Below are 115343 nucleotides of genomic sequence, written 5' to 3'. Positions count from 1 at the left end.
CCGAGAGGGGGGCATCAAGTCGCTGGCATCCGGCCCGCGTTCAGCGCGGCTCGGCTGAGACGGCGTCCGCATCGATTCAGGCGATGCGGTCGGCTTCACTGAATTCTTTCTGACATTCCGGGTGCTGGGGAGCACCCATATCTGCGCGGCAGAGTCCGCACGCTCGACGACGCCATTTTCGGCTTGCCCGGAAACGGCATTCCGTCCTGCGGCGACGGGCTTATTCAGGCTGCCCGCAGACTCCGTTCTTCTATGCCTAGGGGGGCTTTCATGAAGGCGTTGTCCATTGTCATACCCGCACTCAACGAGGCGGCCAATCTGCCTGCGGTGATGGAGACCGTCCCGGTCGCCGAACTCGCCGCAGCCGGCTGGAGCACCGAGGTCGTCGTGGTCGACAACGCGTCGACCGACGGCACCGGCGACGTCGCACGCGAGCTGGGCGCCCGGGTGGTGCATCAGCCGGCGCGGGGCTATGGGAACGCGTACCACGCGGGGTTCCACGCGGCGGACGGCGACGTCATCGCCACCGGAGACGCGGACCGCACGTACCCGTTCGACGCACTGCCGGAGCTGCTGGCGACACTGGAGGAGCACGACGTCGAGTTCATGACCACCAACCGGCTGGGCCGGGAGAACGCCGCGGCGATGAAGCGCTCGCACTCCCTCGCCAACCGCGCCCTCAGCGGGGTGAGCCGCATGCTGTTCCGCAACGGGCTGCGCGATTCGCAGTCGGGCATGTGGGTCTTCCGGCGTCACGTGTGGCAGGGCATCGACGTGCGGTCCACCGGTATGGCCTTCTCGCAGGAGATAAAGAACGCCGCCACGCTGGCCGGTTACCGCACCCTGGAGGTGCCGATCGAATACCGGAAGCGGGGCGGCGAGGTGAAGCTCAACGCACTGCCGGACGGCATGGCCAACCTGCGCCAGTTGTTCCACCACCGCTTCCGCAGATCCCTTGCCGTGCCGACCGTCTCCGTGCCCCCGCAGCCCTCCGGCGTAGAGGAATTCGGGACCATCGCATGAGCCGACTGCTCGACGCGCCCGTCCGGCGGTCGGCGGTGCCCCTCGCGGGGCACCGCCGCCGTCGGCGGACGCGTGCCGTGCGAGGGCGCCGGAACCGCGCCGTCGCCGCCATAGCTGCCCTGCTCGTGCTGGTGACGGTCGCGTGCACCGTGCCGTGGGTGCGACATGAGCTGCGCGCCTCGTTCACCCGCCTGCCCAGCACCTACACGGAGCTGTACTTCGACGGCACCCCGGAGGTCGTGCACGGCACGGCCGTGGTGCAGGTCACCGTGGTCGCCCACGGAGCCGCCCCGCGGACGTACCAGCTGCGCGTCTGGCTGGCCACGGCGTCCGGCCGTACCGAGCTCTCCCGCACAGTCGGCCTCACCTCGCGCGCCGAGGTGCCGCTGCGGACGACGGTCCGGCTGCCGTACCCCCGCGCGGGGCACGGCGCGGCGGCGCGCACGGTGGTGCACGTCGCCCTCCTGGGGCAGCCTCAGACGCTTCACTACACCCTGGACGACACACCGGAGGGCACCTCGTGACGCAGCGCCAGATGACGGTCACCACGAGCTGGGACGACGGACACCGGCTCGACCCGCGCCTGGCGGACCTGCTGGCCCGGTACGGAGTACCGGGAACGTTCTACATCGCACCCCGCAATATCGAATTCGCTCCCGCCGACCGGCTCCCCGCCGCGGGCATACGGGAGTTGGCCGCGCGCGACGGCGTCGAGATCGGCGGGCACACCCTCAGCCATCTGAGGCTGCCGCTGATCGAGGAGGCAGCGGCTCGCGAGGAGATCAGCGCAGGGAAGGCCGAGTTGGAGGACATACTCGGGGGCACCGTCGTCAGCTTCTGCTACCCGCGCGGCGAGTACCGTCCGGTGCACGTACGGCACGTCGCCGATGCCGGGTTCCACCTCGCCCGCACCGTGCGGCGCAGTTCCCTGGCCACGGGTCCGCTGCTGGAGATGACCACGACGGTCAATGCCTACGCCCACCGGGTCGACGTCCCGCTCGCCCTGCGTCTCGCGGGCGGCAGACCAGGCCGCGCGGCCCAGTTGTACCTGCACTGGGACGAGTTGGCGATCCACTGGTTCGAACTGTGCCTGGAGCGAGGCGGTGTCTACCATCTGTGGGGGCACAGCTGGGAGGTCGAGGCGCGAGGCGACTGGGCCCGTCTCGAGCGGGTGCTGGACCACATCAGCGGCCGGTCGGACGTTCGCTATGTCACCAACGGAGCGCTGACCGGGGCAGGTGTCGCATGAGCACGGTGCTACAGATCACCCCCTACTACCCGCCTCACCTGGGTGGACTTGAACGGGTCGTGGAGAGCCTCGCCGCGGGCCTCGCCGAGCGGCACGACGTGCGCGTGGTCACTACCACCATCGGCTCCGAAGGCGCCCCGCGCCTGAGCCGGGAGGCTGGGGTCGGCGTGGTGCGCCACCGGTCGCTCGAGGTCGCCCACACGCCGATCGCTCCCGGCATGGCCCGGACTCTGCTGCGCAGCCCGCGCCGTTCGGTGCTGCACCTGCACTCCGCGCACGCACTGCTGCCGGAGATGGTCGCGCTGCTGGCCCGGCTGCGCGGACAGCGGTTCGTGCTCCACTTCCACCTGGACGTCGACGCCTCCGGCCGGCTGGGCTGGTTGCTGCCCGCCTACAAGCGGCACGTCTTCGGGCGGGTGCTGCGCGCCGCCGCCGCCGTGCTGGTGCTCACCTCGGCCCAGGCCGACTTCGTCACGGCCACCTACCGGGTGCCCGCCGAGCGCATATTCGTCGTTCCCAACGGGGTCGGCGCCCAGTACTTCATGCCCGTACGCGAGCCCGCCGAAGGCACCCTCGATCTGCTCTACGTCGGCCGGCTCAGCTCCCAGAAGCGCGTCGACCGGCTGCTGGAGTCCATGGCCCTGGTGACGCGGCCGGTGCGGCTGCGCATCGTGGGCGACGGCGAGGACCGTGACGAACTCATGGCCCATGCGGACCGGTTGGGTCTGAAGAACGTCCGCTTCGACGGACCGGCCCTGGGCGCCGACCTGGTGCGTGCCTATGCCGATGCCGAGGCATTCGTGCTGCCCTCCGACAAGGAGGGGATGCCGCTCGTCGCCCTGGAGGCCATGGCCGCCGCCCTGCCGGTGATCGCCACACGCGTTCCCGGCAACATCGAACTCCTCGACGGCGTCGGCCTGCTGGCAGAGCCCCACCCGGCCCGGCTCGCCGAGGCCATCGACGCGATCGCCGCCGACCTCGGGCTCCGGGCGGACCTCGGGCGGCGCAGCGCAGAGGCCGCCCGACGCCACCGGTGGGACGCGGTCGTCCGCCAGGTCGAGGACATCTACACCGAGGTGCTGTCGTGAACATCCGCTCCTGGTCCGTCACGACCGCCTTGGTGGCGGCCCTGATGGAATGCGTGCCGGGCACCCCTGCCGGGTTGCTGGTCCCTGCGGGGCTGTGGCTGCTGCTGGGAGCACCCACCCTGCTGTTCACCGCACTCACCGAGCGGGCGCTGTCGACCCTGGACGGACGCGTGCTCGTCGGCCTGGGTCTGAGCGTCGTCGGAGCCCTTGCGCTCCTGCTGGCGCTCAACACGCTGCTGCCCGTTCTCGGCGAGGACCGGCCCTTGGAACGGGTGCCGCTGGCCCTGGCGGCGGCGCTGTACGTGGTGACGCTCGCAGGGGTGTCGGCATGGCGCGCCTCCGTCGGATGGCGCTCACTGCTGCCCGGGGCGCCCCTGCGCGCCGACCGCCCGCCGGTCTCCCGACCGGTGGGGCTGGCCCCTGTCGGCGGCCTGGGCGCGCTCGTCCTGGCGCTGTGCGTTGCCGGCCCTGTCCGCCTCAACAACGGCCTGGGTGGCGGCGTCGCCGTCACCGCGCTGGTCGTGGTCACCGCGCTGCTGGCGCTGCTCATCGCGCGGCGAGGCCGGTACACGGTCGGCGTTCTGGAGCTGGGCCTGTGGTGCGCGGCCGCCGGAATCCTGCTGCTGACCAGTCTGCGCGGCTGGTACATCACCGGGCACGACATCCAGCGCGAGTACGAGGTCTTCCGGCTGGCTGCCGACGCCGGGCGCTGGAACATCGGCACCTTCCGCGACCCGTACAACGCCTGCCTGAGCATCACCTTGCTGCCGGCCGCGCTCACCAGGCTGACCGGTATAGAGGGCACCTACGTCTTCAAGGTGCTGCTGCCGCTGCTGTTCGCGCTGACACCCGTACTGGTGTACCGGTCCGTGCGGAACACGGCGCCGCAGATCGTCGCGCTGCTGTCCGCGGTGTACCTGATGATGTTCCCGACCTTCTTCACGGACATGACCTTCCTGGGCCGGCAGGAAGTCGCGTTCTTCCTCATGGGGTGCGCGACGGGCGTGGTCACCGACACCGCCCGGCCGTTCGCGCGACGTCGTGCCCTCTTCACGGTGCTGGTGGTCGGCATCGTGCTGTCGCACTACTCCACCACCTACGTCCTCGTCGCCGTCCTGGCCCTGGCGCTCGCCGCCGATCTGGCCTGGCGGCTCCTCGCCCGACTGCGCCGTCGCCGGCCGGCCGGGCGCGGATTCCTGACGTGGTGGATGGTGGCCGCCACCGCCGCGGCGGCGTTGGTGTGGTCAGGGCCGGTCACGCATACGACCGGGCAGCTGCACAGCACCCTCTCGCTGACCGCACGGGAGCTGACCGGACAGCGGACCGACACCGCGTCCTCGGACGTGTCCTACAGCCTGTTCAGTGGCGCGTCGGTCAGTGCCGAGCAGCGGCTCGTCGACTACCGGGCCGACGTCGTGCGGCAGACCGAGAGCGGTCGGGAGCAGGGCGTCTACCTGCCCCTGAAGACCATCGACCGGTATGCCGTCCCCGTCGTCTCCGAGCAGGCGAGGCTTCCCCTGACCGCTGTCGGACGTGCCCTGCGGGCCGCCGGCGTCGACGTGGCGGCGGCCAACGGTCTGCTGCGCGCCTGTGCCGCCGCCCTGCTCCAGGTACTGCTGCTGGTCGGTCTCGCCCTGGTCCTGTGGCCCCGGCGCACCGGACGCCTGCGTCCCCGGCCCGGCTTCCGGCCGAGCCGTGACCAGGTCACGCTGTCCCTGGGCATGCTCGGCGTCATCGCCCTGCTGACAGCGCTGCCCCAGCTCTCCGTCGACTATGGGGTGCTGCGCGCCTTCCAGCAGGGGCTGTTCTTCTTCGCGCCCTTCGTCGCCGGCGCCTCGCTGTGGCTGTTCCGCTGGGCGCGTCGATGGGCGGTTCCGGCTGCCTGTGTGCTGGCTCTCGGCCTGCTGCTGGACCTGACCGGGGTCGTACCCAAGGTGCTGGGCGGCTACCCGGCGCAACTGCACCTGGCCGACTCCGGGCAGTACTACGACATCTACTACGTCCACCCCGAGGAGCGCACCGCCATCCGCTGGGTGCAGTCCCGCGCCACCGAGACACAGCGGGCCGACGTCCAGTCCGAGGTGCAGACCGACCGCTACACCTTCAGCCGTCTCCAGTCGCTGATCCGGGGCCGCGCGCAGAACGACATCTTCCCGGTGCTGGTGGGCTCGCGCACGTATGTCTTCCTCGGCACGACCACGGTGACCAAGGACCAGGCCACCACGTTCTACCGCGGGGACCTGGTGACATACCGCTACCCGATCGGGCTGCTGGACGTCACCAAGAACAAGCTGTACAGCAACGGGGGAGCGGAGATCTACCGATGAAGCGCGTGCTGCTCGTCAGCCACTACTATCCGCCGCACATCGGCGGCATCGAGAACGTCGTCCGCAACGAGGCCGGTCACCTGCGCCGGGCCGGCGTCGAGGTGACGGTGCTGACCAGCGGTGCCAGGACCGTCACCGAGGACGACGACGGAGTGCGGGTGGTGCGCATCGCCGCCTGGAACCTCCTGGAGACGCGGGCCGGCGTGCCGTTCCCTCTGCTGTCGCCGCGAGTGTGGCCGACCGCCGTGCGCTGGGCCGGCTGGGCCGACGTCGTCCACGTGCACGACTGCCTGTACGTGACATCGTGGGCGGCGGGCCTGGCGGCGGGGCTGACCCGCACTCCTCATGTGCTCACCCAGCATGTCGCGGTGGTCGAACACCCTTCCCGCGTCGTGCGCGCCGTCCAGCGCGGCGTGTACCGGCTGGCCGGACGGGGCCTGCTGCGGCGGGCGCGGCGTGTGCTGGTCGTCAACGACCGAGTCGCCGAATTCGTCACCGACCACGGCGCACGCCCCTCGACCGTTCGTCTCCTCGCCAACGGAGTCGACACCGACACGTTCCGGCCGCCCGCCTCGGACCAGGAACGCCGGGCCGCCCGACTGCGCTTCGGCCTGCCCCAGGACCGTGTCCTGGTGCTGTTCGTCGGCCGGCTGGTGCCCAAGAAGGGCTACGACCTGTTGTTGGCCGCCGCCGACCCCGCCTACGACCTGGTATTCGCCGGCGACGGCAGCGTCTCCACCAGCGACCGGCCCGGCGTACACCACCTCGGCGCCCTGCCGCCGGAACAGCTGGCCGAGCTGTATCGCGCGGCGGATGTCTTCGCTCTGCCGTCTGCCGCCGAGGGATTCCCCCTCACCGTCCAGGAGGCGATGGCCTCCGGCCTGCCCGTCGTCACCACCGACGACCCCGGATACGCTCCTTACGGCCTGGACCGCACCCGGGTCCGGCTGCTGCCCCGGGAGGTGCCCGCGCTGCGTTCCGCCCTGTCGGAGCTGACCGGGGACGAGGAGCTGCGGGCTGCCATGGGCCGCTACTCCCGTACCTGTGCCACGGAGGGCTTCGCCTGGCCGGAGCACACCGTCAAGCTCCGCGCCCACTACCTGGGCGCCGACGGATCGCCGACCCGCGAGGCAGCGGCGTGAGGCGGGTGATCCGGGCGACGCTGGAGACCGCGCTCGTCCACGGGCTGCTGGGCTGGCTGTACGTCGCCGCCATCGCCGCCGTACGGCCGTCCGATCTGACCGTGCCCATCAGCTCCCTGGTGCCGGTGCGGCGCGACACGTTCGGCGCCGTCTGCTTCGCGCTGTCCGCGCTGTCGGCGACGCTGCTGCACACGACCACCGGACGCTGGTGGCTGCGGACCGGCCCCCAGCGGGGCCTTCGGGCGGCACTCCTGCGCACCGGCACGGTCTACGGCCTGCTCATGTGGGCGTACCTGTGCGTCAACTCCCTCACCCACCGCGAGACTCTCGCTCGCCCGTTCACCCACTTCGCCGACGTGCCCCGGGAGGGGCAGACCGCGTCGTGGACGTTTGCCGTGACGGCGGTGACCCTGCTGCTCGCCCGGGCGCAGGCCCGGCTTGATCGCCCGGCAGGAGAGCCCGTATGAGTCTGACCGCCCGCCCTGCCCCGCCCCAGCCGGTCGTGGCCCGCCTCGCCCGCGCCCGGGCCATGGTGCGCGACCCGCTGATCGCCAACTCCCTCTTCCTCATGGCCACGACCGCGCTGGGCGCGGGTGCCGGATTCGTCTTCTGGATCCTGGTCGCCCGTCTCTACCCGGCCGCCGACGTGGGCCGCGCCTCGTCGCTGCTGTCGAGCCTGTCCCTGTTGTCGTACTTCAGCCTGTTCGGGCTCAGCTCGACCCTGGTCCGGCACCTGCCGACCAGCGACCGGCGTGCGGAAGAGGTCAGCACCGCGCTCAGCACCGTCGTCGTATGCTCCTGCGTCATCTCCGGCGGTTTCGTGCTGCTGGTGCCGTGGGTGGCGCCCGAACTCGGCTTCCTGCACGCCTCGTTCTGGTATGCGGCAGGCTTCGTCGCGCTCGCCGCCGGCGCGGCCGTCAACCTGCTCACCGACTCCGTCTTCGTCGCCTTTCGCGCGTCCCGCGTCAACCTGGCCGTCAACGGCGTGCTGATGAGTCTGGTCAAGCTCGCCCTGCCGGTGCTGTTCGTCTCCGCGGGCCCCTTCGGGATCTTCGCGGCCAGCTCCGTGGCATCCACGGTCGCCGCCGCGGCCAGTGTTCTCGCCATCCGCCGCGGCCTGCGCCTGAAGGTCCGGCCGAGGTTCTCCTGGCGCACCTTCCGCGCCACCCTCGGCTACTCGCTCGGCAACTACCTGTCCGGCAGCCTCAACCTGATCCCGCAGATCGTGCTGCCGATCGTCGTCCTCCAGACCCTCGGGCCGGTCCCCGCCGCCACCTACTTCGTCGCCTTCCAGATCGCCAACCTGGTCAACTCGGCCTCCTACGCCATCGGCGAGGCTCTGTTCGCCGAGGGCTCCCAGCACGGCGTCGCCCTGGGCCCGATCGCCGTCCGCTCGGGCAAGGCCATCGCCCTGGCCACCGTCCCCGCCGTGGCACTGGTGGCCGTCCTGGCCCGGCCCGTCCTGCACGTCTTCGGATCCGCGTACGAGGCCCACGGCACCACCACGCTTACGGTCTTCACGCTCGGCTCCCTCGCCGTCGCCTTCAACACCTGGGTCAGCTTCCTGCTGAAACTGACCCGGCAACTCGTCGCCATGGTCGTGTCCAACGTGGTCCTCGTCGCCGTCGTCCTCGCGGTCGCCCTGACCCGGCTGCACGAGGGCCTGCCGTGGGCCGGAGTCGCCTGGGGCGTCGGCAACCTCGCCTCCGGAGCCGCGGCGGGCGTCGCTCTGCTGACCCGCATGCGCGCACCGCACACCGGACGGCACCGGCGCACCGGGAAGGAACGGAGCACCGCATGAAGATCCTTCAGATCGTCAACATCGGCCACGAGGCGGGGGGCGCCGAGAAGAGCGTCCGCCTCATCGCCGACGGCCTCGGCGCGCGCGGCCACCGCGTCCACGTCGTCGCCACCGACCTGCTCGCCGAGGGCCGTGAGGTGTTCGCGGACCACCTCGTGCCGGCCATTACCGGCACCGCGCCACGTCGTTTCGCCCGCAAGCTGTTCTACCCGCGCGCCCACCGCCAGGTGAGCGCTGTCGTACGCGACTTCGCGCCCGACTGTGTCCATCTGCACACCATCGGCGAGTTCGGCCCCGCCGTCCTGGACGCCACCGCCCGCACCCGGCGCGTGCTCACCGTGCACGGCCCGGAGGACTGGACCCGCGACCTGCTGCGGTGGAACCTGCCCAGCGCCCCCGACGGCCGGCTCTCGCCCGCCGACACCGCCCGCTACGCCTACCTGCGGTACGTGCAGCGTCCGGCGTACCTGCCACGACTGCGCCGCCTGGACCGGGTCCTGGCCCCCAGCGCGTACTTCGCCGCAGCCGTTCGCCCCGACGTCGGCCCCCGCGTCCCTGTGCACGTGCTGCCCAACGGGGTCCCCGGCACGGTCGTCGCACAGCCGCTGCGCGAGCTTGACCATGTGCTGTATGTGGGGCGGCTGGAGCGCGTCAAGGGCGTCGACGTGCTGCTGGAGGCGTTCGCGCGGCTCGGCCGCGGTCGGCTGACCGTCGTCGGCGACGGCCCTGAGCGAGCGCGATTGGAGGCACTCGCCGGTCCCCGCGTCACCTTCACGGGCTGGCAGGCGGCCGACGCCGTGGCCCGGCATCTGGTGGGGGCGTCCGTTGTGGCGGTGCCGTCGGTGTGGCCGGAGAACTTCCCCACCGTCGCCCTGGAGGCCCTGCGCACCGGACGCCCCCTGGTCGCCTCTCGGGTCGGCGGCCTTCCCGAACTGGTCGGGGACGACAACGGGGCATTGTTCCCCGCCGGGGACGTGGCCGCGCTCGCGGCCGTACTGGACCGCCTGCTCGGCGACCGCGAGACGCTCGCCCGCATGGGCGCGGCGTCGGCGGCACGGGCGCATCGCTATACCGTCGAGGTGTTCCTCGACGGGCTGGAACGGCATTACGAAGAGGTGGTCGGGGAATGAAGGTCGTCATAGTGGACGCTTTCGACCGGGGGAATCGTGGCGACGCGGCTCTGCTCAGCGTGGCCGTCCAGCAGGTGCAGGAGGCTTTTCCCGGTGCCCATGTGCTCGTGGCGGCGTTCGAGGACCCGGCCGCATGGCCGGAGTTCGAGGGCGTGCGCAACATCGGCTCGGTGCGCCGCTACGTCGGTGAGGAGACCGCGGGACGTGCGGCGAGGGTCGCACGCAAGGTAGCGGTCCTGGGCCTGGGTGCGGTCGCCGCGCTACCGGGTGGCGGGCGGCTGGCCTCCGGTCTTGCCGTGCTGCTGCCACAGGAGTTGCGAAACGAGATCCGGGCGGTCATGAGCGCCGATCTCGTGCTGTCCGTGGGCGGAGGTCACCTCAACGCCCGCCCCGACCTCCCCTCCGACCTCAACATCGCCTTCCTCCTGCTGCCGCTGTGGCTTGCCCAGCGCGCGGGGGTCCCCACGGTGCTCGGGCCGCAGTCGTTCGGGCCGTTCCCGCGCCGACGGCAGCGGTGGATGGTCCGGCGGGTGGTGGGCCGGGCCGTGGCGGCCGTGGCCCGAGAGGACATCAGCGTGGCCCGGCTGGCCGAGGCCGGGGTCACCGAGCCGACCGTCCGGCGCGGCGTGGACAGTGCCTTCGCCTTCCACAGTCGGTCCCGGCGGCCTTGGCGGGCCGAGCTGGGCGTGCCCGGGGATGCGCGGCTCGTCCTGGTCACGGCGCGCCGACACCTGCCGGGTCGTCAGCAAGAGGCGTACGAGGCGGCCATGGCGGGCGCCGTGCGGCGGGTTCTCGACGACGGCGGTCACGTCGTACTCGTCCCGCAGGTCACCTGCGCCTTCCAGGCCGACGACGACAGGCCGGTCAACGCTCGTATCGCCGCACACGTGAGCCCGCACCCGGCCCTGCACGTCCTGGACGACGCCGGAATCGACCACCACGACGTGCACGCCCTGTACGGCACCGCCGACTTCATCCTTGGCACCCGCTTCCACTCCGTCATCTTCGGATTGACGTCGGGCGTGCCGTGCGCCGCTGTCGAGTACGACCACAAGACGCGCGGCATCATGGCGGACCTCGGACTGGAGGAGTGGGTGGTGCGCATGTCCGACGCACAGGGCGCGGTCGTCGCCGACCTGCTCGACCGGCTCCTGCTGTCCGGCGACGACTACAGCAAGCGACTGCGGGCTGTCCTGCCCGCCTACACCGCGCAGGCCGGGGACTTCGTCGGCGTGCTGCGCACGGCGGTGGCCCGGTGACCACGCACGTGCCCACCACACCGACGGTGCTGCTGGCGACGCCGTACCTGCCGCCGTCCCTCGGCGGGGTGGAGCAGTACGTCTGGCACCTCGCCCGCGAACTGGGCGCCCATCACGGGTACCGGGTCGTCATCGCGACGACGACGGGCGGGCCGATGGGCGGTCGGCCGGGCCGATCCGAGGACGGGCCCGGCGGCTGCGTCGTGTACCGGCTGGAGGCCCCCGTGCTTCTGTCGCGCACGCCCGTCGGCGCGGGCTGGCGGCGGCAGCTGCGGCGGATCATCGAACGGGAGGGTGTGGACCTGGTCAACGGGCACGCACCGGTGCCGCTGTTCGCGGACGCCGCGGCCCGGGCCGCCGGGGACACCGGCCGGCCGTTCGTTCTGACCTACCACACCGGGCGCATGCGCAAGGGCAGGCCCACGACCGACGCCGTGCTGGTCGCGTACGAACGGACGGTGCTGGCCGGGACCGTGCGACGGGCCCGCGAGGTCATCTGCTCGTCCGACTACGTGGTGGCCGACCTCGCCCGCCTCTTCGCGGGCCGCGCGACAACGATCCAGCCCGGCGCGGATCTGGACCTGTTCACGCCAGGTCCAGTACCGGCCGAGCCCCGGGTGCTCTTCGTCGGCTCACTGGAGCAGCACACCGCCTACAAGGGCCTCTCCGAACTTCTCGCCGCCGTCGCCGAGTTGAAGAAGCGGGGGAGTCCCGTACGGCTGGAGGTCGTCGGCGACGGCACGGCGGCGGGCAGCTACCGGCGCACCGCCGACCGGCTCGGACTCGGCGGCACGGTCACCTTCAGCGGGCGGTTGCACGGGGCGGACCTGGCCGCGGCCTATCGGCGTGCCCGGGTCCTGGCCCTGCCCACGTCCTACGACAGTTTCCCCAGCGTCCTGGTGGAAGCGATGGCCGCCCGGCGCCCCGTCGTCACCACCCGCGTCGGCGGCATCCCGAGCCTCGTCCGGCATGAGGACAACGGTCTGCTCGTCGCGCCGGGGGACCGCACCGGACTGCGCTCCGCACTGACTCGGGTGCTCACCGATGACGCCCTCGCCGACCGGCTCGCCGCGGCGGGGCTGGCCCACGTCCGCAGCACGCTGGGCTGGGGGCGGCAGGCGACCCGCACCGCCGATGTTTTCGCCCGAGTGCTCGAGGGCCGCAGGCCCCGCACGGTCGCGGTCGTCGCCCCCTACTACCCGCCCGAGATCGGCGGCGTGCAGAACTACGCCGAGCGGGTCGCCACCGCGATCGCCGGGGACCCTGCGCTGCGGTCCGTGGTGATCACCACCAACCCCGCAGACCGGCGCACCGGCGTCACCGTGGAGGACGGCGTGCCTGTCGTCCGGCTCGGCACCTGGGCCCGCCTGTCCAACACCCCGCTCAGCCCCCTGTGGCCGTTCCAACTACGTGGCTGGCTGCGGCGGATGCAGGTCGACGTGATCAACACCCACGCGCCGGTTCCCGGCCTCCCCGACCTGGCGGTCGCTCTGCGCGGTCAAAGGCCCGCCGTGGTCACCTATCACGCCGGCTCGATGCTGAAGGGCGAGGCCGCAGCCGATCGGGTCATCCGCTGCTACGAACGTCATGTGCTGCCGCGAGTGTTCGCCCGGGCTCGGGCGCTGGTCGCCGTCTCCCCGGTCTCCTTGGCCGCCCGCCACCCCGGCGCCTTGCAGATCACCCCCGGCGTGGACACCGACCGTTTCACCCCCGGCCCCCTGCCGCCGTCCCGGCGCCCCCGCACAGTGGTGTACCTGGGCCGCATGGACCGCACCTCCTCCTGGAAGGGCGTCGACGTCCTCCTCGACGCCGCCGCACAACTCCCCGACGACGTCACCCTCACCCTGGTGGGCAGCGGTGACGCCGTCCCCGACCACCGCGCTCACGCGGAACGGCTCGGTATCGCCGACCGCGTGCACACCCCCGGCCAGTTCACAGGGGACGACCTGGTGGGGGCCCTGCAACAGGCCGCCGTCGTCGTCCTTCCGTCCAGGAGCGAGGCCGAGTCCTTCGGCATGGTCCTGATCGAGGCCATGGCCTGCGGCACTCCGGTGGTCGGCTCGGATGTCGGCGGCATCCCCCATGTGATCGACCCCGGCACCAACGGTCTTCTCGTCCCGCCGGGCGACCCAGCCGCCCTCGCCGACGCCCTGGTGTCCCTCCTGGGCGACGGCCACCTGGCAGACCGCCTCGGTGCGACAGGCCGTCAGACTGCCGTCCAACGGTACGCGTGGCCGGCGCTGACGGCCCGCTATGTGCGGCTGTTCAGAGAAGTGAACACGGGGGAGCGTGAGCTGTCCCGAGTTCGGTGAGCACGCTCGGTGCGGAGTGCCTCCGGGCTCTAGAAGAAGCCGAGTTTCTTCGGGCTGTAGGAACACAGAAGATTCTTGGTCTGCTGGTAGTGCTCCAGCATCATCTTGTGCGTCTCACGCCCGATCCCCGACTGCTTGTACCCGCCGAACGCCGCGTGCGCCGGATAGGCGTGGTAGCAGTTGGTCCACACGCGGCCCGCCTGGATGGCGCGGCCCGCGCGGTAGGCCGTGTTGATGTCCCGGGTCCACACCCCCGCTCCGAGGCCGTACAGCGTGTCGTTGGCGATCTTGATGGCGTCGTCGAAGTCGTCGAAGGAGGTCACCGAGACGACCGGGCCGAAGATCTCCTCCTGGAAGATCCGCATACGGTTGTCGCCCTCGAAGATCGTCGGCTGGACGTAGTAGCCACCCTTCAGCTCCCCGTCGAGTTCCACGCGCTCGCCGCCGGTGAGCACCTTCGCACCCTCCTGCCGGCCGATGTCCAGGTAGGAGAGGATCTTCTCCAGCTGGTCGTTGGAGGCCTGTGCGCCGATCATCGTGTCGGTGTCGAGCGGGTGCCCCGGCCTGATCCGCCGCGTTCGCGCCACGGCCGCCTCCAGGAACTCCGCGTACTGGCCCCGCTGCACCAGCGCCCGGGACGGGCAGGTGCACACCTCGCCCTGGTTGAGCGCGAACATCGTGAAGCCCTCGAGCGCCTTGTCGCGGAAGTCGTCGTCGTGCGCCCACACGTCGTCGAAGAAGATGTTCGGCGACTTGCCGCCGAGTTCCAGGGTGACCGGCTTGATGTTCTCCGAGGCGTACTGCATGATCAGCCGCCCGGTGGTGGTCTCCCCGGTGAACGCGATCTTCGCCACCCGCGGACTCGACGCCAGCGGCTTGCCCGCCTCGACACCGAAGCCGTTGACGATGTTCAGCACGCCCGGCGGCAGCAGGTCGGCGACCAGACTCAGCCAGTAGTGGATGGAGGCCGGTGTCTGCTCGGCGGGCTTCAGGACCACCGCGTTGCCCGCCGCGAGCGCCGGCGCCAGCTTCCACGCCGCCATCAGGATCGGGAAGTTCCAGGGGATGATCTGCGCGACGACCCCCAGCGGTTCGTGGAAGTGGTACGCCACCGTGTCGTCGTCGATCTCGCTCAGCGACCCCTCCTGAGCGCGGACCGCCCCGGCGAAGTACCGGAAGTGGTCGATCGCCAGCGGGATGTCCGCCGCCAGGGTCTCCCGCACCGGCTTGCCGTTCTCCCAGCTCTCGGCGACCGCGAGGGCTTCGAGGTTGGCCTCCATACGGTCGGCGATCTTCAGCAGGATGTCACTGCGCTCCGTCACCGACGTACGGGCCCACCCCGGCGCGGCCTCGTGCGCCGCGTCCAGCGCCCGCTCGACGTCCTCGGCGCTGCCCCGCGCGATCTCGGTGAACGGCTGCCCGTTGACCGGCGACGGATTCTCGAAGTACCGCCCGCGCACCGGCGGCACATACGCACCGCCGATGAAGTGGTCGTAGCGCGCCTGGTAGGAGACGATCGCGCCCTCGGTGCCCGGCGCCGCGTAACGAGTCATGCTGGTCTGCCTCCCGGTCCAGCGCTGCCCGCCGTTGGGCAGCTCCCGGCGCGAGGCTAGGCGGACGGACGTTGCAGGTACGTTGCACCGCAGGTCCGCGCCGGTGCCCGGCCGGCCGGTGCGGTCAGTTCGCTCTCCAGCGCGGCGAGCCGGGCCCGCACCGGCGCGGTGGGCCGCACCGCGGCCAGCGCCCGCCACACCTCCAGATCCTCCTCTCCCCATGGCGCGTGCGCCCAGTCCGCCAGCAGGTCCGGGTCGCGCCGCGCGATCAGCGCCGTCCGCAGCCCGTCGGCGAGCCGGTCCCGCAGCCGTACGATCGCCGGAGCCTGCGAACCGGGCAGCAACGGGCCGGTGTACGCCTCCGCCGCCGCGGTGAGCGCACCCGCCTCCAGCCGTCGCTCCACCACGCTCGCGTCGGACTCCACCGCGACCGTCAGCCGGTACGGCCGTGAGGCGAGCAGCCCCGGCCCCAGCAGGCGGCGCAGCCGGGCCAGTTCGGCGCGCAGCGTCACCGGGGTCACCGACTCGTCCGCATAGAGCGCACACAGCAGCTCGTCACCGCTCAGGCCCTCCGGATGCCGGGACAGCAGGACCAGGATCTCGCTGTGCCGGCGGCTGAGTCTGATCCGCCCTCCCTCCAGGGTGAGTTCGGCCTCGTCCCGGCCCAGCACGCTGAGCAGCGGGACGTCGGCGGCGCGTCGCGGCGGAGCGAGCAGGGCCAGCTGTGTCTCGGCGGCCCGCGCCACCGCCCGCACGAAGCCCAGGCTGTGCGGATGCGCCAGCCCGTCCCCGCCGGTGATGTCGACCGCGCCCAGCACCCGGCCGGTGCGCGGATCGTGCACCGGCGCCGCCGCGCACGTCCACGGCTGCACCTGCCGGATGAAGTGCTCCGCCGCGAACACCTGCACCGGCCGGTCCACCGCCACGGCCGTCCCCGGCGCGTTGGTGCCCACCGCGGTCTCCGACCAGCGCGCACCGGGCACGAAGTTCATCCCGTCCGCCCGGCGCCGGGTCACCGGATGGCCCTCGACCCACAGCAGCCTGCCGTGTGCGTCGCACACCGCCAGCAGATGCTCGCCGTCGGCGGCGAACGTGCCCAGCAGCTCCCGGAACAGCGGCATCACCCGGGCCAGCGGGTGCTCCGCCCGGTAGGCGCCGAGTTCGCCCTCAGCAAGCTCCACACAGGCACTGCCGTCCGGTCCGACACCGGCCCGTGCGCTGCGCCGCCACGACTCCGCCACCACCGAGCGCACCGGCCGCGGCACCCGGCCCACTCTGGTGAACGTCTCGTGCGCCCGGCGCAGTTCCCGGACCCGTGCGGCGGGGTCGGCTCCGGCTTCCAGGGCCACCCACGGATCGGTCAACTCGGCCTCCCCGACGCTGAAACGGCTGCCTCCATGGTCACGCACGGTGTTCGCGCGGACAACCAGCGCGACACCGGTTCACCAACCCTCCTTGTATCGCCTCCCTCCTGTGGGGCGTGACAGTCGGCGGATGCTCCTAGGTGAGGTTGACCAGTCGGATGTAGCGGACCCAGTCCCAGTTCGGCCCGGGATCGGTGTGGTCGGTGCCCGGCACCTGGTAGTGGCCGATGATGTGCTCCCTGTCCGTGGGAATGCCGTACTTGGCGCAGACGGCCGCCGTGAGCCTGGCCGACTGCTCGTAGAGCGCGTCGGTGAAGTAGGCGGGCTGGTCCACCCAGCCCTCGTGTTCGATGCCGATGCTGCGGGTGTTGTAGTCCCAGTTGCCCGCGTGCCAGGCGATGTCCGTCTCGTGCACACACTGGGCGACATGGCCGTCGGCCGAGCGGACCAGGTAGTGCGCGGAGACCTTCTTCGCCGGGTTCGCGAAGATGGCCAGCGTGTTCGCGTACGTCTCCTGTGTCACATGGATGATCACGCGGTCGATGAGGTAGCTGTCCGGGCGGTCGGACGAGGTGTAGTTGGAACTGCTCGCCCCGGCCCACTGGGCCGGCGGATAGTCGACCGGCTCGGACGCACCGGCACGCGCTTCGGGCAGCAGCGCGTACGGCACGGCGGCCAGCGCCGCCCCCTTCAGCAGCCACCGTCTGCTCATGCGCGGCTTCACCGGGTCCATGTCCATCGTCGGGCCCCTTTCGGGAGTGTGGGGGTGATGCGGGGTGGGGGAGTGGGGCAGGTTCGGGGGGAGGGGTGGGGGAGCGAGGACGGGTACGGCGGGGACGTCAGCGGTGCCGGCCCGGTGCGTTCCGGCGCGCTCGCGCGGGCACACCGGGGTACGTGTCCGGCGCGGTCGGCCGCTCCTCGCGGAGCGTGGCCAGGCACGGGTCGTTCCCGTCGCACGCGCTGGCCAACGGTGACGGGCCCGCCGGGGTTGCGCATCGGTACGCGTCCGGCTCACTGATCCCGTGCTGGTGCACCGGCCACCGCACGGGGTCCGGCAGCGGTATTCGCCATGCGCCCGTGCGACTCTCGGATCGCCATGCGCCCGTGCGGTTCTGGGCTCGGAACAGGGCCCTGGTCGTCTCCCCGTACATGTGTCCCCCGATGCCTGTGAGGCCGCTGCCGTCCGGCGCGTGCGCGTTCCCTGATCCGAGAGGCGGCCGACGGATCTGACGGCCCGGCAGTTCCGCCTCGTGCCATCACGGTACGGCGCGGGCGGAGCGGGCAGAAGGGTCCGCCGCGGTTCCGTGGACAGGCCCCTCCTTGTGGACAACTCGGCCACCCGTTCGGGTGAGTTCAGCGGTCCACGCCGGGAGCAGGGGGCACCGTCCAGCGGCCTGTCAGGCCCGCCCCGCCGCCCGCCAAGGCCTCGGCCGGCCGGGCTGCCCCGCCTCCCTCCGGGGCCGCCGCGTCGGCACGGTCACACCGGCACACCCTCGCTCAGGTACACCACGCCCCCGCTCAGCGCGGCCGCATACAGGGCCAGCAACGTGGACCGCCGTGTCACAAGTGGCAGTTCCGCCAGCTCGGACGGTGTGAACAGGCCGTGCCGGTCGTGTTCCGCGCTCAGCCGGATGCGGGTGCCCTCGGCCAGCGTGCCGCCGTGGAAGAAGGAGTCGAGGACCGGACCGGTGCCGAGCACGTCCACCCGGTGGTCGATCCCGAGCAGCTGCGGCACCGGCCTCAGCTCGACACCGGTCTCCTCGCGCATCTCGCGGCGCGCCGCGGTCCAGGGATCCTCACCGTGGTCCAGCATGCCGCCGGGCAGCCACCACCGGCCCGCGCTCGGATGGCTCGGACCGTAGCGCAGCAGCAGGACGCGAGACTGCCCGTCCAGCATCAGCACGCACGAGGCGAGCAGAGCCTGTGGCTGGGTCTTGACCCATTCCGCCCGCGGCACCCAGTCCGTCATCAGGCCCCCTCTCCGACGAGCCCCAGCGTGCCAGGCGTCAGGACCGTTCCGCCACCGTCGCCGGATCGTCCAGCACGGCCCGGACGACCGAGTGCGCCGCGCCGAGCAGCGGCCCCTGCGGACCCAGCCGGGACACCGACACCGGGCAGGCAGGGCCCGCCGTACGGCCCGTCAGTTCCGCCTCCAGCGACGGCAGCAGCCAGGGCGAGAGTCCGGCCAGGGCGCCGCCCAGCACCACGGTCTCGGGATCCAGCAGGTTCACCGCCCCGGTCAGGGCGATGCCGAGCGCCGTACCGGCATCCCGCAGCGCCGCCCGTACCCCCTCGTCGCCCTGCTCCGCCCGTTCGGCGAGCAGGCCCACCAGGTCCTCCCGCGGCTCGAGTCCCGCCGCGCGCAGCACCGCTTCCTCGCCCGCGTACTGCTCCAGACAGCCCCGGCCGCCGCACGGGCACGGGGGACCGTCCGGCCGGACGGGCACATGGCCCAGCTCGCCTGCGAAACCCCGGGTGCCACGCAGCAGTCCGCCGTCCACGACGACCGCGGCGCCGATGCCGATCTCGGCCGACACGTGCAGGAAGTCGCCCGGGGTGGCCTCCCCGAGCCACAGCTCGGCCAGCGCACCGAAGTTGGCCTCGTTGTCCACGGTCAACGGCAGGCCTGCGGGCAGCAGAGCGCCGACGTCCGTGTCGAGCCAGTCCAGGTTGGGGGCGCGTACGACCGTCCGCCCGTCCCGCGCCACCAGGCCGGGCACGGCCACCGCGAGACCGGCGGGCCAGAGTTCCGCCTCCTCCGCCTCGGCGACGACCCGGCGGATCAGCCCGGTCAGCTCCTCGATCACCGGCCCGGGCGCCCGCCCCCGGTTGGCACCGTGCCGTATCGCTTGCGCGCGGACCGTGCCCCGCAGGTCAACCGCGCACACCGCGAGGTGATCGACGCCGATCTCGGCGCCGATCCCGGCGGGCCCGCGGCCGCTCACCGCGAGCGCCGACCCCGGCCGGCCCACCCGCCCGGGCCGCTCCGGGCCCAGTTCCTCCAGCAGTCCCCAGCGGATCAGTTCGTCCACCAGGGTCGACACCGCCGCCCGCGTCAGCCCGATGTGCGAGGCGACCGCGGCCCGCGACAGCGGCCCCTCGGCGCTCACGGCGTGCATCACCCGGGCCAGATTGCGCCGGCGCATGCCCTGCTGGGTGTCCGGCAGGGCACGGCCGGCACCCGGGCGGGCCTCGTGCAGCGGTGCGGTCATGCCTCCGTCAATCCTTGTCCTGTGCCGCCGGACTCTGCGCGGGCGGCTGGGTGTGTGTCCCCCGCTCCAGCAGCGGGGCCGCGTCGGAGAGTACCCCGCTGATCCTGGCCAGCGTCTCCCGGTCCGGTTCCACGGCCTCCAGCACCGGGCCCGCGGCCGTGTTCCAGCGGCGGGCCACCGCCGCGGGGTCCTCGCCGGTCAGCAGCCCGGCCGCCTGCGCCGCGGCGCCCAGGGCGACCAGTTCCTGGGCCTGGGGCACCTGGACGGGCCGTCCCGACAGGCGCCGTACCGTCTGCTGCCAGGCGGTGCCCCGGGCGCCGCCGCCGATCAGCAGCAGCGGGGTACTGCGGTCCGCGTCCTCGTCGAGGACCAGGTCGAGCGCGCCGAGCAGCGCGTGCACCGCGCCGTCGTACGCGGCTTGCAGCAACTGGCCCGGGGTCGTGTCGTGACGCAGTCCGTGCAGCAGGCCGGAGGCACTCGGCAGGTTCGGAGTGCGCTCGCCGTCCAGATACGGCAGCAGGGTCACCGTGCCCCCGGGCTCGACGGCCTCGCGGTCCAGGCCGAGCAGCGTGGCGACCCGGTCCACGGCCAGCGTGCAGTTCAGGGTGCAGGCCAGCGGCAGCCAGTCGCCGCGCGCGTCCGCGAACCCCGCCACCGTGCCGGTCGGGTCGGCCGGGCGGTGCCGGGAGACCGCGTACACCGTGCCGGACGTGCCGAGGCTCAGCACCGGGGCGCCGGGCCGCAGGCCGAGCCCCAGGGCCGCCGCCGCGTTGTCGCCGGTGCCCGGGGCCACCAGCGTGCCCTTGGAGAACGGCAGGTCATGGCTGTCGCGCACGGTACCGGCCACCTCGCCCGGCCCCAGCACCCGGGGCAGCAGTGCCGGGTCGAGACCGATATGAGCGAGGATCTCCTCGTCGTAGCCCTCCGTCCCCGACGCCCACCAGCCGGTCCCCGAGGCATCGCCGCGGTCGGTGGTGCCCTGCCCGGTCAGGCGCTCGGTGAGGTAGTCGTGGGGCAGCCGCACCGCTCTCGTCGCCCGCACGGCCTCCGGCTCGTGCTCGGCCAGCCAGGCCCACTTCGTGGCCGTGAACGACGCCCCGGGCACGCTCCCGGTGCGCTCCGCCCAGGCCTTGGGCCCGCCCAGCTCCTCCACCAGCCGGCGCGCCTGGGGCGCCGAGCGGACGTCGTTCCACAGCAGCGCCGGACGCACCGGCTCGCCCCGCTCGTCCAGGGTCACCAGGCCGTGCTGCTGGCCGCCGATCGACACCGCGGCCGCCTCGTGCGCCGCGTCGCCGCACTGACGCAGCGCCGCGCACAGGGCGTCCCACCACTGGCGAGGATCACTCTCCCGGCCCACTCCTGAGGACACGGTGTGCGGCGCCTGGCCGCTCGCCACCACCTGCCCGGTGGCCGCGTCGACGACGAGCGCCTTCGTGGACTGCGTGGATGTGTCCACGCCGACGACGAGCGGACCCTCGGCTGCTGACATCGGGCTCTCCCTCTTCCGCGGCTCAGCGGGATGCGTACTGGCTGTTCTCTTCCCACAGGTGCGTCCGCATACTAATTTGTAAACGGCCATGACGAAATAGTCGTACGCAGCAAGGAGCCGCGGCATGAACTACCAGCCCACCCCCGAGGACAGGTTCACCTTCGGCCTGTGGACCGTCGGCTGGCAGGGAAGGGACCCGTTCGGCGACGCCACCCGCCGTGCCCTCGACCCGGTCGAGACGGTGCAGCGCCTGGCCGAGCTGGGCGCCTACGGAGTGACCTTCCACGACGACGACCTGATCCCCTTCGGCTCCTCGGACACCGAACGCGAGTCGCACATCAAGCGCTTCCGCCAGGCGCTGGACGCCACCGGCCTGACCGTGCCGATGGCCACCACCAACCTCTTCACGCACCCCGTCTTCAAGGACGGCGCGTTCACCGCCAACGACCGTGACGTGCGCCGTTACGCGCTGCGCAAGACGATCCGCAACATCGACCTGGCGGTCGAGCTGGGCGCGAAGACGTATGTCGCCTGGGGCGGCCGGGAGGGCGCCGAGTCCGGCGCCGCCAAGGACGTGCGCACCGCTCTGGACCGCATGAAGGAGGCCTTCGACCTGCTCGGCGAGTACATCACCGCCCAGGGCTACGACCTGCGCTTCGCCATCGAGCCCAAGCCGAACGAGCCGCGCGGCGACATCCTGCTGCCCACGGTCGGCCACGCGCTGGCCTTCATCGAGCGCCTGGAGCGCCCCGAGCTGTACGGCGTGAACCCTGAGGTCGGACACGAGCAGATGGCCGGTCTGAACTTCCCGCACGGCATCGCCCAGGCCCTGTGGGCGGGCAAGCTCTTCCACATCGACCTCAACGGCCAGTCCGGCATCAAGTACGACCAGGACCTGCGCTTCGGCGCCGGCGACCTGCGCGCCGCCTTCTGGCTGGTCGACCTGCTGGAGAGCGCCGGCTACACCGGCCCCCGGCACTTCGACTTCAAGCCGCCGCGCACCGAGGACCTCGACGGCGTGTGGGCCTCGGCGGCCGGCTGCATGCGCAACTACCTCGTCCTGAAGGAGCGTGCCGCCGCCTTCCGCGCCGACCCGGAGGTGCAGGAGGCGCTGCGCGCCGCGCGTCTGGACCAGCTCGCCCAGCCGACCGCGGCCGACGGCCTCCAGGCGCTGCTCGCCGACCGCACGGCCTTCGAGGACTTCGACGTGGAGAGCGCGGCCGCGCGCGGCATGGCCTTCGAACGGCTCGACCAGCTGGCCATGGACCACCTGCTGGCGGCCCGCGGCTGAGCACTCACGCGCGTAGGCCGTCGCCCACGCGCGCGGGCAGACGCGAAGAGCCGGGGAGGCGGCACGGGCACGTGCCCCTCCCCTGACCGCCGGGAGGCCCGCGTCACAGCCCCTCGGGCAGCCGCACGTACACCGCGGTCGTCCTGACGCCGCTGTCGACCAGCCGGCCCTGGGCGTCGAACGCGCCTGCCCCGTCGGTCATCCCGAAGTCGTTGTCGTTGACGAGGACGAGCGTGTCGTGCCGCACGCGCGCGATGCCCTCGATCTTCCCCGGTACCCCGTCGACCTTGCCGAGGTCGACCACCAGCCGCTTGGCGAGCACCGGCACGCCCGCGGCCGCCGGATCGTCCAGCTGCTCCAGCGACGGAGCCGTCGTGTCGTCGTCCCAGCGGCCGCCGAGGATGTCCGCCGCGCGTCCCAGCCGCACCAGCTGGAGCCGGGCCGCCTTGTCCGTGCGCTCCTCGACGAGCAGCCGGTCACCGCCCACGGCGACCACCGACGAGATCTTCAGTTCGGAGGTGTCGTCCTCGCTCGGGTCCACCACGTCCACCGGGTCGAACCGGTAGGCGTACTCGGCGGTGACAGCCTCTTCCCGTGGCGAGAAGCGCAGCAGGCGGGTGGTGCGCGAGGCGTCCCCGGCGTCCGTGTCCGGCAGCGACAGCGGGCTCTGCAACGCCATCACCAGATCACCGTCGGGAAGCTGCGCCAGCCCCTCGAAGCCCCGGTTGGTCTTGCGGTGCAGCAGCACCGACGGAAGCGCCTCCACCACCGGGTAGCCGGCGCCGGTCAGACCGAGCCCCTTGGGCACGTAGCGGGTCAGCACCTGCCCGCGCGCGGAGACATGCACCAGCGACGGGCCGTACTCGTCCACGAGCCAGAACGTCCCGTCCTCGGCGCGCACGATCCCCTCGGTGTCCAGACCGTTCGGGTCGTAGGACAGCGCGGTGCTCGCGTCGTAGGTGTACGGCGTCTCGTCGCGGCCTGCCTGGTTCGGCAGCCCGGTGACGGCCCGTCCGGCGGACGTGGTCAGCGGGATCGCGTCGATGACCTGGATCGCGTCGCCCGAGACGCGGATCTTCACGATGGCCGGGTCGAAGCCGGGCACCGGAAACGTCCGGCGCTTCTTGCCGTTCACCTTGATCTGGCCGTTGGGGCCGCGGTCGGTCACCGTCCAGAACTCGCCCGTGCGCCCCGCCGGATAGATGTCGCTGCCGAGGCTCCCCAGCTCGATCCCGTGGTCGTCGCTCACACTGCCGGGCAGCAGCGCATGCTGAACGCACCGAGCGGGATCTCACCGAGCGTCGCCGTGCGGACGACACGCGCGTCCTCGCCGGGCGCAGCCGTCGCCGTGCCCGCGGCCACGAGGACGGCGGCCAGGGCCAGGGGCAGACCCGTGGCGACGGAACGGTGGACACGGGCACGGCCGGCGGCATACGGGGACATCGGGCCTCCTGGGAACGACTTCGTCGACGGCGGCCACCCTTGGGTCACCGACGGAACGCCGCACGACCGCGCGGTGAACGGCCGGAGTCCACCGTTCGTCGCTTTGACGGAGTGTCAGTCCGCGCCTTCCGCGGCGCATCGCGCCGCGGCCAGTGCCGTGGCCGGATCGCGGTCCGCGCCGTCCGCTGGGACCCAGTGGCCGTCCTCGTCGCGGTACGGCCACCAGCGGCCGTCCCGTCCGAGCCGCAGCTGGACCGTGCCGTCCGGGAGGGTCCACCGGTTGCCGCTGTGCCGGAACACCGGCCGCTCGTCCTCCCCCCAGGCCGACTCCAGCGCCGCCCGCGCGCGTGCCAGCGCCGCGCCCGCCACCTGCCACTCCTCGTCGAGCACGGCCAGGGCCGCCGGACCTCCGACGCACCAGGCCCGGACCGCCGCGGCCAGTTCCGCGCCGCCCCGCCCCGACCCCTCGGCGAGCCGCCGGGCCACCGCGCCGGGCACCGGTCCACAGGCCAGCCGTACCGCGTCCTGCGCCGTCGTGAGCCCCTCCGCGGGTGCATCCCCGGACCGGAACCGCGCCAGCATCCGGTACGCCTCCACGGCGGTACGGCCCGCCAGATGCTCCAGCGCGGCGCTATCGACCCCGGGTGCCGGTGCCGTCCCGGTGTCCAGGGACGGCGGTGTGCCGGGTTCGTCGGGGAGTCCGGGCAGAGCGGGCAGCGGGGGCAGGGCGTCCGCCGCCGCCCAGACATGCGCCGCTTCCAGGCCCGCGCCCACGTCCGCGGGCCCGGCGCCGGCGGGCTCCGCCCGGGGCGTGGTGCTCCGCACGTGCAGCTCGGACAGGAAGGCCCCCCTCTGCCGCCCGCGCAGCAGCAGGAGCAGAAACGGATCCTCGTCCAGCAGCCTCGCCACCTGGTGACACAGCGCGGCGGTGTGCCCGCAGTGGTCCCATGCGCCGCAGTCGCACTCGGGGTCCAGCTCGCCCAGGCCCGGCAGCAGATCGACCCCGCGCGAGGCCGCGTCCTCGACCAGGTGCGGCGGCAACTCCCGGTCCAGCAAGGCGGCCAGATGCCCGGCCTGTTCCACGGCCAGGTCCAGCAGCCGGCCCCACGCCCCGTCGGACAGCTCCGGCACCAGGACGTCGGCCCGATGGGCCGCCCCGCCCGGATCGCGTACGACAGCCGTGACCCGGCCCGGCCGTACGGTCACCGCGCCCACTGCACCCGCGCGCGCGAGCCGGCGCCCCGCCTTGACCGCCGTGGCGTCCAAAGCGGCGTCCTCCAGCGCCCGCAGCCAGGCCCGCCCCCACCAGCTCCGGGCGAACCCACGGCCCCGCACCGGCGGCAGCGCCGCCAACGTGCGCCCCGCGTCACGGTCCCGCTCGTCGTCGTAACGGCTCATCGCGCCTCCCCGCGCAGTTCCACCAGTGCGGCCAGGTCCGCGTCCGTCAGCTCCGTCAGTGCGGCCTCGCCGGAGCCGAGCACCGCGTCGGCCAGCTCCCGCTTGCGGCCCAGCAGTTCCGCGATGCGGTCCTCCAGAGTCCCCTCGGCGATCAGCCGGTGCACCTGCACCGGCCGGTCCTGCCCGATCCGGTACGCGCGGTCGGTGGCCTGCGCCTCGACGGCCGGATTCCACCACCGGTCGTAGTGCACGACATGCTCCGCGCGGGTGAGGTTCAGACCGGTGCCGGCCGCCTTCAGCGACAGCAGGAACACCGGTGCCTCGCCGTCCTGGAAACGCCGGACCAGCTCCTCTCGGGCCGCCACCGGAGTGCCCCCGTGCAGCAGCAGCGACGGCACCCCGCGCGCCGCCAGATGCCGTTCGAGCAGACGCGCCATGCGGACGTACTGCGTGAACACCAGCACACCCGAGCCCTCGGCGAGGACGGTGTCGAGGAGTTCGTCCAGCAGCTCCAGCTTCCCCGAGCGCCCGGCAAGCCGTGGCCCGTCCTCCTTGAGGAACTGCGCGGGGTGATTGCAGATCTGCTTCAGACCGGTCAGCAGCTGCACGATCAGACCCCGGCGCGCCATGCCGTCGGCGGCCGCGATCCGTTCCATCGTCTCGCGGACCAACGCCTCGTACAGCCCTGCCTGTTCCGGGGTGAGCGCGACGGGACGGTCGGTCTCCGTCTTCGGCGGCAGCTCGGGTGCGATGCCGGGGTCCGACTTGCGGCGCCGCAGCAGGAACGGCCGCACAAGCCGCGCCAGCCGCTCGGCGGCGGCAGGGTCCCGGCCGGTCTCGACCGGCTGCGCGTACCGCGCGCGGAAGGTGCCGAGGCGGCCGAGCAGGCCCGGTGTCGTCCAGTCGAGGATCGCCCAGAGTTCGGTGAGGTTGTTCTCCACCGGAGTGCCGGTGAGCGCCACGCGTGCGCGTGCGTCGATGGACCGCAGCGCCCGCGCGGTCGCCGAGTACGGGTTCTTCACATGCTGGGCCTCGTCGGCCACGACCAGCCCCCACGGCACAGCGGCCAGCCCGGCGGCGTCCAGGCGCATCGTGCCGTAGGTGGTCAGCACGAACTCCCCGCGCGCGACGGCACCGAGATCACGCCCGGCGCCATGGAACCTGCGCACCGGCACACCGGGAGCGAACCGCTCGATCTCGCGCTGCCAGTTGCCGAGCAACGACGCCGGACAGACCACCAGCGTCGGACCGGTGGTCGAGGCCTCCCGCTGCCGGTGCAGATGCAGCGCGATCAGCGTGACGGTCTTGCCGAGGCCCATGTCGTCGGCCAGGCAGCAGCCCAGGCCGAGAGACGTGGTGCGGGCCAGCCAGTCGAGGCCGCGCAGCTGGTAGTCCCGCAGGGTGGCGGCCAGACCGGGCGGCGGTCCGGTGGCAGGCGCGGGCTCACCCCCGGCGAGTCTTTCCCGGAGCCGGGCGAGCCATCCCGTGGGCCGTACGTCGACCAGCCGGCCGTCGACCTGTGCCGAGCCCGTCAGCGCGGCGGCCAGGGCCTCCACGGGAGCGAGGGTCCGCTCCTTGCGGCTTCGGGCGCGCTGCGCCTCGCGCGGGTCGACCAGAACCCAACCGTCATGCAGCCGGACCAGCGGGCGCTTGGCCTCCGCGAGCCGGTCCAGCTCCTCGCCGGACAGCTCCCGCCCGCCCAGCGCGAACCGCCAGCGGAACGCGACCGCGCCGGCTCCTGGGAGGAACGAGGCCGGGCCCGCCGGTGCACTACTCGTCTCCGTTCCGTCGTCCGGCGGGCCGACCGTCGCGTGCGCGGTGAGACCGCGCTCGGCCTCCTTCGGCCAGTGCACCTCGACTCCGGCCGCGGCCAGCGCTCGGCCGCCCTCGCCCAGGAGTTCGGTGATCTCTTCGTCGGCGAGGTCCACGGCGTCGGGCACGGCGGCCGAGAGCAGGGGCCTCAGCGGCGGCCATACACGGGCCGCGCGGCGCAGCGCCAGCAACGCGTCCGCACGCGCGCGGGGGCCGAACGCACCCCGCACGTCCGCCGCCCCGGTCCACAGGCCCGCGGCATCCATGACGTCCGCCGCGCCGCTCGGCCCATGCACCTGGAGCACGGCACGGAAGCGGACGGCAGCCTCTTCCAGCGGCGCCTCGCCGAGTCCGGGCATCTCCACCCGCAGCGACAGCTGCACGCCCGCGTCATGGGCGGCGGCGATGTCGTCGGCCCACGCCCGCAGTGCGGGCAGCCGCTGCGGCTCGGCCACGGCGTACGGAGGGCCGCCGGTCACCAGGGGCGCGGCGGGGGAGCGGGGCAGGGTGTCGGCGACCGCGTCCAGGAAGGCGCGCAGCAGCCGCTCCGGTGCGGGCAGCAGGGGTGGCCCCGACGGCGCGAGCGGCACGGCGTGCGCCTCCGGAGGCATGGCGGCGGCGCATTCACGGATCAGCTCCGTGTCCCGCGCGGACAGCGGCCCGATCCGCCAGGCGTCGTGCTCGCCCGGTGAGAGCCCCGGCAGCAGCAGCCCACGGGCCAGGAAGTGCAGGGCCAGGGCGTATGCCGACCCCCAGAAGGCACCGGCCCGGTGCACTTCAGGGAGTCCACGCACGCGCGTGAGCAGCGGCAGAGCCGCGCCCGTCGACAGCACGAGAACCGGGCGCCGGACCCGCTCGACGCCGCCGTCCGCCGCAGGCGTGACGACGTCCAGATCATCGGGGCAGCCGTCGGCGGCGCTGGGCGGAGGCGCGCCATCAGGACGCCAGAAGGCGAACCGGCCGGCCCGAGCGGGATCGGACGGCAGGAACACGACGCCGCAGCGGGCCAGTTCGGACAGTTGGGAGGGTGGTGCGCATTGTTTGCCCTGCACGCTCTGTCGCACTCCTCAAATTTGACTACTGGGGTTGGGGTCGCCGAGGGTACAGCACGCGGAGGGTGAACGGGACATGCTGACGCCGTCGCGGCGGGCGACCCTTAGGGGGCGGTCTCCGGGATGTCTCCGGGCCGGGGCCGGAACAGCGGGAAGCGGGCGGCCGTTCTCAGTGCAGAAGCGGCAGCGGCCGTGAAGGAGGCGACGCTCATGTCCAAGAAGCTGATGATCGCCGTGGGAGGTGTGGCGATCGGGCTGATCCTGTTGGCCTGGCTGCCCTGGTGGGTGGTGTTCCTCGTCGTGGTCGGAGTTCCGGTCGCCGCCTATCTGGCGCTGGACCCCTCCCAGCGGCGCAGGCTCCGCCGTGTCACCCGCAAGGAACTCGGCCGCTGAGCGGCCGGCGGCCCGAGCGTGCGGTGGGCCGGACGGCGAGCCCGGCTCACAGGGGCCGTACGGCCAGCTTGTCGAGCGCCTCCAGCAGGCCCGGCAGTTCGGGACCCCGGCCCACCGGCAACACCTCACCGGGTTCCTCGTCCAGCAGCACGAACGCGATGTCGTCGGTGCGCGCCACCATCGACCAGCCGGGGCCGTCGGCGCGCAGCGTACGGGCGTCCCCGGTGGCGAAGGAGGAACGCACCCGGCCGAGCGGCGGCGGCGTGTCGAGATAGGCGCGCGCCTCCGCGAGCACTCGCCTGACGCCCTGATGGCCGCCCTGCGGCACGCTCGCTCCGCCCTCCGCGCGGGGCTCGGCAGACGCCCCCTGCGGCTCGCCGGCAGGGAGGAACTTGTCGTCGCTGATCTGCTCCCGCCACATCGCCCACTGAAGAGCGATCTCATCGGCGCCGAGGCGCCGCTGCGCAGGGCCCCACGAGCTGGTGTCCGGCGGACTCAGCGGCGCCTGGTCGCCCGCCTCCACCGCAGGGTCGTGCGGCGCGGGTACGCCCGGGGCGGCGACGGCCACCGCCAGCGGCCAGCCCGGCAGTGCGGTGACGACCGCGCGCTCGTCCGGGGACAGCTCGTACTCCATGCCGCAGTCCCAGGACGCGATCGCCACCGCGACCAGCGAGACGTCGTCGATGACGACCGTCCACCGCGCGCCGTCGCCGTCCTGGCCCAGCACCAGGCCGTATCCGTCGGCCCGGGGTGGCAGGCCCAGAGCCGCACAGGCCTCCGGGTAGTCGTCGCCCAGCACGCTCGGGAACTGCGCCGGCGTCAGCAGTACCGCTGTGAGTACATACAGCGCGTCGTCTGCGGCGGCGACGGCCTTCTCGTCCGTCCCGGCCATCTCTGCCTCCCCAGTGGTTCTTCCATCGGCGCGCACCCTAATGCGGGCGGAAGGCGGTTGTCACGACTCCGCACACCACCCGGACCTGCCGGTTTCCACCTGGACAGGGCGAAACGGCCACGGTCTCCACAGGACTTCCCCAGACCGCCACTCGCCCCGGAGAGGTCACGGCTCCGGCCCCTGGAGACGTCATTCTCGGCCGCTCCTCTGCCGCTCGGCGACGTATGCGGCACCCGTCCCGTCCCCGGCCTGCACGGCTGGCCCACCTGGACTCCTCAGCGGCCGGCATCCTCGAGTGACGCGATCGTGTCGCGCAGCCAGCCGAGTTCGGCCCGGCTGGTGGCCCGCGCGATGGTGAGAACGCCGCGCCGGAACGGGTCGTCCAGCTCCTCGGCGCGCAGCGGCCGGTCGCCGTCGTAGAAGAAGCTCGCCGGCTCCTCCAGGAAGGCCAGCCGGCGGCGCAGCACGGCGGCCTGGGCCGCGTGGTCCTCCAGATGCCGCAGGAACGCGAGCAGCGTGAACCAGTGGTTCTCGTCGGTGATCTCACGCTGCGCGGGCTCGGCGAGCCGCCGCCGCAGCTCACGTCCGCCCTCCTCGGTCAGCCGCAGCACATGGCGGGGCGCGGCCACGGCGCCGGGCTCGGTCGCCCGCGCCAGCAGACCGGCCTTCTCCAGCCGTTTGATCGCCGGGTACAGGGTGCTCTCGGCGACGGGCCGCACATGGCCGGTGAGCGCCGCGATATGCCGGCGCAGGACGTATCCGTGCAGCGGGGCGTCGTACAGGAATCCGAGGATGGCGAGTTCCAGCATGACGACATTCTGCGGCATGACGGTGTACATCGCCTCCCCGATACCATCTTGACGCAATACATCGGTACCGATGTATTGTCGCGGGACAGCACAGTCGGCAGGGAGGGGTGCCATGCGGCAGGCCGTATTCGACAGCGAGGGAAGCTGCGTCCGCTGGACGGAGGCGCCCGGTGCGGAACCCGCCCGGGTGTACCTCCACGGGCTCGGATCGATGTCCTCCGTCTATCATGCGCACATCGCGGCCCGTCCCGAACTGGCTGGCCGGCGCAGCCTCTTCGTCGACCTGCCCGGGCACGGAGTGAGCGACCGGCCCCAGCACTTCGGGTACACGCTGGCGGAGCACGCCGACGCGGTCGCGGCGGCCCTGGACACCGCCCGGGTCGCCGGCGCCGAGCTGATCGCGCACAGCATGGGCGGCGCCGTCGCCATCGTGCTCGCGCACCGGCGCCCCGACCTGGTGTCCCGGCTGGTGCTCACGGAGGCCAACCTGGACCCCTTCCCGCCGCCGACCGCCGGCAGCAGCGGAATCGCCGCCTATACGGAGGACGAGTTCGCCGAGCGGGAGTACGCGCGCGTGCTGGACCGCGTCGGGCCGCTGTGGGCGGCCACCATGCGGCTCGCCGATCCGCGCGCCCTGCACCGCAGCGCCGTCGGCCTGCGCCAGGGCTCCGATCCGGTGATGCGGACGATCCTGGAGGGGCTGCCCGTGGACCGCGTCTACATGCAGGGCGAGCACAGCGGCGACCTCGCGGGCAGGGCGGACCTGGAGGCCGCCGGGGTGCGGGTGGTGACCGTGCCGGGCGCCGGGCACAACGTCATGTTCGACAACCCCGACGCCTTCGCGGCGGTCGTCGGCGGGGCCGGCTGACCCCGGGTCAGCCCTCGCGGACGGCGACCGCGAGGAAGCGGGTGTCCTCGTCGGCGTACGAGGTCATACGCCAGCCCGAACGAGCCAGGAGCGGCCGGAGGTTGGGTTCTGCCCGAAGGTCGTCGGGGGTGACCCGGCGGCCGTGGCGCGCCGCCAGCGCGGCCCGGCCGACGGGGTGGAACAGCGCGAGCGTGCCGCCAGGCCGCACCACCCTCGCCAGTTCCCGCAGGTTGTCCTCCGGCTGCGACAGATGCGCGATCAGCCCCGCCGCGAACACGGCGTCCAGGCACCCGGAGGGCAGCGGCAGCGCGGCGACGTCGGCGAGCAGCAGCCGGCCGTCCCGGTCCCGCCCCGACCGTACGGCGGCCTCGAGCATCGCCGGCGTCAGATCGGCGCCGAGCACCACCCCGGAAGGCCCCACGGCGGCGCGCAGCGGAGGCAGTGCGCGCCCTGTGCCACAGCCCGCGTCCAATACCCGGTCACCCCGGCGCAGCCCGAGATCCGCGACGGCGGCCGCGTAGGCGGGGCCGTCGTCGGGGAACCTGCTGTCCCAGTCGGCCGCCCGCGCGGTGAAGAACTCCCGGACATGTGTGTGGTCGTCGCTCATGCTCCGCATGATCCCTCACCAACACGAGGGATGCCCCTGCGCGCATGTTCGAGCTGGACGCGATCGTTCCAGCGCATCTCAGTGTCATATTCCAACACCTTTCGAAATGCGCCCCCTTTGTGCCCCCGTGCACCCCTAGCGTCCCTGGGCCATGGGACACCTGGACCACGCCGCCTTCGGCTGGCTGACCCCCGTGCTGTCATACCTGATGGCCTGCACCGGCGCCGCTCTCGGACTGCGCTGCACCGTCCGCGCGCTCGCCACCACCGGCCGCGCGCGCCGCAACTGGCAGGTCACCGCCGCCTCCGCGATCGGTACGGGCATCTGGACCATGCACTTCGTGGCCATGCTCGGCTTCCGCGTCAGCGGCACCGACATCCGTTACGACGTGCCGCTGACCATGCTCAGCCTCCTCGTCGCCATGGTCGTCGTCTGCGCCGGCGTCTTCGCCGTCGGCCGCAGTCGCGACCGCACCCGGTCACTCCTCCTCGGCGGTCTCACCACGGGGCTGGGCGTCGCCAGCATGCACTACCTCGGCATGGCCGCGGTCCGGCTGCACGGCGACGTCAGCTACGACCCCGTGCTCGTCGGGCTGTCGGTGCTGATCGCCGTCGTGGCGGCGACCGCGGCCCTGTGGGCGGGACTCAACATCAAGTCCCCCCGCGCGGTCACCGTCGCCTCCCTCGTCATGGGAGCGGCCGTCAGCAGCATGCACTACACGGGGATGTTCGCGGTGAGCGTGCGGGTGCACCCCTCCGGCACCGCACTGCCCGGGGCAACGGCGATGCAGTTCATCTTCCCCCTCGCCGTCGGCCTCGGTTCCTACCTGTTCATCACCTCGGCCTTCGTCGCCCTCTCGCCGAGCGCCGACGAGCGCGAGGCCTCCGCCTCCGCCCAACGGCCCGTCGAGTCCCTCGCCCCCTGAGGCAGTCCCGCGCGCTCCGCCCACACCCCGAGCGAGGAGGCCATGCGCCCACCCCGTACCACCCCGAACGACGGCACCCCGGAGCCGTCCCCGCACCCGCCCCGCGGCCGCCGCGCGCACGCCGGCCCGCCCGCCGACGGCTCCCTGGGCAGGGGACCGCGCCCGGCACGCGCCCGCGGAGTGCGCCGCCCCCTGCGGCCACGGACCGTGCGCGCCAAGGTGGTCAGCCTCCTGATGGTGCCCGTCGTCTCCCTGCTCGCCCTGTGGGCGTACGCCACCGTCAGCACCGCCCAGGACGTCGCCCGGCTCCGCGAATCCCAGCGTGTCGACGCCGAACTGCGCACCCCGGTGGCCACCGCCGTCAGCGCCCTCCAGGCCGAACGCACCGCCGCCGTGCGCTACGCCACCGCCTCTCCCGGCACCGACGGCAGCGACCTCGAAGGGCTGGCCGCCCGCACCGACCGGGCCGTGGCCGCGCTGCGGCTCGGTGACGGCAGCACCGTCGCCGACAGCCAGGAACTGCCCTCCGACGTCTCCGACCGCCTCTCCGCCTTCGTCCAGGGCGCCGAGCGTCTCCGTACGCTGCGCAGGGCCGTACTCGACCACCGGACCGGCTGGAACACGACGTACGAGCAGTACACGAACAGCATCGCGGCGGCCCTCGCCGTGGACGGCACCCTCACCGCCGTCCAGCGCTCCGACACCGGCTCCGACGCGCGTGTCCTGCTCGAGTTCTCCCGCGCCGCCGAGGCGCTCGCCCAGGAGGACGCCCTGCTCGGCACCGCGCGGACCGCGGGCGCGCTCCGGGGCGAGCGGCTCCGGCTGTTCAGCGCCGCCGTCGCCGCGCGCCGCACCCTCACCGACACCGCCGTCCCCGACCTCCCCACCGCCCAGCGCGCCGCTTGGCGCACCCTCGCCGGCAGCCGTTCCTACGCCGACCTCGGCCGCGCCGAGGACAAGATCGTCAACGGTGGTGCGGCCGCCGAGCCCGACGCGGCCGGCCAGGGACTCTGGAGCGCCGCCCACGCGCGCGTGCAGGACGGTATGCGGACCCTCGCGCGGGACACCGGGCGTGTCGTCGCCGGACGCGCCGACCCGTTCGCCCGCGGGCTGCTGAGCCCGGCGGGCGCCGCCGTCCTCCTCGGCCTGGCCGCCGTCGCCGCCTCGCTCGTCATCTCCGTGCGGATCGGCCGGGCACTCGTGGTCGAACTCGTCAGCCTGCGCAACGACGCCCTGGAGATCGCCCGCCGCAAACTGCCTCAGGCCATCCGGAAACTGCGCGCGGGAGAGGAGATCGACATCCACGCGGAGGCACCCGCCGGACCACCCGCCGAGGACGAGACCGGCCAGGTCGCGGAAGCCCTGACCACCGTGCACCGCGCCGCGCTGCACGCCGCCGTGGAGCGCGCCGAACTCGCCAGCGGCATCTCCGGAGTCTTCGTCAACCTGGCCCGCCGCAGCCAGGTGCTCGTGCACCGCCAGCTCAGCCTGCTGGACCGCATGGAACGGCGCTCCGACGACCCCGACGAGCTGAGCGACCTGTTCCGTCTGGACCATCTCACCACCCGGATGCGGCGGCACGCCGAGAGCCTGATCATCCTCTCCGGGGCGGCGCCCGGCCGGGCCTGGCGGCTGCCCGTCCCGTTGACGAACGTCGTACGCGCCGCCGTATCGGAAATCGAGGACTACGCGCGCGTGGAGGTACGGCAGTTCCCCGAGGCGCACATCGTCGGAGCGGCGGTCGCCGACCTCACCCATCTGCTCGCCGAACTCGTGGAGAACGCGGCCCAGTTCTCGCCGCCCCACACGCGCGTACGCGTCACCGGGGAACCCGTCGGCAACGGCTACGCCCTCGAGATCGAGGACCGCGGACTCGGCATGGGCGGCGACACCCTCGGCGAAGCCAACCGGCGCATCGAACAGTCCGATGCCCTCGACCTGTTCGACAGCGACCGGCTCGGGCTCTTCGTGGTCAGCCGGCTCGCCTCCCGGCACAGCATCAAGGTGCACCTGCGGACGTCGCCCTACGGCGGCACCACCGCCGTCGTCCTGCTGCCGACCGCCCTGCTGCACACCGGCCCGGCCGACCGCCCGCCCCGCCAGGACGAACAGGCCGTCACCGAGCGGGATCGCGGGTACGCGCGCGTGTCCGGCGCGGCCCCGCCACCGGAACCCGTCACCGCGGGCTCCGGCCGGCCCGCCCTGGCCGTCACCACCCCGGAGCCGCGCAACAGCGCCCACCCACCCCGCCCGCACCGCGCCGCCGCCCCCGAGCCGGATGCGTACGGCACCGCCCCCGGCCCAGGTTCGTACGAGCCCCCGCCTCCCGGAGTGACCCCCCTGAAGCTGCACCGCCCGCCGGACGAGTCCGAGCCCTCCGACGACCTCCCGCGCCGGGTGCGCCAGGCCAGCCTCGCCCCCCAGCTGCGCCAGCAGCACGCGGCAGAGGCGGACCCGTCCTCCACCCGCCACGGCGACGACCGGCGCACCCCCGAACTGGTACGGGACCGCATGGCGGCCTACCGCGCCGGCTGGGTGCGCGGCGGGGGCCGGCAGCCGGGCCGCGGTGCCGCCCCGGAACCCGAAACGCGCAGTGACAGCAGCGAAGGAGACCCGGCATGATCCAGGACCCGAACCCGAGGACAGGCCGGCGGTCCGGCGAACTGGACTGGCTGCTGGACGACCTGGTGATGCGCGTGCGCGAGGTGCGGCACGCCGTGGTGCTGTCCAACGACGGACTGGCCGTCGGCGCCTCCAGCGGACTCGCGCGCGAGGACGCCGAGCACCTCGCCGCCGTGGCGTCCGGCTTCAACAGCCTCGCCAAGGGCGCGGGACGGCACTTCGGAGCCGGCGGGGTACGCCAGACGATGGTCGAGATGGACGACGCCTTCCTCTTCGTGGCAGCCGCCGGAGACGGCTCCTGCCTCGCCCTCCTCACCGCCGTCACCGCCGACATCGGCCTCGTCGCCTACGAGATGGCGCGACTGGTCAAACGCGTCGGCGAACACCTCTACACCCCGCCGCGGGTCACCGCGCAGCCGCCCGCCGCCGGATGAGCCGGAGAGGCGGCACCGATGACCCAGACCCCGACCGGTGGTCCCCGCGAGCCGGGCAGCCAGTGGTACGACGGCGAGGCCGGGCCCCTGGTCCGCCCCTACGCCATGACGGGCGGACGCACCAAACCGGGCCCCACCGGCGTGCGGTTCGACCTGATCGCGCTGGTCACCCTCCACCCCGCCGCCCCGGCGGCCGACGACGACACCGCGCTCGGACCGGAACACCGCGCGCTGCTCGGGCTGTGCCGCACCGAGACCCAGTCCGTCGCCGAACTCGCCGCCGACGCGGACCTGCCCGTGGGGGTGGTGCGGGTGCTCCTCGGGGACCTGCTGGAACTGGGCCGGGTGACCATCAGCCGTCCCGTGCCGCCCGCGCAATTGCCCGACGAGCGGATCCTGCGCGAGGTCATCGCGGGACTGCGGGCGCTGTAGATGAACGTACGTCGGCCCCGGTCGGCCCTTCCGAGAGAAGTGAACATGGTCTCCGAGCATTCCGGCACCGTCGACGACACCTCCGCCCTGGCGCTGAAGATACTGGTCGCGGGCGGATTCGGCGTCGGCAAGACGACCCTCGTCGGGGCCGTCAGCGAGATCCGGCCGCTGCGCACCGAGGAACTGCTCAGCGAAGCCGGCCAACTCGTGGACGACACCGACGGCGTGGACCGGAAGGTCACCACCACCGTCGCGATGGACTTCGGGCGCATCACCATCCGCTCCGGCCTGTCCCTGTACCTCTTCGGCACCCCGGGCCAGGACCGCTTCTGGTTCCTGTGGGACGAGTTGTCCCAGGGCGCGCTCGGCGCCGTGGTCCTCGCGGACACCCGGCGCCTGGAGGACTGCTTCCCCGCCGTCGACTACTTCGAGCACCGGCGCATCCCGTTCGTGGTGGCCGTCAACTGCTTCGCCGGGGCCCGGACCCACGACGCCCACGACGTCGCCCGAGCCCTCGACCTCGACCCCGGCACCCCGGTGGTGCTGTGCGACGCCCGTGACCGGAACTCCGGCAAGGAAGTGCTGATCCGCCTCGTCGAGTACGCCGGACGCAGGCACACCGCCCGGCTGCTGGACTCCGTCGGCTAGCGCAAGGGCATTTCCGTATGAGGCAAGGAACGTCCCGCACCGGGCGATCCATCCGGGCACAGGCGAGATTGCGCCCTTTCGCCACGGCGTCGCCGGTCTCGAAGACCGGTTCGGCCCGGCGAGCGCGGGGGAACGGAACCGTACGAAGGGTCTCTCATCGGCGCGAACGGCCGGCCGCGGCCTCGCCCGGGCTGCCTCGGAGGCGGGCGTCGCTCAGTGTGCGTCGGTCATCTTCCGGGTCAGCCGCTTGTCCTCCTTGCCCCTGCCCCGGTCGGTGGGGAAGGCTGGCCGGGAGGCTCCTCCAGCCAGGCGGAGACAGCACACGGGGAGTAGGACATGGCGCACAACCAGGGACTCGGCTGGCTCCTGGACGATCTGACCGAGCGGGTGGAGCATGTGCGGCACGCACTGGTCCTGTCCAACGACGGACTGGTCACCGGAGCGAGCACGGGTCTGCGCCGCGAGGACGCCGAGCATCTGGCCGCCGTGGCATCGGGGCTGCACAGCCTGGCCAAGGGTTCGGGACGCCACTTCGGCGCGGGCCGGGTGCGCCAGACCATGATCGAGTACGACGACGCCGTGCTGTTCGTCACCGCTGCCGGCACCGGCAGCTCGCTGTGCGTGCTCAGCGCGGCCGAGGCCGACATCGGGCAGATCGCCTACGAGATGACTCTCCTCGTCAACCGCGTCGGCGAACACCTCGCCGTCGACGCAAGGCAACCCGAGCGCACGCCTAACCAGGAGCCCTGACCTGCGGTTTTTCAGACCATCGGGGAGTTATCCACAGGCCCGCCACGGGCTGCTCCGAAACGGCTACGGTGTGTGCACGGCGAACGCACCGGGCGTGAGCCACCCGACTCCCCGGGGGAGTACGACCATGTCGGCGACCACCTTCACCGCGCACCCCACCAACAGCTGCACGCCGAGCCGAGCCGCGAGGGAGCTGGGCCTCAAGCGCAGCGAGTTCGACCTCGCCGTGCACCTCGGCCGGATCAGGACCGTGCCCGACGAAGGCGGAGGGGGACCCGGGCGGGTGGAGCGCGCGGAACTGGACCGCCTCCGTGCCCAGGACGGCTTCCCCGAAGCCCTGCGCGAGAGCGTGCGCGTCGTCGGGACCACCGAGGGGGCCGCGCTCATGGGTATCCCGGCCGGCCGGTTCACCCGGCTCGCCCGCCTGGGCCTGTTCGTGCCCGTGCGCTTCTATCTGAACCGCTACCGCGCCGTGGTCTGGCTCTATCTGGCGGCGGACCTGCGCACCTTCGCGGCGGCCCCGGAGAACGCACACCTGCTCAAGGGGCGCACGCCCGACGTGTTGCGCAGCCGGCTGGCGGACGGAGTGGATCTGCGCGCCCGCAACTGGCGCGGGCGTCACTTCGGCTTCCTGCTGCGTCAGGCCGAGGACCCGTGGGCCCGGGCCGGAGCCGTGGCCGCGTTCCTCGCTGCCGTCGAGGTCGCCGACGTGGTCAGGGACCCGTACGAACGGGCCCGGCTGAACCGCTACCGGCTTGTGGTGCCGGGAGCGGGCCAGCCCGGATCGCCCTCCGCCCACCTGGCCGAGACCATCATGACCGCACAGGACGCGGACGAGATCGAGTGGCTGCGCAGCGAACTGGCCCGGGCCGTCGAGGAGGCCCGCAGCCTCTCGCCGGCCCGGCGTCCGGCCGCGCGCCGGCCGGTGCCCAGGATGCGCACGGAGGCCCGCCCGGCCCTGCCGGCTCGGCAGCCCGCACCGGCCAGGTCGTGCCCGCCCCGGAACCATGCGCCCCGAGCGGGTACACACCGACCGGCACGCGGGCTGCGCTGCTGGCTCCGCCGCAGAAACCCACGGCCCGCACAGGTCTGAACAAAGCGGCCGACGCCCCGGCCCCACGTCCCCCGGCCCACCCGCACGCGCGGCTCCGGCCCCGCTACAGGGACCGGAACAGACCCTCCTGGACGACCGACACCAGCAGTCGCCCGTGCAGGTCGTAGATGCGGCCGCGGGCCAGACCGCGCCCGCCGGTGGCGATCGGGGACTCCTGGTCGTACAGGAACCACTCGTCCGCGCGGAACGGCCGATGGAACCACATGGCGTGGTCCAGCGAGGCCATGTCGAAGTTCCGCGGACCCCACAGCGGTTCGATCGGAATGCGGACCGCGTCCAGAAGAGTCATGTCACTGGCGTACGTGAGCGCGCACGTGTGGACCAGCGGATCGTCGCCGAGCGGTCCGACCGCGCGCATCCACACGGCGCTGCGTGGATCGGCGCCCTGGATCTCCTCGGGGTTCCAGCGCAGCCGGTCGACATACCGGATGTCGAAGGGCTGGCGGCGCGCCATCCGCTCCAGCTGCTCGGGCAGCGCGCCCAGATGCTTCCGGATCTCCTCGGTCACCGTCGGCAGCGACTCCGGGTCCGGCACCTCGCGGGCCGGCGGCAGCTGGTGCTCGAACGGTCCTTCCTCAGGCTCGTGAAAGGAGGCGGTCAGATTGAAGATCGTGCGGCCCTGCTGCACGGCCGTGACCCGCCGGGTGGTGAACGACCGCCCGTCGCGGACCCGCTCCACCTGGTACACGATGGGCACACCCGGCCGGCCCGGACGCAGGAAATACGCGTGCAGCGAGTGCACGGGGCGGTCGCCGTCCGTGGTGCGGCCGGCGGCGACCAGCGCCTGGCCCGCCACCTGGCCGCCGAAGACCCGCTGCAAGGACTCCTGCGGGCTGCGGCCACGGAAGATGTTGACCTCGATCTGCTCCAGGTCGAGCAGGTCGACCAGTCTCTCGGCCGGGTTCGTCATCGGTGGGTGTCTCCTGTGGTCAGAGCTGTCCGACAGCGGTGACGCGGACGACCGCACGTCCCTCGGCGTCCGAGGCCGTGAGGTCGATCTCCGCGCTGATGCCCCAGTCGTGGTCGCCGTTGGGGTCGTCGAAGATCTGGCGGACGCGCCACAGGGCGTTCTCCGGCTCCTCCTTGATGACCAGCAGCTTGGGACCACGGGCGTCGGGGCCGGTGCCGAGGTCGTCGTACTCCTCCCAATACGCGTCCATCGCCTCGCCCCACGCCTCGGCGTCCCAGCCGGACTCGGCGTCCAGCTGGCCGAGTTCCTCGACCTGGTCGAGCGCGGCCAGCTCCACACGGCGGAACATGGCGTTGCGCACCAGGACGCGGAAGGCACGGGCGTTGGCGGTGACCGGCTTGACCTCGTCGGCCTTCTCCTGCGCCTCCTCGGCCGTCATCTCCTCCGGGTTCGCGAGCTGCTCCCACTCGTCCAGCAGGCTGGAGTCGACCTGGCGGACCATCTCGCCCAGCCACTCGATCAGATCCTGGAGGTCCTCGGACTTCAGGTCGTCCGGGATGGTGTGGTCCAGGGTCTTGTAGGCGCTGGCGAGGTAGCGCAGCACGATGCCCTCGGTGCGGGCCAGCTCGTAGAAGGAGACCAACTCCGTGAAGGACAGCGCCCGTTCGTACATGTCCCGGATGACCGACTTCGGCGACAGCGGGTGGTCGCCGACCCACGGGTGGCTCTTGCGGTAGGTGTTGTACGCGTGGAAGAGCAGCTCCTCCAGCGGCTTCGGGTAGGTGATGTCCTGGAGGCGCTCCATGCGCTCCTCGTACTCGACCCCGTCCGCCTTCATCGCCGCCACGGCCTCACCGCGCGCCTTGTTCTGCTGCGCGACGAGGATCTGCCGGGGGTCGTCCAGGGTCGACTCGACCACGGACACCATGTCGAGGGCGTAGGACGGCGAGTCGGGGTCGAGGAGTTCGAACGTGGCGAGCGCGAACGTGGACAGCGGCTGGTTGAGCGCGAAGTCCTGCTGAAGGTCGACCGTGAGCCGGACGATCCGGCCCTCGGCGTCCGGCTTGTCGAGCTTCTCCACGATGCCGCCGTCGAGCAGCGAGCGGTAGATCGCGATCGCGCGGCGGATGTGCCGCAGCTGCTGCTTGCGCGGCTCGTGGTTGTCCTCCAGCAGGCGGCGCATCGCCTCGAAGGCGTTGCCCGGCCGGGCGATCACCGAGAGCAGCATCGTGTGCGTCACCCGGAACCGCGAGGTCAGCGGCTCCGGATCGGACTCGATCAGCTTCTGGAAGGTGTTCTCCGTCCAGCCGACGAAGCCCTCCGGTGCCTTCTTGCGCACCACCTTGCGCCGCTTCTTCGGGTCGTCTCCCGCCTTCGCCAGCGCCTTCTCGTTCTCGATGACGTGCTCCGGCGCCTGCGCCACCACCAGCCCGGCGGTGTCGAAACCGGCCCGGCCGGCCCGGCCCGCGATCTGGTGGAACTCACGGGCCCGCAGCGTGCGCACCCGGTTGCCGTCGTACTTGGTGAGAGCGGTGAAGAGCACGGTGCGGATGGGCACGTTGACGCCCACGCCGAGGGTGTCGGTGCCGCAGATGACCTTCAGCAGGCCGGCCTGGGCGAGCTTCTCCACCAGACGCCGGTACTTCGGCAGCATGCCGGCGTGGTGCACGCCGATGCCGTGCCGGACGTAACGGGAGAGGTTGCGGCCGAACTTGGTGGTGAAGCGGAAGTTGCCGATCAGCTCGGCGATCTGTTCCTTCTCCTCCCGCGAGCACATGTTGATGCTCATCAGCGCCTGCGCCCGCTCCACGGCCTGCGCCTGGGTGAAGTGGACGATGTAGACGGGTGCCTGCTTGGTCTCCAGCAGGTCGGTGAGCGTCTCGGTGAGCGGGGTGTACTGGTACTCGTAGGAGAGGGGCACCGGGCGGGTTGCCGAGCGGACGACTGCGGTGGGGCGGCCGGTGCGGCGGGTGAGGTCCTTCTCGAAGAAGGACACGTCACCCAGGGTCGCCGACATCAGGATGAACTGCGCCTGCGGCAGCTCCAGCAGCGGGATCTGCCAGGCCCAGCCACGGTCGCCCTCGGCGTAGAAGTGGAACTCGTCCATCACGACCTGGCCGACGTCGGCGTCCTTGCCGTCGCGCAGCGCGATCGACGCCAGCACCTCGGCCGTGCAGCAGATCACGGGCGCGTCGGCGTTCACGGAGGCGTCGCCGGTGAGCATGCCCACGTTCTCGGTGCCGAAGATCTTGCACAGCTCGAAGAACTTCTCCGACACCAGCGCCTTGATCGGCGCCGTGTAGAAGGTGACCTCGTCCCGGGCCAGCGCCGCGAAGTGCGCACCCGCGGCGATCATGCTCTTGCCGGAGCCGGTCGGGGTGGAGACGATCACGTTCGCCCCGGAGACCACCTCGATCAGCGCCTCCTCCTGGTGGGGGTAGAGGGTGAGGCCGCGCTCCTGGGCCCACGACTCGAAGGCTTCGTACAGGGCGTCGGGGTCGGCGGTCGGCGGCAGCTGATCGATGAGGGTCACGACCCCATCTTGCCTGTCCTTGTCCCCGAGAGGGGAATCGGCTGCGGGACCGACGATCATGGCCGCTACGCTGTGTCGCCGACGCAGCGTCAACGCACCAGGTCAACTGGTCAGCGGCACACGAGGAATGGGGCGGGAAGCGGCCATGATGGGACCAGCACACTCACTGTCGGGGGCCGCGGCCTGGCTCGGCGTCGGAGCGGCCGCCGCTGCGGCCGGGCACCCGATGCCCTGGCCGGTGCTGCTCGCCGGTGCCCTGATCTGCGCCGGCGCCGCGCTCGCCCCGGACCTCGACCACAAGGCGGCGACCATCTCGCGGGCCTTCGGACCGATCTCCCGCTGGCTCTGCGAGATCGTGGACAAGCTGTCGTACGCCACCTACAAGACGACCAGGAAGCAGGGCGACCCGCGCCGCTCCGGTGGCCATCGCACCCTGACACACACCTGGGTGTGGGCGGTGCTGATCGGCGCGGGCTGCTCCGCGGCGGCGGTCACCGGCGGCCGCTGGGGTGTGCTGGCGATCCTCTTCGTGCACATGGTGCTGGCGATCGAGGGCCTGCTGTGGCGGGCGGCGCGCGGCTCCAGCAGCGATGTCCTGGTCTGGCTGCTGGCGGCGACCACCTCGTGGATCCTCGCCGGGGTGCTGGACAAGCCGGGCAACGGCTCGCACTGGCTGTTCACCGAGCCCGGGCAGCAGTACCTCTGGCTCGGCCTGCCGATCGTGCTGGGCGCGCTGGTGCACGACATCGGGGACGCGCTGACCGTGTCCGGCTGCCCGATCCTGTGGCCGATCCCCGTGGGCCGCAAGCGCTGGTACCCGGTGGGGCCGCCGAAGGCGATGCGGTTCCGGGCGGGCAGCTGGGTCGAGCTGAGGGTGCTGATGCCCGTGTTCATGCTGCTCGGCGGAGTGGGCTGCGCGGCGGCTCTCAACGTGATCTGATCCGTGGTTCCGGCCGCGCCTCCCGGCCGGCCCGCGTCGGCGTCGCCGTACGGGCGCGCAAGATGGGCGATGCCGGCGATGCGGCCCTCGGTGCCGGCCGTCCACGGCGGTGGTCAGCCGGGCAGGGAGTCCTCGTCGACGATGTGCATCGCGGCCTCCTCCGCGGAGGCGGCGGCGCCGTCGATGCCGACGTCGGTCGCGAGGAGGGCGGGCTCGTCGTCCTCGTGCGCCCCCTCGTCGGGGGCCACCAGCCGGCCGGAACGCCGGTGGCCGACCTCGTTGTCGAGGGGTTCCCCGTCGGTGTCGTGGTCACCGATGCCGTCGCCGTCGGGCGCGGCGAGGTCGGGCAGCTCCTCGGCCAGGCGTTGGTCGAGGGTCTCGCCCGCCTGGCGTTCGGCCGCCGTCACTCCGTCGTGTTCCACGGCCCATGGCCGCTCGGGCGGGGACCAGCCGCGGTCGAGCGGATCGTCGACGCCGTCGAAGTCCAGTGTGTCCTCGACGTCGAGCACCCCCGAGTCCTCCCGGATCTCCGAGGGATCGGGCTGGTAGACGTCGTCCCCCCAGCCGCCGGCGCTGTCCACGGGTACCTCCAGATGGTGAGGACGGCCGCGTACCGCCGAGACGGGGCGCGGGCCGTCGGCACAGGTGCCGCACGACGGGGACCAGCTGGTTCCCGGGTGTGCCACGAACCGGTGCCGTTCTCCAGACTTCCACCCCTGCTCGGGACCGCGCAACGTCACGAGCCCCGCCCGGGGCCCGAGCAGCCGCACTCCGGGTCCGCGGTCCCTGACGGGCCCCCGCACGGCCCGCACCCGCACCGCCGCCACGGACGCAGCGCGCCCCCGGGCCGGCCGCCCCGGCACCGTCGGCACCCGCATCGCTCCCGCCGGTCTCCCGACGTCCCCGGCTGCTCGGCGTCGGCGCCCGCGCGAGCAGCGGGCGCCGACGGAAGCGTTCGAAGGGCCTCAGCCGTGCCAGGAGCGCCACAACGCGGCGTACGCGCCGTCCGCCGCGACCAGCTCGGTGTGGCTGCCCAGCTCGCTGATCCGGCCATTCTCCACCACGGCGATCATGTCGGCGTCGTGCGCGGTGTGCAGCCGATGCGCGATGGCGACCACCGTGCGGCCGTCGAGGACACGCGACAGCGAGCGTTCCAGGTGGCGGGCCGCGCGCGGGTCGAGCAGGGAGGTCGCCTCGTCCAGGACCAGCGTGTGCGGGTCGGCCAGCACCAGCCGGGCCAGCGCGATCTGCTGGGCCTGCGCCGGTGTCAGTGCGAGCCCGCCGGAGCCGACTTCGGTGTCCAGGCCGTCGTCCAGCGCCTGTGCCCAGCCGTCGGCGTCGACCGCGCCCAGGGCCGCCCACAGCTCGGCGTCCGTGGCGCTGGTGCGGGCCAGCAGGAGGTTGTCGCGCAGGGAGCCGACGAAGACGTGGTGCTCCTGGTTGACGAGGGCGACATGCGCGCGGACGCGTTCCGCGGGCATCCGGGACAGCTCCGCCCCGCCCAGGGTGATCCGGCCGTCCCGCGGCGCGTAGATACCGGCGAGCAGCCTGCCCAGGGTCGACTTGCCGGCGCCGGAGGGGCCGACCAGGGCCAGCCGGGTGCCCGGCGCCACCTCCAGGGACACCTGGCGCAGCACGTCGACGCCCTCCCGGTAGCCGAAGTGCACCCGGTCGGCGTGCACGTCCCGCCCGTCGGGGGCCAGCGTGTCCTCCCCGGCGTCCGGTTCGATCTCCCGCACCCCGACCAGCCGGGCCAGCGACACCTGGGCCACCTGCACCTCGTCGTACCAGCGCAGGATCAGGTTCACCGGGTCGACCAGCATCTGCGCGACGAGCGCGCCGGTGGTCAGCTGGCCCACGCCGATCCAGCCGTGCAGGACGAACACCCCGCCGACCATCAGGACCGAGCCGAGCACGATGGCATGCACCGCGCTGATGACCGGGAAGAGCACCGACCGCAGCCAGAGCGTGTAGCGCTCCCAGGCCGTCCACTCCTTGATCCGCTGCTCCGACAGGGCGATGCGGCGGTCCCCGAGCCGGTGGGACTCGACGGTGCGGCCCGCGTCGACGGTCTCGGCGAGCGCGGCGGCGACGGCGGCGTAGCCGGCGGCCTCGGAGCGGTAGCCGGAGGGGGCGCGCTTGAAGTACCAGCGGCACCCGGCCACCAGTACCGGCACGGCCAGCAGCACGGCGGCCGCCAGCGGCGGTGCCGTGACGACGAGCCCGCCGAGCAGCAGCAGGGCCCACACGAAGCCGATCGCCAGCTGGGGCACCGCCTCCCGCATGGCGTTCGCCAGCCGGTCGATGTCGGTGGTGATGCGGGACAGCAGGTCGCCGGTGCCCGCCCGCTCCAGCACCCCCGGCGGCAGCCCGACCGAGCGGACCAGGAAGTCCTCCCGCAGATCGGCCAGCATCCGCTCGCCGAGCATCGCGCCCCGCAGCCGGACCTGCCGGACGAACACCGCCTGCACGGCCAGCGCGAGCAGGAACAGTCCGATGCTCCATCCGAGACGAAGATCCCGCGCGTGGCCGGACACACGCTCGACCAGCCCGCCCAGCAGGTACGGGCCGACCATGGATGCGACCACGGCCACCGTGTTGACGGCGATGAGCAGCAGGAAGGCCCGGCGGTGCCGGCGGAACAGTTCGACGACGTAGGTCCGTACGGTCGCGGCCGTGCCGACGGGCAGGGTGGTGGCGGTCGTCGGGGCCGCCGGGTCGTAGGCCGGCGGCGCAACGCCGATCATGCGCTCTCCTCGATCTCTTCCAGTTCCTGGAGGGCGTCCAGCAGAGCGCCCTCCTCTTCGGCGGCGGCCAGCTCCTCCTCGGTCTCCCGGGTCACCACGGCCCGGTACCGCGGCTCGCCGGCGACCAGGTCCCGGTGCGGGCCGGTCGCGACCACCTCGCCCTGGTGGACGAGGGCGACCCGGTCCGCGCGGTCGAGCAGCAGCGGAGAGGAGGTGAACACCACCGTCGTCCGTCCCGAGCGCAGCCGGCGCAGACCGTCCGCGATACGGGCCTCGGTGTGCGAGTCGACCGCGGAGGTCGGCTCGTCCAGCACGAGCACCTCGGGGTCGGTGAACAGCGACCGGGCCAGCGCCAGCCGCTGCCGCTGGCCACCGGAGAGCGAGCGCCCGCGTTCGGTGATCCGCGCGTCCATCGGGTCGTCGGCGCCCAGCGATCCCTGGACGAGCGCGTCGAGGACGTCCGCGCACTGGGCCGCCGCCAGCGCGTCCGCGGCCTGCACGGCACCGGATGCGGGCACGTCGAGGAGTTCGCGCAGGGTGCCGGAGAGCAGCACCGGGTCCTTGTCCTGCACGAGGACCGCGGTCCGGGCGCTGTCCAGCGGCAGCTCGTCCAGCGGTACGCCGCCGAGGAGCACCGAGCGGGCCGGGTCGGCGGGGTGGCCGCCCAGCCGGTCCGCGAGCCGGCCCGCCGCGTCCGGGTCGCCGCACACCACGGCGGTGAGCAGGCCCGCGGGCGCGAGCAGACCGGTCTCGGGGTCGTACAGATCGCCGCTCGGTTGCTCGGCCGCGCGGACTCCGTCCGTGGCCGTGGGCCGTTGCAGGGACAGCACACGCGCGGCCCGCTTGGCCGAGGGCCGGGAGAAGGAGTACGCCATGGCGATCTCCTCGAAATGCCGCAGCGGATAGTTGAGGATCATGACCGCGCTGTACACGGTCACGAGTTCACCGACCGCGATCCGTCCCTGGCGGGCGAGATGGATGCCGTGCCAGACGACCGCGATCAGCAGCAGCCCGGGCAGCAGCACCTGGATGGCCGAGATGAGCGACCACATACGGGCGCTGTGCACCGCCGCGTGCCGCACCTCCTGCGAGGCGCGGCGGTAGCGGTCGAGGAACAGCTCCTCGCCGCCGATGCCGCGCAGCACGCGCAGTCCGGCGACCGTGTCCGAGGCCAGCTCGGTGGCGCGGCCTGCCTTCTCGCGCTGGACATCGGCGCGGCGGGTCGCCCGCGGCAGCAGCGGCAGCACTGCGACCGCCACGACGGGCAGGCCGACGGCGACCACCACGCCCAGCGCGGGCTGGTACACGAGCAGGCCGACGCAGACCACGACGACCGTCACCGCGGCCGCGGTGAACCGGGAGACGGCCTCCACGAACCAGCCGATCTTCTCGACGTCACCGGTGGAGACGGCCACCACCTCACCGGCGGCGACCCGCCGGGTCAGTGCGGAGCCCAGCTGGGCGGCCTTGCGTGCGAGGAGCTGCTGGACGCGGGCGGCGGCGGTGATCCAGTTCGTGACGGCGGTCCGGTGCAGGAAGGTGTCGCCGAGGGCGATGCCCGTCCCGCACAGCGCCAGCAGACCACCCGTCAGGGCGAGCCGGGTACCGGAGCGGTCCACGACCGCCTGTACGGCGAGACCGACACAGAAAGGGAGGGCGGAGACGGAGACGAAGTGGAGCAGGCCCCAGGCGAGCGACTTCAGCTGCCCGCCCAGCTGGTTGCGCCAGAGCCACCACAGGAATCGAGGACCCGAGCGCGCGTCGGGAACGCCCGGATCGGAGTACGGAAGGTCTTGAATCTGCATGAGGTCTGACGTCCCAGTGGCTCGTGTCAGCGGAGGGGGAGAGGAAAGGGGGCGAGGGCGAGTGCAAGGCGAGGGCGGCACCAAACCGTGCAAGGTTCGCTTCGGGGCGCTGCGGATTTCAACCGGTTTTCGCGGCCGCTCCGCGCAGTTCGCCGACATCCGGCCACGGGCCCGCGGGGCCCCGTTCCGGCCGTCCTGCACCCCGTCACCCGAATGTCCAGAAGATCACACAAGCAACGGGTATGTGATGCACGATGATTGGGTGCAGAGCGACAGCGTGCGGCGAATGACGGTCGCGGTGGCGACCCTTGGAACACTCTTGGCATCCGTGTCCGCGTGCGACACGGACAACCCGGGGCCGCCCCGGACCGGCGGAGCGCCGGGTCCGAGCGGCGGGCTCCCGAAGAGCCCGACCGTGTCGGAGCCCCCGGCGACGGATCCGGCCCGTATCCCGGGGGTGGGCGACCGCCTCTTCCGGGAGATTCCCGCGGACTCCCGCCAGGTGGTGGCCGTCTACGGGGAGGGTGCGGACTCGGCCGACTCCACGGTCGTGCTGTACACCCGGCGGGGCACGGAGTGGCGGCCGGTGGGCAGCTGGCCCGCGCACAACGGCCGCAACGGCTGGACGACGGACCATCATATGGGTGACGAGCGCAGCCCCGTCGGTGTGTTCACGCTCTCCGATGCGGGCGGGGTGCTCTCCGACCCGGGCACGAAGCTGCCGTACGACCAGGACGAGGACGCCTACTCCCCGCCGTTCGAGGGCGAGGCGCATCAGCATGACTTCGACTACGTCATCGCCATCGACTACAACCGCGCCCGGGGTACCGCCCCCGACGACCCCACCCGCCCGGAGGGGGACGACAAGGGCGGCAGCATCTGGCTGCACGTGGACCATGACAGCGGCACCTCGGCGTGCATCAGCGTGTCCGCGGAGGCCATGCGGTTCCTGCTGCGCAGGCTCGATCCGGCCGGACATCCGGTGATGGTGATGGGGGACAGGGACGACCTGCGCGCCTGACCGGCCCGGCTTCCGTCCGCCACCGCCCGTGCGCGGCCGAACCGTGGCGGGTGGCATTGCGGACGGGGCGGCGGCCCCGTTAGAACACCGGGCATGAAGAGACGGATAGTCATGTCCATGCTCACGGGGGCGATCCTCCTGCTGAGCGCGTTCCTCGGCGCGGGGGCGGGAACCGCCCAAGCCGCCGACGTGCCCGCCGAGTTCGGCACCGACTGGCACGACCCGGTGACGGCGGCACCACCCGTCGAGCGCCCCCACGCCACGTCGTGCCAGGTCACGCTCGCCGACGCCCAGTTCCGTGATTTCACCCCCTACCGGAGTGCCTACACCCCGCCGCAGGGCTGCGGCGACCAGTGGAGCAAGGTCGTCCTGCGCCTGGACGGCAAGGTGAAGGGGCGACAGTACGACCGGCTCGGCTATCTGCACGTCGGCGGGGTCGAGATCCTGCGCACCTCCACCCCGGAGCCCTCGCCCGACGGCATCGAGTGGCATGTCGAGAAGGACGTCACCCGTTACAGCGACACCTTCCGCAGCCCGCAGGACGTCGAGATGCTGATCGGCAACGTCGTGAACGACACCTACACCGGTGTCATCGACGTGCATGTCACCCTGACCTTCTACGCGGGCCGTCCCGCCGAGCGGACCCCCGACCGCGTCCTGACCCTCGCCGGCGCTCCCGGCGGCACCACCCTCACCACCCCGCGCAACAGCGAGCGGATCGTCGCCGAGGTGTACGCCACCGGATCGGGCGGCGGCTGTGAGGAGTTCTGGTATCTGACCGTGGCCGACCCGGCGTCGTACTCCTGCAAGGCCGACCACGGGCCCTACCGCGAGGTGCAGATCACGGTCGACGGCCGGCTCGCCGGGATCGCCGCGCCGTACCCCCACGTCTGGACCGGCGGCTGGTCCAATCCCTTCCTCTGGTACGTCGTCCCGGCCCCGCACGCCTTCGACGTCCGGCCGATCCAGTACGACCTGACGCCGTTCGCCGCGCTGCTCGACGACGGCCGGCCGCACCGCGTCGAGGTCTCCGTGGCCGGTGTCCCGGCGGGGCAGTCCGGCTGGAGCACCCCGGTGAACGTGCTGGTCTGGCAGGACGCCCACCGCGACCGGCTCACCGGCGCCGTCACCGAGGACACGGCGACCGATCTCGCCAACTCCTCCGTCTACACGCCGGGTACGGAGAACCGCGTGGACACCCGGGCGGGGCACCGGCTCACCGTCTCCGGCTACCTCGACACCTCGCACGGACGCGTGACCACCACCGTCACCCGGACGCTCGGCAACACCTCCGCGCACCGCTGGACCGACGGCGAGAACACGGACGGGCTCGACGCGACCTGGACCGACGACGAGACGGTCACCGTCGCGGGGCACGGTCCCGCGCGGACGACGCACACGCAGCGGACGTACGCCATGAACGGCGCCACGACCCTCGGCACCGACAACCGGCTGCGCACCGTGCTGACCCTCGGCGACCGCGCCTCGGTCACCCAGGAGCGCGACGGGCACCGCACGGCGTGGTCCCGGCTCGACGACACCTACCGCGGCGACGCCGCGTACACGCTCGACGTCCCACGCGACCAGCGGCACGCGGTCGGCACATCGACCGAGCGCTATCGGCTGTACGGCTCCGACGGCTGCTACGACCGGTCGCTGACGTCGGTCCAGGGGGTGCTGACGGAGGATCGCAACCGCTGCTGAGGCGACAGGGGTGCGCGGCGGCTGGGGCCGGAGCAGGCCACAGCCGCCCCCCCGGCCGCACGCCCCGGCTGTCAGCAGCGCTTGGCCGTCTCCCCGTCGATCAGCGTGTCCAGCAGCACGCCCAGCACCTCGCGCTCCTTCTCGGTCAGCGGGGCGAGTATCTCCTCGGCCGCCGAGTGGCGGGCGCCGCGCAGCTCGCGCAGGGTCGCGCGGCCCTCGTCCGTCAGCTCGATCCGGGTCACGCGCCGGTTGGCCGGGTCAGCCACCCGGCGCACCTTGCCGCTCGCCTCCAGCCCGTCGACCAGCGTCGTCACCGCACGGGGCACCACTTCCAGGCGCTCGGCGAGATCGGCCATGCGCGGGGGTGAGCCGTAGTGCGCGAGGGTGCGCAGCAGCCGGGACTGGGCCGGGGTGACACCCAGCGCGCGCTGCTCCAGATGGCGCTTCTGGATGCGATGCACCCGGCGGGTGAGCCGCAGCAACTGCTCCGCGAGCAGGCCCTCGGGATCGGGGGAGGTCATGCGGGAACAATATCAGGATGCCGTTCATTGTGAGTATAGGTAACAATGAGCTACGATCCGTTCCGTCATCGTCGGCCGATCCCTGACCGGCGCCTGCCGACCTCCGTAGGAGCCCATGCATCCCGACCGTGAACCCTCCTGGACCCCGCCTGCCGACGCCAGGGAACAGCCGCGGCAGGTGCGCCGCATCCTGAAGCTCTTCCGTCCCTACCGTGGACGGCTCGCGATCGTCGGCCTGCTGGTCGGCGCCTCCTCGCTGGTCTCGGTGGCCACACCGTTCCTGCTGCGGGAGACCCTCGACGTCGCGATCCCGCAAGGCCGCACCGGTCTGCTGAGCCTGCTCGCGCTGGGCATGATCCTCAGCGCGGTCCTGTCCAGCGTCTTCGGTGTGCTCCAGACGCTGATCTCGACCACCGTCGGCCAGCGCGTCATGCACGACCTGCGCACCGCCGTCTACGGCCGGTTGCAGCGCATGTCGCTCGCCTTCTTCACCCGCACCCGCACCGGTGAGGTGCAGTCCCGCATCGCCAACGACATCGGCGGCATGCAGGCGACGGTCACCTCCACCGCCACCTCCCTGGTCTCCAACGTCACCAGCGTCGTCGCCACGATCGTCGCGATGGTGGCCCTCGACTGGCGGCTGACCGTCGTCTCGCTGCTTCTGCTGCCGGCGTTCGTCTGGATCAGCCGGCGGGTCGGCAACGAACGCAAGAAGATCACCACCCAGCGGCAGAAGCAGATGGCCGCGATGGCCGCCACCGTCACCGAGTCGCTGTCGGTCAGCGGCATCCTCCTCGGCCGCACCATGGGCCGCTCCGACTCGCTGACCACGTCCTTCGCCGAGGAGTCCGAGCGCCTGGTCGACCTCGAGGTGAGAGCGAACATGGCCGGCCGCTGGCGCATGGCCGTGATCACGATCGTCATGGCCGCGATGCCCGCCGTCATCTACTGGACCGCGGGCCTCGCCCTCCAGCTCGGCGGCCCGAAGGTCTCCCTCGGCACCATCGTCGCCTTCGTCTCGCTCCAGCAGGGCCTGTTCCGCCCGGCCGTGAGCCTCCTCGCGACCGGCGTCCAGATCCAGACCTCGCTCGCGCTCTTCCAGCGCATCTTCGAGTATCTGGACCTGCCGATCGACATCACCGAGCGCGAGCGGCCCGTCCGCCTCGACCGGATCAAGGGCGAAATCCGCTTCGAGGACGTGGAGTTCCGCTACGACAGCGACGACAGGACGCGCCCGGTCCTGGCCGGCATCGACGTCACCGTCCCGGCCGGCGACAGTCTCGCCGTCGTCGGACCGACCGGCGCCGGCAAGTCCACCCTCGGCTATCTGGTGCCGCGGCTCTACGACGTCACCGGCGGCCGGGTCACCCTGGACGGCGTCGACGTCCGCGACCTCGACTTCGACACCCTCGCGCGCGCGGTCGGCGTGGTCTCCCAGGAGACGTACCTCTTCCACGCCTCGGTCGCCGAGAACCTGCGCTTCGCCAAGCCGGACGCCACCGACGAGGAGCTGTACGCGGCGGCGAAGGCGGCCCAGATACACGACCACATAGCCGCACTGCCGGACGGCTACGACACGGTCGTCGGCGAACGCGGCCACCGCTTCTCCGGGGGCGAGAAGCAGCGCCTCGCCATAGCCCGCACCATCCTGCGCGACCCGCCGGTCCTCATCCTCGACGAGGCGACCAGCGCGCTCGACACCCGGACCGAGGCCGCCGTGCAGGAGGCCATCGACGCCCTGTCGGCGAACCGGACGACGATCACCATCGCCCACCGTCTGTCCACCGTCCGCGGCGCCGACCAGATCGTGGTCCTGGACTCCGGGCGGGTCGCCGAACGCGGCACCCACGAGGAACTGCTGGAGCGCGACGGGCGGTACGCGGCCCTGGTGCGCCGGGACGCCCAGCTGGAGCCGACGAGCTGACGCGGGGGCGGCGATCCGCCGGCCAAGCAGACGCTACCGCCGACAAACTGAATATATGCCGGGTTTGTAGTGATATGCGTATTACCGTGCCTGCATGCAGCTGAACTCTCCGCCACGGAACACGATCCGACTGACCCGCCGGGGCAGGCTCGTCCTCGTCGTGGCCGGCGCCGTCGTGGCCGGCACCGCCGTGGCGGTGCCGCTGCTGACCCTGGGGGGCGCGCGCGAGGAGCCCAAGCCCACCATGCTGGTCATCCCGGAGGGCTGGCGCGCGGGCCAGGTGTACGAGGCCGTCGACCGCGCCCTGGAGCTGCCCCCCGGCAGCACCCGCAAGGCCGTCGGCAGGGCCGGCCTGAAGCTGCCGAACGACGCCGGGGGCAACCCCGAGGGCTATCTCTTCCCGGCGACCTATCCCATCCGGAAGGGGGCGACCCCCGAGTCCGTGCTGCGGTTCATGGTCGACACCGCCAACCGGAAGTTCAACGGCCCGACGCTGACGGCCGGTTCGCAGCGCCACACCATGAGTCTCTACCAGGCCGTCACCATCGCCAGCATCGTCCAGGCCGAGGCCGCGACCAAGGCCGACATGGGCAAGGTCGCCCGGGTGGTCTTCAACCGGCTGGAGCGTGGAATGCCGCTCCAGATGGACTCCACCGTCAACTACGCGCTGAACCGCAGCACCGTCCGCACCAGCCAGGACGACACCCGGATCGAGAGCCCGTACAACTCCTACCAGCGCATGGGCCTGCCGCCGACGCCGATCGACAATCCCGGCGAGGAGGCGATGCGCGCCGCGGTCAACCCGACGCCGGGCGACTGGCTGTACTTCGTCACCGTCAAACCCGGGGACACCCGCTTCACCGCCGACTACCCGGCGCACATGCGCAACGTGGCCGAGTTCAACGCCCTCCACCAGGGGACGGGCCAGACGCAGTCACCGAGCGGCGGTCCGCAGCGGTCCCCGGTCGCCGCACAGGACGCGGGCCGCTGAACCGGCGGGACGTCACGCGGCGACGGCCTCCTCCCCGGCCAGCAGCCGCCGGATGTCCCGTACGGCCGCCCTCCCGGCCCTGTTCGCGCCGATGGTGCTGGCCGAGGGGCCGTACCCGACCAGATGGATCCGTGGATCGGCCGTCACCCGGGTCCCCGTCATCCGGATCCCGCCGCCCGGCCCGCGCAGCCGCAACGGCGTGAGATGGTCGAGCGCGGCCCGGAACCCGGTCGCCCAGAGGATCACATCGGCGTCCACCCGCCGGCCGTCGTCCCAGGCCACCCCGTCCGGGGTGATCCGGTCGAACATCGGCTGCCGGTCCAGCACCCCGTCCGCGAGCCCCTGCCGGACGGCGTCGTTCAGTGGCAGCCCGGTGACCGAGACGACGCTGCGCGGTGGCAGCCCCTGGCGCACCCGTTCCTCCACCAGCGCGACCGCGGCGCGGCCCGCCTCCTGGTCGAAGGGCCCGGCACGGAACACCGGAGGCCGCCGGGTCACCCAGGTCGTGGCGGCGGCGAACGGGGCCAGCTCCAGCAGGTGCTGGGTGCCCGAGGCACCACCGCCCACCACCACGACCCGCAGCCCCGCGAACTCCTCGGGCCCCGCGTACTGCGCGGTGTGCAACTGCCGTCCGCGGAAGGTCTCCTGCCCCGGATAGCGCGGCCAGAACGGACGGTCCCAGGTGCCGGTCGCGTTGATCAGCGCCCGCGTCGACCACACGCCGTCCGAGGTCTCCACACGCAGCCGTCCCGCGTCGCCCTCGCGCACCGCCCGCACATCGACGGGGCGCCGTACCCGCAGATCGAAGACGCGCTCGTACCGGTCGAAGTACTCCCCGATCACCTCCGCCGACGGCCGCGCCGGATCGGCGTCCGTCAGCTCCATGCCGGGCAGCGCGTGCATGCCGTGCACCTTGCCGTACGTCAGCGAGGGCCACCGGAACTGCCAGGCGCCGCCCGGCCGGGGAGAGTGGTCGAGCACCACGATGTCGCGGCCGGGCTCGAAACCGGTGCGCCGCAGATGATAGGCGGCCGCCAGCCCCGCCTGACCGGCGCCGATGACCACAACCTCGACCTCGCGTGATTCGTTCACGCTTCTACTAACCGGGTGCCGGCCCCGGATCTTCCCGCTGCCGCGCCGCTCCGCTGCCTGACCATCCGGGACCCGGTCGCACCCGCCCCCTGCCCCTCGGTGTCGCAGGTCACGAAGGCTCCACTGTTATCGTCGGACCCAACGGCCCGCGTCTGTCGGCCGATGGGATGTCTCAAGGGGGGATCAGTGACGACCGCAGAGCAGCGGTCCGCCGTTTCCGGCGTCATACGTCCGACCGGCGCCGCGGCCCGGGCCGGTGCCGCCCGGTGAGCCGCCGAGCACGCAAGGCCGCCCCCACCACCACGGGACCGGCCCGCTGTACCGTCACCGTCTGCCGCGGCTGCTGCTGCGGCACCGCGAAGATCCCCGGCATCGACCACGCCGCTCAGCTGGCCGGGCTGCGCCACGCGCTCGACGGCCTCGCGCAGGTGCGGGTGACCGACTGCCTGGACGCCTGTGAGCAGGCGAACGTCATCGTCGTCCAGCCCTCCGCCGCCGGCCGGGTGGCCGGCGGGCGCCCGGTATGGCTGGGCCTGGTCAACGACCCCGACGCCGCCGACGACATCGCCACCTGGATCGCAGCCGGCGGCCCCGGTCTCGCCGAGCCGCCCGGTGTGCTCGACCTGTACGCGTTCACCCCCTCCCGCCGCATCCGCCGAGGCGTCGACGGCTGACGTCACAGGTCGAAGGGCTTGCGTGACCGGTGCTCAGCGAAAAGCCGTTGGCGGGGTCACGGTGGCCGCTGCTACGCTCCGGGAGGCCGTGCAAGAGAGCGAGGAGGTGGTACCCGTGAACGTATCGACATGGGTGCTCCCCTCCGGGGTCACGGTCGGGCGATAGGTCGTCCGGGAGCGCCGTTCCATGGCACTCCCGAAAGGCACGACCATGCACTTCACTTCTGCACGGCGTCTCGACGACGCTGTCCTCGAACGCGAATTCACCCTCGGCGAGATCCCCGGCATCCTGTGGACGCCCGCATCCGCATCCGCACCGATGCCGCTGATCCTGCTCAGCCCCCCTCCTCTCGGGCTGCGCACGGCGTACCCCCGGCTGGCGGCCCGGGCCCGGCACTCCGCGGCGGACGGCTTCGCCACGGCCACCATCGAGCTCCCCGGAAGCGGCGACCGGCCCCGTCTGCCCGGCGCCGAGCAGGCTCGCGCCGATCTGCGCCGGGCTGTTGAGGCCGGTGAGCCGGTCAGCGACGAGATCATCGACGCCCTCATCCTCCCGCTGGTCGACAAGGCGGTCCCGGAATGGCAGGCCGCCCTGGACGCCCTGCTGGCGCTGCCCGAAATCGGGGGTCCGGTCGGGTACTCGGGGGGAGTGATCTCCATCGGAGCCCGGTTGGCGGTGGTCGAGCCGCGCATCTCGGCCGCTGTTCTGTTCGCCGGGAGTCTCGTCCCTCGCGCCATGTTCGAGGAGGCCCGCCAGGTCACCATTCCGCTGCACGTCCTGTTGCAGTGGGACGACGAGGGCAACGACCGGCAGGCGGCCCTGGACCTGTTCGACTCCTTCGGCTCCAAGGAGAAGACGCTGCACGCAAATATGGGCGGCCACACCGGCGTCCCGCAGTTCGCGGCGGATGCCGCGGCCCAGTTCTTCACCCGACACCTGAAGTGAGGGCCGGCCGTCCGGCCACCGGCGGACGGTAGCCGTGCCGGCCCATGGGTCGACGCCGAGCCGGGCCTCGCCGCCGGAGAGGGTGCGTCAGGCGCCCGTCCGGTGGCCGAGCCCGGCCTCGGCCAACACCCGCTCTGCGACGGAGCGTTCGGGCTTGTACCTTCTTCCAGGGCGCTGGCCGGGGCACCGGAAAGGCCACCCCGCATCTCGCTCCGTGGACCGCCGGTATCAGAACCGGCCGTGCCGGGGAGTGTGAATCCCGGTCCATGGGCCAGGATGACCTCATGCCAGATGCCTTCACCACCCGGACGCTGAACGTCTCCACCGGTACGCGGGAGCGCGTCGTCGACCTCACCCAGGACTGCGAGGACTTCCTGCGGGAGGCGGCGGCCGGCCGCGACGGCCTGCTGAACATCTTCGTCCCGCACGCCACCGCCGGGATCGCGGTCATCGAGACCGGTGCCGGCAGCGACGACGACCTCCTCGCCGCCCTGCACAGCCTGCTGCCCGCCGACGACCGCTGGCAGCACCGGCACGGCAGCCCCGGGCACGGCCGCGACCATGTCCTGCCGGCCATCGTCCCGCCGCACGCGACCCTTCCTGTCATCGCCGGCCGGCTGGAACTCGGCACCTGGCAGTCCGTCTGCCTGGTGGACACCAACAAGGACAACCCGGACCGCACGGTGCGGCTGAGCTTCCTCGGCTGACCGAGCCGATCGTGGTGGGCGGAGGGACCGGCCGCGCCTCACAGCCGATAGGCGAAGCGGAGCGCGCCGCCCTCCTCGCGGTAGAGCCCGCGGCCGCGCTCGCTGAACGGGTTCGGCAGCATGCGCACCTGTCGGTGTTCCGCGTCCAGCACCGAGGTGACCACCAGGATCCGCCAGCGGTCACTGCCGGCGTACTTCTGCGCCGCCCGTACCTCGGTTTCGCCGAGCTCGATCTGCCCGCCCGGCCCCTGGGTGGCCTTGACCTCGTACAGCCGCGGACTCCTGCCGGAGCCGACCGTGAAGTCGTAGCCGAGGCTGTCGTCGCCAGGGCCGGGGAAGACGTGAGCCCGGTTGCCGGAGACCCAGCTCGTCTCGTCGGTCGCCCGGTCCTGTTCGCGAAGCCATTGGTATGCGTACCACTCGCCGACGAAGCCGATCGCCGAGCGCTGGGCCGACGACAGTCCGCGTTCTGCTACGACGCGCACGCCTGGCCGTTCAGCCGAGGGGCCGGCCGTCCTCCGGGGCGGGAGCGGCTTCAGTGCGGCCCAGCGCCATCGGGGGCTGCCGTGGAGAGGCGGGCCGGATTCCAGAGTGCGGCGCAACTCCGCGGCCAGTTCGGAGAAGTCGCCGGACTCGATGTCGAAGTCCCGTTCGCCGAGGGAGACGATCCGCTTGCGCTTGGCCCGTTCGGTGCGGGCCCGCTCCGCGGCGTTCCGTGCTCGGTCCAGCTCGGCCGGGGTGAGCCCGTGCACCCGGGGCTCCGAGGAGGCGTCCATGCCCGCCGGCCACTGTCCCAGGGCCGCGAGCCAGCCGACGACATCGTCCGCCGAGAGTTCACGGAAGTCGAGCGCGCCCGCCTCGTCCAGCAGGGCGGTGATCTCCTCCGCGGCGGCCGCCTTCGCCAGCGCCGCGGGCAGCGGCTGTTTCGCGGCGTTGACCAGGGCGACCAGGTCGGGTGCCGCCTTGGCTATGACGGCGTGGTTGTGGCTGCGCACCCTGTCCATGGCGGCAAGCCGTTCGCCCTTGGCCGGGGCGGGCGCCCCCAGCCGGGTGGTGAGTGCCTCTTCGACGAGGTCCCGCAGGAGGCCGTCGTCGGCGGTGTCGACGGTGAGCGCCCACTCCTGCGGAGCCGTGATCCATTTCAGGGAGCGGAGGGCGGGCCAGTCGGCGATGGGCCTGCGGTGGTCGAACTCCTCCCGACGGGCCCAGCGCAGCCGGTCGATGAGGACGCCGCGACCGAAGTCCACGTACCGGCGTACGGCCTCGTCGTGGGCCTCGGCGTGGCTGATCGGGCGGTACCGGGGCGCGAGCCCCGCCAGGGTGCGGTTCAGGTCCGCGAAGTCGACCTCGGCCACGTCCCGGAGGCCGTCGATGTCCCGCGCGTCGCGCGCGGCCTCGATGAGCTGCGCGGCGGGCAGGGGAAGGGCGCCCTCGTACGGTTCCAGGCGGGCGAGGAACTCCCGGGCGTCGGCCGGAGCAGGGTCCGTCAGCTCCCTGGCCCTGCCGGCGCCGAGCGCGTGGACGAGGAAGGGGTGGCAGCGCTCCAGCACTCCCGCCAGGGAGCCGTCGAGGCGGTGAGCGGTCTCCCCGACCTGGTCGACGGAGAAGTCGAGCGCCGCCGCGAGCTGCCGCTCGGTCGGCTCGTCGAGGGACGCGAGCCACCGCTCCAGTTCGCGGGCGGCGAGCTTGAGCGGGACGGCGTACGTCGGACGGTCCAGGACCTGGCTGACCGCGTAGCCGGTCCGGGCCACGAAGTCCCAGGAAAGGGGCAGGTCCGGGGTGAGGACCAGCGGGTGCGAGGGGTCGGGCAGGGGCAGCATGCCGTCCTGCCGTTCCGGGAGTTCCACGTCCGCCCCGTCGAGGGTGATCTTCAGCGAGAGGTAGCGGTGGACGCGGACGCGGCGGACGGCGGCGACGAGTTCGGTCAGCTCGGCATCGGTCGGACGGCCGCCCCGGGGCGGATGGTCGGCCAGCACGCCCACCGCGAGCGGGAGCCACGGCAGCTCGTCGACGAGCGGCGTGCCGAGCCCTTCGGTCGTGCCGGAGGCTCCGACGACGGTGGTCCCCGAGGTGCTGACGATTTCGACCGACAGATCGGCGTCGTCGGCGTGCCGTATCGCGTCCGGGCAGCGCCGGCGCAGGATGCGGGCGACGTCAGCCGCCGCCCCCGGCACCACGAGCAGCGGAAGTGTGAGCTCTCCGGCCAGGCGTGCCTTCAGGCTGTCCCGATCCCCGGTGACGTACAGCCGGACCGAGCCGTCGAGGAGCGTGGCGAAGTCGACCGCGATGAGCTGCTTGCCCCGCTCCGCGAGCAGGGCCGAGCCGATGAGCGGCTCGATGGAGGACGCCTCTGCGGCCAGGTTCTGCCAGGCGCGCTCGTTCGCCCGCTGAAGGGCGGCCCGGTCCCCGTCGTCCACGGCGTCCGTCTTCACCAGCTCGCCCAGCGTGGCGATGAGCCGGGCGCTGTCCCGGGGGTCGCCCCAGGTCGGCAGCCCGGCGTCGCGCAGCCGTCGCAGGACCTGATCGTCGTCCAGCAGGGGGCGGAGCTGGCGCAGCACGGTCGGGGCGAAGACCGGCTCCTGCTCCAGGTTCGCGGGGGCATGCCATGCCTCGTCCGGCCGTACGAAGCGGACGCTGCCGCCACGGCCACGCACCGGGAGCCAGCGCTGACCGCGGACGAAGGCGGACAGGGGAGTCGGGACCTGCTGGTGATCCTGGTTACCCCTCCGGTCCCGGTGCCAGACGCTGGTGAGGTGCTTGTGCTGCCACTGGGCCAGGCCGTGCAGGACCAGGCGTGCATAGGCGATCCGGCCCGGTTCGCTCAGCCTCCCGGCGACGTCCTGGCCCGGCAGCCGGAACGCGGCGGTTCCGACGTACGGGGTGTACCGATGAGCGACCCGGCTGTGCGCGCGGTCGATGAACGGCCGCCACTGATCGGCGACCACGTCGGACACCTTCGCCATGCTGATCAGGTTGCTCGTGGTGAGCATGCCACCCTCGGCCTGCGTCTCCGCGCCGGCGGACACCACGGGCAGCAGCCCGTCGGTGACGCCGAGATCGCTGAGGAACTCCCGCCACTCCTCCTGGGTTTCGCCCCGCCGCAGGAAGTCCTCGGGCGGCGCCAGGAGCCGCTCCGCCATGAAGCGGAGGCCGGGCGAGGACTCCCGCCCCTCGGCCACGACGGAGGCGAGCGCGTCACCCTGGGTCCCGGTCCATCCGGCCCCGAACACGGCACCGGCCGCTTTGATGGTGGGGCCCTCGGCGGAGGGAACGTACAGCCCCAGATGGCGCAGTTGCAGCGACTGTGACTGCCTCGACTGGTGGAGGCGGAACACGAAGCGGAGGGCCTGCTCGCGCAGCCGCGCCGAGTTGCTCTCGGTGAGGGCGCGGCGGACGTGGTCGAGCAGGCCGGCGGCGTCGAAACGGCGGACGAGCCGGAAGCGTTCCAGGAAGAGCCGGGCTTCCTGACGCCGTACGTGACCTTCCTCCTCCACCCAGTTCAGTCCCGGGTGCAGATAGAACATGCGCTTCTTCAAGGCGTCGGGCACGGCCAGGGCCTTGTCGCCCGCTGTCTCGCCGCGAGCCGGCTGGAAGAACGCCTCCCGCCTGGCCGCTCTGCGCCGCGAGCCGTCCTTCGTGCCCGTGCTCTGATCGCCGTTGGCCCGCCGGAGCTCCCCGTCGTCCGCCAGCAGCAGCTTCCTGCCCCGCAGTACTCCGCCCTCCTCCTTGAACAGCAGGGCGAGATCGGCGTACACGCCGTTCCAGTGGTCGGCGGGAGCATCGGGAGCGGGCCGCGGCAGCGTTTCCACGATCCGCTCGGCGTGGTCGGCCCGTTGCTGCGCCGAGGGCTCCAAGGGGCACTTGAGGGCCTCGCACAACCTCGCCAGACGCTTCAGGGGCTTGGCCCCGACGGCCGGATCGGCCACGGCGATGCCCACCGCCCCGGCCGCCTCGGCGGTGAGCACCGACAGCCTGAGGTCGGGCCAGAGCACGGAATCGCGGGGCGTGCCCCAGGAGCTGTGCGCAGCCCCGCGGTCCAGGAGCGGTACGACGGGAACGTCCGCGAACTCTACGCCGTGCACCTGCTGCGCCGCTTCGCGCAACAGGTGGTGGTAGCGCGGCTCGTGCTCCCACGTCACAAGGTCGACCGCCGGCCTGCGGTCCGCGGGCCGGGCCCCCTCCCGCAGCATGGCGGCCGCCGCCAGGGAGGTCTCGGCCGCCGCCGCGAACAGCATGCTGTTCAGCGGGTGCTCCCGGTCCAGGGCCGTACGGTCCACCTTCGTGAAGAACGGGGCGTTGAGGTGTCCCCGCAGGGGCGCGCCGGCGTCCTCGCCCAGGGGGAGGAAGGTGTAGATCCGGCCACCTCGCAGCGACTCGGCGCCGTCGAGGGGCAACGCCATCTCGACGACAGCCGGTTCCTTCCAGTCGCCCCACGAGTCGTCCAGCTGCCCGAGCTCGGTCGCCGCCTCGAGCGTGGCACGCCGACGCGCCTCGGGGACCTCGCCCCTGGCCACCAGGTACGCGCCCAGGGAGCCGAGATCGACACGGGCAAGGGAGACGACCGGAACGCACGGCGCCGCACCGGCGAGCACGCCGTGCCCCTCGGGCTGGTCCCCGGCGAGCGCCAAGGGGGCTTCCCGCCGGGTGAGTTCCGTACGGCGGGGGCCTTCGCCTCCGCGCCGTTCGATGACCAGTCGGTCGAGCCGGTCCAGGAACAGCATCACGGGAGCCTTCGCGGCGCCCAGCTCGTCGAGGCGGCGGACGGCCGCACGCCGGGAGGCCTCGTTGCGCAGCGGGATCCTGATGACCGTCACATGACCGTCGGCGGCCAGCTCCTTGCACGTCGGGGGCACGTCGGAGAGGGGGAAGGGGACCTGGAAGGGCGGGAGTTCCTCCTCCGCCCTGCGGACCAGGTCCTCGTCGCGGAGCAGTACCCGCAGGTCGTCCCCCACCGCGAACCGGAAGCAGTACCCGTCCAGCACGGCCGGACCCTCTCCGGCCGTGCCGGCGCTGTAGACCTCCGGGGCGTCCGTGATTTCCAGGATGCTGCGGAAGCCGACCCCCTTGTTCCCGATGCCCTCGCCGACGGTCTTCTCACTCCGGGCGAGCTTGCACACGGCCTGGATGCGGGCCCAGGTGAAGGGAGTGCCGCCGTTGGCGACATAGAGCGTGCCGTGCGCCCCTTCGCTCTCGTCGAGCAGTACGTGCACGCTTCCGTCGTTCCGGTCTTTGCTGTGAACGTCGTGGCCGTTCTGGAGCAGTTCCAGGAGGAAGCGTCCGGCGTAGTCGCGCGCGTTGCCGTGCGAGGCCGCGCGCAACTGCTGGGCGGGTTGCCATACCTGCGTGGACTGCCACTCCCTCAGCACGGCCTGCGCGTAGTCCCACAACTCGCGCGCCCACGTGCCGCTCGGGCCGTCCTCGTCCGTCGTACCGGCCATGTCCCCCCGCTTTCATACGATCTCAGGCTGACCGTAGCGCGGGCGTCACCGACGGCGCAGGGCTGCCCGAGAACCGGTCCCCCCATCGGACCGGACCCCTCCCCGCCCGCCTCGGTGACGCCCGTCATGCCGCCCGCTCACTCCGCCTCACCCGACCACGCGGCGACGCACAGCGCCCGGTCCAGCTCCTCGGTGTAGCGGGCCGCCGCCAGCCAGGCCCGGGCGAATCGGTCCGGGTCGGCCGGCAGGAGCCTGCCGAAGACATCGCGGGAGCGCTCGGCCGCCGCCGCGTGCAGCTCCTCGAGCAGCTCGCCCGCCGTCGCGAGCCCGGCCCGCCCGAGGCGCCGTACGTCCGCGGCCGTGTCACCGGGGAAGGAGAGCACGCGCCGGCCGCCCGCCACCGCCTGCTGGACCCGGCGGCGCAGCAGATGGACCGGTGCTTCTTCCGGGGTCGGCACGGTCTGCTGCCGGGCGGTGCCGGTGGCGGGCAGGTCGACGCGCTGGAGGCGGTCCAGGCCCAGGTCGACACGGGCGCCGGGGACGGTCGGATGCTCGGCCGCGAGAAGCAGGGCCCGGGCGTGCGGGGCCGGAGCGAGCCGGGCGACGATCCGCAGCCTGCTGCCCCGGGCGGCGGCCAGCAGCCGCAGATTGTCCCGGTACGCGAGGGCGGGGTCGTCGTGCGCTGCCGTCAGCCGCACCAGGACGCCATCGCACTCGGCGAGCAGACAGGCGCCCGCCGCCTCGCCCGCCGTACCGACGAGTGTGACCTCCAGGAAGAGCAGCCCGGGGCCGCCCGCCTGGGCGCCGGCGATCTGCTCGGTCACCGGAACCGCCCACAGCCGGTCCAGCGGCTCCGCGCGCCAGTCGGCACCCGAGGCCCGGACCGCCCGGACCCCGGCACCCGCGCCGAGCCGCCCGGTGGGCGAGACGGTCGCTCCTGTCACCGCGAGGCCCGCGCGGGACAGTTCGCGGTGGGTCAGTGCCGTGTCGCCGAGCCGCACCGCGCGGTCGGCGGCGCCCGTCGCGCGCCCGGCCCCGCCCGGAGCCACGTCGGACACCTGGTAGAGGCGGCCCCCGGCGTCGGCGGTCCAGGTGACGGCGCCCGCGTGACCGCTCGCGGTGAGGACCGGCTCGGAGAAGAGCCGTACAGCCGCAGCGCGCCGTCCGGGCGGTACGGCTGCCGTGCCGTCCCGCGCAGGACGTCCAGCTCGGCGCCGGTGGCGTGGGGGAGTCGGTGGGCGACCGACAGCACCTCCCGCAGACCCGCCACCAGGTCGGCGAGGCGGAACGCCGGGTCGGCCGAACGCGCCGCGCGGAGCGCGGTGACCACGGAGACGGAGGTGGCGGCGGCCCGGTGCAGCCCGGCGAGCCGTGCGGTGTGCGCGGCCCGCAGCAAGGCGGCCTGGAGCACCGCGCCCGCGCCGTCGGTACCGGCCTCGAGCACGGCGGCCGCGGCGTCGTGCACCGCGCGGGCGGCGGCGGCCTGTGGGGGCGTGGCCGCCGTCTCCGGGGCGGCCGCAGTGTCCTGCGCAGCCGGTGTCGGGGGCGCGTCTTCGGCGGCGGTCGTGGAGTCCTGTCGTACGGCGCCGGTGTCGGCGTCGGCGATCGGGGCCGCCGATGCCACCGCGGCGCGGTGGAGGCAGTCCGGGGCCAGCAGACAGCCGCACCGGATCGCGTCCGCACGCGTCACCGTGGAGCCGGGCGCGTGCAGCACGAGATCCGTCTCGTCGTCGACGGCGAGCCGCACGGTGTCGCCGTCGCGGACCACGGGACGGCCGGCCAGCTTGGCGATGCCCGCGTCCAGGCGCTTGCGCAGCCGGGGCGTGAGCGCGGCGACGAGTTCGGCGGTCACGGACGGGGCGACCGCGGGCAGTCCGGCACCGGTCTGTGGGGTGGCTTCCGGGCTCATGTGATCTTCTCCCCTACCCAGCGGGCGAGTTCGAGCGGGCTGAGCGCGGCGACCGGCATACCCGCGGCGACCAACCGGCCCGCCACCCCCGTGGAGTACCGGGGGCGGCCCGCGTCGTCGAGGCTCGCGCAGCCCAGCACCTGGCAGCCGGCGCCGACCAGCGCCCGCACCTCGGCGAGGAGTCCGCCCAGCGGGTAGCCCTCCTCGAAGTCGCTGACCACCACGACGAGCGTGCGCGAGGGCACGGTGACCAGTTCGCGCGCGTGCCGCAGCCCGGGGGCGATGTGCGTACCGCCGCCCACCCGCACCTCCAGCAGCAGGGAGAGCGGGTCCGCGACATGGTCGGTCAGATCGATCACCTCGGTGGAGAACGCCAGGAAGTGCGTGGACAGGGTGGGCACCCCGGCCAGCACCGACGCGGTGAGCGCCGCCCAGATCGTGGACGCCTCCATGGACCCCGACACATCGGTGACCAGGATCAGCCGCCAGTCGGCCGCGCGCCGCGCGCGGCTGCGGAACACGGGACGCTCCGGTACGACCCGGACCGTGCCGTCCGGCATTCGGCGGGCGGTCGCCAGGTTGGCCCGCAGCGTGCGGGGCAGGTCGAGGCCGCCGCCCGGGCGCCGGCTCGGGCGGGGCAGCGTGGTGCCGTGCAGGGCCGGGCGGAGCCGGGTCGCCAACTCCCGGCCCAGCGCCTCGACCAGGCGCCGGACCAGCGGTCGCAGTGCGGCCAGCCGGGCCTCGGGCAGGCCGCCCGCGTGCCGCAGCACCGAGCGCAACAGGTCCACGGAGGGCCGTACGGCGTCCGGGTCCAGCTCCGCGAACACGTCCTGGCGTCCGGCCGCCGCGGCCGCCGCCAGCACCTCCTCACGGATACCGGGCCCGAACAGCGCGGCCAGTTCCTCCGACCACTCCCGCGCCCCGGGATACGACCTCTCGCGTCCGCCGCCGCGATGGGAGAGGTCCCCGCGGCTGCCCTCGCCCCGGCCGCTGCCGTACAGCTCGTCCAGCGCGGTCGCGAACGGCCGGGCGGACACCGGCAGTCGGTCGCTGCGGCGGCCGAGCACCAGACGCCAGCGGTCGGCCGGGGCGAGCCGCCGCTCGCCGTCCGACGCGGCGGGCGCGGTCCCCGGGGCATCACCGGCGGCCTGCCCCGAGGCTTCCCCCGCGGCTTGCGCAGTGGGTTCGCCCGGGGCTGCGATCGAGGTTCGCTCCCGGTCGACCGCCGCCCTCCCCTCGCCGGTCGCGTCCGCCGAAGCGCCCTTCGCGGGGGCGGCGGGCGGCAGGAGCCCCAGCGCGTCCAGTGCCGCGCGGGCGGCGAGATCGGCTCGGGTCCACCGGGCCAGGGCCGCGGGCGCGACGGCACCCGTTCCGTCCGGACGTACGCCGTCCAGCCGCTGCTCCACGGCGGTCAGCAGCCGCTCCCGGGCAGCCGGGCTGAGCGTGTCGAAGCCGTCGCGCAGCGCCGGGAGCCGGTCCAGGAAATCCTGGTCGGACAGGTCCGACACCCGGTTCAGCAGCGGCTTTACGGCGGGTGCCGCCGACTCCAGCAGCGGTCCGGCCGCGGTCAGCAGACCGGTCAGCCGCGCGCTCAGTGCCGACCGGCCCGCCGGATCGCAGGCGCCGTCCACCCAGGAGGCCACCCGGTCGCCGAACACCCGGGCCTCCTCCTGCCCCAGCAGCACCCGTACGGCCCCGGCGGCGCCGCGCATCAGCGGCGAACCGCCGGCCGCGAGCCGCGCGAGCGCGTCCGTCAGCCGGATGCCACCCTCCCTGTCCGCACGGTGCGCCAGCTCCAGCAGGGCGTGGGCGTCCGCCGGGTCCTCGGAACCGGTGAGCCCGTCGACCTGGCGCACCGCGGCGGCCGTCAGCAGCCCCGCGACGGCCGTCGCCCGCGCCGTACGCGCTCCGTCACTGCCGAGTCCGGCGATGTGCCCGGCACACAGCCGGTCCAAGAGGGCCAGTCCGGCGAGGAGTTCGGGCAGCGTGCCGGAGTCCGGCAGCACCTCGGCGATCTCCTCCAGCCGCTCGTCGGCCAGCGCGGGCAGCCCGCACTCCGCGGCCTCCGCCAGCCCCTGGAGGGACTGCGCCGCGGTGGGCCCGCCCTCGTCCCGCTCCGCGCGCCACCGCTGCCGCAGCACCCCCTCCGCGGCCTGCGCCGGAGTCACCCCGCGCACCGCTGCCGCGGTCAGCATCGCCGCCGTGGCCGGGGTCCAGCGCACCTCCCAGCGGGACGTGAGCGCGTCGGCGCCGCCGGTGCCCGTCACCGCCTTGGGCTCGGCGTACGGCACCGAGCACGCGGTCAGGCGGCGCAGCAGCAGCTCGCGGCGGCGGTCCAGCTCCGAGCGGAGCGGGTCCAGGCGCAGGTCCCGCGCGGTGCCCGGGCCGGACTCGGCGGGGCCCGGCAGCCCCAGCGCGGCCAGCTCCGCCTCGACCGCCGGGGCCAGCCCGCTGCGCGGCGCGTCCGGCGCCGGCCGTCCGGTCCGCGTCCCGACGAGCACCTTCTCCATGGCCCGGGCGACGGCCCGCCCCCGGCCGTGCGGTTCGCCCTGGGCGAGCACCGTCTGCACCGCCTCGACCAGCTCGCCACGGCCCGCCGCGGGCAGCCCCCGCAGCCGCGCCAGATCGCCGGCGACCCGCGCGATCTCGCGCGCGTCGGCGGGACCCGAGGGGTGACCCAGGGCGCGCAACTCGGCGCACACCCGCACGGCGGCCCGGGTCAGCGCCTCCGCCAGCGCGCCGGGATCACCGGCCGCGTCCAGCACCAGGTGCTGCCACTCCGGGTCGCGGATCCCGGCCGGGTAACCGGAGCGCTCGTCCAGCAGCGGATAGCTGTACGGGATGAGCGAGGTCGTCCAGGCCGAGGGGGAGGTCTCCGCCGGGCGGTTCGGTTCGCCCCGGCCGCGTTCCGCTGTCGCCGTGTCCGCCCGGGAGCCCGTCGCCCGAGCCGTCTTTGTGAGTTCCCGCCGAACCTCCCCGGCCGCGGGGACCAGAGCCGGGGCGTGGAAGGCGCCGATCACCAGGGCGGCGCGCTCCCCGCGTGCCGTGGCCGCCGCCAGCCGCGCGCGCATCCACCGTTCCCGGCGCAGATCCAGCTCCGGCACCCCGCCCGCGGCCTCCGCCTCCGCCCGCAGCGCCCATCCGGTCAGCAGTGCGGCGCGCCGCAGCGCCTCCGGCGTGGAACCGGGCGCGGGGGCCTCGACCAGCCGGTCCCACAGATCGTCCCCGGGACGCCCGGTGAGGCGGGCACGCAGTGCGGCGCCGAGCCCGGTCATGCCCGGGCCCATGGCCGTGGAGCCGGTCTCGGATTCCGGCCCGCCGACGGATGCCGGGTCACCTCCCGCCGTATCACCGGGTGTGCCGCGCTCCCCGTCGGCCTCCGTGCCGGACTTCCCGCCCGGCTCCCCACCGGACTCCGCCGGCCCCGCCCACGCCCGGTCCGCCAGCGGCAGATCGCACGCGATCACCGGGACGCCGCGCCGCGCGGCCCAGCGCACCGCCGCGAGTTCCGGAGAGAAGTCGGCGAAGGGATAGAACGCCGGTCCACCGCCCCCGGCCCCGGGTACGGGCGCGGCCGCCAGAGCCACCGGGGCCCGGGTCTCCTCATGGGCGAGCCAGGGCAGCCAGTCCTGCACCTCGGCGGGCAGTTCGACCAGCAGCACATCCGGCCCGGCCGCGTCCAGCAGCGCGGGCACGGCCGCGGCCAGCGACGGAGCATGGTGCCGTACGCCGATGAGGTAGGGACCCGCCGGGTCGGTCAGGGCCGCCACGGCCGCCTCGGGAGGTGCCGGGGCAGCGGTCGTGCCACCGGCGGGAGGGGAGACAGGGGACACGGTGCTCAGCCCTCCAGGACCGCGCGCAGGTCCCACAGCGTGCGCCAGGTCGCCGCGCCCTGTTCGGCCCGGCGCCGCACCGGACCGTCCCAGTAGCCGCGCAGCCGCGCCGCGTCCGCCGGGTCGTCCTTGTGCGCCACCCCGAGCAGATGGCCGGGCAGCAGCGCCAGGACGTCACGGTCCCCCGGGAAGTAGGCCGCGGCCAGCGCCAGCGCGCCCGCCACGGACACCGCCTCCGCCGTGCTCATCACCGTGGACGGCCGCTCCACCTCCCAGCCCTCCGCCGACCGGCCCTCGCGCAGATCGCGGAAGACGGTCACCAGGGCCTCCAGAACCGCGTCGTCGACCTGGAAGGGCGCGCCCGACCGGGCCACCGACGCCCGGGCCTGGCCGCGCACCAGCGCCACCTCGGCGTCGAGGTCGGAAATGGGGCCAACCGTCTCGAAGTTGAAGCGGCGCTTGAGCGCGGCCGACATCTCCGAGACACCCCTGTCCCGCAGGTTGGCGGTCGCGATGAGGTTGAAGCCCGGCGCCGCATGGGCCAGCGCCTCCTCGGAGCCCGCCAGTTCGGGCACCGCGATGCGCCGCTCGGACAGCAGGGACACCAGGGAGTCCTGCACCTCGGGCAGGCAGCGGGTGACCTCCTCGACGCGGGCGATCGCCCCCCGGGTCATCGCCGTCAGCACCGGCGACGGCACCAGCGCCTGCCGGCTGGGCCCCTGAGCGAGCAACAGGGCGTAGTTCCAGCCGTACTTGAGCTGGTCCTCGGTCGTACCGGCCGTGCCCTGCACGACCAGCCCGCTGGTGCCGCACACGGCGGCCGACAGCAGCTCCGACAGCATCGACTTGGCGGTACCGGGCTCGCCGACGAGCAGCAGGCCCCGTTCCCCGGCGAGCGTGACGACGCACCGCTCCACCAAAGCCCGGTCGCCGACGAACTTTCCGGTGATCTCCAGCCGGCGCGGCACGCCCTGAGGCGCCTCCACGTCGTCCGGCAGCCGCAGCGCCCGGCCCTCGCTGCCCACGACGAACGTGACGACGGCACGGGGCGTCAGCCGCCAGGAGGGCGGCCGCGGACCCTGGTCATGGGCGGCGAGGAAGGCCAGCTCGGTGGCGTACCCGTCCTCGGGAGGCACGATCTGCCGGGCCGCCGCTGCGGGCTGCGGCGCGGGGTCGGTGACGACGGCGGTGGTCATGGGCGGGGATCCTTCGAGGCGGCGCGGACGGCAGAGCCGACGGCAGGGACGACGACAGGGGCGAGGAAAAGGGCGGCGAGCGGGGCGCGGACGGCACGGATGGCCGCCGTACCGGCACGCCCGCCTCGGGTAGAGGGACCGCAGGCACGCGGACGGCGGGCGGGCGGCAGCGGAGACGGCCCGCTCATCGGCGCCGCCCCCTTCTGGTCGCCCGGGTGGTCAGCTCCTCGTACGCCGGCGCGTCGCCCGCGCGGACCCGGGCCCAGGCGCGGCCGAACAGCTCGGGCACCGGCAGCAGCGGTATCGCGCGCAGACGGCCGATCGGGTACAGGCCCTCCTTCCAGGTCTCCACCGGCAGCGCGGGCGACTTCAGGTCCCGCCAGCCGCCGGGCAGGAACAGGCTCCGCCCGGCGCGCGGCCGCTTCGCCTCGACGACCAGGTCGGTCGCGGCCAGTTCGGCGCGGGCCTTCCGCAGCCGCGCGGGCTTCCAGCCGGTCCAGCGGGCGCAGTTGCGGTCCGTAGGATCGGGCAGGGCCAGCAACTGGAGGTAGAGCGCGGCCGCGTCGGCGCCCAGGCCGTGCGCCGCGGCGACCTCGGCGACCAGCTCAGGCACGCTCGTGGCCGGATCCTGCGCATACCCCGCGGGGCCCTCGGCGCCGACCGCGACGGCCCGCTCCAGCTCGGCGCCGAGAAGGGTGCGCAGAGCCCGCAGACCGCTTCCGCGCTCGGGCCCGACCAGGCCCTCCAGCAGCCCGAACACCGGGTCGTCGGCCCCGGTGAGCCCGGCCGGCCGAATCTGCACCGTCTCCGTGTCGCGGTACCAGGGGCGCAGCACGATGGCCGCGCCGACCCGGGTCAGTCCGTGCGCGTCGGCGCCGCCGGTCTCCGGCAGCCCGTACGCCTTGCGCACCTCCACCGCCGTGGGGCCGCCCTTCTCCGTCATCTCGACACCCAGCCCGAGCAGCAGTTCGGGGTCGGTCATCCGGCGGCGCACGGCGGCGAGTCCCGCAGGCAGCGCGGACCGCAGCGGGTGGCCGTACGGCAGGCCGTAGGCCAGCGCGGCGAGCCCCCGCACGGCGTTCCCCAGGTCGTACCGGCCCGGTACCGCCGCGGGGTCCTCCGGCACGAGGGTGCCGTCCTTGTCCGGCCGCAGCACCGTGGTCCGGCTCAGCCAGGGCGTGAGGGAGGGATTGAGCACGTCGTCGGCGTATCCGACGCCCAGCCCGGCCAGCTCCTCCCGGACGTCCTCCGGCACCCGCACCAGGGAGCCGAACCGCTCGGCCCACACCCGGCCCGCGGCCTCGGTGTCCGGTCCCGTCGTCCACAGGTCGGCAGGGTCCGCGGGCAGCAGCGAGCCCATCAGTTCTGTCCGGCCCCCGGCATCCAGCCCCTGCAACAGCCGCTCGCCCAGTTCCCGCTGCCGGGGCTTGAGCCCGAGCGCGGTCAGGCCCTCGGCGTGGGGCTCGCGCGGCTGACCGGCGAGCAGCACGGCCGCCTGGAGCGGGCCGAGTCCGCCGCCGGTCGCCGCCACCAGTGCCGCGGGCGCCTCGGACGGCCAGGGCGCGGCGCCCTTCGCCCGGACCAGACGGGTGACGGCGACCAGGTCCTCGGCGGAGATCCCCGGCTCGTAGTGCGCCTCCGCGTGCAGCGTGAAGTGGGCGACCGCGCCGAACGCCCCGGACGGATCGTGGTCCACCGCCAGCCAGTTGACCCCGCCCCGGTGCACGTCGATGTTCTGGCAGCCGAGGATCACCACCGTGCGGTCCGCGCGGCGCAGCACCTGTCCGGCGCGCTGCTGGTTGTCGTACGGCTCGTTCAGCAGCAGGGTGCGGAGCGTGCCGCCGGCCGTGGCGAGCGGTCCTTCGGCGAGGGCCTCCGACAGCAGCAGCAGCGGCTCCCGCTGGGCGTCGGTCAGGACCGCCGAGGTGGCCCGGTAGGCCAGTGCGCGCAAGCGCCCCAGCAGGCTCGGCCATGCCAGCCCGGCGTCCGGGACGGTGTACGGCTCACCGGCCCAGCCGTCGCCGAGGGCGCCCAGCCGCTTGGCGTCGGGCACCGGGGTGCCGTCGGCGGGATTGCCGGACAGCACATGGTTGACCGCGCGGATCTGGCGCAGCGCGCTCCACTGCTCGGGCCGCCACCAGCCCTGGACCCCGCCGAAGCCGGAGACGGCCTCCAACAGGCTGCGGTCGTCGCCGTGTTCGGGGCTGTAGTCGGCGAACATGCCCTCCGTCCGGTTGCGCGGCTGCCGCGGCCGCTCCTGCGGGGGGTGCGCGAAGGCGGTGGCCGACTCGGCGATGCGCAGCCCGTACCGGACCAGGGCGGCGACGCCGGCGCGCAGCCGCTCGTCGGCCAGGGCGGGCAGCGCGGCGGCCACCGCCCGCACGGCCACCGTGTCCACGGCCGGTACGGCGGCCTTGGCGGCCTCGTCGTCACCGGCGCGGGCCAGCTCCTCCTGCCGTACGGCCAGTGCCTCGGCCGTGCTCCGCAGCAGCTGCGCGGCCTGCGCGTCGGTCAGGGCGCGCAGCACGGCCGAGGCCTGCGCGTCGCGGGGGCGCAGCGCGTGCCAGTAGGGCAGCGGGGGCACCAGCCGGGTACCGGCGGCGAAGTCGCCGCCCCCGCTGTTCGGCGACACGCGGCCCAGTTCGCCGGCAGCGGCGTCGTCGCCCGCGAACAGCGCCACATGCCGGGGGGTCTGGGCGACGACGGGCTCGACGCCGCCGGGCAGCCGCAGGGCACCCAGGGGCACGACCCGCCAGCCGTCCACCACCCCGGGCAGCGACACGGTCCGCCCGTCCGCCGTCCCGGCGGTGCGGCGCAGTCCGGCGCCCTTGCCCTCGGTGCGCACCCAGCGCCCGAGCACCGTGCCGTCGGTGCCGAACGGGCTGTTCTCCAGGCCCGGTTGCAGCGGCAGCACCTCGCACCGGGCGGGAAGCAGCTCGGCGTCCTCGCGGATGCCGGCGCGCAGCAGCGCGGGCAGCGACGCACGGCCGTGCGTGCCGGTGGCCGGGTCGTACTCCAGCCAGACCGTCTGCCGGCCCTGGCGGCCCTGACGCCAGTACGTGGTGCCGTCCCCGAGGACCGAGCGGGTCGGCGGCAGCACCGTGTCGCCGGCATGCAGGGTGCGGCCGCCGCTCGCGCGGCCGCCGCCGGGCAGCGGGATCGACGGCACGATCGTCTCGTTGCCGGACCACCAGGACGGCAGCTGCTCGCCGCCGAGTTCGAACACCTCGGCGGGCCGGGCCGACCAGTAGCCGTACTGCTTGCCGCCGTGCCGCCACATCACCAGCAGCTCGCCGTCCACGTACCGGTAGCGGGGGCGCTGCCAGCGGTCCAGCTCCTGCGGCAGCCGCAGTGCGTGGTCGAGCAGCACCCGGTCCGGGCCGACCACGACCACCCTGCGCCTGCGGCACAGGATCAGCGCGGGCCAGGCCTCGTGGACGGCCAGCGAGGTGTCCTCGCCCTTTGCCCCCTGCTCCGTGTCGAGCAGGGCCAGCGCCTCCTCCAGGGCCGGCCAGCCCAGCTCGTCCAGGATGCCGGCCCGCAGCGTGCGGCCCAGCAGCGGAGCCGTGTCGTGTCCGGCGATCCGGGCCACGGCCGCCGGGCTGACCTCGGCCGCGACCGTCCGGAACGGCCGGAGCCGGTCGAGTGCCGCACGCGCACCGGGCAGGCCCACCGCGCGCGTGTACGCGGCGGCGGTCTCCTCCAGCCACTCGCGCAGCACCTCGGACAGCACCGGGTGGCCGGCGACCGATGCCAGCAGCTCACGGGACCGCTGGTGTCCGCCGGTCTTCTCCACGGCCTGGTGCAGCAGCCGCCGGAAGCGCGGATCGGCCGCGACGGCGGTGAGGTCGCGCCGGCCGTCGCGGGTGTCGCCCAGCCACTCGGCCAGCGGCAGGAACATCCTGTCGTCGCCCTCCGGCACGGTGAGCGGGACGCCCTCGGCCGCGCACAGGTCCAGCAGGTCGACATCGGCGCCGGGATGCCAGCCGCCGGCGAACAGGTCCACCGGGTGGCCCGCGGCCCGCAACAGCGGCACCATGCGCCCGGCCAGCGCCAGCGTGGCGGGGGAGCGCCACGACCACGAGCCGCCGTGCTTGCGGAAGGACGCCCACCGGGTCAGCCAGCCGGCCGGGTCGACGCCGTGTTCCGCGGCCGCCGCCGGGTCGGTCAGCAGCCGCTCCGTGCCGGTCTCCGCGAGCAGCGTCAGCCAGAACTCGTCGTCCTCGACCTTCCGGCCGAGCCCGGCCGGCATGATCTCCAGCAGCCGCACCCGGACCTCCGGCCGGCGGTCGGCCAGGACCGGCAGCACCGCGCGGTAGGCGGTCCAGAAGGAGGCGGGCGCCCGGACGGCCGCGGGCGACGCGAGCAGGTCGGCGACGAGCGCGCACTCCTCGGTGACCCGGTCCAGGCCCGCGCCCCTGATCAGCCCGCGCGCGTCCTGCGGCAGCGAGGCGTACGGCGGCGTACCGGCCGCGCACCGCTCCACCGTCAGCTGCCGGAACTGCGCCCAGGCGGCGGCCGGGTCGAGCCGCGCGGTGAGGTCCTTCACATACTGCTTGAGGGCCTTCACGGTCAGCGCCCCGGCGAAGGCGAACTCCAGGAACACCGCGCGCTGCCGCTCCTCGTCCACCGCGAGCGCGTGCACCCGCTCGGCCTCGCGGGCCTTGCCGAAGAACGCGGCGGCGTAGGTGGTGTTCTCCTGCTGGAGGAAGACCCGCGCGGCCTGTTCGTAGAACGTCGGCAGGAAGTGCGGCACCGCCCGCCCGAGCCGCTCGCCCAGCGCCTCGAAGCCGTCCTTGGCCGTGCCGGGGCGGGAGGCGGCCTGCCGGGCGAGCCGCTCCATGTCCTGCACCAGGGCGAGCGCGTGGTGCCCGTTGGCCGGGTCGTGGACCAGCGCCCAGGCCGGGAAGCCCAGCGTCTCCCGGCGCACCTGCCCGACCTCGGGCGTCTCCGGCTCCCGGACCAGTCCCAGGAACTCCAGCGCCAGGTCCTCGGCCTCGCCCAGCGTGCCGGGCACCAGCCGGACCACCCGGCGGCCGTCCAGCGCTGGGTGGGCGTAGGTGCGGACGGTGAGCAGGTCGGCGTCCTCGCGGTCGGTGCTGCCCGGGGGCAGCACCGCCCCCGCGTCCAGCAGCGCGGCGACCGTGTTCTCGTCGTACGTCATGCCGCCTGCTCCTCGTCCTCGACGTCCCGCCCGGCGTACAGCCCGGCCGCCATGCGCATGCCCTCGGACCAGGCCACCGGCCCGACCTGACCCAGCGTCAGCACACGGCCGGCCGGGTCGGCCCACAGCAGGGGGCCGGTCTCGGTCTCGTCGTAGCCCTCGTAGTCGCCGACCCACACGCGGGCCTCGACGCTGCGGCCGTCCTCCACCACGGGACACACGGCGTAGCCGCCGCGCACCCGATGGCCGAGCCGGGCCGCCCTGCCGGTCAGGAAGCGCAGCTCCTTGAAGGAGCCGCCCGCGTACTCCTCGACCTGCTTCGCCTCGGCGTCGAACACCTCCGGGCGGTGCCAGACCTCGCGGAACAGCTGCTGGACCTTCTGCTCCACACCCAGTTCGACGGCGAACTCGCGCAGCTCCTCCAGCTCCGCCAGGAGGACCGGGTGCGGGATGCGGACCAGCTCGGGGCTGATGCGGACGGTGTCGCCGTCGAGGTCGACGAGACCGAGACCGCGCTCGGGGTCGGCGTCCCGCAGGAAGCCGGCGACCCTGCCGTCCGCGCCGGTGACGACGAGGTCGCGCAGCGCGGCCTGCCAGGCGGGGTCGGGCCACACGCGCGTGAGGACGGCGAGCGGCACCGGCAGCGAGCGGATCATCCACCGCTCGGCATCGTCCAGGCACTGCCGTTCGTGCCGCTCCAGCCACTCGGTCAGCTGCCTGAGCCCCACCACGGCCGGATCGTCGGCGATCTTGGGCGGGACCGATTTCAGCAACCGCCCGGCCGCGTTGCGGCAGACCACCTTTCCGCTGTCGAGGGCGACCTCGTAGTCGCCGGCCGACACCCACCCCATCCGAGCCTCCCGCACCCGCAGTGATCAAGTGCCGGGAACTCTAGGGCAGGCCACTGACAACGCCCCCGGGGGCTGGGGACGAGGGGAATGCACGCGGTCAGCACGATGCCCCCAGCGCCGTCGGCGGTGGGGGCATCGGGGACGCCGGGTGTCAGGGGCGGGCCTGCTCGGCGCGCTCGGCCTGCTTCTTCTTGCTCCGCGCCGTCTCCTTGCGGACCTCGGCCTGCGTCGCGCGCTCCTTCTCCAGCCACTCGGGCTGCTCCTGCTTGAGCGCCTCGATCTGCTCGGTGGTCAGCGCGTCGGTGATCCCGCCGCGCGCGAGCCCGGAGATGGACACGCCCAGCTTCGCGGCGACCACGGGACGCGGGTGGGGGCCGTTGCGCCGCAGCTCGCGCAGCCACTCCGGGGGATCGGCCTGCAACTCGTTCAGCTCGGCGCGGGTGACCACGCCCTCCTGGAACGAGGCGGGGGTGGCGGGGAGGTACACACCCAGCTTCTTCGCCGCGGTCGCGGGCTTCATCGTCTGGGTGCTCTGCTGCGAACTCATGCGTCCAGGGTATCGGCCGGGCGGGGCCGGCCCGACCGCGGCGGGCGAGCGCGCCCAGGAGCCGGGGCGGGTCACGGCGGCCAGGACCGCGGCGGGTGCCGGTGGCGGGGCTGTGGCGGGTGCCGGTGGCGGGGGCCGTGGCGGGTGCCGGCGGTCGGGGCCGTGGCCGGTGACGGCGATGTCGGACACGCCCGGTAACCTGGCCTGGTGACAGGCTCGGAGGAATCACCGTCGTTCCGGCTCGCGTACGTCCCCGGAGTGACGCCCGCCAAGTGGGTGAAGGTCTGGCACGAACGCCTGCCCGACATCCCGCTCACTCTCGTCCAGGCCCCCGCCGCCGAGGCCCCGGAACTGCTGCGCGCGGGCGAGGCGGACGCGGCTCTGGTACGGCTGCCCGTCGACCGCGCCTACTTCAGCGCGATCCCCCTCTACACCGAGACCACCGTGGTCATCGTCCCCAAGGACCACGTGATCACGGCGGCGGACGAGGTCACCCTCGCCGACCTCGCCGACGAGGTGCTCTTCCACCCCCTGGACGACGTCTTCGACTGGGACGCCCCGCCCGGCGAGCCCGCCTTCGAGCGGCCCGCCACGACACCGGACGCGATCGAGCTGGTCGCGGCGAACGTCGGCCTCCTGGTCGTCCCGCAGTCCCTGGCCCGCCTCTACCACCGCCGCGACCTCACCTACCGCCCGGTCGTCGACGCCCCCCAGTCCAGCGTCGCCCTGTCCTGGCCCGAGGAGGCCACGACCGACCTGGTGGAGGACTTCATCGGCATCGTCCGCGGCCGCACGGTCAACAGCACTCGGGGCCGTACGGCGGCCGGCGCTCCGGCCGGGCAGCAGGGCAAGCGAACCCAGCAGGGCGGCGGAACCCGGCCCAAGCAGGGGCAGGCCAAGCAAGGCCAGACGAAGCAGGGCCAGGCCAAGCAGGGCCAGGGCAAGTCGGCGGGACGCGATGCGCGGGGCCGCGCGGCCGGCGCCAAGCCCACAGCCGCCAGGCGGGGCAAGCCGCGCCGCCGGTCGTAGCGGGCGGGGAGCCGTTCAGGGCGCCGGGTCCGGTTCCTCCGGTCGCGGCCGCGCGCCCGGCGCATCGGTGCGCTCCGGCGTACCGCCGTGCTCCGGATACGGCGGCGTCCGGCGTTGCCGCAGGTCGGCCACTGCCAGCCCGAGTGCCACCACGATGATTCCCACAGCCGTGAGCAGCCCCAGTTGCAGGGCGGTCGCGGCGCTGCCGTGGTTGGCCAGATGCGCGAAGTACACCGCGCCCACCGCGGCGATCCCGGCCGCGGAACCGATCCGCTGGGCCGTCACCAGGACCCCGCCCGCCGCCCCGGCGCGCCGCACGGGCACACCGGCCAGCGTGAGGGTGGTGTTGGGCGAGATCGTCACCCCCGAGCCGAGCCCGGCGACCAGCAGCGGCAGCGCCGCCACCGGCGCCGCACCCCGCCCCGGCACCAGCTGCACAGCCGCGATCACCCCGAGCAGGCCCAAAGCCACCCCGGCCAGCCCGGCGATCACCAGCCTGCGGCCGTGGCGGACCACCATCCGGCCGCTCACCGCCGCCCCGACGGCCGAACCGATCGCGAAGGGCAGCGAGGACAGCCCCGCCGCGAGCGCGCCGTAGCCGACCCCGTTCTGGAGGAACAGCGTGTAGACGAAGAACACCGTGGTGAAGCCCGCGAAGTACACCAGGTTCAGCAGCACGCCCAGCGAGAACGACCGCTGCTCGAACAGCGTCAGATCGAGCAGCGGCGCCCGCCCGAGCCCTCCCTGCCGCCGCTCCCACACCCAGAACAGCGCCAACAGCACCGCGGCCACCGGCAGCAGGGCCCACTTCTCCCGCCCGGTCCACTGCTGCTCCTGCACCAGCGGCAGCATCAGAGCGAGCACGCCCGCGCCGAGCAGCAGCACGCCCGGCAGGTCGAGGCTCTCCCGCCCGCCGGTCCGGGCCGGTGAGCGGGGCAGCAGGCGCAGCGCCGCGACGAAGGCGGCCAGGCCGATCGGCAGGTTGACGTAGAACACCCAGCGCCAGCCGTCGCCGGTGCCGAACACCTGGATCAGCAGACCGCCCAGCGGCGGCCCCACGGCGGTGGAGATCCCGACGACGCTGCCCAGCATGCCGAAGGCCCGGGCCCGCTCGGGGCCCTGGAACATCTGCTGGATCAGCCCGGTGGTCTGCGGTGCGACGATGCCCGACGCCGCACCCTGGAGCAGCCGGAACAGCACCAGCCAGCCGGCGCCGGGCGCCAGCCCGCACGCCACCGAGGCCAGGGTGAACAGGGCCAGTCCGAACAGGAACGCCTCGCGCCGGCCGCGCAGGTCCCCGAGCCGGCCCGCCGGGACCAGGGCGAGGCCGAAGGTGAGGGCGTACCCCGAGACCACCCACGACAGATCGGCCGGGGCGGCGCCCAGCCCGCGCTCCATCGAGGGCAGCGCCACGTTCACGATCGAGCTGTCGAGCAGCGTCATGAAGCCCGCCGTCAGACAGACCCCTAGCGCCTTCCACCGTCGCCGGTCGCCGGTGTCCGGCCGGGTCTGAGAGATGGTCATGGGGCCACGCTAGGCAGCTACCAGGCACAACGCACGGAAGGAAGCGTTCCGCGCGCGTCGGCCGACTGGCCGCCGAGGGGGCGCCCGGAGCGCCGGGCGTCAGCCGCGGGAGGCCCGGCCGACCGACTCCACCAGAGGCAGCAGCCGGTGTGGGACGCGTTCGCGCAGCGCGACCTCGGTCCGGGTGCGGACCACGCCCGGCAGGCTGATCAGCTTCTGGATCACGTCCTCCAGATGGGCGTTGTCCCGGCCCACCACACGGGCGAGCAGATCTCCGCCGCCCGTGATGGAGAAGGCCTCCACGATCTCCGGTACGGCGGCCAGCGCGTCGCCCACGTCGTCCAGATGGCCCTGGGTGACCTCGATGTGCACGAACGCCAGCACCGGATGGCCCAGGGCGGCGGGGGAGAGGGAGGGGCCGGTGCCGGTGATCACGCCATCCCGCTCCAGCCGGTCCAGGCGGGCCTGGAGCGTGCCGCGGGCCACCCCGAGGATCCGGGCGTACTCGCGCACGCTGGTGCGCGGCTGCTCCAGCAGCAGTCTGAGGATGCGGGTGTCGAGTTCGTCCACGGCCATGATGCACGACTGTACCAATGGCTCACCGGTCGGGCGCGGCCGTAACCCCTCCGACCTGGTCCGATGGCATTCCGGCCGGTGCGCGCGACACGCCACGGCTGATCCACTGGTCCAGTGATCCGGCTGTCACATGAGCCAGCGACCCGGGGGACGCTCTCACGGACGGATCGATGGCGCTGCGCTACGGTCACGGCGGGCGGAAGCCGTGAGCGGGGGAGAGGCGCGGCTTCCGGTCGCGATCGTCGCCGGCTTGCACGCCGGCGCCCGCCGGACCGCCGTAGCGCAGATCCTGCGTACGGTCCCCGGCTCGGTGGCGCTGCATCACGACCTGACGTCCGCCGTGGACAGCGCGGTGCACCGGACGGTGCGCGACGCCGACGGCCTGCTGGGCAGCGGTGACGCACCCCTGGTGAACGACTGCGCGTGCTGCGCGCTGCGCGAGGATCTCGTGCCCGAACTGCTGCGGCTCGCGGCGGAGGGCAGGTACCGACTGGCCGTCGTGGAACTGTGGGACTCCGTGGAACCACAGGCCATGGCCGGAGTCATCGCCGCCGCGGGCGCACCGCTGGCCCTGACCGGGGTCGCCACCGCGGTCGACCCGGCACTCGTCCTGCCGTACCTGTCGAACGGGGACGACCTGGCCGACGTCGGCCTCGCCGCCGCGCCGACCGACCAGCGCACGGTCGCCGACACCTTCGCCCGGCAGCTGGAGTACCCCACGGTGATCGCCCTCGGTGACGACGATTCTGACGGCGAGGTCGCCGACGACACCGACCGCGCGCTGCTCGCCCAGCTCACACCGGGCGCCCGCAGCGTACGGGTGGAGGGCGACGGTGCCCTGGGGGCAGCGCTGTTGGCGGGCTTCGACGTGGCAGCGGCCGCCGCCCGTGTGCATCCCGCGTGCGCGCTGCTGCCGCAGTCGTGCGACGAGCACGGTGTGAGCACCTTCGTCTGGCGGCGCGAACGGCCTTTCCATCCGCAGCGCCTGTACGCGGCCCTCGAGGACCTGACCTGCGCCGCCGCCCGCAGTCGTGGGCGGTTCTGGCTGGCGGACCGCCCCGACACACTGCTGTCGTGGGAGGCTGCGGGCGGCGCGCTGTGCGTGGAGTCGGTCGGCCCCTGGCTGGCCGCCCTGCCCGACGCCGCCTGGGAGTTGGTGCCCGCCGAGCGCCGCCTTGCCGCCTCGGTGCACTGGCACCCGGAACACGGCGACCGCTGCCAGTACCTCACCTTCACCTCGCCCGGCCTGGACCGCGACGGCCTGCTGGCCCTGCTCGACTCATGCCTGCTCACCGACGACGAGTACGCGGCGGGCAGGGACCGCTGGAAACAACTCCCGCACGCCTTCGACGGCTTGCTCGACCCCGTGACCTGAAAGAGAGAACCGACCTCACCATGCCCCGACCCGCAAGCACCCGGCGGCAGACCGCCAAGCGACAGCGCACCAACCCGCTGGACGCCGCCGGCATCACCTACATCGACTACAAGGACACCGATCTGCTCAGGAAGTTCATCTCCGACCGCGGAAAGTTCCACGCGTGCGGGATGCTCGTGCTCGCGGGTGTCGTCGATGCCGTAGGTGTCCCAGGCGGGGAACGGGTCCGTGGGCGGCAGGTGCTCGCCGTCGGCCATGAGGCACCCGTTCAGTGCGGGCGGCTGGCCAGGGTGAAGAAGTCCTTGGAGCGCAAGATCCCCGGAGCGTGACGTCCCCGCCATCCCTCACATGTCAGGCCGGGTTGTCCGTCGTTTCCGTCCGGTCGGGGTGGAAGATCTCCTCGATGGTCAGGCCGAAGACGTCGGCGATGGTGAACGCCAGAGGCAGGCTGGGGTCGTACCGCTCGGTTTCGATGGCGTTGATGGCCTGTCGTGAGACGTGGCACCGGTCGGCCAGGTCGGCCTGGCTCCACCGGCGGGCTGCACGCAGTTCGCGGAGTCGGTTTTTCACAATGCTTCGTCACCGGTTCAGGCGGGTGCGCAGGTCGGCGATCGTCATCCAGATGGCGACGCCACCGAGGAGGATCACCTGCGCGAGCTGATGGAGCTGGATGATGCCTGCGGCATCGAGCAGGGTGGCCACTTGCAGCCCCACGAGGACTGCGGCGAACGCGATGGCCATGCTCTCCAGCTGGATCCTGCGCAGGTATTCGTCCGCGCGCCGGAAAGCCCGCAGCAGCGCCCAGGCGATCGCGAGGGTGAAGACGGCGGTCAAGCAAGCCTGACTTGCTGGAAGGGGAGCCTTACATTCGGAGGGGCACCCCGGACAGATGTGTCCCTCACGTGACGCGGACCACAACATCGCTCCGGAACTCGACCCCCGGCGGCCCCGACTCCTGATGCAGTGCGGCTCGATCCGACCGATGCCGTACGGACGTGATCTGGAGACGCGGTTGATGGACGAGGCCCGGCAACACTCCTCCGAGGCAGGTGCGGTGGTGCGGAGGCTCGTGCCTCCGCCCGCCCTGTGCGGATTCCTTCTCCTGCTGGCGCTGCTGTTCACGGCGTCGTACGCCGTCGGTGCCGCCGCGGGGCCCGTCGCCCCCGGCATGCACGGCACCGGCCCGAGCCGGGGTGGGGGCGGCGGCACGGACGACATGGGCGACATGCACGGGGGTGGCCACTGATGGGCGGGGAACCGGTGGCCGTCGACCTGGTGACGACCGATCTGACCGTGGGCGGCATGACCTGTGCGGCCTGTGTGCGGCGCGTCGAGAAGCAGCTCGGCAAGCTGGACGGGGTCACGGCGACCGTGAATCCGGCCACCGGACGGGCGCGGGTGAGCCACCCGCCGCGGACCAGCCCCGAAGAACTCGTCGCCGCCGTCGAGAAGGCCGGTTACACGGCTGCCCTGCCCGAACCGCCCCAGCAGCCCGGGACCCGCGAGGGCGGGGACGCGGAGGAGCCCGGGGAGGCTCGCGAGGAGCGGGACCGGCTGCTGATCACCGCGCTGCTCGCGGTGCCCGTGCTCGTGCTGTCGATGGTGCCCGCGCTTCAGTTCCGCAACTGGCAGTGGCTGTGCTTCGTGCTGGCCGCGCCGGTCGCCGTCTGGGGCGCGTGGCCCTTCCATGTGCGTGCGGCGCGCGGCCTTCGGCATGCGGCGGCGACCATGGACACCCTGGTGTCGCTGGGTGTCTTGGCGTCCTTCTCCTGGTCCGCCTACGCGCTCTTCCTCGGCGGTGCAGGGGAACCCGGCATGCGGATGCCGTTCACCCTGGTGCCCTCGGCCTCGGACGGCGCGGCGCACCTCTATCTCGAAGCGGCCGTCGGTGTACCGCTGTTCGTCCTGGCGGGGCGGTGCCTGGAGGCGCGGGCCCGGCGCGGGACCGGTGCCGCGCTCAGGTCACTGGTTCGACTCGCCGCCAAAGAGGTGACGGTCCGCGAAGGCGACGACGAACGGCTCGTCCCCATCGAGTGGTTGCGGCCGGGGCAGGTCTTCGTCGTGCGGCCGGGGGAGCGCGTGGCCACCGACGGGCAGGTGACGGAGGGCAGTTCGGCCGTCGATCTGTCCCTGGTCACGGGGGAGAGCGAGCCCGTCGAGGTCGGGCCCGGGGCGGCGGTGGTCGGCGGCGCCGTCAACGCCGGCGGACTGCTGCTGGTGAAGGCCACCGCCGTCGGCGCCGACACCCAGCTCGCCCGGATCACCCGGCTGGTGACCGAGGCCCAGTCCGGAAAGGCACGGGCGCAGCGGCTGGCCGACACCGTGGCGGGGGTCTTCGTCCCCGTCGTGCTGACGCTGGCCGTCACCTGTCTCGGCTTCTGGCTCGGTGCCGGGGGCGATCCGCAGGCCGCCGTGACCGCGTGCGTGGCGGTGCTCGTCGTGGCCTGTCCGTGCGCGCTCGGCCTGGCCACACCGACCGCGCTGATGGCCGCGACCGGCCGCGGTGCACAACTGGGCGTCCTGGTCGGCGGAGCCCAGGCGCTGGAGGGGCTCCAGCACCTCGACACGGTCGTCCTGGACAAGACCGGGACGCTCACCTCCGGCCACATGACCGTCGCCCGTGTCACCGTCGTACCCGACGGACTGGGCAAGGAGGCGGTGCTGCGGCTGGCCGGTGCCGTCGAGCGCGGCTCGGAGCATCCCCTGGGCCGGGCGATCGTCTCCCACGCCCGGCGGCACCTCCCCGAGGGGCCGCTGCCGGAGGTGAGCGAGTTCGCCGCCGCGCCGGGGCGAGGCGTGCGCGGCGTGGTCGAGGGCCGGCGGGTGGAAGTCCTCGCCCCGGACGGTGAGGTGCCCACCGCCCTGGCAGACGCGCTGGCGGTGGCCGAGGCCGCCGCCCACACCCCCGTCCTGGTCCGGGTGGACGGTACCGCCGAAGCCCTGATCGAGGTGGGAGACGTCGTACGGCCCGGAAGTTACCGGGCCGTGGACCGGCTGCGGCGCCTCGGCGTGCGCCCGGTGCTCGCCACCGGTGACCGTGAGGCACCCGCTCGGGCGGTGGCCGCGGCCCTGGGCGTCGACGAGGTGCACGCCGGCTGCACCCCCGAGGCCAAGGCCGAACTCGTCCGCGACCTGCGGGAGCAGGGCCGCCGTGTCGCGGTCGTCGGCGACGGGGTGAACGACGCCGCGGCCCTGGCCGGCGCCGACCTGGGCATCGCCATGGGCAGCGGCACGGACGTGGCCATCGGGGCCGCCGATGTGACGTTGGTCCGCGGGGACATCGAGGCGTTGGCGGACGCGGTCCGGCTCGCCCGGCGCACGCTGGGCACGATCCGGGCCAACCTCGTCTGGGCCTTCGGCTACAACGTCGTGACCGTGCCGCTCGCCATGGTCGGCCTGCTCACCCCGATGCTCGCCGCGGCGGCGATGTCGGTGAGTTCGCTGCTGGTCGTGGGCAACAGCCTGCGGCTGCGCGCCTGGCAGCCCGCGCCCGCACCCGCCCGGAGGCGTACCCGATGACGGAGAATCTCTGGCGACCCACGCGCCGTCGCCTGACCGACGCCCTTCTCGCCGCGCTCGCGCCCCTGGCCGCGTGCAGCCTCGCCCTGGCCGGGCTGACGACCTGGGCCGGGGCCGGGAAGGCGGGCAGCCCGGCCCGGATCACCGTCTCGAACGGGCGGGTCCTGCTGCCGTACGGGGACAGCACGAACACCGCGGCGTTCTTCGACATCGCCAACGTCGGTGGCGCGGACGACCGGCTGGTGAGCGTGACGTCCACCGCCGTGCACGGCCGGATCGCCCTCAGCGGGCACCGCATGCTGGGCGGCCGGGCCGCCTCCACGACGGACGTGACCTCGGCCGGCGTGCCCGCGGGCGGCATGCTGTCCATGTCGCCGCGCGGTGTGGACGTGACGCTGCGGGCCGGGGCGGGCCGGCGGGTGGGTGACCTCGTGCCGTTCACCCTGCACTTCGAGCGCAGCGCGCCGGTCGAGACGGTCGCGGTGGTGGTCCGCCCTGGCGGCAACGGGCCGTGAGCGCCTTGAGTGCATTCCCCGTGAATGTCCGTACCCAGGCATGACGACCGAACCCCGGATGCGAGGATGAGGCGCCATGACAGCAGGGTGGTGTGCTCGCGCGACACGGGCCGCGGTGTTCGCGGCCGTGTGCGTGCTGCTCGCTGCCCTGGGCCACGTCCTGATGTCCGGCAGCGACGTGCCCGCGTGGGCGCTGGCCGCCGGTGGGGCTGCGACCGGTTCCGTGGGCTGGTGTCTGGCAGGGCGTGAGCGCGGGCTGCCGTTGATCGTGACGGTCGTGGTCGCCGCTCAGACGGTGCTCCACGAGGCGTTCTCCTACGCCCAGTCGGCGTACGGCCCGTCCGGTGCCTCCGCTGCCATGGACATGGGCTCGATGCGGATGGGCTCCATGGACATGGGCGCCATGCACATGGACCACACGGGCATGAGCCCCATGGGTCACATGGGGCACTCCATGGACGGCGGTTCGTCGTCGTCCGGCATGCTCGCCGCCCACCTGCTCGCCGCGGTGCTCAGTGGCCTGTGGCTGGCCTACGGCGAGAAGGCCGCCTTCCGGATCCTGCGGGCGGCGGCCGGATGGCTGGCGGCGCCGCTGCGGTTGCTGCTGGCCCTGCCCCCTGCCCCCGATCGTCCGGGCGTCCGTCTGCGGCGCCGCCGCTCGGCCCGGGCACCGCGGCTCCTGCTCCTCGTCCACGCGATCACTTCTCGAGGTCCGCCCGTGGGAACGGCTGTCGTCTGACGACAGCTGCTTTCCCGAGGCCGCCCGGCTCCCCGGGTGCGCCTCCGGCCACGGCCGTACGACCGCACAGGCGCTGTACGCCTGCACAGGCGCGGTAGCGCCACAGCGACGCCGTAGGGCCGTCTCTTCCCCTTTCACCGGACCGCGCGCTGCGGCGTGCCCTGGTCCGGATCACGGTTGACCCGAGAAGGACACCAGGTGATGACCTCTGCCCTGCCCACCTCGCGCGCCAGAAGCGACCAGAGCGACGAATCGATCACCGCGTGGGCGCTGGCCGCACGCGGCGGTGACGCGGACGCGGTCGAGCAGTTCGTGGGCGCCCTGCACCGGGACGTCCAGCGCTACGTCGCCCATCTCTGCGGGGATCCCCAGGCCGTCGACGACTTGGCGCAGGACACGTTCCTGCGGGCGCTCGGCAGCCTGCACCGGTTCGAGGGGCGTTCCTCGGCCCGGGCGTGGCTGCTGTCCATCGCCCGCCGAGCGGTGATCGACAGCTACCGGTACGCCGCCGCCCGCCCGCGCCTCGCGGACGTACCGGACTGGCAGCTGGTCGCCGAACTGGCCCAGCCGCGCGACCTGCCCGGTTTCGACGACGGCATCGCCCTGCGGGATCTGCTGGCCTCGCTGCCCGACGACCGTCGGGAGGCGTTCACCCTCACGCAGCTGCTCGGCCTGCCCTATGCGGAGGCCGCCGCGATCAGCGACTGCCCGATCGGCACCGTCCGTTCCCGCGTGGCCCGAGCCCGCGCCACGCTGATCGACCTGCTGGACGAGGCGGACGAGCCCGCCGCGCTGGCGGCCTGACGCTCCGGGGTGGGGTGCCGGTGCCGGCTGGAAGAACGGCACCGGCACCCTTGCCACCAGAGTAGCCGGACCACGTTCACCCGAACCGGATCGCCAACTGCCGGGAACTCGGAGGGCCTTCGCCCCGACTACTGGAGCGGGTGGCGAAGGCTCGCCCGTGTACCGAGTGGATCCGGGAGTTGTTCGATGCGTTCTCGTGTGTGGGGCGGTACCGCCGCCGTCGTCCTCGGCGGCCTGCTGCTGGCGGGCTGCGGCGGCGGGGGGAAGGACACGGCGGACGGGAACACGGGGCAGGCGGAGAAGGCGGTTTCCGGCGGTTACCCGGTGTCCGTCACCGACTGCACGGGTGCCAGGACCACCTTCTCCGGCGCCCCGAAGCGAATCGTCACCAGCAACGCCTCCAGCCTGGAACTGCTGCTCCGCCTCGGCGCCGGCGACCGGGTGATCGGCACCGGATTCCCGCCCGGCAAGGGCACCCTGCCCGGCGCCCTCGACGCACAGGCGCAGAAGGTGAAGGTGCTCGGCCGGACCGTGATCCCCAAGGAGAAGCTGCTGGGCTCCGGCGCCGACCTATACATCGACACCTTCGCCGCCATGGGGAGCATGGGCGGCGGAGGGATGGGAGACGCGCCGACGGCGGAGGAGTTCCAGGCCGCCGGGATCAAGCACATCTACCTGAAGTCCACCGCCTGCGCCGCCCGGAGCAAGACCCCGGTGACCGACTTGTCCGCCGTCGAGGCCGACATCACCTCCCTCGGCGCGGTCACCGGCACGAGTGCGCAGGCGCACGAACTCGTCGCCAAGATGAAGGGGAAGGTGGCCGCCGTCCAGAAGGCGGTCGGTGGAAGGGCGGAGAGCGACCGGCCGACGTACTTCTTCTTCGACTACGACGCCGGTACGAAACAGCCCTCCGTCACCTGCAACCGCCAGATCGCCAACGCCGTGATCACCCTGGCCGGAGCCCGCAACGTCTTCGCCGACTGCGACGGCGACTTCAAGCAGGTCGGCTGGGAGGACGTCATCGCCAAGAACCCCGACTGGATCCAGCTCGGCGTCCGTAACCGCGGCAGCGAGGCAGCGAACAAGAAGGCGTTCGGCGAGGCCGAGCAGTGGCTGAGCTCGAACCCCGCCACCAAGGGCCTGAAGGCGGTCAGGGAGGGCCACTTCCTGTGCATCGGCTCCGAGCAGACCACCATCGCCGGAGTCGAGAACGCCGACACGGTCGTGGCCATCGCCAAGGTCCTCTACCCGGGCAAGGTCGGCTGATCGTGGCCTTCACCCTGGTGCGCCGGAAAGCCGCGACCGCGGAGCAGCGCGGCAGCCTGCCCGCCGGTCCGCTGGCGGCGGTTCTGACCGTGGCGCTGCTGGCCGCGCTGACGGCCGCCGTGGCCTGGGGCTCGACGTCGATCCCGCCCGGCGAGGTGGGGAGCGTGGTGTGGCGGCGGCTGTCCGGCGAGGCTCCGCGCCCCGGCACGGACGACCTCATCGTCTGGCAGCTGCGGTTGCCGCGTGCCCTGCTCGCCGCCCTCGTCGGCGCCGGCCTCGGTCTCGTCGGTACGGCCGTCCAGGCGCTGGTGCGCAACCCGCTGGCCGACCCCTACCTGCTGGGCATCTCCAACGGCGCCTCCCTCGGCGCGGTCGCCGCCATCGTCCTCGGCCTGGGCGCCGGCGGGGCACTGGGACTGGGGTTGTCCGGGGCGGCTTTCGCCGGTGCGCTGGCGACGTTCGCGCTGGTGTGGACGGTGGCCCGGCGCGGGGGCGGGTTCGCGCCGCTGCGGCTGGTGCTGGCCGGGGTCGCGATCGGCCAGTTCCTGTCCGGCTTCACCAGCTACCTGGTGTTGCAGGCCGGGGACGAGCAGCAGACCCACAGCGTCCTGTTCTGGCTCATGGGCAGCCTCGGCGGAGCGACATGGGAACTGCTCGCGGTACCCGCCGTCGCCGTACCCGCCGCACTGCTGTGGCTCCAGGCCCGCGCCCGGGGCCTGAACGCCCTGCTGATGGGCGACGAGACGGCCGCCGGACTCGGCATCGACGTCACCCGGCTGCGCCGCGAGCTGTTCACCGTCACCAGTGTGCTGACCGGTGTCCTGGTGGCGGTCTCCGGCGCGATCGCGTTCGTCGCGTTGATGGTGCCGCATGTCTGCCGCCTGGTCGTGGGGGGTGACCACCGACGCCTCCTGCCGGTCTCCGCGTTGTTCGGAGCCCTGCTGCTGGTCGTGGTCGACATCGTGTGCCGTACGGCGATGGACGCGCAGGAGCTGCCGGTCGGCGTGGTCACCTCGCTGCTCGGGGCTCCGGCCCTGCTGTATCTGCTGGACCGGCGCCTGGGGAGCGGCAGTTGAGGATCGACATCGAGGACCTGCACATCGCCTACGCCGGCCGGACGGTGGTCGCGGGCGCCCGCCTCGTCGCCGCCGAGGGCGAGATCACTGGGTTGGTCGGCCCGAACGGCAGCGGCAAGTCCACGCTTCTGCGTACCGTCTACCGGCACCTGAAGCCCACCGCCGGGCGGGTCCTGCTGGCCGGCACCGACCTGCGGGAGATGACCCCGCTCCGGTCGGCGCGGCATGTGGCGGCCCTGCCGCAGGAGCGGGGGAGCGACTTCGAGCTGACCGTGCGCGAGGTCGTCGCGATGGGCCGTACGCCCTACAAGCGGGCCTTCGCCGGGGAGGACGCCGCCGACCGGGACATCGTCGCCCAGGCGCTCCTCGACGTCGGCATGGCGGAACAGGCCGGACGCCGCTTCACGGCCCTGTCCGGCGGTGAGCGCCAACGTGTCCTGCTGGCCAGGGCGTTCGCACAGAACCCCGACGTCCTGGTGCTGGACGAGCCGACCAACCACCTCGACATCCGCCACCAGGTCGAGCTGCTCACCCTCCTGCGTGCCCAGCGCCGTACGACCCTGGTGTCGCTGCACGACCTGAATGCCGCGGCCTCCGTCTGTGACCGCCTCCATGTCCTGCACGAGGGAGCGGTCGTCGCCTCCGGCCCGCCACGGGACGTCCTCACCCCCGCGCTGATGGCGGAGGTGTTCGGGGTGCGGGCGGCCGTTGTCGACCATCCCCTGACCGGTGACCCGCTCATCGCCTTCGACCACCGGACGCCGGCGGACGGGGCAGCGACGGCTGTGCCGCCGGAGACGTCGGTTTCAGCCCGCCAGTCATGATTTCTGGAGGCGCCCGGGAACTCGCGTGCGGTCCCTCCCGACTTGTGGGACGAGGCTGCCGTCCGGCAGCCCACCCACGACCGTGAGGGGCGGCAACGGTGACAGGCCACAGTCCCGGTTCGGAACAGCCCGGCCGGATACCCGTCGGCGGCCAGGACCGCTGGCTGCTCGTCGCGGTGGCCGGCCTGCTGGCGTTCGTGGCGATGCTCGACATGAACATCGTCAACGTGGCCCTGGCGGACATCGCCGACGGTCTGCACGTCTCCGCGGCGACCGCCCAGTGGGCAGTCCTGGCCTATCAACTGCCCGTGGTGTCCTTGCTGTTGCCAGTCGGCCGGTGGCTGGACGGGGTCGGGATGCGCTCCGCGCTGCTGGTCGCGACCGCAGGCTTCGGTCTGTGCAGCGCGCTGGCGGCCGCCGCGCCCTGGGCGTCCTGGCTGATCGCCGCCCGCCTCGCGCAGGGCGCGTTCGGGGCCGTGCTCTTCGTCCTGATGCCGGTTCTCGCCCTGCGTTCGGTACGGCCGGAACGGCGTGGGCGGGCCATGAGCGTGCCCGCGACGCTGGGCCCGCTGGGCGCGGTGACCGGCCCGGCGGCGGGCGGGCTGCTGCTGGACCACCTGGGCTGGCGCGCCCTCTTCCTGGTCAAGATCCCCTTCTGCCTGCTCGCCCTGATCGTGGCGCTGGGGGTCCCCCCGCTCGAGCGAAGCCGAGAGTGGGGGAGGGCGACGCCGAAGGACGGCGGCCTGCGCCTGCCCGACCGGCGGTCGGCGGCGGATGCCCTGCTGGTGGGGTCCGGCGTGGCCGCCGTGCTGCTGGCACTGACCTTGGCGCCGCGCAGCCCGGCGTGGCTGGTGCTCGCGCTCACCGCCGTACCGCCGTTGTGGTGGTGGCTGCGGGGACCGGGCGGCCGTCCGGTGCTCGGCGTACTGCGGGCGACGGGGCTGGTCCGGGCGCACACGGCGGTGCTGGCGTTGGCGGCCGGGTTCGCGGCGATGCACTACGTCGTCGCCCTGCACCTCCAACGCGACGACGGGGTCAGCGCCACCACGACCGGTCTGACCGTGCTCGCCTTCCCGCTCGGCATGGGGCTGGCCGGACCGGTCGGCGGACGCCTCGCCGACAGGTGCGGGGCTCGCCCAGCGGCGGTCACCGGCGCCGCCCTCACCGCCGCCGGTCTGCTCCTCCTCGTGCCGCTGGGAAGTGACTGGTCGCCGGCGGACGTGGCCTGGCGACTGGCGCTGGCCGGCCTCGGCATGGGCCTGAACGGCGGCCCCACCCAAGCCCTCGTCATGGGCGCCGCCCCGCCGGAGCGCACGGCGACCGTGGGCTCGTCCATCCAGCTGGCCCGCAGCCTCGGCTTCGCCCTCGGCCCGGCCCTGGCCACCGCCGCCTGGGGCCTGGCCGGAGGCGACGACGGCGTGACCGCCGGACTGGCCCTGGCGGCAGCCGCCGCCTGTATCGCCGTACCCCTGCTCGCACTGCGCGGACGCAGGCCGGCGCTCGTGCACGACATGTCCCCCGACGCGGCTCCCGCCGCCCACCGCCCCTGAACGAGGAACCGTCCCCATGTGCGGAATCACCGGCTGGGCGTCCTTCCACAGCGACGCCCGCACCCAGGCCCCGGTCATCGAGGCCATGACCGCCACCCTCACCCCGCGCGGCCCCGACGCCGGAGGCGTCTGGACCGGCGAGCGGGCCGCCATCGGGCACCGCCGTCTCGCCGTCATCGACCTCCAGGGCGGCGTCCAGCCGATGACCGACCGCCCTGACCGGCCGACCGCCGTGCTCACCTACAGCGGCGAGGTCTACAACCACCACGACGTGCGCGCGGAACTGCGGAGCCGGGGCCATGTGTTCCGTACCCGCAGCGACACCGAGGTGGTGCTGCGGGCGTACGCCGAGTGGGGCGAGGCGGTGGCCGAGCATCTGGAGGGCATGTTCGCCTTCGCCGTCTGGGACGAGCGCGCTCAGCGACTGCTCCTGGTCCGCGACCGGCTCGGGGTGAAGCCCCTGTTCTGGGCCGCTGTCGACGGCGGCCTCGCCTTCGCCTCCGAACCCAAGGCCCTCTTCGCCCACCCCGAGATCCGGCCCCGGGTGGACGCGGACGGTCTGCGGGAGGCGTACAGCCTGCTGTTCAACACCGGCCCGACCGTGTGGTCCGGAGTCAGGGAGGTCGAGCCGGGCGGCGTGCTCGTCCTGGACCGGGGCGGCATCCGGCAACGCCGCTACTGGCAGCTGGAGGCCGCCGACCACACCGACGACCAGGACGCGGCCGTCGAGCGGATCAGCGCCCTGGTCGGTGCCGCGGCCCGCAGCCAGCTCGACGCGGACGTCCCGCTGTGCAGCCTGCTGTCCGGCGGCATCGACTCCACCGTCCTGACCGCCCTGCTCGCCGACGAACTCCGGCTGCGCGAAGGCCCGGACGCCCGCATCCGCTCCTACGCCGTCGACTACAGCGACCAGGCGGAACAGTTCACCGGCGACGTCCTGCGCACCGGCCACGACACCCCGTACGCCACCGAGGCCGGCGCCTTCATCGGCACCGACCACAGCACGGTCGTCCTCGACCCGCGCGCCCTGCTCGACCCGGAGCACCGCAAGGCCGTCGTCGTGGCCCGCGACTCACCCATCGGCGTCGGCGACATGGACACGTCGCTGTACCTGCTGTTCGGCAGGATCCGCGAGCACTCGACCGTCGCCCTCTCCGGCGAGGCGGCGGACGAGGTCTTCGGCGGATACCCCTGGTTCCACAGCCCGAAGGCGCTGGCAGCGGAAACCTTCCCGTGGCTGCTGGTCACGGGCGACGAGGCGGCCATGCCCCTGAATCCGGAACTCGGCCTGCGCATCGCCGAGTTCCGTGACGACACCTACCGCGCCGCGCTGGCCGCCGTACCGCACACGGACGGCGAGAACCCCACCGAACACCGCCAACGCGAGATGCAGCACCTGTCCCTGACCCGCTGGCTGCGCCAGCTCCTGCACCGCAAGGACCGGCTCAGCATGGCCCAGGGGCTGGAGGTACGCGTCCCGTACTGCGACCACCGGCTCGTCGAGTACGCCTACACCACCCCCTGGGCGCTGAAGAGCTTCGACGGACGGGAGAAGAGCCTCCTGCGCGCCATCGGCGCCGGCCTCGCTCCGGACTCGGTGCTGCACCGCCCCAAGAACCACTACCCGGCCACCCACCACCCCGACTACAACCGCGGACTACAGGACCTGGCCCGCGACGCGCTCGCCACCGGACAGGTCCGCGCCCTCGCCGACGAGGCCCGTATCAAGCCCTGCCTCGACACCCCGCCCGACCGGCTGGAGTGGGGCCACCGCCTGCGCCTCGAACGCGTCGTCGACCTCGCCCTCTGGCTGGACCACTACCAGCCCGAACTCGCCCTCTGAGGAGCCCTGACATGACCCTCCAGGACCAGCGGCCGGCCGCGGATCCGGACCCCCTGCCCGACCCGGTACCGCTGATGGGCTGCCCCTACAAGAGCAACCCCTACCCCCTGTACGAGCAGATGCGCGAGGCGGGCCCCGTCCACCGCGTTCTCTTCCCCAGCGGTGTCCACGCCTGGCTCGTCACCGGCTACGACGCCGCCCACGCCGCCCTGAACGACGACCGCCTCGGCAAGAACCACGACCGCGGCAACGACCGCTGGCGCGCCCGCGCCTCGATCATGCCCGAGCCGCAGCACTCCCAGCTCCAGGTACACCTCCTCCACCAGGACCCGCCCCAGCACACCCGGATGCGCCGCTTCGTGACGGACGCCTTCACCCCGCGCCGCATCGAGCGGCTCCGCCCGCGCTTCGAGGAACTGGCCGACGCCCTCGTCGACGCACTGCCGGAGCACGGCCCCGCGGACCTGGTCACCGGCTTCGCCGCCCCCTTCCCCTTCCAGGTCCTCGCCGAAGTCATCGGCCTCCCGCGGGACCTCGCGGCCCGCTTCGACCGCGACTGGGGCAAGGTCGTCCAGCCGGTCGGCCCCACCGACCCCGGCCGCCCCCGCTACGAGGCCCGCCTGCACGGCCTCCAGAGCTATATCGCCGACGTCGTCACCCACAAGCGCGACCACGGGGACGACGACCTGCTCAGCCGCCTGGTCCTGGCCCGCGACCGCGGCGAACTGTCCCAGGAGGAACTGGACTCGATGATCTTCCAGCTCCTCGTCGCGGGCCAGGAACCGGTCACCAACCAGATCACCACCGCCCTGATCGCCCTGTTCCGCAACCCGGACCAGCTCGCCCGCCTGCGCGACAACCCGGACCTGCTGCCCAGCGCCGTCGAGGAACTCCTCCGCTACGACAGCGCCTTCGAGCTCACCACCTGGCGCTTCTTCGCCAAGGACAGCGACCTGCACGGCACGCAGGTCCCGGCCGGCGACTCGGTGATCGTCTCCCTGTGCGCGGCCAACCGGGACCCGCGCCGCTTCCCCGACCCGGACACCCTGGACTTCGACCGCTCGCCCAACCCGCACCTCGCCTTCGGCCACGGCATCCACTTCTGCCCCGGCGCCGCCCTGGCCCGCGCCGAACTCCGGATCGCCCTCGGCACCCTCCTCGCCCGCCTGCCCGGCCTCCGTCCGGCCCTCGCGGACGAGGACATCGAGTGGACACCGGCCGTCCTCGGCCGGGGCACCCACCACCTGCCCGTCGGCTACGACCGCCGCGTCTGACACCGACGCACCGCTGACCGGACCCGGCCACACCAGTCGACCGGCCCCCGGCTGACCACGCCCGCTGCCTCCAGGCGCCTGGCTTCCCCACCCGCCACGGCGCCATGTCGACATGCCCTCGTCCGCCCCCGTACCCCAGGAGGAACGACATGCCCCTGACGACCGCCCGGGACACCCTCTCCACGCGCACCGCCACCGAGATCCTGAACCTGCTCCTGCCCCACCACCGCACGACCGACCTTGCTCCCGCTCCCGCGGAAGCGTTCCCGCATCAGCTGCGCCGCATCGCCGCCTTCGTACGTGACGCCGCCCCCATCCTCTTCACCCTGCCCGGCTTCCCCTGCAAGTCGCCCAACCCCGCCAAAGTCCTCAGCCACCTCCCCGACCAGGGAGAACGCCTCTCCCTGACCTTCTTGAACAGCCTGTGCACCGGGATCGAGCGGATCCACCCACCCGGCGCCCGCGTCATCATCTGCTCCGACGGCCACATCTTCGGCGACCTCATCGGCGTCCCCGACGATCACATCGACGCCTACGCCGACGACCTGCGCACACAGATAGGCCGGATGGGCCTGCACAGACTGTCCGTCTTCGACCTCCGCGACATCCTCGGCGACCTCCCGTACGACGCGAAACGCAGCCACGTCCACGAGCGCTACGCCCCCACCCTGGAGGCCCTCCGCGCCGAGATCCGCACCGACGACCAGGCCCTCGCCCTCTACCGGGGCATCACCCGCTTCCTCGTCGAGGACACCGCCGACCGGACCGGCACCCGCTCCGCCCGCCAACGCGCATGCCGGCGACGGGCCTACGGAGTCATCCAGCGCAGCCGCGCCTGGGGCACCCTGATCGCGGAACACCACCCCCGCGCCGTACGCCTCTCCATCCACCCCCAGCCCATCGGCGCCACGAAATTCGGCATCCGCCTCCTCGACGCCCCGGACGCCTGGACCACTCCCTGGCACTCCGCCGCCCTGCGCCGCACCGACGGCAGCTGGACCCTCATGCCGCGGGCCCAAGCGGCCGCGATGGGGCGACTGGTACAGCGAGACGGCAGGGACAGCCACTTCGACCAGAGAGCCGGAATCGGGGAGTGCCTGGCTGAGGTCTGACCCATTGGCCTCCCGGTGGCCGACATCGAGACGGATCAGCTGTGCCATTGGCGCAGTCGATGGTGCGACAGTTGAGCCAATGGGTAGGACCGGGGTTATCTTTGTCCCATCCATGTACTTGTTGCGCCGCGTAGCGCCGGACGGCGACGAAGCCGGTTCCGGACCGCGGTGCCTTCGTCGTGCCTGCTCGTCGTCCGCCACCCGGGACGACCGCCGGCAGGACGCGTACCACCAGGAGGGGGCGGCGCACCGCCGTGAAGAGGATGTTCGTGGCTCCGGACCCGGGGCGCCTGAGGTTGCGGAACGCGACCCGCGCCGTCATCGGTGTCGCCGCCGCCGTCGCCGTTTCCGAACTGTGCGGGCTGTCGCTCCCGGCATCGATCACCGGAGGGCTCGCGGCACTGCTCGCCCTCTTCACCGTCACCGATGCGACCGTCCGTGACCAGCGGATCACCACCGCCCTGCTGCCCGTGGCCGGATTCCCCGTGCTGGCGCTCGCCACCAGCCTGCACGGCATCGCCCCGGCCCGTGACGCCGCGTTCCTGGCCGTCGTCTTCGGCGGGGTCTACGCCCGCCGCTGGGGACCGCGGGGCCACGCGCTCGGGATCTTCGCGTTCATGAACTTCTTCATCACGCAGTTCCTGCACGCGGTTCCCGCTCAGCTGCCCGAGCTGTACACCACCGTGGGGCTCGCCCTTCTCGCGGCCGGCGCCACGCGTTTCGTGCTCTGGCCCATCGAGCGCCACACCCCTCCCGCGCCGGCCCCGTCGGCCCTGCCCGGCAGCGGACTGGCGCGGGTCACCACCCGGCAGGCCTTCCAGGCCACGGCTGCCTCGGCTCTCGCCCTGCTGGTCGGGCAGCTGCTCTCCGAACAGCGCTGGTACTGGGCCGTCGGTACCGTCTGGTGGATCTTCGTCAACACGGCTTCCCGCGGCGAAACCCTGGTCCGCGGTTTCCGCCGGGTCCTCGGAACGGTGATCGGTATCGTCGTCGGCCTCCTGGTCGCCATCCCGCTGCACGGCGCGCCCGCGCCGACGGCCGCCCTGGTCGCCGTCTGTGTCTTCGGCATCTTCTACACGGCCGCCGTCTCGTATTCCTGGATGATGCTGTCGGTGACGGTCATGGCCAGCTCGCTGTACGGCCTGCTGGGCGTGCTGGACCCGAGCCTCCTCGGGCTCCGTCTCGCGGAGACCGGGGTGGGCGCGCTGTGTGCCGCGCTGGCCGTGGTTCTCGTCCTGCCGGTCACCACGCACGTCACCACCGACGCCTGGATCCAGCGCGCCCTGCGCTGTGTGCACGCCTGCACCGCCGAGGCCGCCGCGCGCCTCGCGGGCTCCGACGCGGCCGACCCGGCGCCGCGCGTGGCGGAACTGGAGCAGCTGCTCGGCCGGGTCCGGCTCTCGGTCGCCCCGCTGGTGCACCCGCTGAACCCCATGCCGGCCCGCAAGCGCCGTGCCCGCCGGGTCCTCGCGCTGCTGGACGACTGCGCCCGCGAGATCCGGGGCCTGGTCGCGGTCGCCGCCGACCCGGAGGCTTCCCACGACGCCCGCCTGGCCGCGGCCTGCTGGCGCGTCGAGGCCGCCGTCGAGGCCCTCACCACCGGCGGCTCCGAACCCCCGCACCACCCCGCCGACCCGCCCACCGAGCCCGCCCTGGCCCACCTCCACGGCCTGGAACGCGCCCTGGCCGACCTGGCCGAGCCCCTCCGCACGCCGTCGGGTTCCCGCCTGGTGGGTGCCTGAGAGACCGGCCCCAGCCTGAGAGACCGTTCCCCGGAGGAGTCTTGGTCTAGACCGGCCTGCCCTGCTGCTACCGTCGGCCCCGGACCAGCTCGAGCGAGAGGGGACAGCGGTGGCACAGGGCGGCAGGCCGGGCGGGGCGCGGCGGGCCTTCATCGGGTCGTTCACGGCGGCGGGCGGGCCGGGACTGGTGACCGCGGAGCGTGCGCCGCACAGCGGCGCCCTCACCCTCCGCGCCGCCGTCGACGACCTCCCCGACCCCTCCTACCTGGCCCTCTCCCCGGACGGCCGGACCCTCTACACGGTCAGTGAGACCGCCGAGGGCGCCGTGGCCGCCTACCGGGTCGACGGCGACCGGCCCGAACTCTGCGGGCCACCCGTGCCCGTACACGGCAGCGGTCCCACCCACCTGGGCCTGTACGCCGGCCATGTGCTGACCGCCAACTACGGCTCCGGCAGCGTCACCGCCGTACCCGTGCGCCCGGACGGCACGCTCGCGGCCGCGCCCTCCGGAATCCTCCAGCACACCGGCTCCGGCCCGCACGACCGGCTCCAGCGCGGCCCCCACGCCCACCAGGTGCAGGCCGACCCCAGCGGCCGGTGGGCCGTCAGCGTCGACCTCGGCACGGACTCGGTCCGGGTGTGCGCCATCGAGCGCGGTACGCCCGTGCTGCACCGCGAGTTCGCGCTGCGCCCGGGATCGGGCCCGCGCCACCTCGCCTTCCACCCCGACGGCGAGCACGCCTACGTCGTCAACGAACTCACCCCGACCGTCACCGTGTGCCGCTGGGACCCGGCCGGCGGCGCCCTCAAGCCACTGACCGAGGTCCCGGTCCTCCCGGGCGCCCCGGCAGGCGACGCCTACCCGTCGGGCGTCGCCGTCTCCCCGGACGGCCGCTTCGTGTGGACCGCGACCCGCGGCGAGGACGTCCTGTCGGTCCTCGCCGTCACCACGGACGGCCTCCGGCTCGTCGGCACCGTGCCCTGCGGCGGCCACTGGCCGCGCGCCCTCGTCGAGCACGAGGGCTTCCTGTACGCCGCCAACGAGCGCTCCGGCGACGTGACCTGGTTCGCCGTCGACGGGCCGACGGGCCTGCCGCGCTACGACGGCTCGGTGCGGGTCGCCGCGGCCTCCTGCGTCGCCTTCGGCTGAGGCGCGCGCCGGCGGCCTGGCGGCACGAGCGAAGGGCCCGCTCCGGGTGCGGAGCGGGCCCCTGTCGTACGGGTGCCGTCGGCGGTCAGCGGACCGGGGCGCCCTGCGGCTGCTGCGGGGCGATGCCCAGGGCGGTCGTGTACTTGGCCAGGGCCAGCTTGCCGATCGCCGGGTACGCGCCCAGGGCCTCGGACGTGGCGCAGCCCGCCTCCTCGGCGGCCGCCGCGAGCAGCGCCGCGTCGATCTCCGGGCCGATCAGGTACGGCGCCAGCGCCAGCTGCTGCGAGCCGGAGGAGCGCAGCTGCTCGGCGACGGAGGCGATGGAACCCTCCTGGTCCAGGGCCGCCGCCATCACCGGCACCGCCAGGCGCGCGGCGAGCAGCATGCCGGTGATCCCGGCCGCCTGCACGGCCTCGTCACCGCCCACCGAGGCCAGGATGATGCCGTCCGCGGCGGTGGCCACGGTGAACAGCCGGGCACGGTCGGCGCGCGCCAGACCCGCCTCGGACAGCCGCACATGCAGCGCCTCGGCGAGCAGCGGGTGCGGGCCGAGCACATCGGTCAGGTCGGCGGCGACCCGGCTGTCCATCACGGACTGCCGGATCTGCCGCAGCTGGGCGCTGTCCGGACCGGCCAGCAGCGGTACGACGACGGCGACCGGACCGTCGGGCTCCTTGATCCCCTCGACACCGGCGGCGACGGCCTGCTCGTAACGGGCGGTGCGCTCCTCGGCGGCGTGCGCGAGAACGGCACGCAGCGAGGGGAACTCGGCGTCGTCCCCGTCCAGGTAGCCGATCCGCGCGTCCAGGCCGGGCAGCTCGGAGCGCGCGATGCTCACGACCTCCTCGGCGAGGCTGCGCGTGCCGGCGCTGGGCGCGCCGGGCACCGCGAGGACGAGCGCGGGCGCGCCCTCGGGAGCGACCAGCGGTTCCGGTCGGCGGTGCCGTCCGGGCTGGCGGGGTCGCGGCATTCGTACTGGCAGGCCGGACTCGGGCCCAGTGGGGGAGCTCATGGCGCCGCATGTTACTGGCTTTGTCGACTCCGCCGTTCGGGGAGGGTGCAGGTGAGCGGTATCCGTCCGGTTTTGTCTGATGAGTTACGCCCGGTCTGGGCGTGTTCCGGGCAGGTACCGGGCGCATGGGGTGCCAAGGGGGTCAATCCGCCTTTGCGGGGACTCTTCCCTCGTTCCTCACCGTGCCGGCTCGGCGACCAGGTACAGCAGCGACGGTTCACCCGGCAGGGTGAGCCGGTCCGACGCCAGATCGGTCGCGATCCGTACCGCTCCGTGCAGCGGGTCGCCCTCGGCCGGCACCTGCCGGGCATGCGGAAGCCGGTTCGCCAACTCCTCGCGCAGGGGTAGGAGCAGCGGATCCCCCAGTTTGAACAGCCCGCCGGTGAGTGCCAGTTCGGGAGCGCCGTCCGCCGGGCAGACGGCCGCCGCCGACTCGGCCAGGTGCCGGGCCGCCGCCCGCAGGATGCCCGCCGCCACCGGGTCGTGTCCGGCGCAGTGGGCCACCCGGGGCGCGAAGGAGGCGAGGACGGCGGGCCGGTCGGTGCGCGGGTAGAGTTGCCCGGGCAGTCCGCGCACCGGCCCGAACTGCTCCTTTGCGCACGTCAGCAGCGGTGCGGAGCCGCCGTCCCGGCCGTCGTGGGCGCGCAGCGCCGCCTCCAGTCCGGCGCGCCCGATCCAGGCCCCGCTGCCGCAGTCGCCCAGCAGATGCCCCCAGCCGTCGGCCCGCCGCCAGTCCCGCAGATCGGTGCCGACCGCGATCAGGCCGGTGCCCGCGGCGAGCACCGCACCCGGACGCGGCCCCAGGGCACCGACGTACGCGGTCACGGCGTCGGCCGCCAGCGCGACCCGCCGTACTCCCAGTTCACGGGCGAGCGCGCCCGGCAGTTCGGCCCGCAGCGCGTCACCCAGCGCGGCGAACCCGGCGGCGCCGACCACCGCGGTGGCCAGGTCGTCCAGCCCGGCCTCCGCAGCCGACGCACGGGCCGGCGGCAGGAGTTGCTCCAGCAGATGGGCGGGATCGATGCCGCGGTCTGCCGTGCGCACCGGTTCCCGGGTCTCCCGCCGGGCCGCCGGCGGCCGCCCCGGCACGCCGACCGCGATCCGGAGGCCGGAGCCCCCGGAGTCCACGGCGAGATACCCGGACACGGTCACGGCAGACGCCACTCCACCGGCTGCCCGCCCTGCTGGATCAACAGGTCGTTCGCCCGGCTGAACGGACGCGAGCCGAAGAACCCGCGGTCGGCCGACATCGGCGAGGGGTGCGCGGACTCCACCGCCGGCAGGTTGCCCAGCATCGGACGCAGATTGCGGGCGTCACGGCCCCACAGGATGGACACCAGTGGCTTGCCGCGCGCCGCCAGCGCCCGTATCGCCTGCTCGGTGACCTCCTCCCAGCCCTTGCCCCGGTGGGCGCCCGGGCTGCGTGGCGCGGTGGTCAGCGCCCTGTTGAGCAGCAGCACCCCCTGTTGCGTCCACGGCGTCAGATCACCGGTGGACGGCTGGGGCAGCCCCAGGTCGGTGTTCAGCTCCCGGAAGATGTTGATCAGGCTCGGCGGCAGCGGGCGCACCTCGGGCGCGACCGAGAAGGACAGGCCCACCGCGTGGCCCGGGGTCGGATAGGGGTCCTGACCGACGATCAGGACCCGTACCTCGTCGAAGGGCTGCTGGAAGGCGCGCAGGACATGCGGTCCGGCCGGGAGGTAGGTGCGTCCCGCGGCGATCTCCGCGCGCAGGAAGTCGCCCATCGCGGCGACGCGTCCGGCCACGGGTTCGAGGGCCTTCGCCCAGCCCGGTTCGACGATCTCATGCAAGGGTCGTGGTGCCACGGGCGTCACCCTACTGCCGTACACCCGTCGGCGATCAAACGATGGCCCGAGCACGACCGCCCCCCGCCCGCGCGCCCGCGGCGGCGCCGTCAGCCGACCACCGCCGCCCGTACGCAGAGCACGTCCGGCAGGTGCGAGGCCAGCTGCTGCCAGCTGTCGCCGTCGTCGGCGGAGGCGAACACCTCGCCGTTGCGGTTGCCGAAGTACACGCCCGCCGGGTCGGCGTCGTCGGTGCACAGCGCGTCCCGCAGCACCGTGCCGTAGTGGTCCTCGGCCGGCAGCCCATGCGTCAGCGGCTCCCAGTTCAGGCCCGCGTCCGCGGTGCGGAAGACCCGGCAGCGGTGGTCGGCCGGCACCCGGTCGGCGTCGGCGTTGATCGGGAAGACGTACGCCGTGTCGCCCCGGCGCGGGTGGGCGGCCATCGCGAAGCCGAACGTGGACGGCAACCCCGCGCCGATGTCGGTCCACTGCGCGCCCGCGTCGTCGCTGCGGTACACGCCCCAGTGGTTCTGGAGATACAGCCGGTCCGGGTCGCCCGCGTCCCGGGCGACCTTGTGCACGCACTGGCCGAACTCCGGGTTCGGATCGGGCAGGAACACCGCCGACACACCGGAGTTGGACGGCGCCCAGCTCTGCCCGCCGTCGGTGCTGCGGAACACCCCGGCCGCCGAGACGGCCACGGTCACCGCGTCGGGATCCCGGGCATCGGTGAGCACCGTGTGCAGGCCCTCACCGCCGCCGCCCGGCACCCACTGCTTGCGGGTGGGGTGCTCCCACAGCGGCCGCACCAGGTCGAAGGTCTCGCCGCGGTCCGCCGAGCGGTACAGCGCGGCCGGTTCCGTGCCCGCGTACACCACATCGGGCTCGGCGGCCGACGGGTGCAGCTGCCAGACGCGCTCCAGGGAGGCGCCGGTGTCCTGCGGGAACCGCACGGCCGGCTGCGCCGGTTCGGTCCAGGTGCGGCCCAGGTCGTCGGAGTGGAACACCGACGGCCCCCAGTGCGCGCTGTCGCCGCCGGCCAGCAGCCGTGGCCGCGCGCCGCGGGTGTCGATCGCGACCGAGTAGATCGCCTGGGCGTTGAAATACGGACTCTCGTCGAACTCCCACTGGCTCCCGCCCCGCCGCCGCCCGATGAACAGGCCTTTTCGGGTGCCCACCGCGAGCAGTACCTCGGTCATGCCGATCACCTCCGGGACGCCGTTGTCCAGGTATGCGTCAGATATCGGCCAGTCTGCACCCCGCCACTGACACTCTCCCGTGCAGCGCGCTCCGTCGCAGGTCAGCGCGGTGTGCCCGGGGTGTCGCCGGGGTGGGGAGGGGTGTGGCCGGGAACAGCCGGTTCCGTTCGCGGATGCGCCTGCGCGAAGGGGGCGTCTCGTGCGACCGTCGGGGTGGACGGCTCGTCGTGAGCAACGGAGGGATCTCTCCCGTATGGAGGGGTGGTCCGCCGGCAGGTGTGCTCTGGGGAGGATGCCCTTGATGGCGTTGCGTGGTCCGAAGGTGTGGCTGTGGCGCTGGCGGCGTAACCCGCTCAAGCGCCGGGCCGATGTGGTGGAGGCATGGGTACTGCTCGGTGCCTGGCTGCTGACCGTCCTGGCCGGGCTGCTCGGCGGGCTCATGGCGGCCCGCTCGGTGGAGCAGGGGCTGGCCGGGGAACGCGCGAGCCGGCATGCCGTCGTCGCCCGCGTCGTCGGCAGGGTTCCGAAGCCGGCGGCCGAGGGCGGCCGCACCGGCGCCGGTGACCAGGTCTGGGCGACGATGCGCTGGACCGCGGTGGACGGCTCCGTGCACACCGGCCGGGTCCAGGTGGAGGCGGGCACCCGGGACGGCACCCCCCTCACCGTCTGGACGGACCCGCGCGGCCGCCTCACCGACCGCCCCACCACCGCCCCCGAGGCCGCGCTGCGGGCCGCCCTGGCAGGCGCCTTGGTCGGGGCGAGCGCCGCCGCGGTCCCATTCGCCGGCGGGCTCCTCCTGCGCGGCCGCCTGGAACGCCGCCGCATGGCGGCCTGGGACACGGAATGGGCCCGCCTCGGCCCGCAGTGGGGCCGCACGGTCTGACCCTGGCCCCCGGCCCCCGGGTGTTCCGCCCGGGCCCGTTCCGGCCCTTCTCCGCGACCGTCTCCCGGCCTGGCCGGTCCGGCACGCGGTGGCCCCTGTGGCTGATGGGACCGGTGCGGTTTCCCGCGTTGTCCGGTTGCTGACGCCATGGCCTCGCGTCTGGGTGGGGCTGTTGTCCAGGTGGGGGCTGGAACGGTGTTGTTGTGGGCTCGTGTGGGTGGGCGGGTCGGTGCAGGGGCCTGAGACCGGGCGGCGGGGTCCCCGGCGAGCCCCTCGCTCGGGGGATTTACAGCGCGGCCAGCACCTCCCGGCACGCCCGCAGCAGCGCCTCGTCCTCGGGGATGGCCCGGGTGTCGTACGTGCCGGTCGTCAGGGCCGTGTGGCGGCGGGGGCGGGACAGCTCCGCCGCCGTCAGGTCGCGCAGCGGTGCCGCGGCCGGGCCGAGCGCGGTGAGGCAGCGGGCGACCGGGCCGCGGCTGCCCGGGTCCTCCGTCCAGGCGGCCCGGAGCACCGGCAGGACGGGTTCCGGATCCCCGCCGATGCGCCATAGCGCACACGCGGCCGACACCCGCTCCCGCGGCGGCCCGGACCGTGCTGCCCGGCGCAGCTCCGGCAGGGCGGCGCGAGCGGCCGGCCCGAGTCTGCCCAGCTGCCGGACGGCGAGCCGGCGGCGCCCCGGATCGCCCTGTGTCAGCTCCCGTAGCAGCACGGGGAGTAGGGCGTCGGAGTCCCCGTGCGCCGACCACAGCGCGCCCGCCGCGACGGCCGCGTGCCGCGTGGGCAGCAGCGCGCGCAGCGAGGGCACCGCCCACGCGGTCGCGTCCAGCGCCTCCAGCGTCTCGACCACCTGGGCCACGAGCGCGTCGCGCGCCCCGAGCCCGTCGGGGGCGCCCGACAGCAGCCGCAGCACCTGAGCGACCGCCGCCTCGTCGCCGATGGCCGCCACCGCCGAGAGCAGCGGCGCGGCGAGCCGGGCAGCGGTGGGGGAGGACAGGGGGATCCGGCCGAGCCGGTGCCGTACGGCCGGGGCGAGCGGGGCCGCCGCCCGGCCCAGGTGCGCGATCTCGAACCCCAGCCCGACGGGCGCCGCCGGCCCGGCCAGGAGCCGGGCCAGAGGCGGAACGGCACGGGGATCGCCGCTGCGGACCAGCGCCTTCAGCGGGCCGCCCAGCGTCGGGGCGCCCCGCTCCCAGCGGTGCGTCCACAGCTCCGGCCGGGCGGTCACCAGCGCGTGCAGAGCGTCCGCGGCGGGCGCGGCCAGCGTGAACAGCTCGGCCAGGACCGAGACCGCCGCGTCCCGTAACCGGTCGTGCTCGCAGTCCAGCTGGGCGCCCAGCAGCCGTACCGCCTCCGTGTGGTCACCGCGCCAGCCGCGGACGAGCTGGGCCGACATCCACACGCCATTGCACCGGTCCACCGGATCCGGACTCGTCAACTGCCCGGCGAGCAGCGCGATCCGGTCGTCCACCCGGTCACCGAGCGCGGTGTGCAGGGTGCGCAGCAGCTGGTAGCCCTCCTCGTCGGACGGGCGCAGCCGCCGGATCCGCCCCACGAGCGTGTCGGCGTCGCAGCCCTCCGGGATCCGCACGCGGTGCGCGGACCGCTCCCGCAGCAGCCCGACCGCCGTCGGCACCCAGCCGGCCGGAAGCCGGGCGGGAGCGCCGAGCGCGAGCTGTCCGAGCGCGGCGAGCCGGAGGCCCGGCGGATACGGCGGCGCGCTCAGCTCGGCCAGCAGGTCCACCGCCGGCCCGGCCTGCCCGGGGAACCGGCGGACGCACAGGCCGAGCGCCTCCGCCAGGGCGAGCAGGACCCGGTCGTCGCGCTCGGCCCGGACCCGCCCCCGTAACAGGCCGAGCACACGCGCGGGTTCGTCCAGGAACCGCACCACGCCCCCGGCGGCCGCCCGGCGCACCACGGGGTCGGGATCACCGGCGAGCAGCGCGAAGACCTCGCCTCCCGCGCACACCGCCTCCCGCGCCCGGGTGTCCCCGCCCGCACTCTCCGCCCCGATGCTCACCAGCAGTTCCACGATGCCGCCCCGGTCCGGCACCTCCTCGCGGGCCGCGAGCGAGAGCAGGAAGGGGACGCAGGCGAGCGTCGAGTCGTACACCCTGCCGCGCGGATGCACCGCGCCGTACATCCCGTCGAGCGCGGTCGCCCGCTCGGCGGTGTCCGCGGACTGAAGTGACCGCAGCCATCCGGGCACGTCCTCCGCGCTGCCGTGCGCGTGCCGCAGCGCGGCCCAGTCGACCTCGTCGATCCCCGTGAACACGTTGTCCTCCCCAGACGAGTGCCACCTGATCGCGAGTGTGCACCACGGCACTGACAACGGTACGGAAGCGGATGCTGACTGTGTGCGATCCGTCGGCGCTCACCGGCCACCGGGCCGGGCCGGGCGCGGCCGCCCGGGCAGGGGGTCAGTTCCGGCCGGGCAGCGCCCGCTCCAGGATCGCCCCGAGATCCGTCCCGGCGGGCAGCGTGCCGAACGCGTGCCCCCAGTCACCGCCCAGCCGGCTCGCGCAGAAGGCGTCCGCGACCGGGTGCGGGGCGTGCCGTACGAGCAGGGACGCCTGGAGGGCGAGCGCCATCCGCTCCACCAGGCGCCGCGCGCCGACCTGGTCGGTCTCGGCCAACTGGTCCTTGAGCGCGGTCACGGTCGCGTCGAGCCGGGCGTCCGCCCCGCGCGCGAGGGCGAGTTCGGCGAACAGGGCGTCGGCGGTGTCCTGTTCGCGGCCGAGCGCACGCAGCACGTCCAGCGCGTTGACGTTCCCCGAGCCCTCCCAGATCGACAGCAGCGGGGCCTCCCGGTAGTGGCGGGGCATCCCGGAGTCCTCCACGTACCCGTTGCCGCCCAGGCACTCCAGCGCCTCGGCGGTGAACGCCGGGCCCCGCTTGGTGACCCAGTACTTGCCCACGGCCGTCGCGATCCGCCGGAAGGCCCGCTCCCCGGCGTCGCCGCGCACCGCGCGGTCCGCCGCGCCCGCCAGCCGCAGGGTCAGCGTCGTCGCCGCCTCCGACTCCAGCGCGAGATCGGCCAGGACGTTGCGCATCAGCGGCTGGTCGACGAGCCGGGCGCCGAAGGCGCTGCGGTGCCGGGCGTGGTGGCCCGCCTCGACCAGTGCCTTGCGCATCAGGGTCGCCGAGGCCATCACACAGTCGAGCCGGGTGCAGTTGACCATCTCGATGATGGTCTTCACCCCCCGCCCCTCCGGGCCCACCAGCCAGGCCACGGTCTGGTCGAACTCCGGCTCGGAGGAGGCGTTGGAGCGGTTGCCGAGCTTGTCCTTCAGCCGCTGGATGCGGAAGGTGTTGCGGCTGCCGTCCGGCAGCACCCGCGGCACCAGGAAGCACGACAGCCCGCCCGGGGCCTGCGCCAGCACCAGGAACACGTCGCACATCGGCGCCGACGTGAACCACTTGTGCCCGCGCAGCGTGTACACGCCGGGCTCGGCCGTCGGGGTGGCCACGGTGGTGTTGGTGCGGACGTCCGAACCGCCCTGCTTCTCGGTCATGCCCATTCCGGCCAGCAGGCCGGGCTTCTCGGCGGGCACCCGCAGCTCGGGGTCGTACTCCCGGCTGGTGAGCAGCGGCTCGTAGACCTTGGCGAGATCCGGCTGGGCGCGCAGTGCGGGTACGGCTGCGTAGGTCATCGACGTCGGGCAGCCGTGCCCGGCCTCGGTGTGCCCCCACACCAGTCCGCCCGCCGTACGCGCCACATGCGCGCCGGGCCGGCTGTCGGCCCAGGGAGCGCCGGCGAGGCCCTCAGCGACCGCCGTGCGCATCAGGTGGTGCCAGCTGGGGTGGAAGTCCACCTCGTCCACCCGGTGGCCGTACCGGTCATGGGTGCGCAGCACCGGCTCGTAGCGGTTCGCCAGCTCACCCCACTCCTGTGCCTGCGCGCTGCCGGCGCGGACGCCGAGCCGCCGGAGGTCCTCCTCGGCCCACCCGGCGCCCTCCCGGCGCAGGCCCTCCAGCAGGGCCGGGTCGGCGGAGGCGTCGTAAGGGGCCAGCGGGGGCGCCTGGTTGGTGACGTCGTGCGTGCTGCCGTACGGCGACGGTGACGGTGCGCTTGTCGAGACCATGCCGCCATGTTGCACTCTTCCTGCGGCCGTAGCAATGATGCAACAAAGGCAACAAGGAGAGCTTCGTACAGTCGTGTCCATGCGCATGAACGTGTCAGCCGAACCGGCCCCGGCCGGGCTGCGGCCCCTGTCCGCCCGGTCGGTCGTGCTGAGCCTGCTGCTCGGCGCGCACCCGCCCGAGCTGCCGGTGAAGGACCTGGTCAGGCTGGTCGAGCCGTTCGGAGTCGGCGGATCCACCCTCCGTGCCGCGCTGAGCCGGATGGTGGCCGCCGGGGACCTGCGGCGCACGGACGCCGTCTACGCGCTCAGCGACCGCCTGCTGGCCCGCCAGCGGCGCCAGGACGACGCCGTACACCCCCGCACGCGCGCGTGGGGCGGCGACTGGGAGATGGTCGTCGTCACGGCCACCGGCCGAGGCCCCGCCGAACGCGCCGACCTGCGCACCCGGCTGACCGCTCTGCGCCTGGCCGAACTCCGGGAGGGGGTCTGGCTGCGCCCCGCCAACCTCGACCGCGCCCTGCCGGACGCACTGCGCGGCGTGGCCGTGACCGGCACCGCCCGCCCCGACGAACCGCCGCATGCGCTCGCCGCCCGGCTGTGGCCGCTGGGCGCGTGGGCGGACACCGCGCGGTCCCTGCTCGCCCACGCCACCCGGGCCGCCCACCCCGCCGACCGCCTCACCGCCTACGCCGCGGCCGTACGCCACCTGCTCGCCGACCCGGTCCTGCCCGCCCGGCTGCTGCCCGCCGACTGGCCGGGAGACGCACTGCGCACGGCGTACGCCTCCTTCCAGCGGGAACTGGCGGAACGCGCGACCGATCCGTCCTCCTGACACCGCCGGCGCAAAGGTGGTCGGGCGGAGCGGCCAGATCTCCGAATTCCCCTCGCGGCGAGCCGCCCGGCCTCACCCGAGCGGGGCAGGCCCAGCGGCCCGCGGGGCGGTCTCCAGATGAGCTGCGATGCGCCTGATCGTGCGGGCGTTGTCCTCGAACAGATGCGCCTGCATGCCGAGAGCCCGGGCAGCCTCGATGTTTGCGGCGCAATCGTCGATGAACAGACAGCTCTCCGGCCGCACATCCAGGGCGGCGCATATGGCCTCGAACGCGCGCGAGTCCGGCTTCTCGACACCGATCTCGTGTGAATACACGATCTGTTCGACCAACTCGTCGAAGCGGTACAGAGCCGTCTCGCGCTCCCGGGCTCCGACGAAGCTGTTGCTGAGGATGCCGAGTCCGCAGGTTCCCCGAAGCCCTCGCACATGGGTTATGAGTTCCTCGTTGGGCGTTCCCAGGTATTCCGCCCAGAGGTCGGCCATGAAGGCTTCGACCTGGAGCGCGTCGAGCCCCAGGCGCGCTGCCACCTGTTCGTGAACCTCGCGCTCACTGACGCGCCCGACACTCCCGGCCTGCCACACGTCGCGCATCCGTTCATGCACCGTGCCCGGCGGCAGCTCCAGCCGCTCCTCCCATCGCGGCACGCACCCCGTTTCCGGCGTGATCTCCAATACGCCACCGATATCGAGAATGACGCAAGGTGTCGTCACTCGAACTCCCCCTCTTCTCCCGATATGCACCGACCCTTGTCGGCCCGTCAACTTGGCGCTGCCTGCGTGAATTTGACCAGTACCTGCCGCTCCGAGGATCATCGTCTCGCAACTGTGGGCCGAGGGGGAGGAGCGGTATGGACGGTACGAATATCGGAGGAAGCGGAGGGCCTGCGGGCTGGGCCGCCACGGGAGCGGTGGGCCCCAATGCGGCCTACCGCAACCAGACCATGACGTACGGCGACGTCGAGATGGGCTTCGACGAGTCCGTGACGTTCAAGACCGTCTTCCAGCTGTGGTTGCAGGCGTTCCTCGTCTCGGGCGTCGTGTGGTTCTTCTTCGGCCTGTTGCCGGCGCTCAACTGGGCCTCCGACCCGTTCGAGACACCGCCGAGCCTGGAAACCGGAACCATCCTGGCCATCATCGCCTTCTGGGTCGTCCTGCTGGCCGCGCGGATCACCGAGCCGATCTCGGAGTGGAAGACGCTCCTGGAGGACAAGCACGAGGCGTCGCCCTCCGCGTACGCGGCGATCTACGGCGCGCTGGCCCGGCGGGGGATCCCCGTCTCGGCGGTGCCCGCCCGCATCCGCAGCGACATCATGCCGGAGGTCGTCAACAACCGGCTGGTCGTCACCAGCGGCCGGTACGTGGCGTACGTGACCGTCTTCGGGTACGGCACGAGCCTGTACGTCGGCTGGACGATGTGGCGCAGCCGCTCCGGCGTGGTGATCATCGGGCACTTCCTCAAGGACCTGATCGGCGGCATGCTCGGCCGCACCGGAAACGTCAACCAGATGCTGCGCACCGAGAAGCCGAGGGCGATGCGGGAGGCGGTGCACTCCGCGGCCCGGGAGGGCGTGGAAGCAGCCATCCAGGGCATCGAGGTGCCGATCGCGTCGACGTTCGGGCAGGAACTGCCGATCCAGGCGGCCATGGCCCCGCCGGCCGCGCCGCCCGCCCCGCCGCAGGGCCCCGCGGCCGCGCCCCCGCAGCCCGGCCCGCACATGCCTCCGGCCGGACCTCACGGCTACACCCCACCGCCGGCCCCGCCGCAGCCGCGCCCGGGGGACGGTCACTGAAACCCCCGTGGGTCACAAGGGGTGTCCCTCACGAGGGGCACCCCTTCTGCATCTTGTCGGAGGCGCTCACTTGTAGGTGATGTCCGACGACGCGTACGTGCAGTACGTCCCGTCCGGGCCCGAACCGTTGGTGGTCGGTTCCGCGCCCGTGTTGTTGCCGAGGTACTTCTGGCACGGGACGATCTTCCTGCTCGCGTCCCCGACGATGGTGATGTTCCTCAGGGTGGCGCGGTCGCCGTAGTTGGTGTTGATGCCGACCAGCGCGCCGCCCTTGTAGGTCGCCTCGATGGTGTTGAGGTTGATCGTGCGCTTGTACTGCGTCGTGCAGTTGCCGCACGAGCGGACCAGCTTGCCGAAGTTCTTGACGGCGAAGTCCGACACATTGAGCGTGCCGGCGCCGTTGAACTGGAAGACCTTGTCGCTGGCCTCCTTCGCGCCGCCGCCGGTGACGGTGTACACGTTGGACGACGAGGAGCCCCGGAAGGTGGCGGCGTCCTCGCCGACGTCCTCCCACCAGACGTTCTGGAGCGTGCAGCTGCCCTCGCAGTGGATGCCGTCCGCGGCGGGCGCGCCGATGATGACGTTCTTCAGCACGGCACCGGGAGCCAGGGCCAGGATCGGGTCCTGGCCCTCGCTCTGGCCGCCGGTGCCGAGGTCTCCGCTGCCGTAGAGGCGCTTCATCCCGTAGTCCTTGGTGCCGGAGACCGGGATGGTCTTGGTGACCGCCTGGCTGCCGTTGGCGGTGGGCCAGGTGGCCGCGCTCGCCGGCGAGCCGCTGGTCATGATCATGCCAACTGTGAGACCGAGGGCGGCTGTGCCTCCCAGCAGGGCGCGTCCCGTACGCACGGGTGGAAGAGCTCGTGAGGTCATGTCCCGAATGCCTTCCTGTCGAGTGGGGGATCGGTCGTGTGCGTCAATCACTCATGTGAATCATGCCCGGGATATGGAACGAAGTTCAGGACTGCTCGGCGGCGCGGGGGCCCAGGAGGGCGGTCGTTGGTCACGCTTATGAACGGACCGTAGGGGGCAAGCGCTTTCTGGTCAACGTTTCGGGCGGAACTGCTTCCAGTCGCGGAGAAGTGCGTGGGAGCGCTTCCATGGCGTTCATGTCCATGCCACCATGCCTGTTGCTCCCGGCCGGGCCGCTGCTCGCCGCGCCGGCCTGCACCAGAAGTTGACGCCCTGTCCGACTCCAGGAAGGTTCTCGTGAAGCCGACCGGCAGAGCCTCGCTCGCCTCCGTCCTCAGCACCTGTGTCCTCGCCCTGGCCCTCGTCGTGACCTCCTCGGCGCTCACCGCGCTGTTCGGCGGTCGGCACCACCCGGCGACGGCGCCGGGCGCGCCGGAGGCGGGCAGGCACTGGGTGAACACCTGGACCGCCATGCCCCAGCTCACCGAACCCGGCAACCTGCCGCCCGCGCCGTTCACTGGGGAGAAGTCGGTCCTCGTGGACACCACCCTGCGGGAGACCGTGCGGGTCACCACCGGCGGCCCGCGCATCCGGCTGCGGTTCTCCAACGCCTACGGCGACACCCCGCTGCCGCTCACCGCCGTGACCGTGGCCCTCCCGCAGGGCGGCAAGGCCGGCAGCAGCGCGGTCGAGCCCGGCAGCGTGCGGGCCGTCACCTTCGCCGGCCGGGCCGCCACGACCGTCCCGGTCGGCGCCCAGGTGGTCTCCGACGACCTCGACTTCCCGCTGCGCCCCGGCTCCGAGCTGACCGTGACGGCGTACACCGCGCGCGGTCAGGCGTCGCTCGCGCTGACCTCGCACCCCGGCTCGCGCACCACCTCGTACCTCGTGCACGGCGACCACACCCAGGACCAGGACCTGCCGGACGCCACCGCCGTCGACCACTGGTATCTGCTCAGCGATGTCGAGGTGCTGTCGCCCGCCCGCACCCGGGCGGTCGCCGTCGTGGGCGACTCGCTCAGCGACGGTCGCGGCTCCACGACCAACGGCAACGACCGCTGGCCGGACCAGTTCTTCGACCGGCTCCAGCGCCGCACCGCCACCTCCGGCATCGCCGTCCTCAACCAGGCGGCCGGCGGCAACCGCGTCCTCAACGACGGACTCGGCCCCAACGTCCTGGCCCGCCTCGACCGTGACGTCCTCTCCCGCAGCGGCGTCTCCTGGCTGATCCTCTTCGAGGGCGTCAACGACATCGGTACCGCCGCGGCCACCCCCGAGGCCCAGAAGACCCTCACCGACGACCTCATCGCCGGGTACCGGCAGATCGTCGTCCGTGCCCACGCCCAGGGCATCCGGGTCTACGGCGCCACGCTCACGCCGTTCGGCGGGAACAGCCTGTACGACGACGGGGCGGGCGTGCGGGAGGCCGCGCGGCAGCGCGTGAACGCGTGGATCCGTACGCCCGGCCACTTCGACGCGGTGATCGACTTCGACCGTGCGGTACGGGACCCCTCGGCACCGGACCGGCTGCTGCCCGCCCTCCAGTCCGGCGACGGGCTGCATCTCAACCCCGAGGGGTACCGGGTGCTGGCCGACACCGTCCCCGAGGAGCTGTTCACCAGGGGTTCCTGAGGGCGAGCCCGGGCCGGCGAGGCGTAGTCGGCCCAGGGGCCGGCGCGGCCCGGCGTGGCGCGGGCGGGGGTGCTGCGGTTACCTGGGGAAAGGGAGGATGACCAGCGCGGTCGCGGGCACTCGGGGGGCACGGAAGTGGATCTCACCCGAGGAGAGTCATGGCTGAGCAGAAGTCGTCGTCGGTCCTCACGGCGCCCCTGCGCGGCGCCGCCTCGGTACTGCGCAGGGTGCCCGGCGCAGGGACGGTGGGCAGGGCCGCGGAGGAAACCCTGGACAAGGTCGGCGCGGTCTCGCCCCGCGGCCGGCGCATGGCCGTGTACGCCGGTGCCGGGCTGCTCGGCGCGGCGGGCGTGGTGGAGTGGCCGGTGGCCCTCACCGGCGCGGCGGTCGCCTGGCTCACCCAGCCCCGCCCCGCCCATCCGACGGAGGGCGAAGCGGGCCCCGGACCCGCCGCCGACCGGGTCGCGGGCGCCGCTGACGAGAAGCCCGGCTCGGCGAGTCCGACGAGTCCGCCAGGCAGAGAGCCCCTGCGCGCCTCCGGCGGCCGGACGGCGGGCGCTGAGGGCCCCGGTCGGGCCGCCGGAGGCTCTGAATCCACGGGTCACGGTGATCCGTCCATGGCCGGAGGTGATCTGGCGGCGGCCGAGCCGCCGGGGCCCGTGGCGGTCGGCGACCGCCGGGCGGAGGAGGGCCGCGCGGAGCCCGGCGGCGGCGAGGCCACGGCCGAACCGCCGCACGACCTCGGCACCGCCGCACTCAGGTCGGGTACGGCCGAGGCTCCCCCCGGCGGCGGGTCCGCCCCCTCGGCCGGTTCCGACCCGTCCGCCGACGAAGCACACCCCCGGGGCGTCACGGGTCCGCTCGGGCCCACGGCGCGGCCGGGGCGTACGACTCTCTGAGGAGGCTGCCGTGCTCGGTCTGCTGACGGCCCCCGCTCGCCTGCTGCCCGCGGCGCCGCGACTGCTCGCCCGGGCGGCGGCGCCCGCCATCGGCGCGGCCGCCGGCGTGGCGGCCGGAACGGCCCGCGCCGGAGTGCGCGGCGCGGACACCGCCGTACGCGTGGCGCGGGTCGCCCGCAACGCGCGCCCCGGCGCCGGAGAACACTGGCGCGCCGGCGCCCGCGCCCATCTCGCCCTGCGCCCCGTGGAACACGACCGTGTCCGGGCCGCCGGCGGCACCGCACACCTGGCCCGCCGGGTGGCCGAGACGCTGGCCGAACACCCGGACGTGCTGGTCTCCTACTGGGACGAGGGACTGGCACGTCTCGTGGTGACGGCGACCGGCGAGGAGGCCGCCGACCGGGCCGTGGCGCACGCCGCCGAGCTGGCCGAGCGGCACGGACTCGTGCTGGCCGGCGGGGACGTGGAGGAGACCACGCATCCGGCCGACCCGGCCGGGGTGCGCGCCGCGGTGGCCACCCTCGCCGCCGACGGGGTCGGTATCGCCGTCGCCGTCACGGCGTACACGCTGCGGCTGCCGCCCTCGCCCCGGATGGTGACCGCGGTCGTCACGCTGCTGCGGGAGAACCCGCGCTTTCGCTCCTGGCTCGGCTCCCGGCTCGGCGACTCCGCGATGGACCTCGCCCTGGCCTGCGCGAACGCCGCCGTGCACGGCGCCGGCCAGACCCCGACCTCCCTGGTGCTCGACGGTGCCCTGCGCGCCTGCCAGGTCGCCGAGACGGTCGCCCGCGCCGCCGCCTTCGACACGGTGCACGACCGGCTGTGCGCACCCGACCGGCTCAGCCTTCCCGCCCCGGCCACGCCCCGCCCGCCGTTGCGCGAGTCCCCGGCCCAGGAGTACGCCGCCCACGCGTCCGCCGGGAGTGTGCTGGGCGCGGCGGCCACCCTGCTGGTCAAACACAACGGCGCCGAGGCCGCCGAGGCGGTGCTGGCCGGCTCGCCCAAGGCCGCCCGCTACGGCCCCGCCGCCTTCCACGCCGTCCTCAGCGGGGCGCTCGCCCGGACCGGCGTGCTCGTGCGGTCCCCGGAGCGGCTGCGCCAGCTGGAGCTGGCCGGCACGATCGTCCTGCACGCCGGTGCGCTGCGCACCGACGACGGCGAGGCGGACCCGTGGACCGAACCCGTGCTGGACGCGGCCCGCCGGGCCGGACTGCGCGTGGTGGTCGTGGACGATCCCGCGCTGGAGGACTTCACCGGCCTGGTCGACCAGGTCGTCGACGCCCGCCGGCCGTTGGACGACGTGGTCTACGAGGCGCGCGGCGAGTCGGGTGCCGTGCTGACGGTGGCCCGGGTGCGCGGCGCCGACGAGCACGACGTGCTGGCCGCCCTGAGCGGCAGCGACATCGCCCTCGCCCTCACGGACCGCGACGGCGCGGTCGTCTGGGGCGCCGACCTGCTCGCCCTGCACGGTCTGCCCGACGTGTGGCGGGTGCTCACCGCGATCCCCGCCGCCCGCGCGGTCGGCCGGCGGTCGCAGACCCTGGCCCGCTCCGGCGCCGCCCTGTCGGGCCTGCTCGTGGCCGTCGGCGAGTCCGGGCGCGGGCGAGGCCGCTGGGCCGCGCTGCCGGGGCTGCGGCACGCCCCCGTGGACGTCGGCGCCGCCACCGCCCTGCTGTCCGGCACCCGGGCCGCGCTCGGCGTGGCGGCGGCCCGCGCCCCGCATCCGCGCCCGCGCGTCCACTGGCACGAACTGGACCCGGACGAGGCCCAGGACCGGCTGGCGCACGAACCGGCCGCCGAGGCGACCCCCTGGGAGGAGCTGACCGCCCGGGTCCGTGCGGTGGCCGCCGGGATCTCCGGGCATCCGGCCGCGGCGCCCGCGCGCTGGTCCTACCGGCTGGGCGCGGCCGTACGCGGTGAACTCCACGACCCGCTCACCCCGGTGCTGGCGGTCGGCTCGGCCGCGTCGGCGATCCTCGGATCCGTCGTGGACGCCCTGCTCGTCGTCGGCGCCCTCGATCTGAACGCGCTGGTCGGCGGCTTCCAGCGGATGCGCGCCGAGCGGGCGCTGTCCGGGCTGGTCGCGGAGCAGAAGCGCAAGGCCCGGGTCGTACCGCCGTCGGCCGAGGCACCCGCGGGCGGCACCCGCACGGTCGAGGCGGGCCGGCTGGAACCCGGGGACATGATCTACCTCAAGGGCGACGACGTGGTGCCCGCCGACGCCCGCCTGCTGTGGCAGGACGGCCTGGAGGTCGACGAGTCCGCGCTGACCGGCGAGTCGCTGCCGGTGGAGAAGCAGACGGATCCCACCCCGCACGCCCCGGTCGCCGACCGGCGCTGCATGGTCTTCGAGGGCACCACGGTGGTGGCGGGCCAGGCCCGGGCCGTCGTGGTCGACACCGGGGACCGCACCGAGGCCGCGCGCGCCGTGCATCTCGCCTCGCGCACGCCTCCGGCCGGCGGGGTGCAGGCCAGGTTGCAGGAACTGAC

At 73.5% G+C, this 115343-nt stretch carries 87 protein-coding genes and 3 pseudogenes (1 of these 90 cut by a window edge); 52 read left to right on the top strand and 38 right to left on the bottom strand.

What is annotated here, in order from left to right; genetic code table 11:
* Positions 1-279: 279 nt before the first annotated feature.
* The 11 genes from ACWCV9_RS15130 to ACWCV9_RS15080 are packed head-to-tail and all read left to right on the top strand — an operon-like array spanning position 280 to position 13331.
* On the top strand, positions 280-1023 hold the full coding sequence (locus ACWCV9_RS15130) for a glycosyltransferase family 2 protein (RefSeq protein ID WP_450786846.1): 744 nt from the start codon (positions 280-282) through the stop codon (positions 1021-1023).
* Positions 1020-1547 carry a hypothetical protein gene (locus ACWCV9_RS15125; RefSeq protein ID WP_450786844.1) on the top strand — a complete coding sequence of 176 codons (528 nt, stop codon included), beginning with the start codon at positions 1020-1022 and terminating at the stop codon, positions 1545-1547. Before ACWCV9_RS15130 ends, ACWCV9_RS15125 begins: the two co-directional genes overlap by 4 nt.
* Positions 1544-2272 (top strand): polysaccharide deacetylase family protein, encoded by a 729-nt coding sequence (locus tag ACWCV9_RS15120; protein WP_450786842.1) that lies wholly within the window; start codon positions 1544-1546, stop codon positions 2270-2272. Before ACWCV9_RS15125 ends, ACWCV9_RS15120 begins: the two co-directional genes overlap by 4 nt.
* Complete coding sequence (locus ACWCV9_RS15115; RefSeq protein ID WP_450786840.1) at positions 2269-3360, top strand: glycosyltransferase family 4 protein; 1092 nt, start codon at positions 2269-2271, stop codon at positions 3358-3360. Before ACWCV9_RS15120 ends, ACWCV9_RS15115 begins: the two co-directional genes overlap by 4 nt.
* Positions 3357-5687 (top strand): hypothetical protein, encoded by a 2331-nt coding sequence (locus ACWCV9_RS15110; RefSeq protein ID WP_450786838.1) that lies wholly within the window; start codon positions 3357-3359, stop codon positions 5685-5687. The genes ACWCV9_RS15115 and ACWCV9_RS15110 overlap by 4 nt, the downstream gene beginning before the upstream one ends.
* Positions 5684-6829, top strand: coding sequence for a glycosyltransferase family 4 protein (locus ACWCV9_RS15105; RefSeq protein ID WP_450786836.1), 1146 nt, complete (start codon positions 5684-5686; stop codon positions 6827-6829). The genes ACWCV9_RS15110 and ACWCV9_RS15105 overlap by 4 nt, the downstream gene beginning before the upstream one ends.
* Entirely contained in the window at positions 6826-7296 is a 471-nt protein-coding gene (locus ACWCV9_RS15100) for a hypothetical protein (RefSeq protein WP_450786834.1), read from the top strand. Before ACWCV9_RS15105 ends, ACWCV9_RS15100 begins: the two co-directional genes overlap by 4 nt.
* Positions 7293-8630: a lipopolysaccharide biosynthesis protein gene (locus tag ACWCV9_RS15095; RefSeq protein WP_450786832.1), complete on the top strand. Its 1338-nt coding sequence runs from the start codon at positions 7293-7295 to the stop codon at positions 8628-8630. Before ACWCV9_RS15100 ends, ACWCV9_RS15095 begins: the two co-directional genes overlap by 4 nt.
* The gene (locus ACWCV9_RS15090) at positions 8627-9760 is read left to right on the top strand and encodes a glycosyltransferase family 4 protein (RefSeq protein ID WP_450786830.1); all 1134 of its coding nucleotides are present in this window, start codon (positions 8627-8629) and stop codon (positions 9758-9760) included. Before ACWCV9_RS15095 ends, ACWCV9_RS15090 begins: the two co-directional genes overlap by 4 nt.
* A complete protein-coding gene (locus ACWCV9_RS15085) occupies positions 9757-11019 on the top strand; it encodes a polysaccharide pyruvyl transferase family protein (RefSeq protein WP_450786828.1) in 1263 nt (420 codons plus the stop codon). Before ACWCV9_RS15090 ends, ACWCV9_RS15085 begins: the two co-directional genes overlap by 4 nt.
* On the top strand, positions 11016-13331 hold the full coding sequence (locus tag ACWCV9_RS15080) for a glycosyltransferase family 4 protein (protein ID WP_450786826.1): 2316 nt from the start codon (positions 11016-11018) through the stop codon (positions 13329-13331). The genes ACWCV9_RS15085 and ACWCV9_RS15080 overlap by 4 nt, the downstream gene beginning before the upstream one ends.
* 29 nt (positions 13332-13360) lie before the next feature.
* Here the strand turns inward: ACWCV9_RS15080 and adh are convergent, their stop codons facing one another.
* The 6 genes from adh to xylB all read right to left on the bottom strand — a co-directional run bounded on the left by adh (position 13361) and on the right by xylB (position 20949).
* Positions 13361-14884 (bottom strand): aldehyde dehydrogenase, encoded by a 1524-nt coding sequence (gene adh, locus ACWCV9_RS15075; protein WP_450786824.1) that lies wholly within the window; start codon positions 14882-14884, stop codon positions 13361-13363.
* Between the two features lie 56 nt (positions 14885-14940).
* Complete coding sequence (locus tag ACWCV9_RS15070; RefSeq protein ID WP_450786822.1) at positions 14941-16248, bottom strand: GAF domain-containing protein; 1308 nt, start codon at positions 16246-16248, stop codon at positions 14941-14943.
* Positions 16249-16384: 136 nt separating this feature from the next.
* Positions 16385-16981 (bottom strand): N-acetylmuramoyl-L-alanine amidase, encoded by a 597-nt coding sequence (locus tag ACWCV9_RS15065; RefSeq protein ID WP_450786908.1) that lies wholly within the window; start codon positions 16979-16981, stop codon positions 16385-16387.
* 744 nt (positions 16982-17725) lie between these two features.
* Positions 17726-18217 (bottom strand): NUDIX hydrolase, encoded by a 492-nt coding sequence (locus ACWCV9_RS15060; protein WP_450786820.1) that lies wholly within the window; start codon positions 18215-18217, stop codon positions 17726-17728.
* A gap of 37 nt (positions 18218-18254) precedes the next feature.
* On the bottom strand, positions 18255-19460 hold the full coding sequence (locus ACWCV9_RS15055) for an ROK family protein (protein ID WP_450786818.1): 1206 nt from the start codon (positions 19458-19460) through the stop codon (positions 18255-18257).
* A 7-nt stretch (positions 19461-19467) separates the two neighbouring features.
* Positions 19468-20949 (bottom strand): xylulokinase, encoded by a 1482-nt coding sequence (gene xylB / locus ACWCV9_RS15050; RefSeq protein WP_450786816.1) that lies wholly within the window; start codon positions 20947-20949, stop codon positions 19468-19470.
* Between the two features lie 124 nt (positions 20950-21073).
* On the opposite strand from xylB, the gene xylA reads away from it, so the two are divergent.
* The gene (xylA, locus tag ACWCV9_RS15045) at positions 21074-22240 is read left to right on the top strand and encodes a xylose isomerase (RefSeq protein WP_450786814.1); all 1167 of its coding nucleotides are present in this window, start codon (positions 21074-21076) and stop codon (positions 22238-22240) included.
* 103 nt (positions 22241-22343) lie between these two features.
* On the opposite strand, the pseudogene ACWCV9_RS15040 reads toward xylA, so the two are convergent.
* The 3 genes and pseudogenes from ACWCV9_RS15040 to ACWCV9_RS15030 form a co-directional block, all read right to left on the bottom strand.
* Positions 22344-23683 (bottom strand): annotated as a pseudogene (locus ACWCV9_RS15040) (esterase-like activity of phytase family protein).
* Positions 23684-23797: 114 nt separating this feature from the next.
* On the bottom strand, positions 23798-25081 hold the full coding sequence (locus ACWCV9_RS15035) for an SWIM zinc finger family protein (protein ID WP_450786812.1): 1284 nt from the start codon (positions 25079-25081) through the stop codon (positions 23798-23800).
* A complete protein-coding gene (locus ACWCV9_RS15030) occupies positions 25078-27945 on the bottom strand; it encodes a DEAD/DEAH box helicase (RefSeq protein WP_450786810.1) in 2868 nt (955 codons plus the stop codon). The genes ACWCV9_RS15035 and ACWCV9_RS15030 overlap by 4 nt, the downstream gene beginning before the upstream one ends.
* A gap of 210 nt (positions 27946-28155) precedes the next feature.
* Here ACWCV9_RS15030 and ACWCV9_RS15025 point away from each other — a divergent pair, with 210 nt between their 5' ends.
* Positions 28156-28338, top strand: a complete 183-nt coding sequence (locus ACWCV9_RS15025) for a hypothetical protein (RefSeq protein ID WP_385842295.1) — start codon at positions 28156-28158, stop codon at positions 28336-28338.
* 46 nt (positions 28339-28384) lie between these two features.
* Here the strand turns inward: ACWCV9_RS15025 and ACWCV9_RS15020 are convergent, their stop codons facing one another.
* Together ACWCV9_RS15020 and ACWCV9_RS15015 are read right to left on the bottom strand one after the other, a co-directional pair.
* Positions 28385-29230, bottom strand: coding sequence for a hypothetical protein (locus ACWCV9_RS15020; RefSeq protein WP_450786808.1), 846 nt, complete (start codon positions 29228-29230; stop codon positions 28385-28387).
* A gap of 275 nt (positions 29231-29505) precedes the next feature.
* A complete protein-coding gene (locus tag ACWCV9_RS15015) occupies positions 29506-30039 on the bottom strand; it encodes a PadR family transcriptional regulator (protein ID WP_450786806.1) in 534 nt (177 codons plus the stop codon).
* Between the two features lie 112 nt (positions 30040-30151).
* On the opposite strand from ACWCV9_RS15015, the gene ACWCV9_RS15010 reads away from it, so the two are divergent.
* On the top strand, positions 30152-30907 hold the full coding sequence (locus ACWCV9_RS15010; protein ID WP_450786804.1) for an alpha/beta fold hydrolase: 756 nt from the start codon (positions 30152-30154) through the stop codon (positions 30905-30907).
* Positions 30908-30914: 7 nt separating this feature from the next.
* Here ACWCV9_RS15010 and ACWCV9_RS15005 read toward each other — a convergent pair whose 3' ends face one another.
* The gene (locus tag ACWCV9_RS15005; RefSeq protein WP_450786802.1) at positions 30915-31514 is read right to left on the bottom strand and encodes a class I SAM-dependent methyltransferase; all 600 of its coding nucleotides are present in this window, start codon (positions 31512-31514) and stop codon (positions 30915-30917) included.
* A gap of 151 nt (positions 31515-31665) precedes the next feature.
* Between ACWCV9_RS15005 and ACWCV9_RS15000 the strand changes: the two genes are divergently transcribed.
* The 7 genes from ACWCV9_RS15000 to ACWCV9_RS14970 all read left to right on the top strand — a co-directional run bounded on the left by ACWCV9_RS15000 (position 31666) and on the right by ACWCV9_RS14970 (position 38418).
* Positions 31666-32439, top strand: a complete 774-nt coding sequence (locus tag ACWCV9_RS15000; RefSeq protein ID WP_450786800.1) for an MHYT domain-containing protein — start codon at positions 31666-31668, stop codon at positions 32437-32439.
* A 42-nt stretch (positions 32440-32481) separates the two neighbouring features.
* Positions 32482-35061 (top strand): nitrate- and nitrite sensing domain-containing protein, encoded by a 2580-nt coding sequence (locus ACWCV9_RS14995; RefSeq protein WP_450786798.1) that lies wholly within the window; start codon positions 32482-32484, stop codon positions 35059-35061.
* Positions 35058-35495 (top strand): roadblock/LC7 domain-containing protein, encoded by a 438-nt coding sequence (locus ACWCV9_RS14990; protein WP_450786796.1) that lies wholly within the window; start codon positions 35058-35060, stop codon positions 35493-35495. The genes ACWCV9_RS14995 and ACWCV9_RS14990 overlap by 4 nt, the downstream gene beginning before the upstream one ends.
* Positions 35496-35513: 18 nt before the next feature.
* A complete protein-coding gene (locus ACWCV9_RS14985; protein WP_450786795.1) occupies positions 35514-35927 on the top strand; it encodes a DUF742 domain-containing protein in 414 nt (137 codons plus the stop codon).
* 45 nt (positions 35928-35972) lie between these two features.
* Positions 35973-36575 (top strand): GTP-binding protein, encoded by a 603-nt coding sequence (locus ACWCV9_RS14980; RefSeq protein WP_450786793.1) that lies wholly within the window; start codon positions 35973-35975, stop codon positions 36573-36575.
* 336 nt (positions 36576-36911) lie between these two features.
* Positions 36912-37325, top strand: a complete 414-nt coding sequence (locus ACWCV9_RS14975; RefSeq protein WP_450786791.1) for a roadblock/LC7 domain-containing protein — start codon at positions 36912-36914, stop codon at positions 37323-37325.
* 127 nt (positions 37326-37452) lie between these two features.
* The gene (locus ACWCV9_RS14970; protein WP_450786789.1) at positions 37453-38418 is read left to right on the top strand and encodes a DUF6397 family protein; all 966 of its coding nucleotides are present in this window, start codon (positions 37453-37455) and stop codon (positions 38416-38418) included.
* A 64-nt stretch (positions 38419-38482) separates the two neighbouring features.
* Here the strand turns inward: ACWCV9_RS14970 and ACWCV9_RS14965 are convergent, their stop codons facing one another.
* Both ACWCV9_RS14965 and ACWCV9_RS14960 read right to left on the bottom strand, forming a co-directional pair.
* Entirely contained in the window at positions 38483-39349 is an 867-nt protein-coding gene (locus tag ACWCV9_RS14965) for an acyl-CoA thioesterase (protein WP_450786787.1), read from the bottom strand.
* A gap of 19 nt (positions 39350-39368) precedes the next feature.
* Positions 39369-41882: a DEAD/DEAH box helicase gene (locus tag ACWCV9_RS14960; protein ID WP_450786785.1), complete on the bottom strand. Its 2514-nt coding sequence runs from the start codon at positions 41880-41882 to the stop codon at positions 39369-39371.
* A 145-nt stretch (positions 41883-42027) separates the two neighbouring features.
* Here ACWCV9_RS14960 and ACWCV9_RS14955 point away from each other — a divergent pair, with 145 nt between their 5' ends.
* A complete protein-coding gene (locus tag ACWCV9_RS14955) occupies positions 42028-42822 on the top strand; it encodes a metal-dependent hydrolase (protein ID WP_385842308.1) in 795 nt (264 codons plus the stop codon).
* 113 nt (positions 42823-42935) lie between these two features.
* Here ACWCV9_RS14955 and ACWCV9_RS14950 read toward each other — a convergent pair whose 3' ends face one another.
* The 3 genes from ACWCV9_RS14950 to ACWCV9_RS14940 form a co-directional block, all read right to left on the bottom strand.
* Positions 42936-43403 (bottom strand): DUF5709 domain-containing protein, encoded by a 468-nt coding sequence (locus tag ACWCV9_RS14950; RefSeq protein WP_450786783.1) that lies wholly within the window; start codon positions 43401-43403, stop codon positions 42936-42938.
* A 384-nt stretch (positions 43404-43787) separates the two neighbouring features.
* Positions 43788-45569 (bottom strand): ABC transporter ATP-binding protein, encoded by a 1782-nt coding sequence (locus ACWCV9_RS14945; protein WP_450786781.1) that lies wholly within the window; start codon positions 45567-45569, stop codon positions 43788-43790.
* On the bottom strand, positions 45566-47374 hold the full coding sequence (locus ACWCV9_RS14940) for an ABC transporter transmembrane domain-containing protein (RefSeq protein ID WP_450786779.1): 1809 nt from the start codon (positions 47372-47374) through the stop codon (positions 45566-45568). The genes ACWCV9_RS14945 and ACWCV9_RS14940 overlap by 4 nt, the downstream gene beginning before the upstream one ends.
* A gap of 286 nt (positions 47375-47660) precedes the next feature.
* Here ACWCV9_RS14940 and ACWCV9_RS14935 point away from each other — a divergent pair, with 286 nt between their 5' ends.
* Positions 47661-48395, top strand: coding sequence for a L,D-transpeptidase family protein (locus ACWCV9_RS14935; protein ID WP_450786906.1), 735 nt, complete (start codon positions 47661-47663; stop codon positions 48393-48395).
* Between the two features lie 93 nt (positions 48396-48488).
* The gene (locus ACWCV9_RS14930) at positions 48489-50099 is read left to right on the top strand and encodes a peptide-N4-asparagine amidase (protein ID WP_450786777.1); all 1611 of its coding nucleotides are present in this window, start codon (positions 48489-48491) and stop codon (positions 50097-50099) included.
* A gap of 71 nt (positions 50100-50170) precedes the next feature.
* On the opposite strand, the gene ACWCV9_RS14925 is transcribed toward ACWCV9_RS14930, so the two are convergent.
* Positions 50171-50620 carry a MarR family winged helix-turn-helix transcriptional regulator gene (locus ACWCV9_RS14925; RefSeq protein WP_450786775.1) on the bottom strand — a complete coding sequence of 150 codons (450 nt, stop codon included), beginning with the start codon at positions 50618-50620 and terminating at the stop codon, positions 50171-50173.
* A gap of 115 nt (positions 50621-50735) precedes the next feature.
* On the opposite strand from ACWCV9_RS14925, the gene ACWCV9_RS14920 reads away from it, so the two are divergent.
* Positions 50736-52544, top strand: a complete 1809-nt coding sequence (locus ACWCV9_RS14920) for an ABC transporter ATP-binding protein (protein ID WP_450786773.1) — start codon at positions 50736-50738, stop codon at positions 52542-52544.
* Positions 52545-52638: 94 nt separating this feature from the next.
* Positions 52639-53535, top strand: coding sequence for an endolytic transglycosylase MltG (gene mltG, locus ACWCV9_RS14915; RefSeq protein ID WP_450786771.1), 897 nt, complete (start codon positions 52639-52641; stop codon positions 53533-53535).
* Between the two features lie 12 nt (positions 53536-53547).
* Here the strand turns inward: mltG and ACWCV9_RS14910 are convergent, their stop codons facing one another.
* The gene (locus ACWCV9_RS14910; protein WP_450786769.1) at positions 53548-54627 is read right to left on the bottom strand and encodes an FAD-dependent oxidoreductase; all 1080 of its coding nucleotides are present in this window, start codon (positions 54625-54627) and stop codon (positions 53548-53550) included.
* Positions 54628-54893: 266 nt separating this feature from the next.
* On the opposite strand from ACWCV9_RS14910, the gene ACWCV9_RS14905 reads away from it, so the two are divergent.
* The 3 genes from ACWCV9_RS14905 (at position 54894) to ACWCV9_RS14895 (ending at position 56954) form a co-directional block, all read left to right on the top strand.
* On the top strand, positions 54894-55301 hold the full coding sequence (locus tag ACWCV9_RS14905; RefSeq protein ID WP_450786767.1) for a (2Fe-2S) ferredoxin domain-containing protein: 408 nt from the start codon (positions 54894-54896) through the stop codon (positions 55299-55301).
* Between the two features lie 211 nt (positions 55302-55512).
* Positions 55513-56247 carry an alpha/beta hydrolase gene (locus ACWCV9_RS14900; RefSeq protein ID WP_450786904.1) on the top strand — a complete coding sequence of 245 codons (735 nt, stop codon included), beginning with the start codon at positions 55513-55515 and terminating at the stop codon, positions 56245-56247.
* Positions 56248-56531: 284 nt separating this feature from the next.
* Complete coding sequence (locus tag ACWCV9_RS14895) at positions 56532-56954, top strand: secondary thiamine-phosphate synthase enzyme YjbQ (RefSeq protein ID WP_450786765.1); 423 nt, start codon at positions 56532-56534, stop codon at positions 56952-56954.
* A 38-nt stretch (positions 56955-56992) separates the two neighbouring features.
* On the opposite strand, the gene ACWCV9_RS14890 is transcribed toward ACWCV9_RS14895, so the two are convergent.
* The 7 genes and pseudogenes from ACWCV9_RS14890 to ACWCV9_RS14860 all read right to left on the bottom strand — a co-directional run bounded on the left by ACWCV9_RS14890 (position 56993) and on the right by ACWCV9_RS14860 (position 75892).
* Complete coding sequence (locus ACWCV9_RS14890) at positions 56993-62392, bottom strand: sacsin N-terminal ATP-binding-like domain-containing protein (RefSeq protein WP_450786763.1); 5400 nt, start codon at positions 62390-62392, stop codon at positions 56993-56995.
* A 137-nt stretch (positions 62393-62529) separates the two neighbouring features.
* Positions 62530-64301: pseudogene (locus ACWCV9_RS14885) on the bottom strand (hypothetical protein).
* Positions 64298-68134, bottom strand: a complete 3837-nt coding sequence (locus ACWCV9_RS14880; protein WP_450786761.1) for a DUF5682 family protein — start codon at positions 68132-68134, stop codon at positions 64298-64300. The pseudogene ACWCV9_RS14885 and the gene ACWCV9_RS14880 overlap by 4 nt, the downstream one beginning before the upstream one ends.
* Positions 68135-68139: 5 nt before the next feature.
* Positions 68140-69330, bottom strand: coding sequence for an AAA family ATPase (locus ACWCV9_RS14875; RefSeq protein WP_450786759.1), 1191 nt, complete (start codon positions 69328-69330; stop codon positions 68140-68142).
* Between the two features lie 184 nt (positions 69331-69514).
* Positions 69515-74494: a hypothetical protein gene (locus tag ACWCV9_RS14870; RefSeq protein WP_450786757.1), complete on the bottom strand. Its 4980-nt coding sequence runs from the start codon at positions 74492-74494 to the stop codon at positions 69515-69517.
* Positions 74491-75345, bottom strand: a complete 855-nt coding sequence (locus ACWCV9_RS14865) for a DUF4132 domain-containing protein (RefSeq protein ID WP_450786755.1) — start codon at positions 75343-75345, stop codon at positions 74491-74493. Before ACWCV9_RS14865 ends, ACWCV9_RS14870 begins: the two co-directional genes overlap by 4 nt.
* Positions 75346-75496: 151 nt before the next feature.
* Positions 75497-75892 (bottom strand): DUF5997 family protein, encoded by a 396-nt coding sequence (locus ACWCV9_RS14860; RefSeq protein WP_450786753.1) that lies wholly within the window; start codon positions 75890-75892, stop codon positions 75497-75499.
* Positions 75893-76099: 207 nt separating this feature from the next.
* Between ACWCV9_RS14860 and ACWCV9_RS14855 the strand changes: the two genes are divergently transcribed.
* The gene (locus ACWCV9_RS14855) at positions 76100-76921 is read left to right on the top strand and encodes a LysR substrate-binding domain-containing protein (RefSeq protein WP_450786751.1); all 822 of its coding nucleotides are present in this window, start codon (positions 76100-76102) and stop codon (positions 76919-76921) included.
* A gap of 15 nt (positions 76922-76936) precedes the next feature.
* Here the strand turns inward: ACWCV9_RS14855 and ACWCV9_RS14850 are convergent, their stop codons facing one another.
* Entirely contained in the window at positions 76937-78445 is a 1509-nt protein-coding gene (locus tag ACWCV9_RS14850) for an MFS transporter (RefSeq protein ID WP_450786749.1), read from the bottom strand.
* A gap of 99 nt (positions 78446-78544) precedes the next feature.
* On the bottom strand, positions 78545-79021 hold the full coding sequence (locus ACWCV9_RS14845) for an Lrp/AsnC family transcriptional regulator (RefSeq protein ID WP_450786747.1): 477 nt from the start codon (positions 79019-79021) through the stop codon (positions 78545-78547).
* A 205-nt stretch (positions 79022-79226) separates the two neighbouring features.
* Between ACWCV9_RS14845 and ACWCV9_RS14840 the strand changes: the two genes are divergently transcribed.
* Together ACWCV9_RS14840 and ACWCV9_RS14835 are read left to right on the top strand one after the other, a co-directional pair.
* Positions 79227-80396 carry a GTP-binding protein gene (locus tag ACWCV9_RS14840; protein WP_450786745.1) on the top strand — a complete coding sequence of 390 codons (1170 nt, stop codon included), beginning with the start codon at positions 79227-79229 and terminating at the stop codon, positions 80394-80396.
* Between the two features lie 20 nt (positions 80397-80416).
* Positions 80417-80560: pseudogene (locus tag ACWCV9_RS14835) on the top strand (30S ribosomal protein S18); the annotation flags it as partial.
* A 187-nt stretch (positions 80561-80747) separates the two neighbouring features.
* On the opposite strand, the gene ACWCV9_RS14830 reads toward ACWCV9_RS14835, so the two are convergent.
* Complete coding sequence (locus ACWCV9_RS14830) at positions 80748-80966, bottom strand: helix-turn-helix transcriptional regulator (RefSeq protein ID WP_398290990.1); 219 nt, start codon at positions 80964-80966, stop codon at positions 80748-80750.
* A gap of 9 nt (positions 80967-80975) precedes the next feature.
* Entirely contained in the window at positions 80976-81230 is a 255-nt protein-coding gene (locus tag ACWCV9_RS14825; RefSeq protein ID WP_450786743.1) for a hypothetical protein, read from the bottom strand.
* A 181-nt stretch (positions 81231-81411) separates the two neighbouring features.
* Between ACWCV9_RS14825 and ACWCV9_RS14820 the strand changes: the two genes are divergently transcribed.
* The 14 genes from ACWCV9_RS14820 to ACWCV9_RS14755 all read left to right on the top strand — a co-directional run bounded on the left by ACWCV9_RS14820 (position 81412) and on the right by ACWCV9_RS14755 (position 97810).
* Positions 81412-81642 (top strand): hypothetical protein, encoded by a 231-nt coding sequence (locus ACWCV9_RS14820; RefSeq protein WP_450786902.1) that lies wholly within the window; start codon positions 81412-81414, stop codon positions 81640-81642.
* Positions 81642-83915, top strand: coding sequence for a heavy metal translocating P-type ATPase (locus ACWCV9_RS14815; RefSeq protein WP_450786741.1), 2274 nt, complete (start codon positions 81642-81644; stop codon positions 83913-83915). The genes ACWCV9_RS14820 and ACWCV9_RS14815 overlap by 1 nt, the downstream gene beginning before the upstream one ends.
* Positions 83912-84430 (top strand): copper chaperone PCu(A)C, encoded by a 519-nt coding sequence (locus ACWCV9_RS14810; RefSeq protein ID WP_450786739.1) that lies wholly within the window; start codon positions 83912-83914, stop codon positions 84428-84430. The genes ACWCV9_RS14815 and ACWCV9_RS14810 overlap by 4 nt, the downstream gene beginning before the upstream one ends.
* A 76-nt stretch (positions 84431-84506) precedes the next feature.
* The gene (locus ACWCV9_RS14805; protein ID WP_450786738.1) at positions 84507-85169 is read left to right on the top strand and encodes a hypothetical protein; all 663 of its coding nucleotides are present in this window, start codon (positions 84507-84509) and stop codon (positions 85167-85169) included.
* Positions 85170-85367: 198 nt separating this feature from the next.
* Positions 85368-85973 carry a sigma-70 family RNA polymerase sigma factor gene (locus ACWCV9_RS14800; protein ID WP_450786736.1) on the top strand — a complete coding sequence of 202 codons (606 nt, stop codon included), beginning with the start codon at positions 85368-85370 and terminating at the stop codon, positions 85971-85973.
* 186 nt (positions 85974-86159) lie between these two features.
* Positions 86160-87239, top strand: coding sequence for an ABC transporter substrate-binding protein (locus ACWCV9_RS14795; RefSeq protein ID WP_450786735.1), 1080 nt, complete (start codon positions 86160-86162; stop codon positions 87237-87239).
* A 2-nt stretch (positions 87240-87241) separates the two neighbouring features.
* Complete coding sequence (locus ACWCV9_RS14790; RefSeq protein WP_450786733.1) at positions 87242-88315, top strand: FecCD family ABC transporter permease; 1074 nt, start codon at positions 87242-87244, stop codon at positions 88313-88315.
* Positions 88312-89139: an ABC transporter ATP-binding protein gene (locus ACWCV9_RS14785; protein ID WP_450786731.1), complete on the top strand. Its 828-nt coding sequence runs from the start codon at positions 88312-88314 to the stop codon at positions 89137-89139. Before ACWCV9_RS14790 ends, ACWCV9_RS14785 begins: the two co-directional genes overlap by 4 nt.
* Positions 89140-89237: 98 nt before the next feature.
* Entirely contained in the window at positions 89238-90689 is a 1452-nt protein-coding gene (locus ACWCV9_RS14780; protein WP_450786729.1) for an MFS transporter, read from the top strand.
* A gap of 16 nt (positions 90690-90705) precedes the next feature.
* Entirely contained in the window at positions 90706-92532 is a 1827-nt protein-coding gene (gene asnB / locus ACWCV9_RS14775) for an asparagine synthase (glutamine-hydrolyzing) (protein ID WP_450786727.1), read from the top strand.
* Between the two features lie 11 nt (positions 92533-92543).
* Complete coding sequence (locus ACWCV9_RS14770) at positions 92544-93806, top strand: cytochrome P450 family protein (RefSeq protein ID WP_450786725.1); 1263 nt, start codon at positions 92544-92546, stop codon at positions 93804-93806.
* 149 nt (positions 93807-93955) lie between these two features.
* The gene (locus ACWCV9_RS14765) at positions 93956-94918 is read left to right on the top strand and encodes an L-tyrosine/L-tryptophan isonitrile synthase family protein (protein WP_450786724.1); all 963 of its coding nucleotides are present in this window, start codon (positions 93956-93958) and stop codon (positions 94916-94918) included.
* Positions 94919-95181: 263 nt separating this feature from the next.
* A complete protein-coding gene (locus tag ACWCV9_RS14760; RefSeq protein WP_450786722.1) occupies positions 95182-96660 on the top strand; it encodes an FUSC family protein in 1479 nt (492 codons plus the stop codon).
* A gap of 109 nt (positions 96661-96769) precedes the next feature.
* Complete coding sequence (locus tag ACWCV9_RS14755) at positions 96770-97810, top strand: lactonase family protein (protein WP_450786720.1); 1041 nt, start codon at positions 96770-96772, stop codon at positions 97808-97810.
* Positions 97811-97895: 85 nt separating this feature from the next.
* Here ACWCV9_RS14755 and ACWCV9_RS14750 read toward each other — a convergent pair whose 3' ends face one another.
* From ACWCV9_RS14750 to ACWCV9_RS14735, 4 genes are all read right to left on the bottom strand, one after another.
* Entirely contained in the window at positions 97896-98822 is a 927-nt protein-coding gene (locus ACWCV9_RS14750) for a sirohydrochlorin chelatase (protein ID WP_450786718.1), read from the bottom strand.
* Positions 98823-98999: 177 nt separating this feature from the next.
* Entirely contained in the window at positions 99000-99974 is a 975-nt protein-coding gene (locus ACWCV9_RS14745) for an N-acetylglucosamine kinase (RefSeq protein ID WP_450786716.1), read from the bottom strand.
* Positions 99971-100648: a uracil-DNA glycosylase gene (locus ACWCV9_RS14740; RefSeq protein WP_450786714.1), complete on the bottom strand. Its 678-nt coding sequence runs from the start codon at positions 100646-100648 to the stop codon at positions 99971-99973. The genes ACWCV9_RS14745 and ACWCV9_RS14740 overlap by 4 nt, the downstream gene beginning before the upstream one ends.
* 89 nt (positions 100649-100737) lie before the next feature.
* Positions 100738-101826 (bottom strand): WD40/YVTN/BNR-like repeat-containing protein, encoded by a 1089-nt coding sequence (locus ACWCV9_RS14735; protein WP_450786712.1) that lies wholly within the window; start codon positions 101824-101826, stop codon positions 100738-100740.
* 301 nt (positions 101827-102127) lie between these two features.
* Between ACWCV9_RS14735 and ACWCV9_RS14730 the strand changes: the two genes are divergently transcribed.
* Complete coding sequence (locus ACWCV9_RS14730) at positions 102128-102709, top strand: Rv1733c family protein (protein ID WP_450786710.1); 582 nt, start codon at positions 102128-102130, stop codon at positions 102707-102709.
* Between the two features lie 286 nt (positions 102710-102995).
* Here ACWCV9_RS14730 and ACWCV9_RS14725 read toward each other — a convergent pair whose 3' ends face one another.
* Positions 102996-104981 carry a HEAT repeat domain-containing protein gene (locus tag ACWCV9_RS14725; RefSeq protein WP_450786708.1) on the bottom strand — a complete coding sequence of 662 codons (1986 nt, stop codon included), beginning with the start codon at positions 104979-104981 and terminating at the stop codon, positions 102996-102998.
* A gap of 145 nt (positions 104982-105126) precedes the next feature.
* Entirely contained in the window at positions 105127-106791 is a 1665-nt protein-coding gene (locus tag ACWCV9_RS14720; protein ID WP_450786706.1) for a DNA alkylation response protein, read from the bottom strand.
* A gap of 79 nt (positions 106792-106870) precedes the next feature.
* Here ACWCV9_RS14720 and ACWCV9_RS14715 point away from each other — a divergent pair, with 79 nt between their 5' ends.
* A complete protein-coding gene (locus ACWCV9_RS14715) occupies positions 106871-107623 on the top strand; it encodes a PaaX family transcriptional regulator C-terminal domain-containing protein (protein ID WP_450786704.1) in 753 nt (250 codons plus the stop codon).
* Between the two features lie 72 nt (positions 107624-107695).
* On the opposite strand, the gene ACWCV9_RS14710 is transcribed toward ACWCV9_RS14715, so the two are convergent.
* Complete coding sequence (locus ACWCV9_RS14710; protein WP_450786702.1) at positions 107696-108334, bottom strand: HAD family hydrolase; 639 nt, start codon at positions 108332-108334, stop codon at positions 107696-107698.
* 197 nt (positions 108335-108531) lie between these two features.
* On the opposite strand from ACWCV9_RS14710, the gene ACWCV9_RS14705 reads away from it, so the two are divergent.
* A complete protein-coding gene (locus ACWCV9_RS14705) occupies positions 108532-109413 on the top strand; it encodes a hypothetical protein (protein WP_450786700.1) in 882 nt (293 codons plus the stop codon).
* 66 nt (positions 109414-109479) lie between these two features.
* Here ACWCV9_RS14705 and ACWCV9_RS14700 read toward each other — a convergent pair whose 3' ends face one another.
* Entirely contained in the window at positions 109480-110283 is an 804-nt protein-coding gene (locus ACWCV9_RS14700) for a pectate lyase (protein ID WP_450786698.1), read from the bottom strand.
* A gap of 336 nt (positions 110284-110619) precedes the next feature.
* On the opposite strand from ACWCV9_RS14700, the gene ACWCV9_RS14695 reads away from it, so the two are divergent.
* The 3 genes from ACWCV9_RS14695 to ACWCV9_RS14685 all read left to right on the top strand — a co-directional run.
* Entirely contained in the window at positions 110620-111954 is a 1335-nt protein-coding gene (locus ACWCV9_RS14695; protein WP_450786697.1) for an SGNH/GDSL hydrolase family protein, read from the top strand.
* A gap of 158 nt (positions 111955-112112) precedes the next feature.
* A complete protein-coding gene (locus tag ACWCV9_RS14690; protein WP_450786695.1) occupies positions 112113-112853 on the top strand; it encodes a hypothetical protein in 741 nt (246 codons plus the stop codon).
* Positions 112854-112863: 10 nt separating this feature from the next.
* On the top strand, positions 112864-115343 hold the 5' portion of the coding sequence (locus ACWCV9_RS14685) for an HAD-IC family P-type ATPase (protein ID WP_450786693.1). 1813 nt of this gene lie beyond the right edge of the window; 2480 of the gene's 4293 nt are visible here — the first part of the coding sequence; the start codon lies at positions 112864-112866; the stop codon falls past the right edge of the window.

The sequence above is a fragment of the Streptomyces sp. NPDC001606 genome (genome assembly GCF_053596835.1).
Note: the sequence above shows the minus strand (reverse complement) of the source record. Positions and strands in the feature narration are given on the sequence as shown.

Coding starts and splice junctions, on each gene's coding strand:
- ACWCV9_RS15125 (WP_450786844.1), top strand. CDS start 1,020: ATGAGCCGACTGCTCGACGCGCCCGTCCGGCGGTCGGCGGTGCCCCTC.
- ACWCV9_RS15115 (WP_450786840.1), top strand. CDS start 2,269: ATGAGCACGGTGCTACAGATCACCCCCTACTACCCGCCTCACCTGGGT.
- ACWCV9_RS15105 (WP_450786836.1), top strand. CDS start 5,684: ATGAAGCGCGTGCTGCTCGTCAGCCACTACTATCCGCCGCACATCGGC.
- ACWCV9_RS15095 (WP_450786832.1), top strand. CDS start 7,293: ATGAGTCTGACCGCCCGCCCTGCCCCGCCCCAGCCGGTCGTGGCCCGC.
- ACWCV9_RS15090 (WP_450786830.1), top strand. CDS start 8,627: ATGAAGATCCTTCAGATCGTCAACATCGGCCACGAGGCGGGGGGCGCC.
- ACWCV9_RS15085 (WP_450786828.1), top strand. CDS start 9,757: ATGAAGGTCGTCATAGTGGACGCTTTCGACCGGGGGAATCGTGGCGAC.
- adh (WP_450786824.1), bottom strand. CDS start 14,884: ATGACTCGTTACGCGGCGCCGGGCACCGAGGGCGCGATCGTCTCCTAC.
- ACWCV9_RS15065 (WP_450786908.1), bottom strand. CDS start 16,981: ATGGACCCGGTGAAGCCGCGCATGAGCAGACGGTGGCTGCTGAAGGGG.
- ACWCV9_RS15060 (WP_450786820.1), bottom strand. CDS start 18,217: ATGACGGACTGGGTGCCGCGGGCGGAATGGGTCAAGACCCAGCCACAG.
- ACWCV9_RS15055 (WP_450786818.1), bottom strand. CDS start 19,460: ATGACCGCACCGCTGCACGAGGCCCGCCCGGGTGCCGGCCGTGCCCTG.
- xylB (WP_450786816.1), bottom strand. CDS start 20,949: ATGTCAGCAGCCGAGGGTCCGCTCGTCGTCGGCGTGGACACATCCACG.
- xylA (WP_450786814.1), top strand. CDS start 21,074: ATGAACTACCAGCCCACCCCCGAGGACAGGTTCACCTTCGGCCTGTGG.
- ACWCV9_RS15035 (WP_450786812.1), bottom strand. CDS start 25,081: ATGAGCCGTTACGACGACGAGCGGGACCGTGACGCGGGGCGCACGTTG.
- ACWCV9_RS15025 (WP_385842295.1), top strand. CDS start 28,156: ATGTCCAAGAAGCTGATGATCGCCGTGGGAGGTGTGGCGATCGGGCTG.
- ACWCV9_RS15020 (WP_450786808.1), bottom strand. CDS start 29,230: ATGGCCGGGACGGACGAGAAGGCCGTCGCCGCCGCAGACGACGCGCTG.
- ACWCV9_RS15015 (WP_450786806.1), bottom strand. CDS start 30,039: ATGCTGGAACTCGCCATCCTCGGATTCCTGTACGACGCCCCGCTGCAC.
- ACWCV9_RS15010 (WP_450786804.1), top strand. CDS start 30,152: ATGCGGCAGGCCGTATTCGACAGCGAGGGAAGCTGCGTCCGCTGGACG.
- ACWCV9_RS15005 (WP_450786802.1), bottom strand. CDS start 31,514: ATGAGCGACGACCACACACATGTCCGGGAGTTCTTCACCGCGCGGGCG.
- ACWCV9_RS15000 (WP_450786800.1), top strand. CDS start 31,666: ATGGGACACCTGGACCACGCCGCCTTCGGCTGGCTGACCCCCGTGCTG.
- ACWCV9_RS14995 (WP_450786798.1), top strand. CDS start 32,482: ATGCGCCCACCCCGTACCACCCCGAACGACGGCACCCCGGAGCCGTCC.
- ACWCV9_RS14990 (WP_450786796.1), top strand. CDS start 35,058: ATGATCCAGGACCCGAACCCGAGGACAGGCCGGCGGTCCGGCGAACTG.
- ACWCV9_RS14985 (WP_450786795.1), top strand. CDS start 35,514: ATGACCCAGACCCCGACCGGTGGTCCCCGCGAGCCGGGCAGCCAGTGG.
- ACWCV9_RS14980 (WP_450786793.1), top strand. CDS start 35,973: ATGGTCTCCGAGCATTCCGGCACCGTCGACGACACCTCCGCCCTGGCG.
- ACWCV9_RS14975 (WP_450786791.1), top strand. CDS start 36,912: ATGGCGCACAACCAGGGACTCGGCTGGCTCCTGGACGATCTGACCGAG.
- ACWCV9_RS14970 (WP_450786789.1), top strand. CDS start 37,453: ATGTCGGCGACCACCTTCACCGCGCACCCCACCAACAGCTGCACGCCG.
- ACWCV9_RS14965 (WP_450786787.1), bottom strand. CDS start 39,349: ATGACGAACCCGGCCGAGAGACTGGTCGACCTGCTCGACCTGGAGCAG.
- ACWCV9_RS14955 (WP_385842308.1), top strand. CDS start 42,028: ATGATGGGACCAGCACACTCACTGTCGGGGGCCGCGGCCTGGCTCGGC.
- ACWCV9_RS14945 (WP_450786781.1), bottom strand. CDS start 45,569: ATGATCGGCGTTGCGCCGCCGGCCTACGACCCGGCGGCCCCGACGACC.
- ACWCV9_RS14940 (WP_450786779.1), bottom strand. CDS start 47,374: ATGCAGATTCAAGACCTTCCGTACTCCGATCCGGGCGTTCCCGACGCG.
- ACWCV9_RS14935 (WP_450786906.1), top strand. CDS start 47,661: ATGACGGTCGCGGTGGCGACCCTTGGAACACTCTTGGCATCCGTGTCC.
- ACWCV9_RS14930 (WP_450786777.1), top strand. CDS start 48,489: ATGAAGAGACGGATAGTCATGTCCATGCTCACGGGGGCGATCCTCCTG.
- ACWCV9_RS14925 (WP_450786775.1), bottom strand. CDS start 50,620: ATGACCTCCCCCGATCCCGAGGGCCTGCTCGCGGAGCAGTTGCTGCGG.
- ACWCV9_RS14920 (WP_450786773.1), top strand. CDS start 50,736: ATGCATCCCGACCGTGAACCCTCCTGGACCCCGCCTGCCGACGCCAGG.
- mltG (WP_450786771.1), top strand. CDS start 52,639: ATGCAGCTGAACTCTCCGCCACGGAACACGATCCGACTGACCCGCCGG.
- ACWCV9_RS14900 (WP_450786904.1), top strand. CDS start 55,513: ATGCACTTCACTTCTGCACGGCGTCTCGACGACGCTGTCCTCGAACGC.
- ACWCV9_RS14895 (WP_450786765.1), top strand. CDS start 56,532: ATGCCAGATGCCTTCACCACCCGGACGCTGAACGTCTCCACCGGTACG.
- ACWCV9_RS14890 (WP_450786763.1), bottom strand. CDS start 62,392: ATGGCCGGTACGACGGACGAGGACGGCCCGAGCGGCACGTGGGCGCGC.
- ACWCV9_RS14875 (WP_450786759.1), bottom strand. CDS start 69,330: ATGACCACCGCCGTCGTCACCGACCCCGCGCCGCAGCCCGCAGCGGCG.
- ACWCV9_RS14870 (WP_450786757.1), bottom strand. CDS start 74,494: ATGACGTACGACGAGAACACGGTCGCCGCGCTGCTGGACGCGGGGGCG.
- ACWCV9_RS14865 (WP_450786755.1), bottom strand. CDS start 75,345: ATGGGGTGGGTGTCGGCCGGCGACTACGAGGTCGCCCTCGACAGCGGA.
- ACWCV9_RS14860 (WP_450786753.1), bottom strand. CDS start 75,892: ATGAGTTCGCAGCAGAGCACCCAGACGATGAAGCCCGCGACCGCGGCG.
- ACWCV9_RS14850 (WP_450786749.1), bottom strand. CDS start 78,445: ATGACCATCTCTCAGACCCGGCCGGACACCGGCGACCGGCGACGGTGG.
- ACWCV9_RS14845 (WP_450786747.1), bottom strand. CDS start 79,021: ATGGCCGTGGACGAACTCGACACCCGCATCCTCAGACTGCTGCTGGAG.
- ACWCV9_RS14820 (WP_450786902.1), top strand. CDS start 81,412: ATGGACGAGGCCCGGCAACACTCCTCCGAGGCAGGTGCGGTGGTGCGG.
- ACWCV9_RS14815 (WP_450786741.1), top strand. CDS start 81,642: ATGGGCGGGGAACCGGTGGCCGTCGACCTGGTGACGACCGATCTGACC.
- ACWCV9_RS14810 (WP_450786739.1), top strand. CDS start 83,912: ATGACGGAGAATCTCTGGCGACCCACGCGCCGTCGCCTGACCGACGCC.
- ACWCV9_RS14805 (WP_450786738.1), top strand. CDS start 84,507: ATGACAGCAGGGTGGTGTGCTCGCGCGACACGGGCCGCGGTGTTCGCG.
- ACWCV9_RS14795 (WP_450786735.1), top strand. CDS start 86,160: ATGCGTTCTCGTGTGTGGGGCGGTACCGCCGCCGTCGTCCTCGGCGGC.
- asnB (WP_450786727.1), top strand. CDS start 90,706: ATGTGCGGAATCACCGGCTGGGCGTCCTTCCACAGCGACGCCCGCACC.
- ACWCV9_RS14770 (WP_450786725.1), top strand. CDS start 92,544: ATGACCCTCCAGGACCAGCGGCCGGCCGCGGATCCGGACCCCCTGCCC.
- ACWCV9_RS14765 (WP_450786724.1), top strand. CDS start 93,956: ATGCCCCTGACGACCGCCCGGGACACCCTCTCCACGCGCACCGCCACC.
- ACWCV9_RS14760 (WP_450786722.1), top strand. CDS start 95,182: ATGTTCGTGGCTCCGGACCCGGGGCGCCTGAGGTTGCGGAACGCGACC.
- ACWCV9_RS14750 (WP_450786718.1), bottom strand. CDS start 98,822: ATGAGCTCCCCCACTGGGCCCGAGTCCGGCCTGCCAGTACGAATGCCG.
- ACWCV9_RS14735 (WP_450786712.1), bottom strand. CDS start 101,826: ATGACCGAGGTACTGCTCGCGGTGGGCACCCGAAAAGGCCTGTTCATC.
- ACWCV9_RS14730 (WP_450786710.1), top strand. CDS start 102,128: ATGGCGTTGCGTGGTCCGAAGGTGTGGCTGTGGCGCTGGCGGCGTAAC.
- ACWCV9_RS14720 (WP_450786706.1), bottom strand. CDS start 106,791: ATGGTCTCGACAAGCGCACCGTCACCGTCGCCGTACGGCAGCACGCAC.
- ACWCV9_RS14715 (WP_450786704.1), top strand. CDS start 106,871: ATGCGCATGAACGTGTCAGCCGAACCGGCCCCGGCCGGGCTGCGGCCC.
- ACWCV9_RS14700 (WP_450786698.1), bottom strand. CDS start 110,283: ATGACCTCACGAGCTCTTCCACCCGTGCGTACGGGACGCGCCCTGCTG.
- ACWCV9_RS14690 (WP_450786695.1), top strand. CDS start 112,113: ATGGCTGAGCAGAAGTCGTCGTCGGTCCTCACGGCGCCCCTGCGCGGC.